Genomic DNA, 93,509 nt, shown 5'->3' with positions numbered 1-93,509 from the left:
ACAATCTGGGCACCACCAACCTCGACGCCCTGACCACCGACCAGATTGCCGCGCTCACCACCGCCCAAGTGGCCGGCCTGGGCTCGACCAACCTGAACGCATTGACCACGGGCGAGATCGCTGCCCTGACCACTGCGCAGATTGGGGCACTCACCACCACCGAACTGAGCAACCTGAGCTCCACCAATCTGGACGCCCTGAGCACCACGCAGTTGCGTGCCCTGACCAGCGCCCAATTGATCGGCCTGGGCTCAGCTGAGTTGAACAACCTGACCACCGACCAGATCCAGGGCTTGAGCACCGCGCAAGTCGCCGCGCTCTCTACCAATGAGCTGGCCAATCTGAGCTCCACCAATCTGGACGCCCTGAGCACCACTCAGATTCGTGCCCTGACCACGGCCCAACTGGTGGGCATGGGTTCGGCTGAGCTGAACAACCTGACCACGGATCAAATCCAAGGCTTGAGTTCGACTCAGATTGCCGGCCTGTCGACCAACGAGTTGGCCAACCTCAACTCGACCAATTTGGACGCGCTCACCACGGCCCAGATCCGTGCCCTGACCACCACCCAATTGGTGAACATGGGCTCTGCCGAGCTGAACAACCTGACCACCGACCAAATGCAGGCGCTGAGCAGCGCGCAGATCGCCGGCTTGTCCACGGCGGAGTTGAGCAATCTGAGCTCGACCAATCTGGATGCGCTCACCAGCGGTCAAATCCGCGCCTTGAGTACCGCCCAATTGGTAGGCATGGGCTCGGCCGAGCTGAACAGCCTCACCACCGCGCAGATGCAGCAGCTGAGCACCGCACAGGTCGCGGGCCTGTCCACAGCAGAGCTGAGCAATCTGAGCACGGACAACTTGGACGCACTGACCTCGGCGCAAATCCGCGCCTTGACCACCACGCAGCTGAACAATCTGGGCACCACCAATCTTGACGCCTTGACCACCGACCAGATCGCCGCCTTGACCACGGCGCAAGTCATGGGCCTGGGTTCGACCAATCTGAACGCGTTGACCACCGGCGAGATCGCTGCGCTGACCACCGCGCAGATGGCCGCACTGAGCACCAATGAATTGTCAAATCTGAGCTCCACCAATCTGGACGCCCTGAGTTCCACCCAGCTGCGCGCCCTCACCAGCGCCCAACTCGTGGGCATGGGCTCGGCCGAGATCAACAACCTCACCACCGACCAAATCCAGGGGCTGAGCACCACACAAGTCGCCGCGCTCTCCACCAATGAGCTGGCCAATCTGAGCTCCACCAATCTGGACGCCCTGAGCACCGGCCAGATCCGCGCCCTGACCACAGCGCAGCTGATCGGCATGGGCTCGGCTGAGCTCAACAACCTCACCACCGACCAGATCCAGGGCCTGAGCACTACGCAAGTGGCCGCATTGTCGACCAACGAGCTGGCCAATCTGAGCTCAACCAATCTGGACGCGCTCACCACAGCTCAAGTCCGTGCCCTGACCACTGCCCAACTCGTGGGCATGGGCTCTGCCGAGTTGAACAACCTGACCACCGACCAGATGCAGGCGCTGAGTTCGACTCAGATCGCCGGGCTGTCCACGGCGGAGTTGAGCAACCTGAGCTCGACCAATCTGGATGCGCTCACCAGCGGCCAGATCCGCGCCCTCTCCACCGCACAGTTGGTGGGCATGGGTTCGGCCGAGATCAACAGCCTCACCACCGCGCAGATGCAACAGCTGAGTACCGCGCAAGTCGCGGGCCTGTCGACGACCGAGCTGAGCAATCTGAGCACGGACAATCTGGACGCCCTGACCTCCGCCCAGATCCGCGCCTTGAGCACCACGCAGCTGAACAATCTGGGCACCACCAACCTCGACGCCCTGACCACCGACCAGATTGCCGCGCTCACCACCGCCCAAGTGGCCGGCCTGGGCTCGACCAACCTGAACGCATTGACCACGGGCGAGATCGCCGCACTGACCACCGCGCAAGTGGCCGCGCTGACCACCAATGAGTTGTCGAACCTCAGCTCCACCAATCTGGACGCACTGAGCACCACGCAGCTGCGCGCCCTCACCAGCGCCCAACTCGTGGGCATGGGCTCGGCCGAGATCAACAACCTCACCACCGACCAGATCCAAGGGCTGAGCACCGCACAGGTCGCCGCGCTCTCCACCAACGAGCTGGCCAATCTGAGCTCCACCAATCTGGACGCCCTGAGCACCACCCAGATCCGTGCCCTGACCACAGCCCAACTGGTGGGCATGGGTTCAGCTGAGCTGAACAACCTGACCACGGATCAAATCCAAGGCTTGAGTTCGACTCAGATTGCCGGCCTGTCCACCAACGAAGTGGCCAATCTGAGCTCGACCAATCTGGACGCGCTCACCACGGCCCAGGTTCGTGCCCTGACCACCACGCAGTTGGTGAACATGGGCTCGGCCGAGCTGAACAACCTCACCACCGACCAGATGCAGGCGCTGAGCACCGCGCAGATTGCCGGCTTGTCCACGGCGGAGTTGAGCAACCTGAGCTCGACCAATCTGGACGCACTCACCAGCGGCCAGATCCGCGCCCTCTCCACCGCACAGCTGGTGGGCATGGGCTCGGCCGAGCTGAACAGCCTCACCACCGCGCAGATGCAGCAGCTGAGCACCGCGCAAGTCGCGGGCCTGTCGACGGCCGAGCTGAGCAATCTGAGCACCGACAATCTGGACGCCCTGACCTCCGCGCAAATCCGCGCCCTGAGCACGACGCAGCTGAACAATCTGGGCACGACCAACCTCGATGCACTGACCACCGACCAGGTGGCCGCGCTCACCACCGCCCAAGTGGCCGGCCTGGGTTCGACCAACCTGAACGCATTGACCACGGGCGAGATCGCCGCACTGACCACCGCGCAAGTGGCCGCGCTGACCACCAATGAGCTGTCGAACCTCAGCTCCACCAATCTGGACGCACTGAGCACCACGCAGCTGCGTGCCCTCACCAGCGCCCAACTGATCGGCCTGGGCTCGGCTGAACTGAACAACCTCACCACCGACCAGATCCAGGGCCTGAGCACCGCGCAAGTCGCCGCCCTCACCACCAACGAGCTGGCCAATCTGAGCTCCACCAATCTGGACGCCCTGAGCACCACTCAGATTCGTGCCCTGACCACGGCCCAACTGGTGGGCATGGGTTCGGCTGAGCTGAACAACCTCACCACGGATCAAATCCAGGGGCTGAGTTCGACTCAGATTGCCGGCCTGTCGACCAACGAGTTGGCCAATCTGAGCTCCACCAATTTGGATGCGCTGAGCTCAGGACAAATCCGCGCCCTGACCACGGCTCAGCTCGTGGGCATGGGCTCTGCCGAACTGAACAACCTCACCACCGACCAGATGCAGGCGCTGAGCACCGCGCAGATCGCCGGCTTGTCCACGGCGGAGTTGAGCAACCTGAGCTCGACCAATCTGGATGCACTCACCAGCGGCCAGATCCGCGCCCTCTCCACCGCACAGCTGGTGGGCATGGGCTCGGCCGAGCTGAACAGCCTCACCACCGCGCAGATGCAGCAGCTGAGCACCGCACAGGTCGCGGGCCTGTCCACAGCAGAGCTGAGCAATCTGAGCACCGACAATCTGGACGCCCTGACCTCCGCGCAGATCCGCGCCCTGAGCACCACGCAGCTGAATAATCTGGGCACCACCAACCTCGACGCGCTGACCACCGACCAGGTGGCCGCACTCACCACCGCCCAAGTGGCCGGCCTGGGTTCGACCAACCTGAACGCATTGACCACCGGCGAGATCGCTGCGTTGACCACTGCGCAGGTGGCCGCCCTGACCTCGGTAGAGTTGGCGAACCTGTCGTCCACCAACCTGGATGCCCTGACCAGCACACAAATCCGTGCCTTGACCAGCGCTCAGCTGGCAGGGATGGGTTCCGCCGAAATCAATAACCTCACCACCGACCAGGTACAGGCTTTGAGTTCGAGCCAAGTGGCCGCGCTCACAACGGTGGAATTGGCCAACCTCAGCTCCACCAATCTGGACGCCTTGACCACCAGCCAAATCCGCGCGTTGACCAGCAGCCAGCTGATCGGCATGGGATCGGCCGAGCTGAACAACCTCACCACGGATCAGATCCAGGGGCTGAGTTCCACGCAAGTGGCTGCGCTGTCCACGGTTGAACTGAGCAATTTGAGTTCCACCAACCTGGACGCCCTGACCACGAGCCAGATCCACGCATTGACCAGCAGTCAGCTGATTGGCATGGGCTCGGTCGAGTTGAACTACCTCACCACCGACCAGATGGCAGCATTGAGTTCCACTCAGATCGTGGCTCTGTCGACGGTTGAATTGGCCAACCTGAGCTCGACCAACCTGAACGCGCTCGGCTCCGCACAGATCCATGCACTGAGCACCGGGCAGATCGTGGGCATGGGTTCGGCAGAACTCAACTACCTGACCACCGATCAATTCCAGATGCTGACGACCGCCCAGGTGGCAGCCATCACCACGGCCGAGTTCAGCGCCCTGGCAACCGACCATATTGCGGCACTGACCACGGCGGAATTCCACGCCCTTAGCTCTGCGCAGATCGGTTCGCTGGACAGCGCACACATCCAGGCGTTGAGTTCTACCGACTTCGGTGTGCTGAGCAGCAGCCAGGTGGGCGGCCTGATGACAGCGGACTTCGCGGGCATCTCCACGGATCAGATCCACGCCATTTCCTCAAGTGCACTGGCGGCCTTCTCGACCGCCCAAATTGGAGCCATGACCACCGACCACATCGTGGCCCTCAGCACGCAGCAGTTGGCGGCACTGCACACGGATCAAGTGCATGCGCTCGGCTCGGCAGCCTTTGCCGCGCTGGACAGCACCCACATCGGCGCCTTCAGCAGCGCGCAGTTCAGCGCACTGACGACGGACGAACTGAGTGCGATCACCACCTCGGCGATCAGCGCGCTGACCGCGGCGGAAATCCACGGCATCAGCACCACCAACATTCAGTTCCTCACCACGGACCAGGTTCAACAGCTGACCACAACCGAAATCTCTGCCATGAGCATGGACCAGGTTGCAGCGCTGACCACGGCTGAAAAATCAGTGATGAGTGACGCGCAGATTGGCGCGCTGTTTGCCCAGACCCCCATCGTGCTGGACCTGGCCGGCACCGGCATCCACACCTTGGCAGCCGCCCAGGGCGTCAACTTCGACCTGATCGGCAACGGCAACACTCAGCACTACGGTTGGGTGGGCTCGGGCTCCGGCCTGCTGGTGATCGACCAAGGCAATGACGGCCAAATCACCAGCGGCAAAGAGTTGTTCGGCTCCGGCACCATCCTCGCCAATGGGCAGCACGCCGCCAACGGCTACCAGGCCCTGGCCGCACTCGACAGCAACCACGACGGAAAAATCAGCGCTGCGGATGCCGGTTTCGACCAACTCAAGGTCTGGGTCGACGCCAACGGCGATGGCAAGTCCACCGCGGCTGAATTGCTGACGCTGAAATCACTCGGTATCGTGGAACTGGACCTGAACGCCAAGGCCAGCGGCCAGATGGACCACGGCAACTTGCTGGGCCTGGTGTCCAGCTACAAGACGGCGGACGGCAAGACCCATGAAATGGCCGACGTGTGGTTCGCCAAAGACGTGACGCCCCAAGCGACCACCACCCATGCCACTGTGACGATCAGCGACGTGTTGGCGGCGCCGAGCACCCATCTCCTGGGGGGCAGCACAGACACCACCAGCAGTTCGACAACGACGGCCACGGCAGCGGTGGTGAGTTCAAGCACATCGGCCACCGCAACCGACCTCGACACGCACCACGCGGCCATGGCCCTGGCGGCGCGCAAGCTGGCCGAGGACGAAGAGTTGCGCAACAAGCTGAACGGCCCGCTGATCTGACGCTGCGACACTGACCGAAACGTCAGGTCACATAGCTTGGTGCGACGCACCAAGCCAGAACGCCCGAACTTCAAACGAAGTCCGGGCGTTTGTTTTTTTTATGGCGAAGTGACGCTCAGCTCAGAAAAGGTACCTGCGCCGCCCATCGCAATGAACATAACCATTTAACTGCGCGGCATCCGCGTCATTGTTCACGGTTTCCCAGTGCAGGAGCTTGTCCACAATGGCCGTGTCTGCGCTTGGAAATGTCCTGGCGGCTGATTCCTATGCACAGATCCCATTTCTGAGTGAGTAAACCATGGCCTCATTGATCACCGGTTTGACGACCACACAGATCGCCGATCTGAGCACGGCCACACTGGCCCGCCTGAAATCCTCAGACTGGAGCGCATTCACGAGTGATCAGATCGCGGCACTCACCGCGACACAAGCTGCGGCGCTGGGGACCTTGCCTTTTGCCTCATTCTCCTCGGCGCAGTTCAGCAACTTCTCCACCCTCGCCCTGCCCGCCCTGTCCACCTTGGCCATCCGCACGCTCAGCAGCGGCGACCTGACGGCGTTGTCGTCCACCAGCCTTCAGGCATTGACCACCACTCAGATTCACGCGTTGACCACCAGCCAAGTGGTCAGCATCGGCTCGGCGACGATCAACGCACTCACGAGCGATCAAATGCAAGGCTTGAGCACCGCCCACGTGGCCGTGCTGAGCAGCAGCGAATTGACCAACTTGAGCGCCAACAACCTGCAAGCACTGACCAGCGGGCAGATTCGCGCACTGGGTACGTTGCAGCTGGTCAATATGGGTTCGGCGCAACTCAACAATCTCAGCAGCGACCAGATCCAGGCCTTGAGCACCGCTCAACAGGTGTCCGCCTTGTCGACCACCGAACTCAACAGCCTGAGCACCGCCAATCTGGTGGCCCTCACCTCGGCGCAGATCCGCGCGCTGAGCACCACCCAGCTGAACAATCTGGGCACCACCAATCTCGACGCCTTGAGCACCAACCAGATCGCTGCGCTGACCACCGCGCAGGTCGCCAGCCTCGGCTCTAACAACCTGAATGCACTGACCACAGCAGAAATGGCCGCGCTGGTCACTGCCCAGATCAGCGCACTGACCACCCGTGAACTGGCCAACCTGAGCTCAAGCAACCTGGACGCCCTGAGCACCGCCCAGTTGCGCGCCCTCACCAGCACCCAACTGATCGGCATGGGTTCGGCCGAGCTCAACAGCCTCACCACCGACCAGATCCAGGGGCTGAGCAGCACGCAAGTGGCTGTACTGTCCACCAACGAGCTGGCCAACCTCAGCTCGACCAACCTGGAAGCGCTGACCACCGGGCAGATTCGCGCACTCACCACGCAGCAGCTGGTGGGCATGGGTTCGGCTGAACTCAACAACCTCACCAGCTCGCAGATGCAGCAGCTGAGCACTGCGCAGGTCGCTGGCCTGTCGACCGCGGAGCTCAGCAACCTGAGCAGCGCCAATCTCGACGCCTTCACCTCGGCTCAAATCCGTGCGCTAAGCACCACACAGCTGAACAATCTGGGCAGCACCAACCTCGACGCATTGACGACCGATCAAATCGCCGTGTTGACCACCGCCCAGGTGGCAGGTTTGGGTTCTAACAACCTGAATGCACTGACCACGGGTCAAATCGCGGCCTTGACTACCGTGCAGGTGGCCTCACTGACCACGAGGGAGCTGAGCAACCTCAGCACCGCCAATCTGGACGCCTTGACCACAAGCCAGGTCAGAGCATTTACCACCGCGCAACTGGTAGGTCTAGGGTCCGCGGAGCTCAATGCCCTGAGCACCGACCAGATGCAGGCCTTGAGCACCGTGCAAGTGGCGGCTTTGTCCACAATTGAACTGGCCAATCTGAGCTCAAACAATCTGGATGCCCTCACGTCCGGCCAGATACGCGCACTGACGACCGCACAACTCGTTGGCATGGGCTCGGCGGAGCTCAACAGCCTGACCACCGACCAAATGCAAAGCCTGAGCTCGCTCCAAGTCGCGGCCTTGTCAACGCGGGAGCTGGCCAATCTGAGCTCAACCAATCTGGAGGCGCTGACCACCGGGCAGATTCGCGCACTCAGCACGCAGCAATTAGTGGGCATGGGCTCGGCCGAGCTCAATAACCTCACGACTGATCAGATTCAGGCATTGAGCACAACGCAGGTGGCGGCGCTGTCTACGGCCGAGTTGGCCAACCTGAATTCCAACAATCTGGAAGCCCTGACTTCAGCTCAAATCCGTGCCTTGACCACGCAACAGCTGGTCGGCATGGGTTCTGCAGAGCTCAACACGCTGACCACCGATCAAATAAAGGCGCTGAGCACTGCCCAGATAGCCGGCCTTGCCACGGCAGAGCTCAACAATCTGAGTACGGCCAATCTAGAGGCCCTCACCTCTACCCAGATACGGGCGCTAAGCACGACCCAGCTGAACAATTTGGGCACGACCAACCTCGACGCCCTGACCACCGACCAGATCTCCGCTCTCACCACCATCCAAGTGGCGGGCTTGGGGTCTAACAACCTGAATGCACTGACCACCGACGAGGTTGCTGCATTGACCACTGTACAAATGGCCGCGCTCACCACCAATGAGCTGAGCCATCTGGGCTCCATCAACCTGGACACCCTGAGCACCATCCAGCTTCGTGCCCTCACCAGCGCCCAGTTGATTGGCATGGGATCGGCGCAAATCAATGTCCTGACGACCGACCAAATCCAGGGCCTCAGCACCACGCAAGTCGGCGTGCTGTCCACGAACGAATTGAACCAACTCACATCGGTCAACCTGGACGCATTGACCACGGGCCAAATCCGCGCACTGACCACCACTCAACTGGTGGGCATGGGGTCGATTGAACTCAACTACCTCACCACCGATCAGGTGCAGTCCCTGAGTACCGTGCAGATTGCCAGTTTGTCGACCGCTGAGTTGAGTAATCTCAGCTCTAACAACCTGGACGCACTGACCAGTGCGCAAATCCGCGCCCTGAGCACTCGGCAGTTGTTGGGTATGGGTTCCGCTGAACTCAATAACCTGACAACCGATCAGATCCAGCAATTGAGCACCGGACAAATGGCCGGGCTCTCCACTGCCGAACTCAACGCCCTAAGCACTATCAATCTGGATGCGTTCACCTCCGCCCAGATCCGTGCGCTGAGCACCGCGCAGCTGAATAACCTCGGCACCACTAACCTCGACGCGCTCAGCACCGACCAAATCGCCGTGTTGACCACCGCCCAGGTGGCCAGTCTAGGTTCTAACAACCTAAATGCACTGACCACCGATCAAATCGCGGCCTTGACCACGACACAGGTCGCTGCCCTCACCACCAATGAGGTGGCCAATCTCTCATCTACCAATCTCGGCGCTCTGTCCACCGCGCAACTGCATGCGCTGGGCAGTGCCCAATGGGCGAACATGAGCTCGGCTGAGCTCAACCGCCTCTCGGCCGATCAGATGCAAGGCCTGAGCACATTGCAAGTGGCGGCCCTCACCACCAATGCGCTGGCCAATCTGAGCTCCACCAATTTAGAGGCATTGACCACCACCCAAATCCGCGCCCTCACCAGCACCCAGTTGATCGGCATGGGTTCGGCGGAACTCAATAACCTCACCACTGATCAGATCCAGGGCCTGAGTACAACCCAGGTGGCCGCGTTGTCAACGGCGGAGCTGCTCAACCTGAGCTCCACCAATTTGGAAGCGCTGACCAGCACGCAGATCAGGGCTTTGACCACACGGCAGCTGATCGGCATGGGTTCGGCAGAGCTCAATAACCTCACGACCGATCAGATCCAAGGCTTGAGCACAACCCAGGTGGCCGCGCTGTCCACCGTCGAACTGTTCAACCTAAGCTCCGCCAATTTGGAAGCGCTGACCAGCGCGCAGATCCGCGCCTTGACCACACAGCAGTTGGTGGGCATGGGCTCAGCCGAGCTGAACACACTGACCACCGATCAGATGCAAGCGCTGAGTACCACCCAAGTCGCGGGCCTCGCCACGGTGGAGCTCAACCACCTGAGTACCGACAATCTGGCCGCACTCACCTCCGCCCAGATCCGCGCCCTGAGCACCGCACAGCTGAACAACCTGGGCACGACCAATCTCGATGCTCTGACCACCGACCAGATCGCCGCACTCACCACCACCCAAGTGGCCAGCCTCGGGTCTAACAACCTGAATGCACTGACCACGGCCCAGATGGCAGCGTTGGTCACCGCCGATGTCGCGGCGCTGACCACCAATGAGCTGGCCAATCTGAGCTCCACCAATTTGGAGGCGCTGAGCACGGCGCAGGTCCGCGCCCTCACCACGTCGCAGATCGTGGGCATGGGTTCAGCGGAGCTCAATAACCTCACCACCGATCAGATCCAGGGTTTGAGCACCACCCAGGTGGCTGTGCTGACCACCGCTGAGCTGTTCAACCTGAGTTCAACCAATCTGGAAGCGCTGACCACGGCCCAAGTCCGCGCCTTGACCACACAGCAGTTGATCGGCATGGGCTCGGCAGAGCTCAACAACCTGACCACGGACCAGATTCAAGGGTTGAGCACGGTGCAAGTCGCTGCGCTATCTACAGCTGAGCTCAGCAATATGAGCTCGACAAATCTAGAGGCTTTGACCAGCGCGCAAATCCGCGCCTTGACCACACAGCAACTGGTGGGCATGGGCTCGGCCGAGCTGAACACACTGACCACCGATCAGATGCAAGCGCTGAGTACCGCCCAAGTCGCGGGCCTCGCCACGGTGGAGCTCAACCACCTGAGTACCGACAATCTGGCCGCACTCACCTCCGCCCAGATCCGCGCCCTGAGCACCGCGCAGCTGAACAACCTGGGCACGACCAATCTCGATGCTCTGACCACCGACCAGATCGCCGCACTCACCACCACCCAAGTGGCCAGCCTCGGGTCTAACAACCTGAATGCACTGACCACGGCCCAGATGGCAGCGTTGGTCACCGCCGATGTCGCGGCGCTGACCACCAATGAGCTGGCCAATCTGAGCTCCACCAATTTGGAGGCGCTGAGCACGGCGCAGGTCCGCGCCCTCACCACGTCGCAGATCGTGGGCATGGGTTCAGCGGAGCTCAATAACCTCACCACCGATCAGATCCAGGGTTTGAGCACCACCCAGGTGGCTGTGCTGACCACCGCTGAGCTGTTCAACCTGAGTTCAACCAATCTGGAAGCGCTGACCACGGCCCAAGTCCGCGCCTTGACCACACAGCAGTTGATCGGCATGGGCTCGGCAGAGCTCAACAACCTGACCACGGACCAGATTCAAGGGTTGAGCACGGCGCAAGTCGCTGCGCTATCTACAGCTGAGCTCAGCAATATGAGCTCGACAAATCTAGAGGCTTTGACCAGCGCGCAGATCCGCGCCTTGACCACACAGCAACTGGTGGGCATGGGCTCGGCCGAGCTGAACACACTGACCACCGATCAGATGCAAGCGCTGGGCACCGCCCAGGTGGCTGGACTTTCAAGCAGCGAGTTGGCTAACCTCAATTCAAGCAATCTGGACGCATTGACCAGCGCGCAGGTGCGCGCGCTGAGCACGACCCAGTTGCGATCCTTGGGCACGGCCGAGCTCAACATGTTCACCACCGATCAGATCCAAGCCCTGAGCACAGCGCAGGTGGCGGGCTTGTCAACGAATGAAATGTATGGTCTGAGTACTGACAATCTAGTTGCGCTGACGAGTATGCAGATTCGTGCCCTCAGCACGAGTCAGTTGAACAGCCTGGGCAGCATCAATCTCGAAGCCTTGAACACCGACCAAGTTGCAGCCCTGACCACGGCGCAGATTGCCGGACTGGGCTCGGCCAATTTGAATGTGCTGACCACCGACGAAATCACCGCGCTGACCAGCGCGCACATGGCGGCGCTGAGCACCAATGAACTGGCCAACCTGAGTTTAGGTAATCTTGACGCGCTGTCCACGGCCCAAGTCCATGCGCTCAGCACGACCCAGTTGGCAGCCATGAGCTCGACCTGGCTCAACAGCCTGACGACGGATCAGATCCAGGCCTTGAGCACCACGCAGATTGCCGGGCTGGCGTCGGCGGAAGTGTCCAATTTGAGCACTAACCTTTTAGTAGCACTGACCAGCGACCAGATCCGCGCGCTGACCAGCAATCAATTGTTTGAAATCGGCTTCTCGGAAATCAATCACCTGACCACAGACCAGATCCAGGCCTTAAGCACGGTGCAGATCACCGAGTTGACGACTTATTCACTGGCCAACCTGAGCTCCGCCAATCTAGAGGCTTTGACCTCTGCCCAGATTGCCGCCATCACCACCAGCCAGTTGGTTGGAATGAATTCCGACTCGCTCAATCTGCTCACCACCGAGCAGATGCAATTTTTGAGCACAGTACAAATCGCAGCGTTGAGCACCGGGGAGTTGAGCAACCTGAGTGCTGCCAATATGGATGCATGGACCTCCTCGCAAATCCACGCACTGAGTACCATGCAAATTGCAGGAATGGGCGCGGTGGCGCTCAATCACCTGAGCACCGATCAAATCCAGATGCTGAGCAGCGCGCAGATTGCCGCCATTACAACGGCCGAATTCAGTGCGCTGGCTACCGAGCATCTCGCCGCCTTGACCACGGCTGAATTTCATATAGTCAGCTCAGCACAGCTTGGCGCTATCGACACGGCCCACATCCAGGCGCTGAGTTCGGCAGACTTTGAAGTGCTCAGCAGCAGCCAGGTGGGCGGCTTGCTGACCGCTGACTTTGCAGCCCTCAGCACCGACCAGATTCAGGCGCTGAGCACCACGGCGCTTGCGGCCTTCTCAACGGCGCAGATTGCGGCGCTGACCACAGATCACGTATTGGCCCTGAGCACCGATCACCTCTTGGCCTTACACACGGACCAAGTACAGGCGCTGGGCTCGGCCGCATTTGCCGCCCTGGACGCTGGGCATATCGGGGCCTTCAGCAGCGCCCAGTTCAATGCGCTGACGACGGACGAGTTGAGTGCCATTTCCACCACCGTCTTTGCAACGTTGACCGCGGCTGAGATTCAGGGGATCAGCACCACCGCAATCCAATTCCTCACGACAGATCAGGTCCAGCAACTGACCACGACCGAGATCTCGGCAATGAGCATGGACCAGATCGCCGCACTCACCACTGCTGAAAAAGCCGCGATGAGCAATGAGCAACTCACGGCCCTGCTGGCCCAGACCCCCATCGTGCTGGACCTGGCCGGCACCGGCATCCACACCTTGGCAGCCGCCCAGGGCGTCAACTTCGACCTGATCGGCAACGGCAACACTCAGCACTACGGTTGGGTGGGCTCGGGCTCCGGCCTGTTGGTGATCGACCAAGGCAATGACGGCCAAATCACCAGCGGCAAAGAGTTGTTCGGCTCCGGCACCATCCTCGCCAATGGGCAGCACGCCGCCAACGGCTACCAGGCCCTGGCCGCACTCGACAGCAACCACGACGGAAAAATCAGCGCTGCGGACGCCGGTTTCGACCAACTCAAGGTCTGGGTCGACGCCAACGGCGATGGCAAGTCCACCGCGGCTGAATTGCTGACGCTGAAATCACTCGGCATCGTGGAACTGGACCTGAACGCCAAGGCCAGCGGCCAGATGGACCACGGCAACTTGCTGGGCCTGGTGTCCAGCTACAAGACGGCGGACGGCAAGACCCATGAAATGGCCGACGTGTGGTTCGCCAAAGACGTGACGCCCCAAGCGACCACGACCCATGCCACTGTGACGATCAGCGACGTGTTGGCGGCGCCGAGCACCCATCTCCTGGGGGGCAGCACAGACACCACCAGCAGTTCGACAACGACGGCCACGGCAGCGGTGGTGAGTTCAAGCACATCGGCCACCGCAACCGACCTCGACACGCACCACGCGGCCATGGCCCTGGCGGCGCGCAAGCTGGCCGAGGACGAAGAGTTGCGCAACAAGCTGAACGGCCCGCTGATCTGACGCTGCCGCCCACCGTTGGGATCGCCAACATATTCATACATCAGCGTGAAAGTGTTGGACCCATAACTGCTGAACTGTGTGGCCTCCGCGTCATTGTTCACGATTTGGTCGAGGTGGTTTCCCGACCACAATAGCCGGGCAAGACCTAAGCTTGGCATTCCGAGGAGAGTTTTCATTGACTCCCGAGCGTGCCACATCAAGGTTCCTGGTCACACTTCTTGGGAGACGCTGCTTGAAAACCATTTGCATCGAAGGCTGGCGGGGTGTAAATCACTCCATCGCCATGGTCAACCAGAACCAGATTCTGGAAATGGTCAAACTGCCTCAGCTGCGCCTCTTCCACCGTGACGCGCCCTACTTCCTGCCGCACTGGGACCGCAGCAAACTCGACTCGGGCTTTTCGGCTGAAGAGCAAGCCGTGATCGACGCCCTGCAAGACCCCGGCGATACGCCTGTCGATGTCTGCCTGCGCGTGGCCTCACCCATTCGCAAAGGTGCGCCGGGTAGTGCGGCACGTAACGTCACTTTTGTGGTGACTGAGTTTGGCCTGTCGCCCAAGAGCTTCGAGCCGGGCGATCTCACGCCCGCAGCGCTCACCGACGGCGATGACATTGTGGTCACCCCCACCCGCTGGTCGCGCGAGCGCCTGCTCGACTACGGCTTTGACGAGAACAAAGTCAAAGTGGTGCCGCACGGCTACAAGACCGATGTGTTCATGCCCATGACGGCCGAGCAGCGCATGGCCGCACGCCAAGGCCTGGGCATTCAGCCGCATGAGGTGGTGTTCTGCAATGTCGGGGTGTCCACCTGGAACAAAGGCATTGACCTGCTGCTGCTGGCCTTTGCCGATTTGCGCCTGCGCGGCTTGCCCGTTCGCTTGATCCTCAAGGACCACAAAGGCCTGTACGGCATCGGCGTGGAGAAAATGTTCACGGACATGGCCAACATCGCACCGCACCTCAGCCTGCCGCAGGTTCGTGACGGCATCTCGGTGCTGTCTGGCAGCCTCAACCTGCCGCAGATCCGCTCGCTTTATGCCTTATCAGATGCCTACGTTTCGCCCTACCGCGCTGAAGGTTTCAATCTGCCGGTGCTCGAAGCCATGGGCTGTGGCACGCATGTGATTGTCAGCGGCGGCGGGGCCACCGACGACTTTGTGCCTGAAGCGCTGGGCTACCGCCTACAAAGCCGCCCGGGCACGCGAGAAGATGCCCCCCAGGTGGACGGCGCCTTCGTTGTGCCTGACCTGGCGGATCTGCGCCACGCCATGACGCAGGTGGTCGAACAGCAAATTCCTGATGCCACCGCCCGTACCCAGGCGCATGCGCAACTGAGCCAGCAATATTCCTGGGGCACGGTGACCCGGCAGTTGGTGGACTTGATGTAGGCGCTGATGCCCGTTTGCGCCGGGCAGCTCCTCGCACCGAGCCGTTTCACTGCGCACTCCCCGCCGATCTCTTCAACCGAGCCCTCTCCAAACACCATGTCGACTGCATCGTTCACCGTGACCAACACCGAGCTCGATTTCATCGATGAGATCGTCTGCCGCGCGACAAACTACACCGACCTGATGGACCCGACGGTGTACGCATCACGGGGCTTGTACGCAGGCTTGTGGGAGCCAATTGCCCACAGCGTTCAACGCGGCGACAAACAGTTCACCCTCAAATTCGAGAAGCCCTGTAACGCACATAATTTCAGGATCGATGTGCAGGCTGCCGGCCCCCTGGATCTGCAGGCCTTCATCAAAAAGTCGCCTCACTGGACGCCTGAGGAAGCCCGTCTGCGCGTCAAGCAGCAGCGCATGGTGTTTGTCGGCTGCGCACGCCAATGTGCCGCAAACATTGGCCGTAGCGTGGCCAAGCTGGCGCAACTCGGCCAAGCTTTCAGCAGTTACAAGATCATCATTTTTGAAAACGATTCCAGCGACGGCACGCCAGCGGCCATCATGGCCTTGGCTGAAAAATTTCCGATCGAATTGATCAGTGAGCCCGGCTTAGGCGCAAAGCTACAAGAACGCACCGCCCGCCTAGCCTACGCGAGAAATCGTCTGCTTGAACGCGCGCTGACCGAGGCCAGCGACTACATTTGCTTTGCCGACCTGGACGGCCCTGTTGGCGATGAATTCCCAAGCGAGGCGGGCTTTCTGAGCAATTTCCAGAAGTCAGCCTGCTGGGATGCGGTGATGCCCGTGAATGCCGGCATGTACTACGACATCTGGGCTTTGCGCCACCCGGTGCTGTGCCCCACCGACTTCATGACTCTGGGGACCGAATTGGATGCAGCCCTGGGGCGACCGCTGGCTGTTCATTTTGCGGCGTCCTATCTCCAGGTTGACTGGCGCGGCATGACGGGCTGGTTGCCGGTGGATTCGGCCTTCGGCGGCATGGCCATCTACAAGGCCAGCGCTTTCAGCAACGCCCGCTATACGGGCATTCTCGACGGCCGCGAGGTGTGCGAGCACGTACCCCTGCATCAGGCCATGCGCCGCCAAGGCATGGCGCTCTACGTCAACCCCGCATTCGTCGTGGCATCACACGGCTGATCGTTCAGCGTCTTCAAGAATTAACGACGGTGCCGCAAAAGCCCTTGGACCTGTGCGTGCCGCTCTGGCACAAATGACAAAGGCAGAGCTTCTGTACAAAGCTCTGCCAATATTTTGTCAAACGATAACGGCCCGATGCAGCCCGCCATTCAGCACGCCAGGGCCATAACGCTCACAGTCCCTTGACCACATGCTTCAACCATTGGCGAGCCAGTGCATAACCTTCAGGCACCAGGTTGTTTTCATTGGCGCCAGAGATTGAGTTGTCGTGCGCAAAGAAAAAGGTCAACGGCTCGTCCACATACGTGACATAGGGGTAGGCCAGCGCCGTCAAGGTGTAGATCAGCCAGTCGACCCCCGCGCCGGTGCGATTGAAGTCGTAGTCCGGAATACCCGGCAACTCCGTCAGCAAATTCTTGCGCAGGTCCGCAGTACGCAACAGGGCTGCGCCCGGTGAAACCGGCGTGAAATGCTCGATATAGGTCGTGCTGCGCAGGAAATACTCGCGAGCGAAGTTGGTGTTGCCGCGGAAGGCACGGTATTGCTCCACGCCCTTCCATTCCTCCCGCCCCACCACGGCATAACTGTAGACCAGACCACACTCCGGATTGATCAGCGCCGGCAAGGTTCGCTCGACAAAGTTGGGGGCAATCAAGTCATCGCTGAACAACAATTTGGCATAAGGCGCTGTCGCGTAATTGGCGCAGGCAAGCCAGTTTTTAACCGGCCCGATATTGGTCTCATTCCTGAATAACTTGACCCGCGCATCCCGCTTGGCAATGGTCTCGACCACCGCATAGGTGTTGTCAGTGCTGCAGTTGTCGACCACCACCACTTCAATGTCGGCAATCGTCTGCGCCAGAGCCGCCTCGACCGCACGCACCACCAAAGCCTCCCGGTTGTAGACAGGGATCAAGATTGAAACTAAAGGCATAAGGGACTTTCAACGAATGAAAATTTTTTGAAGACTTGAGCCAGGCAATCAACGCAAAGGCGTCTGCACACCACGCCCCATCGACCACATCAGGGCCACGGCCTGTTCGGCATCGAACAAGGCATTCACATGGGCGACCCGGTTGGCGTAGTAATCGCCCTCTGCACCCATCACGTCAAACAATGAGCGCTTACCGAGTTGCTGCCATTGCTGCAGCGTGGCGGAGCGCAGCTTGTCGCTGTTGCGCAAGATGTCCACCACCCGGCGTGCGCGGTCCAATGCGGAGGAAGCGACCTCGTACACCTCCAGCAGCCGATAGCGCTTGGCCTCGATGGCATCGTCACGCTGCAGCAATGCTGATTGGGCGCGCCGGTGCGCGGCCATCAAGGTGGCATCGGCACCGGGCTGATAGAGCGGAATATTGACTTGCACACCACCGTTCCAATCGGTCTCTTTGCCGGTGCCCACGGTCGAGTTGGTGCCCACCGTCAGGTTGACGCTGGGCTTTTGTCCGGCCAGCACTGACTCCGCATAACTGCGGGACGCCTTGGCCGTCGCGCTGGCCTGGTTGATGTCGGGGGCCGAAAGAATGTCTTGCTGCATTTCATTCAAGTCGGGCAATCGCGCCAGCACATTGCTCATGGGGGCACTGGGCGGCAGTTGTTCGCCAACAAAACGGCGCAGCCGAACCTCCGTCTGGCGCAAAGCAGACAAACTCCCCTCGTAGGACAGGTCGGCTTGCTGCAGGCTCTTCTGCGCCTGCACCAGTTCACTGGCACGGCCACGGTCGGCCTTGGTGATCACTTCGAGTGAATCCACGAGGCAACTCATGCGCCGCACATATTGGCTGTAGACCTGGGCCTGCAGCACATAACGGCTTCGGTCCAGGGCGAGCGAGATGGTCTGCAACGCCAGTTGTTCTTCTGCGGCACTTTGGCCCAACTTTGCCACTTCAGCCAGTTGGGTGCGCCACTCGGTCATTTTGGTGATGCGGCCAAAATCAAACAATGGTGCACTCACCATCAAGGAGCCACGAGCTTGGCTGCCCTTGACGGTGTCTTGGCCGGGCTGCACGTTGCCAACATAGGCGCCTGAGCCGACCAGATTCACCGTGGGCAGCCGTGCCGCTTTGGCCTCTTCAACATCGGCCTCGGCTGCCAGCGTCAGCAAGCGGATGGCACCCATTGAATTACTGCGGCGAAGCGAAAGCGCAACAAGGTCCTGCAGCTGCTGGCGGGGGTCGATCGTGCTGGTTTCCGGCGTGGCGGAGACGCTGCCGCCGGTGTCTCGCGCCAGGCGGACTGCAGCCGACTCGTCTTCATTGCAGCGGCCCTGCGCAAGGCAAGGACCGGCGCAGGCCAACACGAGCAGCGAAGCAAACCTTGGGGCCAGCAACAAGGACTTGAGAAAATGCGTTTTTGACATGGGCTGAACGCAGCAGACTTAGACACGCTGTCGTTGCCTCTACTACATCACGCCTGGTCCCTAGGCAATGGCTCGATAAGCCCGGGCTGGATTGTTCAAATTCAGCGCTAACGTGCAAATGGCACGGTTTGCCTGGCCAACTTCACCCCCAGGGGCTCAAAAATTGCCACATCGATACGGGGGCGCTTCAGGCCCATGGGCGACGGTCGCTCAACACGTGATCGACGCCCAATCAGCGCGCGCTCAGCGCCGCCTCTCAACGCTCTCTCAACGCTCTCTCAGCGCTCTCTCAGCGCTTCACGCGACTTCATCATCGGGCGCATCAAATAGCTAAGTACCGAGCGTTCGCCGGTTTTGATTTCAACCGTGGCGGCCATGCCAGGGATCACGGGCAAGGGCTTGCCCTTGAAAAGCAGGTTGTTGTGCTCGGCGGCGACGATGGCGCGGTAGTAGCCGTTCTCGGCGTTTTTCTCGGTCTCGCCCATTGCGTCGGGGCTGATGTAGTCGATCTTGCCCTCCAGCCCGCCGTTGACGTTGAAGTCATAACCCGACAATTTGACTTCAGCCACCTGCCCCACACGCACAAAGCCGATGTCACGGGGTTTGACGCGGGCCTCGATCAGCACCCGCGGTCCCACGGGCGAAATTTCCATCAAGGTGGCACCGCTGGCGATGATGCCGCCAAGTGTGCCATTTTTGATGGACTTGATGACACCCTTCACCGGGGAGCGCAGAATGGTTCGCGTCAACGCGTCCTGGCGCACCACCATTTGTTCATCCAGCTGGGCCAACTCGTTCTGCACATGCACCAACTCACCACTGGCGTCTTGGCGAAAGCGGCTGATGCGCTCCATGCGCTGCTGTTGCATCTCGTTGATCTGGCGGCTCAGGCGCATCAACTCCACATCAGACATCAGGCCCTTGGCGGCCATGTCCTGCGAGATCTTCAGCTCCCGCTGCAATAACGCGGTACTGCGACTGACACTGGCTGTGGCTTCGTCCATGGCGCGCCGGCGGGCCTCGTAGGCCTCGGTTTCAGCGTCCGCCAAACGCGGCACGGCCAACACCTCGGGCGGAAACTTCAGCGCATGGCCCGAGGCTTCAGCCGACAGCCGAGCGGCTTGCGCCATCAAGGCCACCCGCTTGGCATTGCCTTCGTTCTGGGAGGCTTCAACGCGGGTCGGGTCCAGTTGAGCCAATTCCTGCCCCGCCTCCACCTGCATGCCCTCGCGCACATACAGCTCGCGCAGGATGCCGCCTTCCAAGCTGGCGATCACCTGCTCCCGGCCGTCTGGCACGATGCGTCCATCGCAACGTGCAATTTCATCCACCTTGGCCAGTGATGCCCAAGTGAGGCCGGCCACCAAGACGACGGCCATCAAGTACAGCACCCAGGTCACCCGCGGGAGCGGCTCGTCGATCTCCGCGCTGTGCAACGCGTTGACGAACAGGCTCTCTTTTCGGGTGAGCGCCAGACCTGCGCCTTTGTCAGTTCGATCCATGGGTTATCACACCGAAGCAGAGCGTTGCACCGGCTGAGCGGCGGGATGCATGTGCAGATTGCCTTGCGCACCTGCGGGTGCTTGCGCCTCGGCCGGCGCCGCGGGGCGCACCCCAGACAACGCCGCCAGCACCTGATCGCGGGGGCCATCAAGCACCACACGCCCGGCATCCACCACGACGATGCGCGACACCAGCTCCAGCACCGCAGGCCGGTGTGTCACCACCACCAAAGTGCAGCTACCCGCAGCGTCGCGCAGCTGCCGCAAAAAGGCCATTTCGGACTGCGCGTCCATCGAACTGGTGGGCTCGTCCATCAGCAGCAGCTGCGGCTTGCTGACCAAACTGCGAGCCAGGGCCACCAATTGGCGCTGCCCGCCGGACAACAAACCGCCCATTTCGCCCACCGGCAGGTCCCATCCCTTGGGATGCCCCGCCACCACCCGGTCCAAGCCGGTAAGCCGCGCCACCTCAACCAGGCGGCTGGCATCGAGATGACCACGCCCCATCAACACGTTGTCTCGCAGCGTGCCGTGGAAGAGCCGCGGCTCTTGCGAAACAAAGCCCACGCGGGCACGAAACTCAGCCGGGTCAATCTGCCGCAAGTCAATGCCGTCGACATCGACCATGCCCTCGGTCGGCTGATACAGGCCGGCAAGCAGGCGCAGGATGGTTGATTTGCCGCTGCCGATCCGGCCCAACACCGCAATGCGCTCACCTGGATTGATCTGCAGGTTGACATTTTTGAGCACCTTGGGCGCATGACCATCCCCCACCATGGGGTAGGAGAAGCCGATGTCGAGCAAGGCCATGCGCCCGGTGATCGCATTCAAGGGCACATAATTGCGAGACCCGTCGCGCTCTGTCGGCTCCGCCATCATGCGGTCCAGCGACAACATGGCTGCCCGCGCACCCTGGTAGCGCGTGCCCAGGCTAACGAGGCTGCCCAGCGGTGCAATGGCCCGGCCGGCGAACATCACTGCGCCGATCAGGGCACCGGCGGTGATGGTGCCATCCTGAATCAGGTAGACGCCCCAAACCAGCATCACGATGTTCACGCTTTGCTGAATGGTCATCGTGAAATTGCTGCTCCAACTGCTCAGGGTGCGTGAGCGCAAGGCGGATTCCGCAGCGATGGCGGTGCTGGTTTCGTAACGGCGCAGAAAGCGCCCTTCGGCGCCGCAGGTTTTGAGGTCTTCCAGGCCTTCCACCGCTTCGACCAGGGTGCCGTGCAGGTCGGCGGTCTCCGCCATATTGGTACGCATGGCTTGGCGCAATGAGCGCTGAATCGCCATGCTGAAGCCGATGATCAAAGGCATGGAGAGCACCAGCACCCAGCCCAAGGGGCCGCCGATGACAAAGGTCATCGCCACGTAAACCGCCACAAACGGCAGGTCGGTCAAGGCCGACATGGTGGCGGAGGTGAAAAAGTCCCGCACGGTTTCGACCTGCGCCAGATAGTGTGCGTAGGAGCCGGCCGACGCGGGCTTGTTTTCCATGCGCACGCCCAGGGTCTGGCGGAACAGCTTGGCGCCGATGATGAGGTCGGTTTTACGCCCCGCCAGATCAATCAAATGGCTGCGCAACTGGCGCGAAAAAGTGTCAAACAGCAAGGCCACCATGGCGCCGATGGCCAGGGTCCACAAGGTCACCATGGCTTGGTGCGGAATCACCTTGTCGTAAATGACCGAGGTGACCATACCCGACGCCAGCATCAGCACATTGCTCAACAAGGCCGCCAACATTGCCGCCCGGTAGTAGGGCATGAAGCGGCGTAGCGTGCTCCACAACCAGTGCGGGCCGTCGGGCTTGAGCAAGGTGTCGCGCGGGTTGCGCAGGTGTGCGTCTGACACCTGCTGCGGCGAGGCAACCATGACAAAGCCGCTGTACTCCGGGTCCAGCTCGGCCGTCGTCGCCGCGCAGCTCGCCGCCTCCGGCCCGGGAAAAACGACCTCGTAGCGTCCGCCACCCGCGCTGCTGCCGTCGTCCAGGCGCTTGACCAGCACGCAGGCATCGCCTTCATTGAGCAAGAGCACCGCCGGCATCAGGGCCGGATTGATGTCGTCGATGCCTTTTCGCAGCAGACCGGCGTTGTAGCCTGCCTCGCGCATCACGCGCAGGGCCTGGTCGGGTGCCAAAGGGCCCTCTACGGGTGAGCCGGCCCGCAGCGATTCAGCGGAGCGCGGCGTGCCGTGGAAACGGGTCAGCCAGGAAAGGGCCTGCAGCAAAGGGTCGCCAATCGGCGCTTCCGCCAAGTTTTCCAGGGGGTCGACCGGCGCAGGCGGCTGTTCTACCGAATTGTCGGCCGCCAAGCGCAAGCCCTTGGCGGCTGCACCTGGGCTTCCGTCAAAAAATGGGTCATGGCGTGACACGATCGCGGTCCCTCAGGCATCCGGGCAAACAAAGATTCAAAAACTGGGCGCACCCATACCGATGGCCGTAACCCTGTATTTCGACGGGTTCAATGCCTTTCTTGAGTACAAAATTTCCAGACGCACTCATGATGCCTGCAACCGTTCTTGCAGGGCCAGGCGCTCAAACTCGGCCTCCATGTCGCGGACGACACGAGGCATGTCAAACAAGGCCGATTGACGCCCGAAGTCTTGCAGATAGCGCTTGTAAGACGCAGCACGTGCCGGATTCAAGCCAATTTGCACCGCACGCGCCTCATAGTCGGGCAAATTGAAGGTGATGAGGTCGGGCAAGCCGACGGCGCTCAACAAACTGCCCGCCATCCGCGAGATGTAGCTGCGGCCGGAACGGGTCAGGATGGGTGTGCCCATCCACAAGCAATCGCTGGCGGTTGTACCGGCGTTGTAGGGAAAGGTATCGAGCACCAGATCGGCCAGAACAAATCGGGCCAGGTAGTCGGGTGGTGCCACGCGCGGGGCGAAAATCAGGCGCTCTGCCGCGACACCTGACTCGGCAGCCACACGCAACATATTGGCCTGGGCCCAATCGTTGTCAGCCAGCAGCCACAGCACCGAATCAGGCACCCGGTTCAAGATGCGCATCCAGCAGCGGAACATCTCTTCGCTGAATTTGTGATTGTTGTTGAACGAGCAGAACACAAAGCCTTGCGCGGGCAGGCCGTACTGCGCCCGCGTGGGCACGGCGCCCGATTCGCGCTGGCGGTCGCTGACCTGATAACAATTCGGCAGGTAGATGGGCTTTTCAGTGCAGTACGGCAGGTATTCGGGTGGCATCACGAAGCGGTCGGCAATGATCCAGTCCACACCTGGCATGGCCGAGGTTGCCGGCAACCCAAGGTAGCTGACCTGAATCGGAGCTGGCCGCTGGGTCAGGATGTTAGGCCGGGCGCCCGCGGTGAGGCCCTGCAGGTCCACCAAGATGTCAATGCCGGCGTCGGCAATCATCTGCGCAGCCTGGGTGTCGTTGAGCCCGGCAATCGACACGGTCTTGTCCATGGCCGCCATCAAGCGGGCGCGCAGGGGCGTGCCGTCTTCACGGCTCCAGCAAAAAGCATGCACCTCGAAGCGCTCGCGGTCATGCAGCTCAAACAATTCGGCGGTCAACAAACCCACCGCATGCATGCACAAATCGCCCGACAGGTAGCCAATCTTGATGCGCCCTGTTCGGGGCTTCTTCGCTGCAGCCTGCTGGTGCAGGGGCAAGCCCTCGGGCGGCGCCTTTACGCGATCATGTACAAATCGCTGCGCCACCATCAGTTGCACAGCAGGGTCGTCTGTTGCACTCAAGGTGGCCAGCAACGAGGTGTTGACCAGCAACTGGTTTGCCGTCACCTGGCCGAAGGGTTGGTAGATCGGCCAGGCGCACTGCTTTTGACGAATGTGAACAAAGTGCTGGATCACATCACCCTGTGTGGGCTTGAGCAGCAAGCTGAAGCGCATCAGCGCCTCCGCTTCAGGAAAGCGCCGTTGCGTTTCCAGCATGCGGGCTGCGTTGTTGAGCCCGTGCAGCCTGAACGTCAGGCCCTCACCCGGCTCGGCCTTGAGATTCTCCATTTCGGCCACCGCGAGCCATTCGGTCAGCGCGTCCTCAATGCGCCCCTGGTGCTCCAGTTGGTGCCCCAGATTCAAGCGAGCTTGCTTGAAATTCGCGTTCAGGCTCAGGGCCAGCCGATAGGCGCGCTCAGCCTCCACGTGCTTGCGGGCCGTGCCCAGCAAGGCCCCCCAGTTGTAGCAAGCGATGTGCAGGTAGACCGAACGCGTCGCGGCGATCCAGTTCTGGTAGAGCAAGGCGGCGGCATCCACCATGCCGACAGATTCCCAGCTCGATGCATGGCGCATCAATTCATCAAAAGGCATGTTCCCTGAGCCCGCATGCGCAAGCAGCTGTTCGACCTTCGCCATGGCGGTTTGGGCGCCAGGCGACATCTCGGGCAAATTGACGGCAGGTGATGAGAGGTCCATGAATCTTCGGCTGCAAGAACGACTTGCAACAAGCTGGGTTGACAGGCATGGCACAGGCCCAAAGGACCGGCCACTGGCGGACACGTGATGGCTTGCCTGTGATGTTAGAAGCTGCACATCCAAGCAATGCCTCCAATTTGCAGGGTGAATGGGCGACAGTTCCCTTCTTTGTGCGGCGCAATTTCACGGGCGGGTTGCGCCCTTGCGCCCCCCCGCCCGCCTTAGTGGCCTAACGCCAGTTCTGCATGTGCTGTTGGCACAAAGCTGGAGCAAAGAAAACTACGGGCACAGAACCCTGCAATTCCCGCCTTCAGTCTGCGCACGCTTTGCCGAGAATCAATCTGTACCCCAGGAGGGGAATGAGGCCGCTGGGCGGTCACTAAAAAAGCAAAGCACATCATGCTGAATGCCTTATTGACTCGTTGGGCCAGAACACGGGGTGCACCATCCACCCTATCACCCTCGCAGCACACGCGCAGTTCGAGCTATCCGCCGCCTCGCCAATCCAGCACAGGCGGCGATTCGCTATGGCACAGCCTAATGCGCTGGATGCCCGGCGACCCCGACCCCTGGTTTGGCAAGGCACCCGCCAGGCCGCAGCGTCCCTCCACCCAATTGGCGGCCGCGCGAGCGCAATTTCAGGCCGCGCTGGAGGGCCTGGCCGGCGAGCGCATCGAAGAGCTCACCCGCAGCATTCATCGCAGCCGCAGTTTGCGCGACCTCTGGCATCTACGCACCTGGATCTATACCGAGGTGGCACGCGCATTTTCACAGTTCGAGGCTGAACGCCGGCTCGACGTGATCAACGTCTTTCTGCACACCCACGCCGGCATGAGCCTGCGCGCCATGAATGAGTCAGCCACACAGCATTGATTGCACCGGCGAGTTGAGCGGCACCGGGCTCTTTGGCTAAGCACAAAACCAGCATGATCGGGCCTGCCCGCCTCACCTGAGTTCATCTCGTTTCATCTCACGCAGGAATTTCTCGCCCGGTTCGGCGGGAGCCGCCGCCATGGGTGCTGTTCAAGGCAAAATGCTTGGCACTCATGAACATTACGATTCTCGACGACTATCAGGATGCGGTGCGCAAATTGCGCTGTGCAGCCAAACTCGAACACCTCAACGCCAAGGTCTTCACCAACACGGTGAAAGGCATCGGGCAATTGTCGGTCCGGCTCAGAGATGCTGAAGTGCTGGTCCTGATTCGCGAGCGCACACAGTTCAATCGGCAGTTGCTTGAAAAACTGCCCAAGCTCAAGCTCATCTCGCAAACCGGGCGGGTTGGCGCGCACATTGATGTCGAAGCCTGCACCCGCCTGGGCATTGCGGTGGCTGAAGGGGTGGGCTCGCCCATCGCGCCCGCAGAGTTGACCTGGGCGCTGATCATGGCCGCCATGCGCCGGCTGCCCCAGTACATCGGCAATCTGAAACATGGCGCCTGGCAGCAATCAGGTCTCAAGGCGGCGTCCATGCCGCCCAACTTCGGGCTTGGCATGGTCTTGCATGGCAAGACCATGGGTATTTGGGGTTATGGGCGCATTGGGCAGTTGGTAGCGGGCTACGCACGCGCATTCGGCATGCAGGTTCAGGTGTGGGGCGGTGAAGCCTCACGGCTGCGCGCATCCGCTGACGGACATCAAGTGGCCAGCAGCCGTGAGCAATTCTTTGAAACCTGCGATGTGCTGAGCCTGCATCTGCGCTTGTGCCCCGACACGGCGGGTTTGATCACCCCTGAAGACTTCGCCCGTATGAAGCCGACAGCCCTGTTCGTCAACACCTCACGTGCTGAATTGATTCATGAAGGCGCGCTGGTCTCCGCCCTCAACCGGGGCCGCCCCGGCATGGCGGCCATCGATGTGTTCGAAACCGAACCTGTGCTGCAAGGACACCCCCTATTGCGCATGGAAAATGCGGTTTGCACGCCGCATATTGGATACGTTGAATTGGACAGTTACGAGCTTTATCTGAACGCCGCGTTCGACAACGTCTTGAACTTCATCAAGAGCCAGCCCAGCCATATCGTCAACCCCGAAGCCCTGAAAGTGCTGCGCTGATGCAAGCCCGCCCCGCTTCGCTCTGGGCCTTGTACTGCGCCTTCAACCGCCTGGCCCTGCAGGGATTTGGCGGCGTGCTGGCCGTGGCGCAACGTGAACTCGTCGAGCGACTGGGTTGGCTGAGCCAAGAAGAGTTTGTTGAAGCGCTGGCCGTCGCGCAAGTGCTGCCCGGCCCCAATGTGGTCAACCTTTCCTTGATGATCGGTGACCGCTATTTCGGCTTGCGCGGCGCGTTCACCGCCCTGGCCGGCATGCTGCTGCTGCCCGCCATCATTGTCTTGGCGATTGCCACGCTGTACAGCCATGTGGCTGGCCACCCCCTTGTCAGCAACGCCCTGCGGGGTATGGGTGCGGTATCGGCGGGCCTGATTCTGGCCACCGGCATCAAGCTGGTGCCCTCTCTGCAGAAAAATGCCATGGGGCGGCTGCAAGCCTGGGCACTGGCGGGTTTGACCCTGCTGGCCATGGTCGTGTTCAGGCTGCCGCTGCCTTGGGTGCTGGCGGTGCTGGGGCCGCTGGGCATGTGGGCCGCTTGGCGCGGGCTGAAGCCATGAGCGTGTTCGCCACCCTCGCCCCTCAACTAGGGCCGATGTTTTTGCATTTCATGGCGCTGTCCTTGCTGTCGATCGGCGGAGCCATTTCAACAGCCCCAGAGATGCACCGTTATCTGGTCGGACAACAGCATTGGATCAGCGACACCCAGTTCACCAATTCAATCGCCCTTGCGCAGGCTGCGCCGGGGCCCAATCTATTGTTTGTAGCGTTGCTGGGTTGGAATGTTGCCGGTCTGCCGGGCGCCGCCGCCGCCCTGGCGGGCATCGTGCTGCCCTCCACTACCCTGGTTTTAGCTGCCACGCGCTGGGCCAGCAATTACAAGGACACACGGGGCGTGCGCTCATTCACCCTGGGCATGGCACCGCTGACCCTGGGTCTGGTATTGGCCACCGGCTGGTTGCTGGCCGAGCCTTATCTGCGCGTGCCGCAGCATCGCTGGGCCATGGTGGGCATGATCGCCCTGACCGTGCTGCTCACGCTGAAAACCCGGCTGGGCCTCGTCTGGATGGTGCTGGGCGGCGGCGTGCTGGGTGCCATTGGCTGGGTCTAAGCAGGCCGCAAAGCAAAAGAAAGCACCCGGCTTGGGCCGTGGCCCTACTCCTTGGTGCCAAAGATCTTGTCGCCTGCGTCACCCAAACCCGGAATGATGTAGCCACGTTCGTCCAGATGGCTGTCGATGGTGGCGGTCCAGCAGCGCACGTCCGGATGCGCCGCGGTGAGTACCTTGACCCCTTCTGGCGCGGCCACCAGCACCAAGGCGCGAATGTCTTTGCAGCCCCGGCGCTTCAACAGTTCAATCGTGGCGACCATGGAACCACCGGTGGCCAACATCGGGTCAACAATCAAGGCGGTGCGCTCTTCCAGCTGGCCCACAAAACGTTCGAAGTAGTGAACTGGTTGCAAAGTTTCATGATCCCGCGCCAAGCCAACCACACTGATTTTGGCGTTAGGGATCATGTCCAGCACGCCATCCAGCATGCCCAGGCCTGCCCGCAAGATTGGCACCACCGTCACCTTGCGGCCGGCGATCTGGTCAACCTCCGTCGGGCCACTCCAGCAGTCGATGGTGGTTTTTTCGAGCGGAAAGTCGGCCGTCGCCTCATAGGCCAACAGCCGCGCCACCTCGCCCGTCAATTCCCGAAATTTCTTGGTGGAGATATCGGCCTCCCGCATCAGGCCGATCTTGTGTTTGACGAGCGGGTGATTGACTTCAATGACCGACATCGCGTGTCCCTCCGTTGTGAGCTCAGTGGCCAGCTCAGTTTTTTGACTTGGCTGCAGCCGCCCGTTGCCGCGCAACTTCATACAGGCAGACACCGGCTGCCACCGATACATTGAGGCTCTCCACCCCGCCGGCCATCGGGATGCGCACCAACTCGTCACAGGTCTTGGCGGTCAGCTGACGCATGCCGTCACCTTCAGCGCCGAGCACCAGTGCGACCGGACGATTCAGGTCCAGGTCATAGATGGACTTCTCGGCTTGGTCGGAGGTTCCGACCACCCAGATGTCGAAGTCCTTGAGCTCGCCCAAGGTGCGGGCGAGGTTGGTCACCATCACATAAGGCACCGTTTCAGCGGCACCGCTGGCAACTTTGGCCACGGTGGCATTCAGGCCCACGGCATGGTCTTTCGGGGCGATGACAGCCTGCGCGCCGGCGCCATCGGCCACACGCAGACAGGCACCCAGATTGTGGGGGTCGGTCACGCCGTCCAGCACCAAAAGCATGGGCATGCCCTGAATCTGGTCCATCACATCGTCAAAGGAATTGGCCAGCGCCACGGCTTGAACGCGGGCTACAACCCCTTGATGGCGCGTGGTGCCGGCGATCTTGGCCAAGCGCTCATCATCGCTTTCCACCAGCTTCACGCCGCTGGATTTGACGCGTTCAACAAACTGTTTCATGCGCTGGTCACGGCGCGTGGCGTCAACGTGGATCTCGCTGACGGTGGTGGGATGCGTCTTCAGGCGCACGGTAACGGCATGAAAGCCGAAGAGAATTTTGTTGGAGCTCATGTTCGCATGGTACCAATCAGCATCAGCAAGCCGATCAAAACCGGTTGATGCACCATGTAAAAACTCAAGGACCAGCGCCCCAAAACGGCTACCGGATGCAGAAAAGCCGGCACCGGGCCGGCCAGCAACGCAGGCCTGGCGCGCAAGAGCCAGCGTGCCAACGCGTAGCCCCACAACATCACGCCGAGCCACGGCAAGACCGGCACATAGTCTTCGGTGACTGGTTTGTGGGTCACAAGACCTAACCAGTTAGTCAAGCGGGTGTCGAAGAAAGAGTGTTGAACCCACTGCGGCAGCCCTATGGCCACCGTGCCAAGCAGCACGCACACCCTATTCGACATGGCCCGCCCGCTCACACGCAGCAACAGCAACATCACCGCCATGCCGTGCAGTACACCGAAGCTGATGAAGCTGTCTGGATACATCAACCACGACCCGATCGACACCAGAACCGCGCAAGCAGCCACCTGCGCCCAACGCCGCCAAAAACGCGACCAGCTCAAGCCCTGATGCTGAGCCAGCGCCTGCCCCATGCCGGCACACAGCAAAAAGAGGCTGACGATGGCCGTACGCTGCCCGGTCCAGAAGGGGTCGCGGTAAAAGTCTTGTCGAATCCAGCCAAAGTGGTTGAGGTCGAAAGAAAAATGAAAGCAAGCCATCCAGATGATGGCAAGGCCGCGCAGCGCGTCAAGCCGCAGTTGGCGCAGGGAAGAAGGCACAGTCAAATCGTTCACGCAGGGCTTGGGCACAATGCATTTTGGCAAGGGTGCGGGCAGTCTATGCCAGCTTGGCGTTACTTTCGCCTCACCCGGGCTTGTGGCGTCGATCCACCGCCCGAATTTGAAGGTCGCAATGCCCTCCTCGGTGGCGCAAAGCCCGGGGGCCGGCATAACGTGCAAATTCAACACCCGCGCAGGCGAACCGAATGCCTGGCTGCAGGCCAACCCCAGTTGCGTGGCACACACATTCGTTGCACAGTTGGCCGTATCCGTTCATGCCTATTGAACGGGCGACTTTCTTGAAAGTCCTGGTGTCGCGTCACAACGAGAGCAGCGAGTTGGCAACGAGCAAGTCCCCCAGCCCAGACACCCCTTGGTCCCCGCCTGCGAGTCGCAGCAGGTACCGGCCGGTCATTGCCCTAACGTATTGGCCGCTGGTGGTCACCTCGCTGGTGGGCCTGACGCTGTGCTTTATGCTCGGCCAAGCACGCCATGAACAAGACCGGGCCCAGGAACACAGCCGCCTGCTCCAGGATTTAAGTACGGTGCGCGCCCGCCTGGAGGCCACCGCGCAAGCCACCTTCGGGCCAACGCTGAGCCTCGAGGCGATGATCCAGCTCGACGGCGGCATCACCCCGGAGCGTTTCAATGCCTTGAGCCAGCGTGTGATCACACTGCTGCCACAGGTTCGAAACATCGTCGCCGCGCCTGACGATGTAGCGCGGTTCGTGTATCCCGTCACGGGCAATGAGTCCGTCATCAACCTCCAGTACCGCAGCATTCCCATTCAATATGCGCAGATCCAGCTGGCGCGCAGCCAAGGGCGAGCCTTGCTCGTCGCACCGGTGAAGCTGGTGCAAGGCGGCATCGGCATCATCCAACGCACGCCAGTCTTTCTCCCCCAACTGGACGGGACGGCGCCAGCCTACTGGGGGGTGGTCTCGGTGGTCAGCGATTTGGGCAAGTTCATCCAGGCGGCAGGGCTCACTGAGCATCCCCGTTTGACGCTGGCGTTGTATCAATGGGATGAAGAGCAACACAAAAAGGGATCACTGGTCTGGGGCGATCCTGCAACACAGGACCGGGACAATAGCGCCCAAGAATTCGTCCATCTGCCAGGTGCGACATGGATTCTCCTGGGGGCCCCGCAAGCCCAGCCCAACCTATTTTCAGACTGGCTGGGCGTTGAGGTCATGGCTGGCTTGCTTGCCACGGCCGCACTGACGGGTCTGGCTGGCGTGGTCGTGCATCGGCGGCGGCAGTTGCAGGCCAAGAACCGCAGGCTCTCCAGGCAGATTGAAGAAAGTCAGCGCAATCAGCGCGCGACAAAGGTGGCTGAAGAGCGCTTCCGCAGCCTGACCGAATTGTCTGCGGATTGGGTCTGGGAGCAAGACGCCCAGTACCGTTTCGTGTACTACTCGCGTGACAATGTCGGCGCAACCGGCAGCTTCTCTCCGCGCATTCTTGGACTTCGGCGCTGGGAATCGCCGGAGGCCGACCCTCATATCGACTGGACGGACCACATCGCGCAAGTCGAGCGTCACGAACCTTTCCGTAACTTCGAATATTCACAGATCAGCGCCAAGGGTGAATTGCGCCACGTCTCCATTTCCGGTGAACCCCTGTTCGACGATTTGGGGCAATTCGCCGGTTATCGCGGCACGGGCCGCGACATCACGGACACCAAATTGGCCGAGCTTGCTCTGCGCAAGTCGGAGGCCACGCTGCAGTTGACCAAGGATCGCCTGCAAGCGGTACTGGACTCTGCCCGAGAGGTTTCCATCATCGTCACCGACCTGAATGGCCGGATTGTGCTTTTCAATCGGGGTGCCGAGTTGATGCTGGGTTATGCCGAGAGCGAATTGCTGGGGCAATCCGTGGCTCGAATTCACGTCAAAGAAGAACTGCAGTCATGGGGCGCTCAGCTGAATCCTGCCGATGACGGACTCACCTTCGACATCGACGCCTTCATGGCGCAGAAGTTCGAGCACGACACAGTGACCAGCGCTTGGCGTTATGTCAGAAAAGATGGCCACCACTTGAATGTGTCCCTGACCACCAGCCTGATGCGTGGCCGCAATGGCAAACCCAGTGGCTGGCTGGCCATCGCCCGTGACGTCTCTGCACAGCGCCAGGCGCAGCGCGATCTGGAGCGGCTGAATGTTGAACTGGAAACCCGTGTCGAAAACCGGACCTCCGAGTTACAGCAGACCTTGACCGCCTTGCGACACACGCAAGACGACTTGCTTCGCGCCGAAAAAATGGCGGCCCTGGGCTCACTGGTGGCCGGCATCGCGCATGAATTGAACACGCCGCTGGGCAACTGTCTCACCACCGCCTCGACGCTGGAGGGCATGACCCAGCAGATTCGCAAGCACTTCGATTCAGGGCAGATGCGAAAATCAGTGCTGCAAAGCTATCTGGACGATGCCCGCCTGGCCTGCAGCATTTTGTTGCGCAGCATGTCCACGGCTACCGAACTCGTTACGCATTTCAAACAGATTTCGGTGGACCAGACGACGGCCCAGCGCCGCGACTTTAAGCTGCAATCGGTGGTGGATGATGTGCTGGTCCTACTGCGCACACCCTTGCGCAAGGCGGGTGTGACGGTGAGCGTGGAGATCGGCGTTGTCGACAAGCTCGACAGTTATCCCGGCCCCCTGGGCCAAGTGCTGACGAACCTGATCATGAACGCGATCATGCATGCCTTCGAGCCGCTGGATGTAGCCGACACTGAGCCGGTCGAATCGCCAGACCGCCACATCCTCATCCGTGCCCTGCCGGCTGGACCCGCGTTGCCGGGCTCTCACCCCAGCTTCACCTTGATCCTTGAAGACAATGGCCAAGGCATGACGTATGAAGTCACACGCAGGGCCTTTGACCCCTTCTTCACGACCAAGATGGGGCAAGGCGGCACGGGCCTGGGGCTGAACATCGTCTACAACATCGTGACGGGCATCCTGGGCGGGCTGGTTGATTTGCACAGCGAGCCCGGCCAAGGCGCCCGCTTCACGCTGAATCTGCCCTATGTTGCCCCTGACCACAGCGCCCACAACACCGGGGTTGACGGGCTTCGATCACGTTGAGGCTTGCGGCATCAAGCCACCCAGCGCCGGGCGTTGCGGAACATGCGCATCCACGGGCTCAACTCACTGGGTGAAGCCGAGGTCCAACTCATCTGCACGTTGCGGAACACGCGCTCGGGATGCGGCATCAGCACCGTGAAGCGGCCGTCAGCGGTGGTGACCGAGGTCAGACCGTCAGGGCTGCCGTTGGGGTTGAGCGGATAGACCTCGGTGGGCTGGCCTGCGTTGTCCACATAGCGCATGGCACGCGCCACCTTGGCTGCGTCGCCTCGCTGTGAGAAATCGGCAAAACCTTCACCATGGGCCACGGCGATGGGCAGGCGTGAACCTTCCATGCCCTTGAAGAACAGGCTGGGGCTTTCCAGTACCTCCACCATCGCCAGGCGGGCCTCGAACTGCTCACTCTTGTTGCGCGTGAACTTCGGCCAATCCTGCGCACCGGGGATGATGGGCGACAAGGCCGCCATCATCTGGCAGCCATTGCAAACGCCCAGCGCAAAGCTATCCTGGCGGGCAAAGAAGGCCTTGAATTGCTCGGCCAGCACCGGGTTGAACATGACGGAGCGTGCCCAGCCCTCTCCCGCCCCCAGCGTGTCGCCATAGCTGAAGCCGCCGCAGGCCACAAAGCCCTTGAAGTCAGCCAGTTTGGCAGCGCCCGACTGCAAATCGCTCATGTGCACGTCAAAGGTGTCAAAGCCAGCCTTGGCCATGGCATAACTCATCTCCACATGGGAGTTGACGCCTTGCTCACGCAGAATCGCCAGCTTCGGCTTGGCCCCAAGATTCAGGAAGGGCGCGGCCACATCGTCCTGCGGATCAAAACTCAGGTGCACATGGCGACCGGGGTCACCGGCCAGACCGGCTTGCTCATGCTCGCTCTGCGCGCAGGCAGGGTTGTCGCGAAGGCTGGCTATGCGCCAGCTGACCTCGTCCCAGCTCTTGTGCAGGGTCTCAAGCGGCGCGGCGAAGACTTTTTTGGCATCACGCCAGACTTCAACCTGCGCATGCACATTGGGTTTACCCACCACATGGCTGCACTTGGAGAGGCCGTGGGCGCGCAGGGTTTGCAGCACCGCATCACGCTCACTCTGGCGCACCTGCAGCAGCACACCCAGCTCTTCATTGAACAAGGCCTGCAGCGTCAACTCCTCACGGCGCGCACCCACTTGCGTGGCCCAGTTCTTGGAGTCGCCCACGTCGGCCCGGCTGTCGCTGACGCCGTCGCCTTCAGTCACCAGCATGTCCACATTCAAGCTCAGGCCCATGTGGCCGGCAAAGGCCATCTCACAGGCTGTGGCCCACAAGCCGCCATCGCCGCGGTCGTGATAGGCCAGCAGCCTGCCTTCAGCGCGCAGGGCATTGACGGCGTTGACCAAATTCTTCAACAAACCGGCATCGTCCAGATCCGGCACCGCGCCGCCGAACTGATTCAAGGCCTGCGCCAGGATGGAGCCACCCATGCGCCGCCGGCCTTCGCCCAGATCCACCAAAATCAGGCAGCTGTCGCCGGCATCGCTGCGCAGTTGCGGCGTTAGCGTGCCACGCACATCAGCCACCGAAGCAAAGGCGCTAACGATCAAAGACACCGGGGCGGTGACTTGCTGAACCTGCCCGTCGTCACGCGTCCAGCGGGTGCGCATGGACAAGGAGTCTTTGCCCACCGGGATGGACACGCCCAGCGCCGGGCACAGCTCCATGCCCACCGCATGCACGGTGTCAAACAAGGCGGCATCTTCGCCGGGCTCGCCGCAAGCTGCCATCCAGTTGGCCGAGAGCTTGACGCGCGACAACTCAATGGGCGCAGCCAGCAAGTTGGTGATGGCTTCCGCCACCGCCATGCGGCCAGAGGCGGGGCCGTTGACCGATGCCAGCGGGGTGCGCTCGCCCATGCTCATGGCCTCGCCCGCGAAACCCTTGTAGTCGGCCAAGGTGACGGCGCAATCGGCCACCGGCACTTGCCAGGGCCCCACCATCTGGTCGCGGCTGTTCAGCCCGCCCACGGTGCGGTCACCAATGCTGATCAAAAAGCGCTTGGAGGCCACGGTTGGGTGGCGCAGCACATCGAAAGCCACCTTGTCCAGCGCCACACCGGTCAAATCCAGCGAGCCACCGGAGCGCGCCAGGCGCGTCACGTCGCGATGCATTTTCGGCGGCTTGCCGAGCAGCACGTCCATGGGCATGTTGACGGCAAATTCGCTGTCGCTGCCTTCAGCCTGGGTGTCGTGCAACACCAGTTCACGAGCCTGCGTGGTTACGCCCACCACCGCGAAGGGGCAACGCTCGCGCTCGCACATGCGCTGGAACAGGGCCAGGCTGTCCGGGGCAATGGCCAGCACATAACGCTCCTGGCTTTCGTTGCACCAAATTTCCTTGGGGGCCATGCCGGACTCTTCCAGCGGCACTTGGCGCAGATCGAAACGCGCGCCACGATGGGCGTCATTCACCAACTCCGGGAAGGCGTTGGAGATGCCGCCCGCGCCCACGTCATGGATCGCCAGAATGGGGTTGGCCTCACCCAGGCCCCAGCAATGGTTAATGACCTCTTGCGCACGCCGCTCAATCTCGGGATTACCACGTTGGACCGAGTCAAAGTCGAGGTCCGCGGTGTTGGTGCCCGCCGCCATCGAGCTGGCGGCGCTGCCGCCCATGCCGATGCGCATGCCGGGGCCGCCCAGTTGGATCAACAAACTGCCGGCCGGAAACTCGATCTTCTGGGTTTGATCAGCACGAATGCTGCCCAAGCCACCGGCAATCATGATGGGCTTGTGATAGCCACGCTGCACGCCATCCACCGCCTGCTCATAGACGCGGAAGTAGCCGTTCAGATTGGCACGGCCAAACTCATTGTTGAACGCGGCGCCACCCAGCGGGCCTTCAATCATGATTTGCAAGGCGCTGGCGATGTGTGAAGGCTTGCCCACGGGGCTTTGCTCCCAGGGCTCGCTCAAGCCGGGCAAATGCAGGTTGGAGACCGAGAAGCCCGTCAAACCCGCCTTGGGCTTGGAGCCGCGCCCAGTAGCGCCTTCATCGCGGATCTCTCCGCCCGCACCGGTCGACGCGCCCGGAAACGGCGAAATGGCCGTCGGGTGGTTGTGTGTTTCCACCTTCATCAAGACATGCGAGAGTTCTTCACGGGCCTCGTAGCGCGGCGCGCGGCTGTCGCCGGCCTGCATCCAGCGCTCGATCACGTGGCCTTCCATCACCGAGGCGTTGTCGGAGTAGGCTTTGACGGTGTGCTGAGGGTTCAGCTTCTCGGTATTGCGGATCATGCCGAACAGGCTCAGCGGCTGATCAACACCGTCCACCGTGAATTGGGCGTTGAAGATCTTGTGGCGGCAGTGCTCGGAGTTGGCCTGCGCGAACATCATCAATTCCACGTCGCTGGGGTTGCGCTTCAAAGCTTTGAAGGCCACCTCGAGGTAATCGATTTCGTCCACTGACAGGGCCAGACCGAAGGTGCTGTTGGCAGCCTCCAGCGCAGCGCGCCCCTGCCCCAACACGTCGACATGCGCCAGCGCCTGCGCGGCTTTTTCATCGAACAGATGGGCGGCATCTTCGCGGGCCAGCAGCACGCTTTCCGTCATGCGGTCATGGAGGATGTCGGCGCACGCTACCAATTCGGCCGGGCTCAGGGTTTTCACGCCCCCCAACAGGCCTGACTTCAGGGCGATGCGGTACTCGGTGACGCGCTCCACGCGGTGGATGTTCAACCCGCAGTTGTGCGCAATGTCGGTCGCTTTGGAGGCCCAAGGGCTGACGGTGCCCAGGCGCGGCGCCACCAGCACCAGGCTGCCGTCTTGCCCGCCCGCATACGCATCGCCATAGTTCAGCAAGGCGGCCAGCTTGTCTGCCTCGTCAGCGGCCAGCGCTGCGTCGCTCCAGACCCAGTGCACATACCGGGCATGGACGGACTGCACCCGTTCGTTAACGGCCTGCAATTGCGGCAGCAAGGCCTGAGCACGAAACGCTGACAGAGCGTTGCCGCCCTCGAAAGAAAGCAGATGCTTGTGAGTTGCCATGAGGTCCCGAAACTGGGTTGGCGCGCTGGGATTCAACGCTGAGTTTGCAAAAAAGCGGGCCGAATCACCGGGATCACACGGCGACTCAGCAGAGAAGCCCGGGATTTTACCGATGCCGGGCCAAGTCTTTGCAAATGACGCTGAAAGTTCCCATCAAAATCCGCCGAAACCCCGTCCCCGGGATACCCATGAGCGGACAGGCACTGATATCCCGGCTTACATCCCGGCCTTCATTTGCCCGACGATGTGCTCCACCCGGCCGAGCAAGGCGCCTTGATCGATGCTCGTCAACTGACGGTCCTTCAACACGCGCCGCCCGCCGACCCACACGTCCGACACGTGCTCACGGCCGGCCACATAAACCAGTTGCGCCTCGGGGTTGTAAACCGGCCGGCACTCCAGCGCGTCCAGCGAGATGGCCACAACGTCGGCCAATTTACCCACTTCCAGCGAGCCCAGATCGTGCCCCCGGCCCATGGCTTTTGCGGCACGGATGGTGGCCATTTCCAGTGCTGTACGTGCCGACACGGTGGTGGAGTTTTGCGTCACGCCCTTGGCCAGCAAGGCGGCGGCGCGAATTTCACCCAGCATGTCTTGGCGGTTATTGGAGGCCGCGCCGTCGGTACCCAAAATCGTGTTGACACCCGCAGCTTCTAGGGCGGTGACGGGGCACACGCCGGAGGCCAGCTTCATGTTGGAGTTCGGGTTGTGAACCAAATGCACCTTCTGCCGTGCCAGCAGCGCAATTTCTTCGTCAGTCAAGTGCACCATGTGCACGGCCATCATGCGCTCGTTGAGCACGCCCAACTTATTCAGGCGCGCCAATGGGCGCATACCGTGCTGCTTGAGGCTTTCGCTGACTTCAAAATCGGTCTCGTGAATATGGCAATGCATCTGAATGTCGAGGCGTTCGGCCAGTTCACGCAATTGCACAAAGGTTTCGTCCGACACGGTGTAGGGCGCGTGCGGCGCTGAGGTCCAGTCGAGCAGGGATTCACCCTTGAACTGCTCGTAAGCCTCCAGCCCCTTGGCGATGTATTCGGCCGCGTTGGCCGCGTAGCCAGTCGGGAAGTCGATCACGTTGATCGAAACCCCCGCACGGATGCCGCTGTCCAGGGCTGCCCGCGCCATGGCTGCAGGGAAGAAGTACATATCGTTCAAGTAGGTCACACCGCCACGCAAGGCTTCAGCCGCAGACAGCAAAGAGCCCTGGTAAGTCCAGTCGTCGCTGACCCACTTTTTCTCCAGGGGCCAAATGTGGTTGTTGAGCCAATCCATCAGCGGCACGTCGTCGGCCACACCGCGCAGCAAGGACATGGCCGAATGCGTATGGCCATTGATCAGGCCGGGGATCAGCACATGCTGGCCCAAGTCCACACGTTCAGCCGCCGGGTACTGCGCCTCGGCCTGCGCCCAGGGCAGGATGGCCGCGATGCGATCGCCCTGCATCACCAGCGTATGGTCGTTCAGCACCGAACTGCCGGGGCTCAGGGGCAATATCCAGCGGGATTTGAGAAGGGTGGTCGCGGTTTGGGCGGACATGGCTAACTCCAAATAAATACGGTAAGGCCAGCGCTCAAAAGGGCGGGCCCGAAAGTGGTTTCAACTGTAGTCGCTGAGCGCTCAGTCGAACACCTGATCGAACAACTCCAGCACACGGAGCGCATTCACTTGAATGCAAGCCTGTTGAGTCGAAACGTTATTCCAAGCCTCAGCATGACGGCCGGGGGCGCGCAGGCTTTGAATCGTTTGGCCTCGGGCGATGCCATCCAGCGCCACGCGCACTGGCCCTTCCCGCAGGGTGAAGGCCGAGGGCTCAATGGCATAAGCAATGGCGCTGGCGTCATGGGCGTAGATGCCGTGGATGCCATCCACCGAGTGATAAAAATCTTGGTAATGCCGCGTGGCCTGCCACAGAAAATCACCAACCGCCCCACCCCGCCCTTGTAGCTTCGCAAGATAGGGCTCGTGCATCACCACCGCCTGGGTCACGTCCAGTCCCACAATCACCACCGGCCAAGGGGCGGTGAAGACTTGATCTGCCGCCTCGGGGTCGTTGATCATATTGGCCTCGGCCACGGGGGTCACATTGCCGCCGCGACCCGCCGTGCCAAAGGCGCCGCCCATCACGATGACTTGGTGGACTTTGCTCGCAATGCCGGGGTCATGCTGTAAAGCCAGTGCCAGATTGGTCATGGGACCCACCGCGATCAAGGTGATGACGCCGGGTTCCGCATTGACCATGTCGCAGATCAGCTGGTAGGCCGGACGCGGGTCGAGTGGGTGCAAAGGCGCGCGCGCCGCTTCGGCAAAGGCCGCCACGCCGCCCAGCCCGTCATCACCGTGGACATGGGTGGAAAACTCCCGTGCCGCGTGCGCCTGGAGGGGGCCCGGTGCGCCCGCAGCCACCTTCACCGCCTCGGGTGCAAGGCCGTACAGGCCACACAAGGCCTGTGCGTTACGGGTGGTGACCGCCACCGAGGCATTGCCAAATACGGTGGTGATGGCCCGCAGTTGCAAAGCGGGATGGCGCGCCAGCAGGTAGAGCGCCATGGCATCGTCAATGCCCGGGTCGGTGTCGAAAATGACAGCCCGCGCTGATGGGTGCAGAGTTTCCGTGGTCATGGTGTGTTGTGGAGAGCGCAGAGGTTTGGCGGGCAAGAACTTAGTTCTTAATTCTTAAGCCGGGTTTGAAAATTCCACCGGCAATTCATCGCGCCGAGGCATGGCTTGCTGAACACCCGGCCGGCTGACGGCGAGCGCCGCAGCAGCCATGCCGAGCCGCACAGCGTCCAACGGCGCACGACCCTCGGCCAGCCCACAAGCAAAGGCGCCCACGAAGGTGTCGCCCGCCCCCACGGTGTCCACGGCGTGCACCCGCGGTGCGCTCAGGGGCCGCAGGCGCGCAGCGCTTGCAAGCAAGACGCCCTGCGCGCCGAGCGTCAGCAGCACCTGCTTCGGGCCGCTGTTCAACAGGGCCTGCGCTGCAGCCTCGGGCGCAGCAAGGCCTGTCAGCTGCGCCGCCTCGGTTTCATTGAGAATCAGCCAATCGCACAAGGCCAGCAGAGCGGGCGGCACCGCCATGGCGGGCGCAGCATTCAGCACCGTGCAGGCACCCACTGCCCGCGCCATTTCAAAGGCCTGCTGAATGGCGGGCACAGGCACTTCCAACTGGGCCACCACCACGCTGCCCACGCTGAAGCGGGGCGCTGCGTTGGCTACGTCCTCAGCCGTCAGCGCTGCATTACTGCCAGGCACATAGACGATGGAATTTTCGCCCCCCTCGCGGGCCACCATGATCACGGCAATCCCTGGCAACGCGGCGGGGTCCTGCACCACGGCACCATGATCGATGCCTTCAGCACTCAAGGCTTGCAACAGGGCAGCACCATACTCTTGCATGCCCACACGCGACACGAAGGCGACCTGCGCTCCCAGGCGGGCAGCGGCAACGGCTTGATTGGCGCCCTTGCCTCCTGGCGCCATCACAAAACGCTCGCCTTGCAAGGTCTCGCCCGGCATGGGCAGACGGGTAGCGTGCGCCACCATGTCCATATTGAGACTGCCGATCACCAAAACTCGCCCGCCCGTGACAGCCTGTGCGGCATGAGGTGCACCAGCCGCATTGGCGGCCCGGTCGAGGGGTGCTGCAAGCTTGAGATCTACAGAAGTCATGGAAGAGCTTGGGTTCATGCGCTGCACGGCGCGGAAGTACTGTCTCTGACAATCAGCTGGGGCGTCAACTTGATGTCTTTGAATTCAGCATCGACATGCTCAATGCGTTCAATCAGCATTTGTCCCGCCAGCTCGCCCTGGGCCTTGATGGAGTAGCCCACCGTGCTGAGCGCAGGAAAAACATAACGACTCAAATCAATATCATCAAAACCGATGACGGAGAGTTGCCGGGGTACCGCCAGATTGAACTCGGCGGCGGCGCGCAAGACGCCAATGGCCATCAAGTCATTGCTGGCAAAAATCGCCGTGACGGGTTGAATATGCCCGTCGCGTTGGCGCTGCAGCAATTGGGCCGCAGCCTCATACCCGCCCTGACTGCTGAAGTCACCCGCAACGATCAGTGCATCATCTTGCGGCAAGTCCCGCTGCTGCAGGGCATGGCGCCACCCCGCCAAGCGCTCCCGGGAGACTTCAAATTCCGCCGGCCCACTGATGCAGGCAATGCGCCGATGGCCAAGGTCCAGCAAATGGCGCACCGCAGTGCATGCCCCTTGCTGGTTGTCGACACTCACGCGATCGGCACGCGCGCCCGACACCAGGCGGTCGACCGTCACGGCGGGAATGCGCGCCATCTTGAAGATGGCAGCCAGCGCCTCGTCGTCGCCCGCGGACGATAGCAGCAGCCCGTCCACCCGCTTCTCCAGCAAGGTTCGCATGTATTGCTGCTGACGCTTGGGATCGTTGTCAGAGTTGCACAGAAAAACCGAATACCCCGCTTGCCGGCAACTGGCCTCCACGCCGCAGACCAGTTCCGCAAAAAAAGGGTTCTGCACCGTGGGCACCAGCACACCAACGATTTGGGTCTCACTGGTGCGCAAGGAGCGCGCCACTGCGCTGGGCAGATAGGCGATTTCTTCAACGGCTTCCAGCACGCGGCGTCGCGCCTCGGCGCTGACCGGCCGCGTGTTGTTCAGCACATGCGACACCGTGGTGAATGACACACCGGCACGTGCGGCCACATCTTTGATGGTGCTCACGAAAGAATTGGGGTCTGGATTGGAAAGGTTCGAACGATGCCTGAAGCAAACGTTTGCTTTCAGCAAGCGCGCAGCATAGCTGAAATGCCGGGTCAAATCGGCAAAAAATAACCCCTTGTTGCGACGGCCTGCAAGCCACCACGACAAGGGGTTATCACGCGCCAGATGCCCTAAGGCTCAGGCGACGGGAAGACGGATCAGCGCTCGCCGATCGGCTTCACATTGCGCGGGGCGGCGCCGACAAACAGTTGACGCGGACGGCCGATCTTGTACTCGGGGTCGCCAATCATTTCGTTCAACTGAGCGATCCAGCCGACAGTACGTGCCAGCGCGAAGATGGCGGTGAACAAGGGCACCGGGATGCCGATGGCGCGTTGAACGATGCCGGAGTAGAAGTCCACGTTCGGGTAGAGCTTGCGGGCGACGAAGTATTCGTCTTCCAGCGCGATCTTTTCCAGCTCCATGGCCAACTTGAACATCGGGTCGTTGTGCAGGCCCAGTTCGTTCAGCACTTCGTGGCAGGTTTCGCGCATCAGCTTGGCACGCGGGTCGTAGTTTTTATAGACCCGGTGACCAAAGCCCATCAGCTTGACGGTGGAGTTCTTGTCCTTGACCTGCTTGATGAACTCGCCAATCTTGGCCACGCCGCCCTGCTTCTGGATGTCGCCCAGCATATTGAGCGCCGCCTCATTGGCGCCACCGTGTGCGGGGCCCCACAGGCAAGCTACACCTGCTGCAATGGCAGCAAAGGGGTTGGTGCCCGAAGAACCGCACAGGCGCACCGTCGAGGTGGACGCGTTCTGCTCGTGATCAGCGTGCAGGATGAAAATGCGGTCCATGGCGCGCACCAGCACGTCATTGGGCTTGTAGTCTTCGCACGGCGTGGCAAACATCATGCGCATGAAGTTGCCAGCGTAGCTGAGGTCATTCTTCGGGTAGATGTAGGGCTGACCGACGGTGTACTTGTAAGCCATGGCCACCAGCGTGGGCATCTTGGCGATCAGGCGGATCGCCGCGATTTCGCGGTGCTCTGGGTTATTGATGTCGGTACTGTCGTGATAGAAGGCCGACATGGCGCCTACCAGACCCGTCATCACGGCCATCGGGTGCGCGTCACGGCGGAAGCCACGCAGGAAGAACTGCATCTGCTCGTTGACCATGGTGTGATTGGTCACACGGGCCACGAACTCTTCCTTCTGAGAAGGATTGGGCAGCTCACCGTACAGCAGCAGGTAGCAGGTTTCCAGGTAGTCGCAGCTGGTGGCCAACTGCTCAATGGGATAGCCGCGATACAGCAACTCGCCCTTGTCACCGTCGATGTAGGTGATGGTCGAATTGCACGAGGCCGTCGACAAGAAACCGGGGTCGTAGGTGAACTTGCCGGTCTGTGCGTAGAGTTTGCGGATGTCAATCACATCCGGGCCGATCGTGCCCTTGTAGAGCGGCAGCTCCATATTGGGGCTGCCGTCGGAGAACGACAGGGTGGCTTTGACGTCTGACGGTGTCATGGGCTTTTCCTTTGACTTCTTGGGGATTCTTAGGGGGCGGTTCTCAGCAGAGCCAGAACCTCGTGCACAGCATCCTGGGCCAACTCGCCCTCAGGTTCTTTCCGACGCAGCAACAGGTCCAACAGATCGTTGTCGGACAAGTCCATCAAGAGCAGCAAACTCTGCGCTTGCTGCTGCGTCAGGGTGTCTGCGTGGCGGTCGAAAAAGCGCTCGATGAACAGGTCGTTCTCCAACAGCCCGCGCCGGCACCGCCAACGCAGTTTGGAGAGGGCCCGCTCATCGATCAGACTGGTCTCAGACATGGGCATTGAACCTTGGCTCTCAAAAACGCTCACTTCGATCGCCTTCAGACAGCGCGACGCACCATCATTTCTTTGATCTTGCCGATGGCCTTGGTGGGATTCAAACCCTTGGGGCAAACATCGACGCAATTCATGATGGTGTGGCAACGGAACAGACGGTACGGATCTTCCAGGTTGTCCAGACGCTCCGCGGTGGCCTCGTCGCGGCTGTCAGCGATGAATCGATACGCTTGCAGCAAACCGGCGGGGCCGACGAATTTGTCGGGGTTCCACCAGAAGCTGGGGCAGCTGGTCGAGCAGCTGGCGCACAAAATGCACTCGTACAGGCCGTTCAGCTCGTCGCGCTCTTCAGGCGACTGCAGGCGCTCCTTGTCGGGCAGCGGCGTGTCGTTCTGCAGGTAGGGCTTGATCGAGTTGTACTGCTTGAAGAACTGCGTCATGTCGACGATCAGATCCCGCACGACGGGCAGGCCCGGCAGCGGCTTCAAGACAATCACACCCGGCAAGGTGCGCATATTGGTCAAGCAGGCCAGACCGTTCTTGCCATTGATGTTCATGGCGTCCGAGCCACAAACACCTTCACGGCAGGAACGGCGGAAACTCAGGGTCGGGTCCAACGCCTTGAGTTTGCCCAGAGCATCCAGCAGCATGCGCTCCGAACCGTCCAGCTCGACCTCCAGGGTCTGCATATAGGGCTTGGCGTCTTTGTCCGGGTCGTAACGGTAGATCTGGAAGGTACGCTTGGTCATCACTTCTTCCTCAAAATTCTTTTCAATACAGCGGGCCGGGGTTCAGCCGACGGCCCGCCTGGGCATCAGAAGGTGCGAACCTTCGGCGGAATCGATTCAACGGTCAGCGGCTTGAGCTTCACCGGCTTGTAGTCCAGGCGGTTGCCTTCGGAATACCACAGGGTGTGCTTCATCCACTCCTCGTCGTTGCGCCCGTTCGGGTGAGCTGGCGTGTCCGCGTAGTCATCCACAGTGTGCGCACCACGGCTTTCGCGGCGGGCAGCGGCCGAGACAATGGTGGCCTTGGCCACCTCGATCAAGTTTTCAACTTCCAGCGCCTCGATGCGCGCGGTGTTGAACACCTTGGATTTATCCTTCAGCGTAATGTTGCCCACGCGCTTGGCGATCTCGTTCACCACGGTGACGCCTTCATCCAGAATGGCCTGAGTGCGGAACACGCCGGCATGGCGCTGCATGGCCAAGCGCAGATCGTTGGCAACGTCCTGTGCGTACTCACCGCTGTTGCTATTGTCCAGGCGCGCAATGCGAGCAAGGGACTCGGCACCGGCATCGGCCGGCAGCGGCTTGTGCTGCTGCGTCTTCAGACCCGACTCAACGATGTGGTTGCCGGCTGCGCGGCCGAACACCAGCAAGTCCAGCAGCGAATTGGTACCCAGGCGGTTCGCGCCGTGCACGCTCACGCAAGCACACTCGCCCACCGCGTAGAGGCCGTTCACCACGGCATCGGGGTTGCCATCTTTGGGCACCACGACTTGGCCGTAGATATTGGTCGGAATGCCACCCATCTGGTAGTGGATGGTGGGCACCACCGGGATCGGCTCTTTGGTGATGTCGACGTTGGCGAAGTTATGCCCGATCTCGAACACCGAAGGCAGGCGCTTCATGATGGTTTCACCGCCGAGGTGGGTCATGTCCAGCTCGATGTAGTCCTTGTTGGGACCGCAGCCACGACCTTCCTTGATTTCCTGGTCCATGCAGCGAGACACGAAGTCACGCGGGGCCAAGTCTTTCAGCGTCGGCGCATAGCGCTCCATGAAACGCTCGCCATTGCAGTTGCGCAGAATTGCGCCTTCACCTCGGCAACCTTCGGTCAGCAGAACACCAGCGTTATGCACGCCGGTCGGGTGGAACTGCCAGAACTCCATGTCTTCCAACGGGATGCCGGCACGTGCCGCCATACCCAGGCCATCACCCGTGTTGATGAAGGCGTTGGTGGAAGCCGCGAAGATGCGCCCGGCTCCACCGGTAGCCAACAACACGGTCTTGGCTTCCATGATGTGCAGTTCGCCAGTTTCCATTTCCAGCGCGGTCACGCCGACGACGTCACCCGCTTCGTTGCGGATCAGGTCTTGCGCCATCCATTCAACGAAGAACTGCGTCTTGGCCTTGACGTTTTGCTGATACAACGTATGCAGCATGGCGTGACCGGTACGGTCGGCCGCTGCGCAGGCACGTTGCACCGGCTTTTCGCCATAGTTGGCGGTGTGGCCGCCGAAGGGGCGTTGGTAGATGGTGCCGTCCGCATTGCGGTCGAAAGGCATGCCAAAGTGCTCAAGCTCGTACACGACCTTGGGGGCTTCACGGCACATGAACTCAATGGCGTCCTGGTCGCCCAGCCAGTCAGAGCCCTTGACCGTGTCGAAGAAGTGATAGTGCCAGTTGTCCTCGGACATATTGCCCAGCGAGGCGCTCACGCCGCCTTGAGCCGCCACCGTGTGCGAGCGGGTCGGGAAGACCTTGCTCAGCACAGCCACATTCAAGCCAGCCAGCGACAACTGCAGGCTGGCGCGCATGCCAGAGCCGCCCGCGCCGACGATGACCACATCGAACTTGCGCTTAGGAATCGAATTAGTAGCCGCCGTCATCACATTCTCCACAACACTTGAACCGCCCAACCGGCGCAGCCCAACAACCAAACCAAGCTGAACACCTGCAGGGCCAGACGCACGCCCACGGGTTTCACGTAATCCATCCAGATATCGCGCACGCCGACCCAGGCGTGATAAGCCAGGGACAGGATCACGACAAAGGTCAGAAACTTCATCCACTGCTGGGCAAAAATGCCCGCCCAGTGGTCATAGCCCAGCGGGCCAGGCAGCAAAAACTGCACAAGCACCACGACGGTGAACAAGGCCATCAACACAGCCGTCACACGCTGGCCCAGCCAGTCACGCAAGCCGTAATGCGCGCCAACAACGGTACGCTTGGAACCGTAAGTACTCATTTTTTTCTCTTTCTTTCTTGATCAGACCGCGATCAATACAGGCCAAACAACTTGGCACCCAGCAGCGCCGTCAGCAGCAGGCTTGAGGCCAGCGTGACAACGGCTGAACTGTGGCCCAGCTCTTTGGTGACGCTGTGCGTGGCATCCATCCAGAGATGGCGAACACCGGCAATGGCGTGATGCAGATACGCCCAGATCAAGCCCAACGCGGTCAGCTTAACGAACCAGGCAGGCACAAAACCGAGGCCCGCGACGAAGGCATTGGTGAACGCGTCGTAAGAGATTTCCGAGCTCAAGCTGTTGTCGAACATCCAAATGATGAACGGCAGCAACAGGAACATCAACAGGCCGCTGACCCGATGAAGAATGGAAACAATGCCTGCCGGCGGCAAGCGGTAGGACACGATCTGGCTTATATGAATATTGCGATAAACCGGCCTGGCCGCTGGATTCTTGGTGGTGTCTGTCATACCTGACCCTGTGTAATCAACGTGAAACTTCGAGAGTTTATTGCAATGCAGCAGAGGGTTTGCTTACAAGACGCGCAAATTTCGTTCCGCGCCCCGCACAAGCCACTGCCGCACCGGGATCAATTCAACTCATTGCGATAAAAATGTGAGGCCGTGTGATAGAGCCCGCGACGCAACTCTACCGGCTTGTCCCCGTAGGTGAATGACAATCGCTCGACGCTCAGCAACGGCGTTCCCACCGGCACTTGCAGCAAACGGGCCGCTTCCGCATCGGCGGGCAGCGCGCGAATTTTTTCTTGCGCGCGGATCATGTGCACCCCAAACTCCGCCTCGAATAAACCATAAAACGGACCCCGGTACTGATTAAGCCGCTCCGTAGTGAGCCCTTTGAACAAGTCCCCCGGCAGACAGATATCGTCCAGCACCACGGGCTTGCCTTCAGCCTTCAGCAGACGACGCACTTCAACCATCTGATCACCCGCACGCATCTGCAATTGCCGCGCAACCGAAGCAGGTGCACGCAAACGCCGGCAATCCAACAGTTGCCGCTCCAGGCTGCCCGAGCCCTCGTCAGGCATCAAACGCAAAAATCGGTACTGCACTTTTTGCTCGGCATGGGTGGCGACAAACGTCCCCTTACCTTGCCGACGAACCAGCAGATTGTCAGCCGCCATTTCATCAATGGCCTTGCGCACCGTGCCTTGGCTGACGCCAAAACGGGCGGCCAGATCGAGTTCGCTCGGAATGGCCTCACCGGCCTTCCACTCGCCGGCCTGCAAGCTGGCAATCAGCAAACCCTTGATTTGAGCGTACAGCGGACTGAACGAAGGCCCAACAATCGTGCCTGTACCGACGCCCATCGCAGCGGTCGCCGCAGGCGCCCCCCCAGCCACACCACCGCCAGCACCCGCAGAAGCGGACTTGGCGGATTGAGTTGGAAATCGAGACGGCGCAGTCGACATGGGCGATATTGCAGCATAAGCAGCCCGTAACGTCCATCTTCAAAAGCCGCAATTTGACTAATGTCTTCTATAAGACATAAGACAGCGTTCCAAATGCGCAACATCACAGTCATAATTCGCCTGCCCGTCACATTTGACTCACTCCGGTACGAGGGAATTCCCTTGGACTGGCCTACACTTGGCGGGCAAGCGCAGTCGCGGGCATGCAGATGAGCAACCCGCGCCCCTGGCACGAATTCATTGACGTCGTTTTCAACACCCTCGGAGCAATCACATGAGCAAGAAACCCGTTCGCGTTGCCGTTACCGGCGCCGCAGGCCAAATTGGCTATGCCCTGCTGTTTCGCATCGCCTCCGGCGAAATGCTGGGCAAAGACCAGCCTGTCATCCTGCAATTGCTGGAAATTCCCGACGAGAAAGCCCAGAACGCGCTGAAGGGCGTGATCATGGAACTCGAAGACTGCGCATTCCCGCTGCTGGCCGGCATCGAGGCTCACAGCGACCCGATGACCGCTTTCAAGGACACCGACTACGCACTGCTGGTGGGCTCGCGCCCCCGTGGCCCGGGCATGGAGCGTTCGGAGTTGCTGGCCATCAACGGCGCCATCTTCACCGCCCAAGGCAAGGCCCTGAACGCCGTGGCCTCGCGCAATGTCAAGGTGCTGGTCGTGGGCAACCCCGCCAACACCAACGCCTACATTGCAATGAAGTCCGCACCGGACCTGCCAGCCAAGAACTTCACAGCCATGCTGCGTTTGGACCACAACCGCGCCGCTTCGCAGATCGCTGCCAAGACCGGCAAGGCCGTGGCTGACATCGAAAAATTGGCCGTCTGGGGCAACCACTCGCCCACCATGTACGCCGACTACCGTTTCGCCACCATCGGCGGCCAATCGGTCAAGGCCATGATCAACGACGAGACCTGGAACCGCGAAACCTTCTTGCCCACCGTGGGCAAGCGTGGTGCCGCCATCATTGCAGCACGCGGCCTGTCGTCGGCAGCTTCGGCCGCCAACGCCGCCATCGACCACATGCGCGACTGGGCCCTGGGCACCAACGGCAAGTGGGTCACCATGGGCATCCCCTCGGGCGGCGAATACGGCATCCCCAAGGAAATCATGTTCGGCTACCCCGTGACTTGCGCCAATGGCGAGTACAAGATCGTCGAAGGCCTGGAGATTGATGCCTTCTCGCAAGAGTGCATCAAGAAGACCCTGGACGAACTGCTGGGCGAACAAGACGGCGTCAAGCACCTGGTGTAAGACAGCTTCATCGTGATGCGCACTGCCAAGCCTCAGGCCCGCAGCGCGCATCAACCTCTTCCGAGGAGAGGCAAAAGATACAGGGCCGGCATGGCGACGTGCCCGGCCCTTTTTCATGGGCGCACCCGAGGCGCCCCGTAATTTTCTGCGCGAGGCTGAATGAACACCCCTGCCCCACTCCACCCCAGGCTCGCCCTGTTTGAAGAAGGCGATGCAGCCCGAGCACTGCCCGTGGTCGACCACTACTGCGGGGTGGAAGCACGCATGCGCAAAAGCATGGCGATGCAAAACGACATGGGGCCCGTGTTCGACATCACCCTGGACTGCGAAGATGGCGCCCCCATTGGCGGCGAGGCCGAACATGTCGCGCTACTGAACTCGTTGCTCAACAGCGCAGACAACATCCACCAGCGCATCGGCGCGCGCGTACACCCCGTTGATCACCCCGCTTTTGAGGCCGATGTGGACGGCTTGATTGCGCAATCGGGTGAGCGCTTGGCCTACCTCATGGTACCCAAACCCCGACACGCGGCGGATGTGCAGCACGCCTGCGATTTCATCGACGCCTGCCTGCTGCGCCACGCCATTGCCAAACCGCTGCCCATTCATGTGCTGATCGAAACCCATGGCGCCCTGCGCGAGGTGCAAGCCATTGCCGCGCATCCACGCGTCGAATCGCTCTCATTTGGCTTGATGGACTTTGTGTCAGCGCACCGCGGCGCCATCCCAAGCTACGGCATGAGCGCTGAAGGCCAATTCACCCATCCGCTGGTGGTTCGGGCCAAGCTTGAAATTGCCGCCGCCGCCCATGCATACAGCAAAACGCCCTCCCACTGCGTGGTCACTGAATTCAAGAACATGCCCGCCTTGCAGGCTGCCGCCACGCGGGCGGCACGCGAGTTTGGCTACACGCGCATGTGGAGCATTCACCCCGCACAAATCCAACCGATTCTCGATGCCTTCTCGCCCAGCACCGCAGAGGTCGACGAAGCCATTGAGATCATCACCGCCGCACAAGCCGCCCACTGGGCCCCCATTCAACATCGACAAACCCTGCACGACCGCGCCAGCTTCCGCTACTTCTGGCAAGTGCTGGAACGCGCCCACCGCACCGGCCAAGCCCTACCCATTCAAGTGCGCCAAGCCTTTTTTAATGACGCAGCAGCGTCATGAATTCCCAGCAAGCTGCCCAGTGATATGTGCGCAGCCCAACGCTTTGAAACACATCCAGCACCCGCCAGCGTCTGCCCACAGGGCTGGCACAGCGACAATACGCGCCACTGCGATTGCACCCCTTTGATTTCCCTGAACGGACCCACGTCATGAACTCGATCACCTTGAAACAGACCCTGCTGTCAATCGCCTTGACCGGCCTCACCGGCCTGCTGGGCGCCACCTGGTCCACCCCAGCCAGCGCCGCGGCGCCTGATGTCACGGCCTCCACCGCCACCAAGCCCTCCGCAAAATCCGCCCCCAAAGCCGCCAAGGCCGGCAAGAAGGCCGAGGCCAAAGCCCCCGCGCCGGTTGCACCGCTGCCAGAAGCGTCAGCAGAGCAACTCGAAGCCGCCAAACGCGCTTACCTCGGCCAGTACGAGTGCGAGTTCAAGCAGTCCATCCTGGTCGAACCCTACGCCAAGGTGCCCGGTTACATCGACGTGGTTTGGCAGAAAAAGATCTTCACCATGAAGCCCGTGCTCTCCAGCACCGGCGCCTTGCGTCTGGAAGACGTCACCGGTCGCACCCTGATGATTCAGATCGCCAACAAGTCCATGCTACTCGACACCCAGGTCGGTCAACGCTTGGTGGACGAATGCGTCAACCCCGACCAGCGCACCTTGATTGACCTGGCCCGTGCCGCTGCTGCGGAGGCCGCGGCCTCCGGCATCGACATGAGTGCAAGCAGCGGCCTCGGCATCACGCCAAAATCCGAAAAGCCGTGATTCAGCATGCAGTACGGCTTGAAAAGTATGTAAATTTCATGCATACTTTCCTGGTCATACTGCTGCTGCCGATTTTCCGGTGACGGCACCCGGTCCGGAGGCCCCCCGCATGGAAGCGACTGTTGCAGAACGTGGTCAGATCACCCTGCCCAAAGCCGTACGCGATGCCTTGGGGCTGACCAAAGGCACCACACTCAAAGTGGAGCTGGACGGCGGGCGCATCATCTTGCGCAAGAGCGTCGACGACGCCATTTCCCGCGCACGCGGCAAATTCAAGCTGGACGGCTTTACCTCGGTCGACGACGCCATGCGTGCCGTGCGTGGCCGCGCCCCCGGCGACCCGATCGACCGTTGAGCGAACATCGCATGATCGCCATCGACTCCGCCGTTCTCATCGACCTGCTCAGCGGCAGCGAGCGTGCCGACATGGCCGAAGCTGCGCTGCGTGAGGCCCTGAATCACGGCCCCGTGGTGGTGTGTGCGGTCGTGGTGGCTGAGGTTTGCGCCTCCTTGCAAGGCGGCGACCAAGCCCTTCAGGCCCTGGAGGACATGGGCCTGAGCTACAGCACCGTCGAGCCCAAAGCCGCCATCCGCGCTGGCGAAATGCAACGCCGCTACCGCGCCCGAGGCGGCAGCCGCCAAAGAACCGTGCCCGACTTCATCGTCGGCGCACATGCCCTGCTGCAATGCAGCGGCCTGATCACCAATGACGACGGATTTTTCCGCGACTATTTCAAAGGGCTCAAGCTCATCAAGCCGCAAGCGGCCCCCTGACCTTGACCCACAAGCCCACAGCAACCCTGGAGAACGCAATGCTGCAAGCCTACCGCCAACATGTCGCCGAACGCGCCGCCCTCGGCATCCCGCCGCTGGCGCTTGACGCCAAGCAGACCGCCGAGGTCATCGAACTGATCAAGAACCCGCCGGCTGGCGAGGGCGAATTCCTGCTGGATCTGTTGACCCACCGCATTCCGCCAGGCGTGGACGACGCCGCCAAGGTCAAGGCCTCCTTCCTGGCCGCTGTGGCGCACGGCGACCTGAGCGTCGGCCTGATCTCCAAAGCCAAGGCCACCGAATTGCTGGGCACCATGGTGGGCGGCTACAACGTCCATCCCCTGATCGAACTGCTGGACGACGCCGCAGTGGCCGACGTGGCCGCTGCGGGCCTGAAGAAAACCCTGCTGATGTTCGACTTCTTCAACGACGTGGCCACCAAGGCCAAGGCTGGCAACGCCAAGGCCCAGGAAGTCATGAAGAGCTGGGCCGATGCCGAATGGTTCACCACCCGCCCTGAAGTCGAGAAGAAGATCACTGTCACCGTCTTCAAGGTGCCCGGCGAAACCAATACCGACGACCTCTCGCCCGCCCCAGATGCCTGGAGCCGCCCCGACATCCCCCTGCACTACCTGGCGATGTTGAAAAACACCCGCGAGGGTGCAGCCTTCGTCCCCGAAGAAGACGGCAAGCGCGGCCCGATGCAATTCATCGACGAGCTCAAGAAAAAAGGTCACGTCGTGGCCTATGTGGGCGACGTCGTGGGCACGGGCTCCAGCCGCAAGTCGGCCACCAACAGCGTGATCTGGGCCACCGGCCAAGACATCCCCTTCGTGCCGAACAAGCGTTTTGGCGGCGTGACGCTGGGCGGCAAGATCGCGCCGATCTTCTTCAACACGCAAGAAGATTCAGGCTCCCTGCCCATCGAAGTGGACGTGACCCGCCTGGAGATGGGCGATGTCATCGACATCCTGCCCTATGAAGGCAAGATCGTGAAGAACGGCGCCACCGTGGCCGAGTTCAAGCTCAAGAGCGATGTGCTGTTCGACGAAGTGCGAGCCGGCGGCCGCATCAACCTGATCATCGGCCGCTCGCTGACCGCCAAAGCCCGCGAGTTCCTGGGCCTGGGCGCCTCCACGCTGTTCCGCCTGCCCCAGGCTCCCGTTGAAACCAAGGCCGGCTTCACCCTGGCGCAAAAGATGGTGGGCCGCGCTGTGGGCCTGCCTGAGGGCCAAGGCGTTCGCCCCGGCACCTACTGCGAACCCAAGATGACCACCGTGGGCTCGCAAGACACCACCGGCCCAATGACCCGCGACGAGCTGAAAGACCTGGCTTGCCTGGGCTTCTCGGCTGACTTGGTGATGCAGTCCTTCTGCCACACCGCGGCCTACCCCAAGCCCGTGGACGTCAAGACCCACCGCGAACTGCCAGCCTTCATCAGCAGCCGCGGCGGCGTGGCCCTGCGTCCGGGCGACGGCGTGATCCACAGCTGGCTGAACCGCCTGCTGCTGCCTGACACCGTGGGAACGGGCGGCGACTCGCACACCCGCTTCCCGATCGGCATCTCCTTCCCCGCCGGTTCCGGCCTGGTAGCCTTCGGCGCCGCCACGGGCGTGATGCCCCTGGACATGCCTGAATCGGTGCTGGTGCGCTTCAAGGGCGAAATGCAGCCTGGCGTGACGCTGCGTGACCTGGTCCATGCAATCCCACTGTACGCCATCAAGGCCGGTCTGCTGACCGTCGCCAAAGCCGGCAAGAAGAACGTGTTCTCGGGCCGCATCCTGGAAATTGAAGGCCTGCCGGATCTGAAGGTCGAACAAGCCTTCGAACTGTCTGACGCTTCGGCCGAGCGGTCCGCCGCCGGTTGCACCATCAAGCTGAACCCCGCGCCGATCAAGGAATACCTCACCAGCAACGTCGTGCTGATGAAGAACATGATTGCCGATGGCTACGCCGATGCCCGCACCCTGCAGCGCCGCATCGAAAAGGTCGAAGCCTGGTTGGCCAAGCCCGACCTGCTGGAAGCCGACAAGGACGCCGAATACGCCACCGTGATCGAGATCGATCTGGCCGACATCAAGGAGCCCATCGTCTGCTGCCCCAACGACCCGGATGATGCCAAGTTCCTGTCCGAAGTCGCCGGCACCAAGATCGATGAATCCTTCATCGGCTCTTGCATGACCAATATCGGCCACTTCCGCGCCGCCGCCAAGCTGTTGGGCTCGCAACGCGACATCCCTGTCAAGATGTGGGTAGCCCCGCCAACCAAGATGGACCAGACCGAGCTGATCAAGGAAGGCCATTACGCCGCCTTCGGCAACGCCGGTGCGCGCACCGAAATGCCAGGCTGCTCGCTGTGCATGGGCAATCAGGCCCAAGTACGTGAAGGCGCAACGGTGATCTCCACCTCCACCCGCAACTTCCCCAACCGCTTGGGCAAGAACACACAGGTGTTCCTGGGTTCGGCCGAGTTGGCCGCCATTGCATCCAAGCTGGGCAAGCTGCCCACCGTGGCTGAATACCATGAAGCCATGGGCGTGGTGAACAAGGATGGCGCCTCGATCTACAAGTACCTGAACTTCAACCAGATCGAGGAATACGCAGAAACCGCCAAGGGCGTCAGCGCCTGATCAATTGGCCTCAAGAACCGGCACGCCGGTTCCTGAGGCCATGGCATTTGCTGTATGTTGACGAACAAAATGCGGGCCCCTTGCGGCCCGCATTTTTTTGTTCAAAGGCCACCCACTAAACTTCGACCCCGAGTTCGACATCAAATCCCATTTTTCGGCGATTTGCTATGACCACCCCTATTTGAATCAAGTACTTATTCCATCGAAATACCCATCGCAGAAATAAGTACTGCACAACAGATAAGTGATCTCTTCACCATTCGGACCTCAAAACATTAAATTATGAGTATCAACGATTGATTGACTTGAGCGTTTTTTCCGTTGAGCTCTCCGCCGGCTTGGCTTGGAAGGCCTGTCCTTCGAAGACCGTTCCCCAAACCTTGATGCTGCGCAGGCCCTTGACGCCCACCTCATAGGGATCTTTGTCCAGTACCGCGAAGTCAGCCGTCTTGCCGGCTTCAATGCTGCCCAGCTTGTCTTCCATGTGCAGCACATAAGCAGCATCAATGGTGACACCCCGAATGGCCTGGTCAACGGTCAGGCGCTCTGTGGGGGCAAACACCTTGCCAGACGTGGTTTCGCGGCTGGCGGTGCACCAGGCAAGGTACAAGGGATTGGCCGGAGCCATGGGGAAATCCGAGTGCAAGGACACCGGAACATCACGCCGTACCAAGCCGCCCAAAGGCGCGATCCGAGAAGCCCGGTCCACCCCGAGCCCACTTTGCGCGTAGATGTCCCCGAGGTCATACAAGTAGAACGGATTGGCCGACACTTGCGCGCCCAGTTTGGCGATTCGTCGCGAGGTACCGTCATTCGCATAACCGTAATGCTCAACGGTGAATCGATGGTCGACGCGGGGCTTCTCGTTCTCCAATTTTTCCAGCGTGTCCAACACCAGCTTTGCGCCGCCATCGCCATTGGTGTGAACGTGAATTTGGTAGCCCGCATTCCAATAGCGCCGCGCGTATTCCTCAAAGGGTGCGGGCTGAATGATCCACTGTCCTGCATGCCCGTCGATATAGCCCGGCTCTGAAATCTGCATCGCCTGGGAGAACATGGCGCCGTCAGCAAACAATTTGATGCCATTGTTGAACACCAGATGTCGGCTGTTCTTGGTCGCCAGCTTGGACACCATGTCGAGGACTTCATCCGCCCCGCCCTTCATCGCTGCACTGAGCTTGTAAACATCAGGCGTCAAACGCACACGCACCGGCGAATCGTCCTTTTCAAAGGTGCGTTTGAGTGCAGCAATTTCCAGATCCCAATTGGTGGAACCGGTCGCCATGTCACCCACCGTGGTGACGCCGTTATAGGTGAGGTAGTCGCGGGTTCGCGCATACCCCTTGTCGACCCGGGCGGGCGCCAAAATGTAGTCGGCGATATAGGGCAGCACGATGCTGAACATGCCGTCTTCCCAAAAATGACCCTTGACCAGATCAACCTGTGGATGGCCCTGAACTTTGGTCGCATCAAAACCCTTTTTCTTCAGGTACTCCATGGCCGCGGTATTGAAAAACACCTCGTGCAAGGAGCGCTGCATCACCATGATGGGCTGCGTCTTTGACACCGTGTCCAGCACTGCGGTAGACATTTCACCGTGAAAATCTGCGCTGTAGCCCCAGGTCATGAAAATGGGGTCTTTCGTGCCCTGCGCAGCAAAGGCGGCCTTCAGCGCCTTCATATAGGTTTCAGGCGTCGTGGTGGCGGGTGTCTTGCGGCCCATGACATCCCACGCTTCAGGCGTGATCCAGAACGCCTCAAAACTGATCGCGCCCAGCATGGGGTGCATGTGCGGATCAATCAGTCCAGGCATCAACACCTTGTCCTTGAACTGTTCGTCCACGGTAAATTTTTTGTCTTTGAGCCAGGGGGCGAGGTCTTTCAGCGAACCGACGCTCAAGACTTTGCCGTCGCGCACAGCAACTGCGGTTGCCACCGGGCGCGTTGGGTCCATCGTGACGATTTTCTTGGCCACGAATACGGTGATATGCCCCTGCGAATCAGCCGGGACCTCACCCATACCGTGCGCATGCGCCACGCCATTCAACCCGGCAAGTGCCACGGTCACGGCGGTTGCCAAAAAACTTCTCTTCAACATGACGACCCCCCAAAAAAGAGAAGCTGTCAGTCTATGCGAGGGCAAGACGCGTCTACAACACCTAACTCGTGTTGTTAGCGGATAGGGATCGGTCAACCCTACAGAGAAGTAAGTGGGGGCTCAGGCCTTGATATTCAGCATCACACCACTCGCGTCCAATTGCGTTTGCAGCACGCGAAGGTTGGCGACAAAGGCGTACGTGTCGGCCTTGCGACTGGCATCCACGGGCTCATTGGTTTGGCCCACGGCGGCAGTTTGGAGCAGTTTGGCGCGCGCCGCATCGGCTTGGCTGACCTGGGCTTGCAGTTGCTGGCGTTGCGTATCGGCAGAACTGGCGCTGGCGGACGCAGCCGCCGCACCCTGCGCTGAAGCACGCAAGCGTTCATTGGCCGACGAGACGCCAGCATAGGCGGTGGACAGACCGATAGTCATGATGGTGCTCCGTACTGCAGGGTTAGCCATCGACTCATCGGCCAATCTTGAGAGAACTTTAGAAAAGAATACGAAATTCCTGCCAATTCTCAAAAACCGCCAAAAAACTGCACCGTGGCGGGGGCGATCAACCGGCAAGCTCCTCAAAGCCGCCCGCCGAAACAAACACCCGCACGCTGTCGCCGCCGGCCGCTTTGGCTTCGGTGCAAGCCAGCGCTGCCGCCCCGAGAACGGCATCCACCGTTTCAAGTGTGCCTTGAACCTGAACCACGCCCAGGCAGGCTTTGACCCGCGTGCGATGCAAACCCCAGCGCAGGCGGTAGTTGGCTACTCCTGATCTGATTTTTTCGGCCACGATCTGGGCGTAATGCTGATCACAATTGGGCAGCAAAACGGCGAAATGGTCGTCCTCCAAACGCGCCACAAAGTCGGAGGCGCGCACTTTGGTCAACAAGAGTTGGCCCAAGCCGTAGAGAAAATGATCGCCCACCTCGGGGCCCATGCTCGACACAATTTCAGTGAATCGGTCGACATCAATCCACAGCACCGACACCGGCGTTTTGCGGGCACTGCCCACGTGCTCGCTCAGGCGGCGCTCAAATTCGCGGCGATTCGCCAACTCGGTCAAAGCGTCATGTTTGGCCGTCCAGGTGGGCTGCAGACGCAATTGCCGGGCTGCCGTCACATCGTCCACAATCCACAGCACTTCTCCAGCCGGCGAGTCCCAGGCCAGTGGTGTGGCCTGCAAACGACCCCAAAACCGGCTGCCATCGCAGCGCACGTACTCAATCTCTTCATCAAAAGGGTGCCCGCCACCAAAGGCGGTGCCCATGCGCTGCATGACCGCAGTTTGCGCGCCATCGGACACATAGACGCTGCGGACGGACTGCCCGGACAAGTCCGTGTCGTCACCGTGCCCGAACAGTTGATTGAACTGTTCACTCACCGTCTCAAAATGCCCATTCTTGACAAAGCCTACGGCAAGAGGCGCGCGCACCATCAGGGCATTCATGCGCGCGGCAAGTACATCGGCCGTTCCGCTGGCATCTGGTTTCGTTGTCATCAATACTCCTTGGCACGATCAACGGCGTGAAACCGTAGGTGTACCGCGATTTGGCTTCAAAAGAAACCCGGAACAACTCCTCGATTTACAGGCATTTCGGCACTTACTCTGAGTTCATGAGCTCAAACCGTTCAATCGTTCAATCAATCGGGGCAATTTGCTCCGCGTAGTCGTAAAGCGCACCCAATATCGCTTCGCCCCGCTCGTCCGCCTGCTCGCTGAGTTGGTCGATGTGCTCAAAAAACGTCGCCAAGCTCGGGAAGCCACCATCGCCGCTCTCCAATCGGTGGCTCCGATGAGCTTGCCAGCGTGCTTGATCGCTCTCGCTCAAACTGGCCGGAAAGTTACGGGCCCGAAAGCGAAACACCAACTCCTCCAAGCGAGGGTCGTTGAACACCAGTTTGCCTTCTTCGGCACGCTGCGCCATTTGTTCGGGGCTTAGGGTTAGCAGGCGTTGCATGCTTCGACGATCGTCTGGGCCGACAAAACCGCCATACAAATCCTCATCCACGTCCACGGCCTCGCCAGTGGACTCGCGTTTGAACACAGGCGCCCAAAGACCGTCGAGCAAATGCCCCTTTTCCGCCAACAAGGCGGCGTGCTTCAAGCTCTGCGCGAGATCGTGACCCCAGCGCTGCGCCACCTCGGGTGTCAGTGTTTTGAGATTGCCGATGACAACCGGCGACTTGTTGACATGGATGGTCTTGATGGGCAGGCGCTCGATCCCTTCAGGCAAATCGGCTTGTTTGGTGAACATGCGGGCACGGATTTCCTGCGCGCCCAGCGTCAACAATTCCGACGGGTCATGCGCCAAGTCCCACACGACCAACTCGTTCTTATTGCTGGGATGGGGAGCCAAAGGCCACACCAACGCCAAACAGCCCTTCTCCACCCCGTACATGCCAGAGATGTGCAGAAAGGGTCGCCCCACACCGATTTCCGCCCAAACGGCCTCTTTCTTGCGCAACTTCAGGCAAAACTCAAAAAGCTTGGGCTGGGCCGCCTTGATCAGGCGGGCCAGCGCGATGGTGGCGCGAACGTCGGACAAGGCGTCATGCGCAGCATCGTGCACCAAGCCATTGGCCTGGGTGAGATGCTCCAGCTTGAAGGACGGGCGCCCGTCTTCATGCGTGGGCCACTGAATGCCCTCGGGCCGCAAAGCGTAAGCACACCGCACAACGTCCAGCAGGTCCCAACGTCCGCAGTTGTTCTGCCACTCCCGCGCATAGGGTTCACGCAGATTGCGCCACAGCAAGTAACGCGTCACCTCATCGTCAAAACGAATGCTGTTGTAGCCCAGACCCACCGTACCAGGGCGTGACAATTCGGCCTCGATGGCCGCAGCAAACTCATGCTCGGGCAAGCCCTCGTGGAGGCAAGTTTGTGGCAAGATGCCCGTGAGCAGGCAGGCCTCCGGGTCGGGCAGAAAATCGGGGGCCGGCTGGCAGTAGATCATCAAGGGATCACCGATTTCGTTCAATTCGGCGTCGGTGCGCAAACCCGCGAACTGAGCCGGGCGATCGCGGCGCGGAACGCGGCCAAAAGTTTCGTAATCGTGCCAGTAAAAAGTCATCTCATGCATGGCGGCTACGATAACGCATCCGGCACGGCAGAGCCCGCCGCAAACCCGGGATAATCAGGCCTCGTTCAACGGCGGTGTGCTTGATTGATGACTTGCTTGAAGTTTCCGCGTGCCGGTGCCCGGCCTCAAATCGGCATGGCGCTGCCCCGTGTGTTGATGGTGATCGGCGGGGCCTTAGGCCTCTTGCTCCTCTTGCTGGCCATCGCCGCAGCGCTGATCTACCCCACGCTGCCTGACCTGGACAATTTGACCGACTACCAGCCCAAGCAACCACTGCGGGTCTTCACTGCAGACGGCCAGTTGATGGGTGAATTCGGCGCCGAGCGCCGGCAATACCTGCCCTTGGCTGCAATCCCCAAACGTATGCAAGACGCCTTGCTCGCCACGGAAGACAGTCACTTCTACGAACACAACGGCATCTACATGCCCGGTATCGTCCGCGCGTTGGTGGCCAATGTGCTGGCCTCGCGCAGCCAGGGTGCGTCCACCATCACCCAGCAATTGGCGCGTGACCTTTATCTGACCAAGAAAAAGCTGTACAGCCGTAAATTCATTGAAATGTTGCTGGCCCTGAAGATTGAGCGCCAACTCAGCAAGGACAAGATTCTCGAGGTCTACATGAACCAGATCTATCTGGGTCAACGGGCCTACGGCTTCGAGGCTGCCGCTGCCGCCTACTTCGGCAAATCGCTGAAAAATCTGGACATTGCTGAAACGGCTATGCTCGCCGGGCTGCCGCAAAACCCCGCTTACGCCAACCCCATCAGCAACTTTCAACGTGCAAAAAAACGGCAACTGATCGTGCTGGAGCGCATGGCCGACGTAGGCGCCATCAGCAAGACTGAGCAAGACGCCGCCAAGGTGGAGACCCTGCATATTCGCAGCCCGCAAGATACCCGCTTGCATGCCGAATTTGCAGCAGAAATGGCGCGACAAGCGGTGTTCGCCCAATACGGCGACGAGGCCTATACCCTGGGGCTGCAGGTGCACACCAGCGTGATTGCCGAGCAACAAACCGCCGCGTACAAGGGGCTGCGCCGTACCTTGATGGAACTGGAGCGGCGCAAGCCCTATCGGGGTCCCGAGGGCTTCGTCGAGTTGCCCCAGGACGAAAACGAGCAAGACACCGCCATCAGCCAGGCACTTGAACAGCACCCCGACAACGACGACCTGCGTGCCGCCGTGGTGCTGCGTGCCAGTGCCGCCAAAGTCGAGGCCGTGCTGCAGGATGGCGACGAGTTGAGCATCAGCGGCGACGGCCTGCGCTCGGTGCAATCGGCGTTGTCACCTAAAGCGAAAGTAGACCAGGCCATTCGCCCCGGATCCATCATCCGTGTGCTGCGCGGTGCATCCAGCAAAGCGGAGCCGGCTGGCGCCTGGGTGATCACGCAGTCGCCAGAAGCCGAAGGCGCCCTGGTTGCCGTCGAGCCCGGCACGGGCCTGCTGCGGGCGCTGGTGGGGGGCTTTGATTTCAACCGCAACAAATTCAATCACGTGACGCAGGCCTGGCGCCAGCCGGGCTCCAGCTTCAAGCCCATCGTCTACTCCGCAGCGCTGGAGCAAGGCATCGGCCCCGCCACGGTGGTGGACGATGCACCACTGAGTTTCGGCACTTGGGAGCCCAAGAATTCCGACGGAAAATTCGACGGTGCCTTGACCATCCGCCGTGCCTTGGCCATGTCCAAAAACATGGTAACCCTGCGCGTCATGGAGCAGGTTACCCCCGCCCGCGCCCGCGCCTGGGCCACCCGATTTGGTCTGGATGCCGACAAGCAACCCGACGACCTGACCTTGGCGCTGGGCTCAGGCTCCGTCACACCTTTGCAAATGGCGGGTGCCTACAGCGTCTTCGCCAACGGCGGCTATCTGCTCAAACCCCTGTTGATCACGCGCATCACCGATGCCAAGGGCGCCGTGCTGTTCACCGCCGCGCCGCCGGCACTCAGCGAAGACTTGCGCGCCATCTCCGAGCGCAACGCCTTTGTGATGAGCAGCTTGCTGCAAGAAGTTGCACGCAGCGGCACCGCAGCGCGCGCCTCAGCCCAACTGCGCCGCGGCGATGTGTACGGCAAGACCGGCACGACCAACGATTCAGTGGACGCATGGTTTGCCGGTTTTCAGAAAAATCTGGCCGCCGTGGTCTGGGTGGGTTATGACAATCCACACTCGCTCGGCGACCGAGAGTTTGGTGGCGGCTTGGCGCTGCCCGCCTGGATTGATTTGATGACGGTGGCGCTCAAAAACCAACCCATCAACGAGATCAGCCCACCGGCAGAAGGCTTGGTTTACGTCGACGGCGACTGGTCGTTTGAGGAGTTTGCCGGCACGGCAGGCGTGCGCAGCATCGGCACACCCTCCGCAGCCGAAGCAAGCGCCTCAGGCGTGACCAACCCTGCGAACGCAGCGCCGCTCTCACCCCCGCCCTCGCCAGCCGCTTCAGGCCATTGAACCGCCGGGCAAACTCAAAAGACAAAAATCAAAAAGCCACGCTCAATTGCACCGAATGCATTGGGCTGACCGCAAGGCTTTGATCAGTTCGCGTTCACGCACCGGCGTCAAGCCGGCACGCGTGAAGACGCGCTCAGCCTCCGGCAGGTCCTGCCACCAACGTAGGGTGTCGCCCACGGTTTCGGTCAGGGGTCGAATCTGCAAGCCCTCCTGTAGTGCTGCCGCGTTATCACAACGCATCAGTTGAGCAAACTCGCTCACCGGCGGCAGCCACAGCGGTAGATCATTCCAAGGGGCCACGCCCAAAGCCTGCAAGGCCTGGCTCTCCGCCCAGAACCACTCGGGCTCAGTGCTAAGCCCCGCCGCCTGCACGCAAGCTTGCAGCAGCGCCATGCGTGTGGGCTGACCCGAAGTGCAAGCCACATTGAACGTGCCCGCAAGGCCCCGCGCCAAGGCCTGCAAGGCGAAGGCGGCGAGGTCTCGGGCGTCAATGAACTGCAGCGGCTCCCCGCACGGCGCCGGTACCAGAATGGGTTCACCGGCCCGAGCGGGCGACGCTGCGCCGGCGATGCGCGCTGGCCAATAAGTGAAACGTTGGGTGGGATCGTGTGGGCCGACCACTAAACCCGGGCGCAAAACCAAGGGAGCCGCGAAATGCTGCCGCAAGGCGGCCTCGCAAGCCGCCTTCAAGGGGCCATAACTGGCGCCGTCCACCACCTCCGTCGAGGGGTCGGCCAGCCGCCCCAGGGGCGAAGCCTCAGTGTTCGGCCCGGCGAAACTGGCGTATGCGGAAACGCTGGAGATGTACAGGTACTGCCCAACACGCCCGGCGAGCAAACGGGCGCTTGCGTCCACCTCACGCGGGATGTAGCCACAGCAATCAAGCACCGCATCCCACTCGCCGTGCTGCAGGGCAGACAAGTCGTCCCGGCGATCCCCTTTCAGACGGTGGATCTGGGGCGTGTCGGCGAACAGATCCGCCGCACTCTGCCCCCGATTGAACAAGGTCAGCTCATGCCCCTGCGCCAGTGCGGCTTCAACAAGATGGCGGCCGACGAATTGAGTCCCGCCGAGAATCAGTAAACGCATGGTCTGGCCCAGAAAATTCGCTCAAATGCCCCAAGGGCAAGCTGCCTCAATCATGGACCCAAACCTGATCGCCGTCGGCCGAATCAATCCGTCAGGCATGACAACTTAACGCTTCTTGACGACCACACTGCCCACCGAGTAGCCCGCTCCAAACGAGCAGATAACGCCCAAATCACCCGCCTTCAAATCGGCGCGGTGCCGGTGAAAAGCGATGATGGACCCCGCAGAAGCAGTATTTGCAAATTCATCAAGGATCAAGGGTGCGAGATCGGCGCCGACTTCGCCACCCACCAATTTCTTGATCACCAACTGATTCATGCCCAAATTGGCTTGGTGCAGCCAATAACGCTTGACGTCAGAGGGTTGCCGGTCGAGCGTGGCCAGATGGCCTTCGATGTGGGCCGCAGCAATGGGCACGACCTCTTTGAAAACCTTGCGGCCTTCTTGGCGGAATGTCTTGTCACGCGCCAGCGGATCGCTGTCCTCGGCGCGGTTCATGAAACCAAAGTTATTGCGGATATTGTTGGAGAACTGGGTCGCCAAGTGTGTCCCCAAAATCTCCCATTGCTCGGGCGCAGTGGCCAGATCAGCCCGCTCGACGATCAAGGCGGTGCACACATCGCCAAAGATAAAATGGCAGTCGCGGTCGCGCCACTCCAAATGGGCCGACGTGATTTCAGGATTGATCACCAACACGCATTTGGAAGCTCCTGAACGCACCGCGTTATAGGCCTGCTCCAGGGCGAATGTGGCCGACGAGCAGGCCACATTCATGTCAAAACCATACCCCCCCGCGCCCAATGCGTGCTGGATCTCCACCGCCATGGCGGGATAAGCGCGTTGCATATTGGCGCTGGCGCAGAGCACCGCGTCGATGACGCTGGCGGGCTTGCCGGCTGCCTTCAATGCATGCTGTGCAGCGTCGACCGCGATTTCCGCCATCAAAGACAGTTGATCATCGGGCCGTTCCTTGAAGCGCGGGTACATGCGGGTGGGGTCCAGCACGCCATCTTTTTCAAGCACATAGCGCTGCTTGATACCGGACGCTTTTTCGATGAACTCGACGCTGGAATGCACCAGGGGCTCGCGCTCGCCCGCTGCAATGGCCTGGGCATGCTCGGCATTTTGCAGGTCCACATAGGCGTTGAAAGCTTGTACCAATTCCGCATTGGTGATGGTGTGCAGCGGCTGGTACAGGCCGGTGCCGCTGATGACGACTGAGTGCATGAAATGGTGTCCTGGCAAATGCGCAGAATGAGGCAAAGATCGCTGATTTTAGCGGCTGCCACGCACCCATCCCAAGCGGGCATGCACTCACAGGGTGCCATGCCAGAACCGCGTAGAATCAGACACCGGGCCCAAATTTTGGTGCTCGGTTCGTCGAAGACGTTTTCCGGGTCACCAAGTCAAGCGCTCGCAGCCCAGGAGTTGCACTGCTTGCAACGCACTCCACATTGCGAACTTGGGAACGATATGGAAATCTTCGACTACGACAACATTCTCCTGCTGCCACGTCAATGCCGCGTTGAAAGCCGGGGGGAATGCGACAGCTCAGCCAGTTTTGGCCCGCATCGATTCAAGCTGCCGGTGGTGCCCGCGAACATGAAAACGGTGGTTGACGTGCCCATCACCGAATGGCTGGCCGCGAACGGCTATTTCTACGTGATGCACCGCTTTGATCTGGACAACGTGGCCTACGCCAAGTCCATGCGCGACAAAGGGCTGCTTGTCTCTCTTAGCTCAGGCGTCAAAGCCGCCGACTACGCCGTCATCGACCGACTGGCCGCAGAAGGCGTCGGCGCCGACTACATCACCATCGACATCGCCCACGGCCATGCCGACAGCGTGCAGCGCATGATTGCCCACATCAAGCAACGTCTGCCCGACACCTTTGTCATTGCCGGCAACGTTGGTACGCCCGAAGGCGTGATTGACCTCGAAAACTGGGGCGCCGACGCCACCAAGGTCGGCATTGGCCCGGGCAAAGTCTGCATCACTCGCCTCAAGACAGGCTTTGGCACGGGCGGCTGGCAACTGTCTGCATTGAAATGGTGTGCCCGGGTGGCTACCAAACCCATCGTGGCTGATGGCGGCATTCGCCACCACGGCGATATAGCCAAGAGCGTGCGCTTTGGCGCCGCCATGGTGATGGTGGGCTCGCTGTTTGCGGGACACGAAGAATCGCCCGGCAACACCGTCGAGTTGGACGGTAAGCTGTACAAAGAGTATTACGGCTCCGCCAGCGACTTCAACAAAGGCGAGTACAAGCACGTTGAAGGCAAGCGCATTCTTGAGCCCGTGAAAGGAAAGTTGGCCGACACCCTGCGCGAGATGCAGGAAGATGTGCAGAGCTCCATCTCCTACGCCGGCGGCAAAACCCTGGGCGACCTCCGCAAAGTCAACTACGTCGTACTGGGCGGGGAGAATGCCGGTGAACATTTGTTCATGTGACGACCGAACGCAATGAGGTCTGAACGGCGCCACAGGCGCCACCCGGCATTCCGGCACAGCCAAAATGCCGGTGAACATTTATTCATGTGAGGGCCGAGCAAGGCGAAGGCCCGTGTGAAAGGGCCAATCGCCTGCGCTCTGCCCTTACATCACCGGATAGTCGGTGTAGCCCTTGGCACCCGGCGTGTAGAAGGTGCTGGCGTCCGGCTTGTTCAGCGGTGCACCCGCCTTGATGCGGGCGGGCAGATCCGGATTGGCGAGGAAAGCGGTGCCGAAAGCCACTGCGTCCAACTTGCCAACGTGGATGGCTTGCCCGGCCTCTTCTCCCGTGTAGCCCATATTGCCGATCAACACGCCTTTGTACGCCTGACGCGCCACGGGCATCACATCCCCCGTTTGAGCCTGGAAGAAGTCGGCGCGCATCAAGTGCAGATAGGCCAAGTTGAATGCATTCAGGCGGTCGGCCAAAAACGCTGTCCAAGCCATTGGGTCACTGTCTTTCATGCTGTTGTAACTGTTCAGCGGTGACAGGCGCAGGCCCACGCGATCAGAACCAATGGCTGCAGTGACCGCCGTGAGCACTTCAAACAAAAAGCGCGCCCGGTTTTCCAAGGAGCCGCCATAGGCATCGGTCCGTTGGTTGGCGCTGTCGCGCAGAAACTGGTCGATCAGGTAGCCGTTGGCGCCGTGCACCTCCACGCCGTCAAATCCAGCTGCAATCGCATTGCGGGCGGCTTGGGCATAGGCCTCGACCAGCGCCGGAATTTCGTCCACGCGCAAGGCGCGGGGCACGGCATTCGGCAGCTTGCCCTGAGGGGTATGCACCTCGCCCTCGATGGCGATGGCGCTGGGAGCCACGTTCTCGGCACCGTCGTTCAGCGCGGGATGGGCGGCACGCCCTGAATGCCATATCTGCAGAAAGATGCGGCCACCCTTGGCGTGAACTGCGGCGGTGGTCATTTTCCACGCCTCGATCTGTGCAGCAGAGTAGATGCCGGGATCGTTGCCGAAAGCAGAGGTACCCGGTGCGATCATGGTGCACTCGGTCACCAGCAGGCCGCCACCCGCCCGCTGGGCGTAGTACTCGGCCATCAATTCATTGGGCATGTGCCCGGCGCTGGCGCGGGTGCGCGTCAGGGGTGCCAGAATAATTCGGTTAGGCAGCGACAGTGCGCCGACTTGCAGGGGTGCGAACAACATGGTTTGCTTTGCCTTCTGAGGTAAACGTCGAAAGTCGCCAAGGTACCACTGTCAAAAGTAGCCTTGGTCAGGCTGGGGCCTCTTGATTTTGTGCTGTGTTTTTGACAAGTCAACGCTGAAGAGCCGGCCGGGCGCCAGACACATCCCACGTTCGCTGCGATTTCACCTGGGCGGACACCTACAATCCTCCACCATTTCTAATGCATTTCCTTCGCGCCTCTGTCGCGCCGCCGCTGCCATGACCGAACTCGCCAAATCGTTTGAACCCGCCGCTCTGGAAGCCCACTGGGGACCGCTGTGGGAGGCCAAAGGCCTGTACAAACCCACGCTGGATGTCGCACGCGAGTCATTCTGCGTCCAGCTGCCGCCACCCAATGTGACCGGCACCCTGCACATGGGCCATGCGTTCAACCAGACCATCATGGACTCGTTGACGCGCTACCACCGCATGCTTGGCCATAACACATTGTGGGTGCCCGGCACCGACCATGCCGGCATCGCCACCCAGATCGTGGTGGAGCGCCAACTGGCCGACAAGGGTGTGGAAGGCGCCAAGACCCGCCATGACCTGGGCCGCAAGAATTTCGTCGCCCGCGTCTGGGAATGGAAGCAAGAATCCGGCAACACCATCACCCGGCAGATGCGCCGCATGGGCGACAGTGTCAGCTGGGACCACGAGTACTTCACCATGGACGACAACCTGTCCAAGGTGGTGACCGAAACCTTTGTGCAACTGTTCGATGAAGGCCTGATCTACCGCGGCAAACGCTTGGTGAATTGGGACCCGGTGCTGAAGTCTGCCGTGTCCGATCTGGAAGTCAGCAGCGAAGAGGAAGATGGCTTCCTCTGGCACATCCGCTACCCCCTGGCCGATGGTAGCGGCGATCTGGTGGTGGCCACGACCCGCCCGGAAACCATGTTGGGCGACGTGGCCGTGATGGTGCACCCCGAAGACGAGCGCTACACCGCCTTGATCGGCAAGCAAGTCTCGCTGCCCCTGTGCGGACGCAGCATCCCCGTCATTGCAGACGACTATGTAGACCGTGCTTTCGGCACCGGTGTGGTGAAGGTGACCCCGGCGCACGATACCAACGACTATGCCGTGGGGCAACGCCATCAGTTGACGATGATCTGCGTGCTGACGCTGGACGCCAAGATCAATGACGAGGCCCCCGAGGCCTACCGCGGCCTGGACCGCTTCGTGGCTCGCAAAAAGATCGTCGCCGACCTGGAGGCCCAGGGCTTTTTGGTTGAAGTCAAAAAGCACAAGCTGATGGTGCCGCGCTGCGAGCGCACCGGCCAGGTGATCGAGCCCATGCTGACCGACCAGTGGTTTGTCGCCATGAACAAGCTCGGCAAGAACGGCAGCAGCATCGCCCAGGGCGCCATCGACGCGGTGGAATCCGGCGAGGTCAAGTTCTACCCCGAGCAGTGGATCAACACCTACAACCACTGGATGGGCAACATCCAGGACTGGTGCATCTCGCGCCAACTCTGGTGGGGTCACCAGATTCCGGCCTGGTACGGCAGCGGGGGTGAATTGTTCGTGGCACGCGACGAAACCGAGGCCCGGGCCAAGGCCACCGCGGCAGGCTACACGGGTGAGCTGACCCGCGATGAAGACGTGCTGGACACCTGGTACTCCTCCGCCCTGGTGCCCTTCTCCACCCTGGGCTGGCCGGCCAAGACGGTGGAGCAGGATTTGTTCTTGCCGTCGAATGTGCTCGTGACAGGCTACGACATCATCTTCTTCTGGGTCGCCCGGATGATCATGATGACCAAGCATTTCACCGGCAAGGTACCCTTTAAGGACGTGTACATCCATGGCTTGGTGCGCGATTCGCAGGGCCAGAAGATGAGCAAGTCCGAAGGCAATGTGCTGGACCCGGTGGACCTGATCGAGGGCGTCGATCTGGACACGTTGGTGGCCAAATCCACCATGGGCCTGCGCCGTCCCGAAACAGCCCCCAAAGTCGCCGCCCGGGTAAAAAAGGAATTCCCCGAAGGCATGCCAGCCTACGGTGCCGACGCGCTGCGCTTCACCATGGCCAGCTACGCCACCCTGGGGCGCAACATCAACTTTGACACCCGGCGCTGCGAGGGCTATCGCAACTTCTGCAACAAGCTGTGGAACGCCACTCGCTTCGTGCTGATGAACACCCAGGAGCAGGACTGCGGCCTGCTGGAGCACAGCAAGGAGCAATGCGCACCGGGCGGCTCGGCGCACGGCTATCTACAGTTCAGCCCGGCGGACCGCTGGATTTCGGGTGAGTTGCAGCGTGTGGAAGCCGCCATTGCGCAAGGCTTTACCGAATACCGCCTGGACAACGTGGCCAACGCCATCTACTCCTTTGTGTGGGACGAGTATTGCGACTGGTACCTGGAAATCGCCAAGGTGCAGATCCAGCAAGGCAACGAAGCCCAGCAACGCGCCACCCGCCGCACCTTGATTCGGGTGCTGGAAACCGTGCTGCGCCTGCTGCACCCGATCGCGCCCTTCATCACCGAAGAACTGTGGCAAACGGTGGCCCCCGTGGCCGGCCGCAAAGCAGCTGATTCAGAAAGCTATCTGGTCAACGCCGCCTACCCGCAAGCGCAGCTTGAACGCGTCGACCCGGTGGCCGACGCATGGGTGGCTTCGCTGAAAACGGTGGTCGGCACCTGCCGCAGCCTGCGCAGCGAGATGAACCTGTCGGCCTCCGAGCGCGTGCCCCTGCTGGTGGGCGGCGATACCCGCTTCCTGCGTGAGGCAGCGCCCTTCCTGAAGGTGCTGGCCAAGCTGAGCGAAGTGAAGATCTTCGACGACGAAGCCGCCTTCACCACGGCCAGCCAGGCTTCGCCCGTACTGGTGCACGGCGAGGCACGCTTGGCGCTGCAGGTGGAAATCGACGTCGCGGCGGAAACCGCACGCCTTTCCAAGGAAATCACCCGCCTTGAGGGCGAGATCACCAAGGCCGAAGCCAAGCTGGGCAACGAAACCTTCGTAGCCCGTGCGCCGGCAGCCGTTGTGGCGCAAGAGCGTCAGCGCATTGCCGAATTCAGTAGCACGGTGCAGCGCCTGAAAGATCAGCTGGCACGCCTGATCCCGGCACCTTGAGCGAGCGGGCGGGCGATGAATTCTCCCGCCGGTTCCGGCGCTTCGGCCAGCAACTCGTCGATGCGCCGTGCCACGCCCCAGGCCGCGCGGGCGCGGGATTCGCGCGTCGTTCCGGCCAGTCGCGGTGTGACCTGGAGGTTGGCGGCTCCGTGAAGCGGGCGCCCAGGTTCTTGCATGCCCGGCTCCAGGCTGTCCAGCCAGGCCGCCAGGATGCGGCCTGAAGACAAGGCATCGGCCAACGCCTTGTCGTCAAACAAGGCGGCATGGCTGATGCTGACCCACACTTGGTTGGGTCGGGAGAACTCCAAAACCCGCTCGCCGAGCAGCCCGCGGTAGCGCGGAAAAAACGCGAGCTGTACGCTCACGCCATCGCTCTGCTCCATCAACTCACGCAGCGGCAGGGCTTCAATCCCCCATTGGGCCCACAACGGATCGCTTTGATGCAAGCTGGGGTCATACCCCACGACCCGGGCCCCAAAGGCAGGCAGCAACTGCGCCAACATGCGCGCGGCGGGCGTCATGCCAATCAAACCGATGGTGGCGCAGCCCAGCTCACGCCCCACCCACATCCCGTCGCTGGACTGTATGGGAACCCGCCGCAGCAGCGACAGCAGTGCCGCCACGATGAACTCCGCCTCAGCGCTGCCGGTGGCCGTAGCGCTGCGAATGACCTCCACACGCGCAGTTCGGCAAGCCTCCAGATCAATGTTTTCAGCCCCCGCACTCATTCGCCCGACCACGCGCAGCTTGGGCGCGGCGCGCAACAAGGCAGCATCAACCGCCACGCTGGGCGGCAAGATCAAGGCGCGGGTGTGGTGCAAGGCCTCCCGCAGTTGGCGGGCCTGCCCCACCAGTTCAGGCGCAAACCGCACCGGCTGACGCTCTGACAGCCATTGCATGACATCCACTTCAAGGGGTTCAAGAATCAACAAACTCATGTCATTCAACGGTGTTTAAATGCGGCAGGTCGAGAAAAGTCACATGCAACAATGACGCTGCAAAAGCCTGTCTTTGCGCCAATCAAATGACTCTCGAAGTCGTTCATGTTTTTAGGAAAGTCAACGGAAATGTCAATCAAAGCAGCCAATCATCCCGGCGTGGTCAGCAAAGCCATCTTTCCTGTCGCCGGTTTGGGAACACGCTTTTTGCCCGCGACCAAGGCCCAGCCCAAGGAAATGCTGCCCGTCGTGGACAAGCCACTGATTCAGTACGCCGTCGAAGAAGCCTATGCCGCTGGTGTGCGCGAGATGATTTTTGTGACCGGACGGCACAAACGCCCCATCGAAGATCACTTTGACATGACTTTTGAGTTGGAGGTAGCCCTCGAACAGGCGGGTAAGGAAGAATTGCTCGAAGTTGTCCGTTCCGTGAAGCCTGACGACATGGAATGTGTGTACGTTCGCCAAGCGCAGGCGCTCGGCCTGGGGCATGCGGTGCTGTGCGCCCAACGATTGGTGGGCAATGAGCCCTTCGCTGTACTGCTGGCAGATGACCTCATGGTCGGTCAGCCGCCGGTGCTCCAGCAGATGGTGGAGCAATTCAACGACTGGCGTGCGTCGATCCTGGCGGTGCAGGAAGTGCCTGCCGAGCATACTCGGCGTTATGGCATCGTCGCAGGCAATCCCGTTAACGACAAATTGCTGGATGTCACCCGCATTGTCGAAAAGCCCGCGCCCGAGGCAGCACCCTCGCGTCTGGCCGTGGCCGGACGCTACATTTTGACGCCAGGCATCTTTCGTGAGATTGCCAATCAACCACGCGGTGTTGGCGGCGAAATCCAACTCACCGACGGCATTGCAGGCCTGCTGCGTCGCGAGAAGGTTTTTGCCTATCGCTACGACGGCAAACGCTACGACTGCGGCAGCAAAGAAGGCTTCTTGCAAGCCAATGTGGAACTGGCGATGGCACACCCGCAATTGGGTGAAGGCTTCCGCGAGTTTTTGCGCACGCTCGAACTTTGAATTACCTCGGCGTCGGGCCAACTTTAGCAGCCGGTGCCCGGCCCCGGGTCTGCAACACCCCTCAAAGCTCGAATGCCGTCGTCCTCTTGACCGTGCGCAACACCAGCATGGAGTTGGACCGGGCCACGCCCGGTAAATGCATCAACACATTGCTGTGCAGGCGCTCCAGATCCTCGGCATCTTTATAGGCAAAGCGCAGCAGATAGTCGTTGGTGCCGGCGACATAGAAACAGTCGAGTATCTCGGGAATATCCCGCACCGCCTGTTCGAACGCCCCCAGCGCCTGCGGCGTCATCCGCTCTAGGTTCACGATGGTGAAGCTGGTGCCCGGCTGGCCAATCGCCTTCGGGTTGACCAGGGCCACATAAGCGGCAATCACACCGGCATCTTCCAGCGCTTTCACGCGCCTGAGGCAGGCCGACGGCGACAAATGGACAGCACGCGCCAAGTCCACATTGGCAATCCGCCCATCACGTTGCAAGACATTCAAAATATTGCGATCAATCGCATCCAAGGCCACTTCCGAACTCATTTTGAGAATTTTCCACCGAAATATCCAATCATCATCGCACAAAGTTGCAAGATCAAGGGTATGACCCAGGGCACAAGCGCAAGCAAATTGCGCACCAAAGTGCCTAGACTCAGTGGCAGTCAACCGAAGTAAAAGTCATGCCACAAAAGCTCGATGCCTATTGGATGCCCTTCACGGCCAACCGCCAGTTCAAAAAGTCGCCCCGACTCCTGACCGGCGCCGACGGCATGTACTTCACCGATGACAAAGGGCGGCAGGTGCTGGACAGCATCGCCGGGCTGTGGTGTGTGAATGCCGGACACAACCGGCCCCGCATCGTCCAGGCCATTCAAAAGCAAGCGGCCGAGCTGGATTTCGCCCCGCCCTTCCAGATGGCGCACCCCAAGGCCTTCGAGCTGGCGGAACGCCTGGTTGAGTTGAGCCCGGCGGGCTTGAACAAAGTCTTCTTCACCAACTCGGGTTCAGAGTCGGTCGAAACGGCCTTGAAAATGGCCATCGCCTACCACCGGGTGCGGGGCGAAGGTGCGCGCACCCGCTTGATTGGCCGTGAGCGCGGCTATCACGGCGTCAATTTTGGCGGCATCTCAGTGGGCGGCATTGTGGGCAACCGCAAAATGTTCGGCACCATGCTGGGTGGCGTTGACCACATTCGGCACACCCACGACCCCGTGCGCAACGCCTTTTCAGTTGGTCAACCCGCCTACGGCGCGGAGCTTGCCGACGATTTGGAGCGCATGGTCGCCTTGCATGATGCATCCACCATCGCCGCCGTGATTGTTGAGCCCGTGGCGGGTTCTACGGGCGTGCTGATTCCGCCCCAAGGCTATTTGCAACGTCTGCGCGACATTTGCGACAAGCACGGCATTCTGCTGATTTTTGACGAAGTCATCACCGGCTTTGGGCGCACCGGCCAGCCCTTTGCAGCCCAGACTTTTGGTGTAACGCCCGACTTGATGACGGTGGCCAAGGGGCTCACCAATGGCGCCGTGCCTATGGGCGCCGTTTTCGCCAAAGACAGCATCTACGACACCTTCATGCAGGGGCCTGAGCACCTGATCGAATTCCTGCATGGCTACACCTACTCGGCCCACCCGCTGGCCTGCGCAGCCGCCTTGGGTACCCTGGACACGTACAAGGAAGAAGGCCTGCTTACCCGCGCCAGCGAGATGCAAAGTTACTTCGCTGAAGCCTTGCATTCGCTCAAAGGCGAACCCCAAGTGATCGACATCCGCAATATCGGCTTGGTGGGCGGCATTGAGTTGGCCTCTTTGCCAGGTGAGCCTGCCAAACGAGCCTTCAACGTCTTCCTCGACTGCTGGGACAAAGGCGTGTTGATCCGAACTACGGGCGACACCATCGCGATGAGCCCACCGTTGATTGTTGAGCGCACACATATCGATCACATCATTGACACCGTGCGGGGCGCGCTGCGGCGCGTTGCCTAAGTTTTTCACCACGGCCCCTCCCTCCAAAGGATTGCCTAGCGCATATGACCTTGCTCAGCGTCGACCACGAACTGACCCGCGACTCCTACTACCTCGCCACCTCCCGGCGCGAGACTAGCCATGAGCCACTTCAGCAAACGATCCATGTCGATGTCGCCATCGTCGGCGGCGGTCTGGCGGGTCTTTCCGCCGCCATTGAGTTGGCACAGCAAGGCCGCAGCGTCGCCATTCTCGAAGCGGGTCAGGTGGGCGGTGGCGCATCGGGGCGCAACGGCGGGCAGCTGATTCACGGACTGGCCTGCGACCAGGAAACCATCGAGCAGCAACTGGGTCTGGCAGACGCAAGGCGCGTCTGGGCCATGACGCTGGAGGCGTTGGACATCGTCCAAGAGCGGTGCACGACGCACCAGATCGACGCAGACAGGCAAGGCGGCTTTCTCAGCCTCGCCACCACGCCCGGCAAGGCTGCGCAACTGCAAAAATGGCAGCAGCGCATGGCGGAAATCTACGACTACCCGATGACGTGGATCCCTCAGGCACACATGGCCGACTGGATCGAAAGCCCCCGGTTCAAAGCCGGCTTGCACGATCCACGCTCGGGGCACTTGCACCCGCTCAAATACTGTCTTGGGCTGGCCGCCGCCGCAAAGCGGCTGGGCGTGCAAATCTACGAAAACACGGCGGTCACGCGCATGGATGAGGGTCAGGTTTTGACCTTGCATACCGCGACTGGGCAAATCCGTGCCAGCCAAGCCTTGCTGGCAGGCAATGTCTACCTGCCCGAACGTGCGCCCAAGCTAGCGCACCAACTAAGTGCGCGCATCATGCCGGTTGGCACCTATATCGTGTGCAGCGAACCGATCGAAGCTCAGCGTTTTGAGCGCTTGATCCCAAGCCGCTCTGCCGTGTGCGACACCAACTTCGTGCTCGACTATTTCCGCCCCACGCCGGATCGCCGAATCCTCTACGGCGGACGGGTCAGTTACAGCACGCGCTCCCCACGTTCGGTGAAAGACAGCATGGCCGAACGCCTGCGTTTGAGCTTCCCGCAATTGAGCGACGTAGGCATGGAATTTGCGTGGGGAGGGTTTGTGGATATCACCATGAACCGTGCGCCTGATTTTGGCCGAATCGGCCAGGCCAACAACATTTACTACCTTCAAGGTTTCTCCGGCCATGGCCTGGCGTTGACGGGGCTGGCAGGGCGGATCGTTGCTGAAGCCATTCAAGGCGACAGCGAACGATTCGATGTATTCAGCCGGCTCAAGCACAAGCCCTTTCCGGGTGGCAAACTGCTTCGCATGCCCGCTCTGGTTCTCGGCATGGCCTATTACCGATTGAAGGATCTGCTGTGACGCGCCGTGACAACGCCAACATGCCGAACAAACCGGTGGTTCTGGTCCCGGCCTGCAACCGCCCTGTGGGTGAGCACCCGTTCCATATCGTCGGCAAAAAATACATCGATGCGGTGCGGCTGGCCGGCGCCCTGCCCCTCGTCGTTCCGGCGGCCCGTGCTGATGAAATCGACGAATTGATGCAACTCGCCGATGGCCTGCTGCTCACCGGCTCGCCCTCCAATGTCCACCCCAGCCACTTTGGTGAAGACGTCCACAACAGTGCCCTGCCGCTGGACCCTGACCGTGATGCGTGGACCTTGCCGCTGATCCGTGCGGCGGTGGCGCGCGGGATGCCGCTCTTCGCCATCTGCCGGGGTTTTCAGGAAATGAACGTCGCTCTGGGCGGCAGCCTGCATCAGGCGGTTCAAGAGCAAGCAGGCATGGCCGACCACCGCGCGCCGCCTGAGCAGCCCCCTGAAATCGCCTACGCACCACAACACCCGGTTCACATCATGCCCGGCGGTTTGCTGGAGCAATTGGTAGGGCACGGCCCGGTGATGGTCAACAGCCTGCATGGCCAAGGTGTCAAGCAACTCGCCCCGGGCCTACGGATCGAAGCCGTGGCCCCTGACGGTTTGGTGGAGGCATTCAGTGTCGAAGCCAGCCCCGGTTTTTCAATCTGCCTGCAATGGCATCCCGAGTGGCAGGCGGCTCAGAACCCCGTCTCCATGGCCCTGCTGCAGGCCTTCGGCCAAGCGTGCCGCGACTATCGCGATCAGGTGGCGGCGGTTCGCCACGATTCGGTTCGCGATCCCGAGACCTAGTGCCTTCCCTTGACGCCAAACACCCCGGACCCCAAGGGCCCGGATCAATGACGAACAAAGGAACACCATGGTTGATCGCAACAATTTCACCTTCAGCGAACTTGAAAACTGGCTGCAAGAGCAGCGCGTCACGGAAATCGAATGCCTTGTGCCCGACCTGACCGGCGTGGCACGCGGCAAGATCTTGCCTCGCCAAAAATTCACCGAAGACCGCGGCATGCGCCTGCCCGAGGCCGTGGTGGCCATGGGTGTGACGGGTGAATTCCCCGAAGAAGGCCCGTACTACGACGTCATCAGCCCCAATGACCGCGACATGCACCTGCGGGCCGACCCCACCACCGCCCGCCTCGTGCCCTGGGCCGTCGACCCCACCGCGCAGATCATCCACGATTGTTTCGATCGCAATGGCGAGTTGGTGCCCTTCGCGCCACGCTCCGTGCTGCGCCGCGTTTGCGGGCTGTTTGACGCTGAAGGCTGGGACCCGGTTGTAGCGCCCGAGTTGGAGTTCTACCTGGTGGCCCGCAACTCCGACCCCGACATGCCGTTGAAGCCGCCCATCGGCCGCTCAGGCCGTGCAGAAACCTCGCGCCAAGCCTACTCCATCGACGCGGTGAATGAATTCGACCCGCTATTCGAGGACGTCTACGAGTACTGCGAGAAGATGGAACTCAACGTCGACACGTTGATTCACGAGGTCGGCGCTGGCCAGATGGAAATCAACTTCTTCCACGCCCACCCGATGGGCTTGGCAGACGAAGTGTTCTTCTTCAAACGCACGGTCCGTGAAGCGGCGCTGCGCCATGACATGTTTGCCACCTTCATGGCCAAACCCATTGCCGGCGAACCCGGCAGCGCCATGCACATTCACCAAAGCGTGATCAACAAGAAGACCGGCCGCAATCTGTTCAGCAACGAAGACGGCTCGGCCAGCGATGAGTTTCGCTGGTACATCGGCGGCCTGCAAAAGTACATTCCTGCCGCCATGGCCTTGTTCGCGCCCTATGTGAACAGCTACCGCCGATTGGCCCGCCATACGGCCGCCCCCATCAACATTCAATGGGGCACCGACAACCGCACCGTAGGCATCCGCTCGCCCCTGGCACCACCCCAAGCACGTCGCATCGAAAACCGGGTGATCGGCGCCGATGCCAACCCCTACGTGGCATTGGCTGCCACGCTGGCCTGCGGCTACCTGGGCATCAAGAACAAGATCGAACCTTCACCCGAATGCAAGGGCGACGCCTACCTGGGCGACTTCCAGTTGCCACGCTCCCTGGGCGAAGCGCTGACGCTGCTGCGTGAAGAGAAAGAGCTGGCAGCCATCCTCGGCGAGCAATTCGTGACGGTGTATACCGAGATCAAAGAGATCGAGTACGCCGAGTTCATGAAAGTGATCTCGCCCTGGGAACGCGAACACCTGCTCTTGCACGTTTGAGTGCACATGCCAATGCGCTGAGCCTGACGCTCAGGGCATGGCTTCAACGTTGAATTTTTCTTACCGGGTGGGCGCTCCGTCGCCTGCCCGCGGAACACCGGAGAACCCCCATGACAAGCCGCACCACCGCTGAATGGCAAGCCGCTGATGCTCGCCACTTTCTGCACCCTTTCACCGATTTCAAAGACCTGGCGAAAAAGGGCTCGCGCATCATCAAAAAGGCCGAGAACATCTACTTGTGGGACAGCGAGGGCCACAAGATCCTCGACGCCATGAGTGGCCTATGGTGCGTCAACATGGGCTACGGCCAGCAGCCCCTGATCGACGCAGCCGCGCAACAGATGAAAGAGCTGCCCTTCTACAACGCCTTCTTCCAGACCTCAACAACGCCGGCGATTGAGCTGGCGGAAGTCTTGGCCGAGGTGGCGCCCCCGCACTTTCAACACGTCTTCTTCACCAGCTCGGGCTCAGAAGGTAACGACACCGTTGTACGGATGGTTCGCCGTTACTGGGATGTGTTGGGGCAGCCCAATCGCCAAGTCATCATCGGGCGCATCAACGGCTACCACGGCTCGACCATGGCGGGCGCGTCGTTGGGCGGCATGAGCGGCATGCATGCCCAGGGCGGTCTGCCCATTCCTGACATCACGCACATTGACCAGCCTCACTGGTACGAGCTCGGCGGCTCGCAGTCGCGGGACGAATTCGGCATCACTGCTGCGCGTTGGCTGGAAGACAAGATCCTGGCCGTCGGCCCCGACCGCGTAGCCGCCTTCATCGGTGAGCCGGTGCAAGGCGCCGGCGGCGTCATCGTGCCGCCAGCCACGTACTGGCCTGAGATCCAACGCATCTGCGACAAGTACGGCATTTTGCTCGTGAGCGATGAAGTGATCTGCGGCTTTGGTCGCACCGGCAACTGGTTTGGCTGCGAAACCATGGGCAGCAAACCCGATCTCATGACCTTCGCTAAAGGCGTGACCTCGGGCTACATCCCACTGGGCGGCGTGATGGTGGGTGAACGCATCGCCAAGGTACTGATTGAGCAAGGCGGCGAGTTCAACCACGGCTTCACCTACTCCGGCCACCCGACCGCTTGCGCGGTTGCCCTGGCCAACATCCGGCTGATGCGCGAGCAAGACGTGGTCCGCAAGGTTCGCGAAGAACTGGGGCCGCATCTTGCCCAGCGCTTCGCCGAATTGGCAAAACACCCGCTGGTCGGTGAAGTCCAAACCTGCGGAATGATGGGCGCGGTGCAACTGGTGAAAGACAAAGCCACGCGCAAGGCCTTCGACAGCGCCTTGGAGGTGGGCATGGTGTGCCGCACCCATTGCTTCAACAACGGGTTGATCATGCGGGCCGTTGGCGATCGCATGATCGTGGCGCCACCGCTGGTGATGACCGTGGCACAAATCGACGAGATGGCGGACCTCATCCAGAAGGTCCTGGACTTGACCCTGGCCGAGTTGAACCAACGCGGCTGGCTGTAACCCCCCGACGGCGCCCCGGAAGGCACAGGCTTCAGCCTTCCGCGTGTCGTGTTGATGCACCAGCCAAGCGCTTTCCCCGCTGGCGCACGCACCCGGTCTCGACCACAGTCATGTCCCTACAAGGCCGCCCGAACGAGGCGGACATCGAATTCATTTATCTAACGCACTGGAGCTCACGATGATCAAGAAGATTCACCCCGGGTTTCCCTTGCAGGCTTTGATGTCCGCCTGCCTGCTTGCCTGCCTAACGACTCAAGCCAGCGCACAAAGTGCGGCCGATGTGCCCGCCACCGACAAGCTGGAGCGCGTGATGGTGACCGGCTCGAACCTCCATCGCATCGCCGCCGAAACACCCAGCCCCGTGCAGGTGATGACGGCCACCGATCTCAAACAATCCGGCTACACCTCGGTGGCCGACGTGCTGCACAACATCACGGCCAACAATATGGGGTCACTCTCTCAGGGCAACGCCAGCGCCTTCGCGGCCGGCGGCAGCGGCGTGTCGCTGCGGGGCCTGACGGTGGGCGCCACCCTGGTGCTGATCGACGGGCATCGCATGGCCTCCTACCCGATGCCCGACGACGGCGAGCGCGACTTTGTCGACATTGCCTCAATCCCCTTCGAAACCATCGAACGCATTGAAATTCTCAAGGACGGTGCTTCCGCCGTTTATGGCTCAGACGCCATGGCCGGCGTCGTGAACGTGATCTTGAAGAAGGAATTCAAAGGCCTGACCTTGAGCGGCGAAACCGGAGTTTCCTCCAAGGGCGACGGCAACACCCATCACTTCTCGATCACCGGCGGCGTGGGCGATCTAGGCAACGATGGCTACAACGCCTATGCGTCCCTGGAGTACCGCCAACAAGAAGCCGTGCTGCTGAAAAACCGCAGCTATCTGGCGATCACCGATTGGTCCAAGTACGGCGGCACCGCCAATATCTTCGACAGCAACCAAACGCCCAATCTGGCCGGTAACGATCAATTGCAGTTGCAGCCCAAGACGCAGAATCTCAACGTCATGAGCCGCTTCACCAAGGTTCTGGCTGACGGTTGGCAAGCCAATCTGCAGGCCTCGATGCTGAACAGCCGGGCCACTCAGATCGGCGTGTTCAATGACGTGAGCGCTGGGCAGCAAAGCTTCGCATTCGGGCCCAGCAACTCGCAAAACCCAACGCCCAATCCGCTGGGCAACCCCTACACCTTCATGCAAGCGGATGGCGTCACGCCCTTCACCAGTGCGTTGAACGCCTTGGGCCCGCAGACGCAGCACAGCGACACCACCTCCTACCGCTTTGTAGCGGAGCTTTCTGGCGAGCTTGCAGGTTGGTCGGTTGACCTTTCCATGGGCCACACACGCGTTGAAACCAAACTCGAAAGCAGCAACTTCTTGAGTGTCAGCGGCTTCCAATCGGCCTTGAGCGATGGCAGTTTTGTGCCAGGTCAGAGCACCATCAGTTCAGCCCTGCGCAGCCGCATTGCACCCACGGGCAACTCGACGTCCACCAACGAGCTCAACTTCATCAGCGTGCGCGGCTCGCGTGATCTGATGACGCTGGCTGGTGGCCCGCTGTCTCTGGGCACCGGCCTGGACTTGACGCGCCGCAAGCTGTCGGAGAGTTTCCCTGCGGGGTTCGTCTCGGGTGACCAGTACAGCCCCATCTATTCCTTCGCCCAGGGCGAGCAGACCATCACTGCCGCATACGCCGAGCTGGCTGCCCCCATCACCAAAGAGCTGGAACTGGACGCCGCCGCCCGCGTTGACCACTACGACACCTATGGCAACTCGGTCACGCCCAAGTTCGGCGTCAAGTACACACCCAGCAAGCAATTGACCTTGCGCGGTACCTACTCACAAGGGTTCCGCGCCCCCAACCCAGCGGAGATTGGCAAAGCCGGTTCCACCTCCGGCGTGCTGAACCCGCTGTATGACCCGGTGCTGTGCACCAACGGCAACCCGGCCACCGCCATCGACCCGAACCAGTGCAGCATCTTCATCACCGAGTTGCAACTCTCCAACCCCAAACTCAAACCCGAGCATTCAGACTCCTACACCCTGGGCCTGATTTTCGAGCCGACCGACTGGTTCAACATGTCGCTCGACTACTACGACATCACGATCAAGGATCAGATCATCGCCGTCGGCCTGCTGGGACAAACACAGCTCAACAACCCTGCCACCTACAGCGCGAATATCTTCCGGGCTGCGCCTGATCCGACCATTCCGGGCGCCACAGTGGGCCCGATTACTTACGAAACTTATCCCTTCCTGAATGCCAGCCGCACGCACACCACCGGGGTAGACATTGACCTGCGCACCCGGTTTGACCTGGGTGAATCGGGCAAGCTCCATGCCGAGTTCAACTTCACCCGCATGCTGTCCTACGACATGACTTACGGTGGCACCACCTACAACTTCGTCGGCACGCACGGCCCGAGCTTTGTGTCAGGCGACACTGGCACCGCGCAAGACCGTGCGCAGTTCACCCTCACTTGGTTGCGCGGCCCAATGACGTTGACCGGCACCGTGAACTACATCAGCGGCATGACCGTGCTGGACCCAACGGCCTCGCCCAACACCTGCGACTTCGCACTGTCGGGCACTTTCCCGAACGGCGTGCCAGCGCAGGCGCAAAACTTCTGCCACGTGCCCTCGTTCACCACGTTCAACCTGACGGGCAAATACGACGTCAGCAAGAACTTCTCGGTGCACGCCTCTGTCACCAACCTGTTTGACCGTCATGCGCCGTATGACCTGCAAACCTTCGGCTCCACCGGCAACGGTGCACAGGCCGGCGGCGCCGCCTACAACCCGGCCTTGCATCAAGAGGGTGCCATCGGGCGCTTCTTCAACGTAGGCGCAAGTTACCGGTTCTGAACTTCAATTACAGCACCACCGCCAAGCTCACCATGTCACGAAATCGATTCAAATCCGGGGCCTGGCTGAGCTTGTTGGCCGCGCTGGCACTCTTGCCCTTTAGTGTCAGCGCGGTGCATGCCGCAGCACCCGCCACGACACCTGCCGCTGAAGATAAGGTGCTCAACGTCTACAACTGGTCTGACTACATCGCAGAGGACACGATCCGGAATTTCGAAAAAGAAACCGGCATCAAGGTCCGCTACGACAGCTTTGACAACAACGAGATCGTCCACGCCAAGCTCGTCGCCGGCCACACAGGCTACGACGTGGTCGTGCCCACCGCCTATTGGGCCAAATTGCAAGCCGAGGGTGGGTTGCTGCGCAAGCTCGACAAAAGCCTACTGCCCAACTTGGCCAATCTGGACCCGGCTTTGCAGGCCCAACTCGCCGTTCTTGACCCCGGTAATCAATTCATGGTGACCTGGCTCTGGGGCTTCAGCACCATTGGCATCAACGTCGACAAGGTGCGTGCTGCCCTGGGCCCATTGCCCATGCCCGCCAATGCCTGGGACTTGTTGTTCAAACCCGCCTATGTGTCGCGCCTGACCGCGTGCGGCGTCAGCGTGATGGACTCTGCAACCGAAGTGGTGCCCGCCGCCTTGCACTATCTGGGCAAGCCGGCGTTCAGCCGCGTTTTGGGTGACTACAAAGATGTGCCGGCGCTGCTGCAATCCATTCGGCCTTCGATCACCTTGTTCAGCAGCTCAGGCTACATCAATGACCTCGCCAATGGCTCGCTGTGCATGGTGCTGGGTTGGTCGGGCGACATCAATATCGCGCGCCAACGGGCCATCGACGGCAAGACTGGCCAGCACATCGAGGCCCTGATCCCGCCGACGGGTGGCCTGCTGTTCATGGACACCATGGTGATCCCGAGCGATGCGCCCCACCCGCTCAATGCCCATCGTTTCATCAACTACATCCTGCGCCCCGAGGTTCACGCAGCGATCACCAACAAGGTGTTCTACGCCAACCCCAATCTCAGTTCACGCCCATTCATCAAGCCCGAGATCCGCAGCAACCCCAGCGTTTTCCCGGCCCCGGCTGATATGGCGCGCATGGTGGTGTCTCAACCGCTCAACAACGACGCGCGCCGCAAGATGAACCGCATCTTCACGAGCTTCAAGACCGAACAGTGATGCCAATCTCTACCTCAGCTTCTCAGCCCGCTGCACCTTATCTGCGCCTTGAAAATGTCGTCAAGGACTTCGGCGGCGGGGCCAAGGCGGTTGCCGGCGTCAGCCTGGACATCCAACAAGGTGAAATCTTCGCCTTGCTCGGTTCTTCAGGCTGCGGCAAAACCACGCTGCTACGTATTCTGGCGGGCTTCGAAACCCCCACCAGCGGCCGCATTTTGTTGAATGGCTGCGACCTTGCCGGCTTGCCACCCTATGCCCGGCCCATCAACATGATGTTCCAGAGCTACGCGCTGTTTCCGCATCTCAGCGTCTGGGACAACATCGCATTCGGCCTGCGGCGTGAGCAATGCACCCGCGCAGAGATCAGCGCAAGAGTCGACGCCATCTTGAAGTTGGTACAACTCGGCCACCTCGCCAAGCGCAAACCCCACCAACTCTCGGGTGGGCAGCAACAGCGGGTCGCGCTGGCGCGCAGTCTCGTCAAGGCGCCCAAATTGCTGCTGCTTGACGAGCCCCTTGGCGCGTTGGACAAAAAACTGCGCGAAGAGACCCAGATCGAGTTGGTCAACATCATTCGCCAAGTGGGCGTGACCTGCGTCATGGTCACCCACGACCAGGAAGAGGCCATGACCATGGCCACGCGCATCGGCATCATGAGCGAGGGCCTGCTTCAGCAAGTGGCGCCGCCCGCACAAATTTATGAAACACCCGCCAACCGCTTCGTGGCGGACTTCATCGGCAACGTCAACATGATGGAAGGCACGTTGGTCTGCGACAACCCAGACCACGTACTGATCCGCTGCGCTGATTGCCAGCACCTCATCGGGCACGGCATCTCCGGCAGTGAAGGCATGGCCGTCGCTGTCGCGCTGCGTCCCGAGAAGATCACCCTGAGCCGCCAGCCACCGGCCGCCGACGCGTCGGCGCCGGAAGCGGTCAACTGCGTCAGCGGTCGTCTGGAGGATTTGGCCTACTTCGGCGCCTACACCGTCTACCGCCTGCGCCTGCCCAGTGGCGGGCTGCTGAAAGTGTCCATGGCCAATACCGAACGCCATCCTGACGAGCAAGCCGCCGTGGGCGAAACCTGCTGGGCCCGGTGGAGCGACTCCGCTGCCGTTGTGCTGACCCACTGAGGCCCAAGTGATGAGCGCTTCCGCCACCACACCCGCAACGTCACCTGCAACATCACCGCAAGCGCCGCTGCATCCCTTGTGGAAAATTGCGGGCTTGGGCCGGCGCCTCGTGATCGGCGTGCCGCTGGCGTGGCTGTTGGTGTGCTTCGCTGTGCCCTTTTTGATCGTGCTGAAAATCAGCGTCTCCGACATGGATGCAGTCCGGGTCATGGACCTCAGCAGTTATGTCGACGGCGTGTTGCGCATTGACCTGCACCTCAGCGGCTACGGCGCCTTGTTTGAAGACGCCCATTACATCCGAGCCTATTTACTGAGTCTGCGTTACGCGGCGCTCACCACAGCAGGCTGCCTTTTCATCGCTTATCCGTTTGCCTACTTCATGGCGCGCAGCAAACCGCATGTGCAGCCAGTGTTGGTGATGCTGGTCATGCTGCCCTTCTGGACCTCCTTCCTGCTGCGCATTTACGCCTGGAAGGGCTTGTTGAGCGAGCATGGATGGGTGGCGCAAGCCATCGCCATGCTGGGCCTTGATCGCCTGCTGGCGGCACTGGGCCTGATTGCCGTACCGGGGCAGTTGATGAACACCCCTTTCTCGCTGCTGGTGGGCATGGTGTATTGCTACGTGCCGTTCATGGTTCTGCCGCTTTATGCGCATCTGGCCAAGATGGATCTGCGCCTGCTCGAAGCAGCGGCCGATCTGGGCGCCCGCCCCTGGACGGCCTTCTGGCGCATCACCGTGCCTTTATCCAAAACCGGCATCATCGCCGGCTGCCTGCTGGTCTTCATTCCTTGCGTGGGTGAATTCGTCATTCCTGAATTGTTGGGCGGCCCCAAGACACAAATGATCGGCCGGGTGTTGTGGGATGAATTTTTTGGCAACAACGACTGGCCCCTGGCCTGCGGCGTGGCGGTATTGCTGATCCTGCTGGTCATGCTGCCCTTGAATTGGTTCAACCGCATTCAGGCCCAGGAGGCACGCGCATGAACACCGGTCGCTGGATTTCCCGCCTGTGGCTGTTTGGCGGCTACACCTTTCTGTATCTGCCGATTTTTGCCTTACTGGTCTACGCCTTCAATGACTCGCCCATCCCCTCCGTCTGGGGCGGGCTAACCCTCAAATGGTTCGCCAAACTGGCTGACGACCCAGAGATGCTGGAGGGCTTGCGCCTGTCCATGCTGATCGCCTTTTTGAGTGCCAGTGCTGCGGTGGTGCTGGGTTTGCTGTCTGCGTTTGCACTCGTCAAATTTCAGCGATTTCGCGGGCGCGGCTTGCTGGAGGGCATGGTCAACGCCCCACTGGTGATGCCGGAGGTCATCATCGGCCTCTCCCTGCTGCTGATGCTGGTGAGCCTGCAACGCAGTTTGGGCGTGCCTGCGCGGGGCGCCTTCACCATCTGGATCGGGCATGTCTTGCTGTGCATGGCCTACGCCAATGTGGTGGTGCAAGCCCGCCTCAAGGAACTGCCTCAACAGCTTGAAGAGGCGGCCATGGACCTCGGCGCGCGCGAGCACCAGGTGTTCTTTCTGGTCACGCTGCCGATGATTCTGCCCTCGCTGGCGTCGGCCTGGCTGCTGTGCTTCACCTTGTCGCTGGACGATGTGGTCTTGTCAGAATTTCTCTCCGGCCCCGGTGCAACCACCATGCCGATGATTATTTTTTCACGCGCACGCCTGGGGCTCAGCCCCAGCGTCAACGCCGTCGCTGCCGTCATCATTGGCGCCGTGTCCCTGGGTGTGATTGCGGCCAGCCTCTGGGTGGCCCGCCAAGAACGCAAGCGCCAACGCGACATGCTGCTGGCGAGCGGTTGATGATTGGCACCGGATACGCCGCCGCAGAGGCACTCCCCCTTACGTTTTTGCCTATAGAAAGACTTTTCATGAAACCCACCATCGACTGGCATGCCCGCGCCGCCGCGCTCAAAATTGACGGCCGCCCCTTCATCGGTGGCCGCCGTGTCGACAGCGTCGACGGCCAGACCATTTCCAACATCTCCCCCGTTAATGGCAAATCCTTGGGCGATGTGAGTCGGGGCCAGGCGGCCGACATCGATGCCGCCGTGCGCTCCGCACGCGCCGCCTTCGACGACGCACGCTGGGCCGGCCAAGCGCCCGCCGCCCGCAAGCGCGTGTTGCAACGCTTTGCAGAAAATATTCTGGCGGCCAGAGAAGAACTGGCCCTGCTTGAAACCCTGGACATGGGCAAACCGATTCAGTACTCGCTGAGCGTGGACGTGCCCGCCACGGCGAGATGCATCGCCTGGTACGCCGAAGCGGTCGACAAGATCTACGACGAAATTGCCCCGACAGGGCCCAACGCCCTGGCCCTGATTCAACGCGAACCCATGGGCGTGATCGGCGCCATCGTGCCTTGGAACTACCCCATGATCATGTCCGCATGGAAGCTGGGGCCCGCGCTGGCCGCCGGCAACTCTGTGGTTCTCAAACCCAGCGAAAAATCGCCCCTGACCGCGCTGCGTCTGGCTGAACTGGCCGTTGAATCCGGTTTGCCCGAAGGCGTCTTCAACGTGGTACCCGGCTTTGGCCACGAAGCGGGTGAGGCGCTGGCCTTGCACATGGATGTCGACGCCGTCGGCTTCACAGGCTCGACCCGCGTCGGCCGCAAAATGCTCGAATACGCGGGCCGGTCCAACCTCAAGCGCGTGTACAACGAGCTGGGCGGTAAATCGGCGTTCCTGGTCTTCCCAGATTTTGACGACTTGAAGCGCGCCGCCAGCACGGTTGCCGGCGCCATGTTCTTCAACCAGGGCGAAAGCTGCAACGCCCCCTCGCGCGTGTTGGTGCACGAGAGCGTTGCCGATGAGTTTGTGCGTTTGGTTGCCGCTGAGGCGCCCAGTTATCAAGCCGCCGATCCTTTGAACCCCACGACCGTAATGGGCGCCTTGGTGGACGAAGGGCAACTGCGCACCGTGATGAGCTACATCGACAGCGGTAAGAACGAAGGCGCGCACGCCGTGGCAGGCGGTGTCCAGGCACTCAGCGAGACAGGCGGCTTCTATGTGCAACCCACCATCTTCGACGGCGTAACGTCGGCGATGAAGATTGCACGGGAAGAAATCTTTGGCCCGGTGCTGAGTGTGCTGCGCTTCAAAGACGAAGCCCAAGCCGTTGCCATGGCCAATGACAGCAACTTTGGCTTGCAGGCGAGCGTGTGGAGCAACCATATTGACCGCGCACACCGGGTGGCTCGCGCCCTGCGCGCCGGTACGGTGCACGTCAACCAATACGACGAAGACGACTTGACCGTGCCCTTTGGCGGCTACAAGCAAAGCGGCAATGGGCGCGACAAATCCTTGCACGCCTTCGACAAATACACCGAGCTAAAAACCACCTGGCTGCGTATCAACCCTTGATCAGCGCAGCTGTTCCCGGCTCACCCGCCACGGGCCGACTTCAGAGAGCGCCGGCCTCCACCGGCAAACCTTCTGCCCGCCAGCGCAACATGCCGCCGTGCAGATTGGCTACCCGCTGAAAGCCGGCTTTTTGAAGCAGCACGGTCGCCTGGGCCGACCGGGCGCCGGAGCGGCAAATGGTGACCGCCGGGCGGCTTGCATCGAGCTCTGCAGCACGCGAGGCCAGCTCCGACAAGGGCAACAGCCGGGCACCATGAAGATGCCCCAGCACGTCACTGAACTCCTCCGGCTCACGCACGTCAAGGAGTTGAATGTCGGCCCCATCCTTGGCGGCAAGCCGCTCGTACAACAGTGGCGCCTGAATCTCCCAGATACCGCCGAAATTGCAAGTCAGTGGCGCCCAGTCCACATTGCCTGAATGATGGCCTGCCGAACTCATTGGATTTAACGGACTTTGCGGCTCGCCACAGCGCAAATTAGCGGGCACAGCCACATCCATCAACTTGGGGTGCGGCAGACCCAAATTGTTCATGTAACCGGTGAAGTCCTGCTCATTGACAGCACCGCCCAGGCGCGGGTTGTACCGCCGTTCTTCGTCAACGCTGGTGACCGTCAAACCCCGGTAATCGTGCCCTGGATACAGCAGGCAGGCGCCCGGCAAAGACAAAATTTGCTCGTGCACCGAGTGGTACAAACGCGCTGCGCTGCCTTGCTGAAAGTCGGTTCGGCCGCAACCCCGAATCAACAGGCAATCCCCCGTGAACGCCTTGCTCTGATCGTCCAGCACATAACTCAAACAACTGTTGGTGTGCCCCGGCGTGGCGCGCGCCTCCACAAAACGCTGGCCAAACATCACCCGATCGCCGTGCTGCAACAAACGGTCTGCGTTCTGCACGCCCGAGGCTTGCGCCAACATGATCTGGCTGCCACAACGCTGCTTCAGCAACCACGCGCCGGTCACATGGTCAGCGTGAACATGCGTATCCAAAGTGGCGACCAAGCGCAGGCCCAGTTCGTGGACCAGGGCAGCATCACGCCGTTCATTTTCAAACACGGGGTCAATCAAGACCGCATCGCTGGAGGCGGAGTCGCCCAGCAAATAGGTATAGGTGGACGAGGTGGGGTCGAACAACTGGCGAAAAATTAGCATGACTCAGCTCCTTTCTTGCAATTCGACGGGATCATTTGACCGCATCAGCGGCGTTTCAACAGCAAGTCGAACGCCACCATGCCGAGCAACATGGCTGGCACGAAAATCCAAGCGGCAGCCAAACCGCTGCCCAGCGCCACCAAGGCTGGCCCCGGGCAAAAACCGGCCATGCCCCAACCCAGGCCGAACAGCAGACCACCACCGATCAACGCCTTGTCAATCACCGTGGTGGTCGGAATCTCCATGCGCTCACCGCACCACGCCTGCGTGCGGCGCCTGGCCAGCGCAAAAGCCACCACGCCGACAGAGATGGCACCGCCCATCACCAGCCCCAGGCTGGGATCCCAGGCGCCGGTCACATCCAAAAAACCTTTGACCTTGGCGGGATTGGTCATGCCGCTCAGCAGCAAACCCAATCCAAACACCAAGCCACTCACCCAAGCCAGCAAAAAACGCATAGGCCCCCTCGCCTCACAGCCAATGCCGAACAACCCACACACTGAATGCACCGCCCAGCATGAAACACAACACATTGACCAGCGAGCGCAAAGAGAATCGGCTCAAACCACACACGCCGTGTCCGCTGGTGCAACCATTGCCCATGCGCACGCCAACACCGACCAACAAGCCCGCCACGATCAGCAGGCCCGGCCCGACATCCACCGAGGCGACGGGCAACGGGGCAAACAGCGCCCACAACCAGGGCGCCGTCAGCAGCCCCAACAAAAATGTCAGCCGTGTCATTTCTGGCTGCAGCCCCGTGCGGCGAATCACGGCCAACAAAGGACTGGCAACGATGCCGGTGATACCCGCCACACGTCCATTGCCCAGCAGATACAGCGCCGTCGCCAAGCCGATCAGCAGGCCTCCGAACAAAGCGCTCCAGGGGGTGAAGGTATTCCAGTCAATGCTCATCACTCTTGCTTCTACTTCCACCAAGACTTGTGGCTCATTTGTTGCTAACGAACAAGTTTAGCGGTACAACCCCACCCTGCCTGCAGCTTGAAAAGAGTTTCCTTAACGCAGACTTGGCTCAGCTACCACAACGGCCCCAATAGACCCTGAGCTGCTGTGCCTATTCAAGCGACGCAGCAAGCACTCTCGTGCTGGGCTAGAGTCAGGGCATGAGAATTGACTTCGTATCCGATGTTTCTTGCCCCTGGTGCGCCATTGGACTCAAATCACTGGAGCAAGCGCTGGAAAAGCTCCCTGGGCTCGCCGTCGACTTGCATTTCCAACCCTTTGAGCTGAACCCGCAAATGGCGGCCGAAGGCGAGGAGATCAACGCGCATCTGGCGCGCAAATACGGCGCCGCGCCGGCGCAGCTGGAGCAAACCCGTGAAGCAATCCGCCAACGTGGGCAGGCTTTGGGCTTCACCTTCACCAAGGGCGCCCGCGATCGCATCTACAACACCTTTGATGCACACCGCTTGCTGCACTGGGCGGGCGAGCAAGGCGGTCAGGTTCAACGTGATTTGAAGCTGGCGCTTCTGCAGGCCTACTTCACCGATGGCCAAGATCCAAGTGATCATCAAGTACTGGCAAATGCGGCCTCCCAAGTGGGCCTGGACCGTGCGCAAGCCTTGGTGCTGCTGGCAAGCCGCCGCTTTGCGGAGGAAGTGCGTGAGGCCGAGTCTTACTGGCAAGGGCTGGGCATCCACTCGGTACCTGCGATCATCATCGACAACAAGCATCTGATCCAAGGCGGACAGCCCCCGGAGGTGTTTGAGCAAACCTTGCGGCAAATCGCGGCGTCCGGCGGCTAAAGCGCAGACGACTCAAAACTTAACAGTGCGCGGCATTTTTCAGCCGCGCTTTTTAACGCGATTTTTAGCCGCGTGAAACGGCAGCCGCTTCAACGGCCAAGCGGGTGATGCGCGCCCAGTCGCCAGCGTCAATGGCGTCTTGGGGCGTCAGCCAGGAGCCGCCGCAAACCTTCACATTGGGCAACTTCAAGAACTGAGGCGCTGTTTCAAGCGTGATGCCGCCGGTTGGGCAAAACACGACATCCGGAAATGGCCCCGACAGAGCCTTCAGCAAATTGATACCGCCCACAGCAACGGCCGGAAACAGTTTCAAAAAGCTGTAGCCCGCAGCATTGGCCTGCATGACTTCGCTGGCGGTCGAGACGCCCGGCAACAGCGGCAAACCCTTATCAAGGCAGGCTTGCCCGATGGCGTCGGTGTACCCAGGGCTCACGCCGAACTGGCAGCCAGCGTCCCGTGCCGCTTGCACATCTGCCACGCTGCGCAAAGTGCCTGCGCCAACAATGGCTTCAGGCACGGCACGAGCCATCGCCTCCATCGCCTTCAAGGCCACCGGCGTGCGCAGCGTCACTTCCAGCACCTTGACGCCACCGGCCACGAGGGCCTGCGCCAGGGGCACCGCGTCTTCAAGACGCTGGATCACAATGACGGGGATGACCGGCCCATGGCTGGCCAGGCTGAGTGTGTTCTTGCTCATCGTAGTTGCTCTTCGTTGGACGATTCAGGATCCGAATCGTCATTTGAATGATTGCGGGCGGCCTGCCTGGATGTCAAAGCCAGGTGATGGCGCCCTCTTCCGCTGCGCGCACATTGCGGCGCAAGCCGGCAAACAGCTCACGGCCCAGGCCGTGGCCATTTTCAAGCGCTTGCTCTGGCGCGATTTGCGCCTGCTCGCGGGCGGCCCATTCAGCCTCCGGCACCAAAGCCTGCAGGGCCCCGGTGACAGCGTCCATCCGAACCACATCGCCATCGCGCAGCTTGCCCAAGGGGCCGCCAGCCAAGGCCTCGGGGCTCACGTGGATGGCGGCAGGCACCTTTCCCGAGGCGCCACTCATGCGCCCGTCTGTCACCAAGGCCACCTTGAAGCCCTTGCCCTGCAGCACCGCCAGCGGCGGAGTCAGCTTGTGCAGCTCAGGCATGCCGTTAGCCTGCGGCCCCTGGAACCGGACCACCACCACCACGTCACGCTCCAACTCTCCCGCCTTGAAGGCCGCCAACATAGCCTCCTGCGTCGTAAAAATCCGAGCCGGTGCTTCAACGGTATGACGATCATCAGGTACGGCAGACACCTTGATCACCGCGCGCCCCAGATTGCCTTCCAGCAACTTCAGACCGCCGGTGGCACTGAAGGGCTGATCGGCCTGACGCACCACGCTCTCGTCGCCACTCTCAGGGGCCAGGTCTTGCCATGCGACTTGCCCGGTCGCGTCGTCCAAGCTGGGGCATCGGGTGTAGGGCCGCAAAGAATCTCCGGCCACGCTCAGCACATCTTCATGCATCAAGCCGGCGTCCAGCAACTCACGGATCACAAAACTCGGCCCACCCGCCGCCTGGAACTGATTCACATCAGCCGCGCCGTTAGGGTACACACGCGACAACAGCGGCACCACGGCGGACAAGGCTGAGAAGTCGCTCCAATCGATCAAAATTCCTGCAGAACGAGCCACCGCCACCCAGTGAATCAGGTGATTCGTGGACCCGCCAGTGGCCAACAAGGCCACCATGGCGTTGACGATGCAACGCTCGTCCACCAAACGCCCAATGGGGGTGTAGCGGGCCTTTGCCGTAATGGCCAGGGCGTGGCGAACGGCCTCGCGGGTCAAGGCCTCGCGCAGCGGTTCTTGGGGATGCACAAAGGCCGCGCCCGGTACGTGCAGGCCCATGGCTTCCAGCAGCATCTGATTGCTGTTGGCCGTGCCGTAGAAGGTACATGTGCCTGCGCTGTGGTAGGCCGCAGACTCGGCCTTGAGCAACTCATCTCGCCCCACCTTGCCCTGGGCATACAACTCACGTACTTTGCCCTTCTCGCTGTTGGACAAGCCCGTCCCCATCGGCCCTGCGGGCACGAAGACACAAGGCAAATGCCCAAAGTGCAAAGCGCCAATCAACAAGCCCGGAACAATCTTGTCGCAGATGCCCAGCAGCAACGCCGCATCAAACACATCATGACTCAAGCCAATCGCCGTACTCATCGCAATGTTGTCGCGCGAGAACAAGCTCAACTCCATGCCGGGGAGGCCCTGCGTCACCCCGTCGCACATGGCCGGCACGCCGCTGGCCACCTGCACGGTCGCGCCCTGGGCATGCGCCTCCTGACGAATCAAGGCCGGATAGCCCTCATATGGTTGATGGGCCGACAACATGTCGTTGTACGCCGTGACAATCGCCAGATTCGGCGCTTTTTCTTCAACGATCCGCAACTTGTCGTTGGCAGGCATGGCCGCCACGGCATGGGCCACATTGGCACAGCCCATGCGTTCAATACCACGCTTGCGCCCGGCAAGTTGTTCAATACCGTCCAAATAACGGCGGCGGGTTGCGGCGCTGCGTTGGCGGATGCGCTCGGTAACAGCGATCAAGGTCTTGTTCATAGACAAACCAATGTAACTTGGTCGTTTGGATACTTGTAACCATATTACACGTTCCCCAGTAAAACGGGTTACAAGCCGGGTACATGACGAGGCAATTCCGAGCCAGGCATGGCTGCAGCAATCAACACTGCGCGCTCGGTCAATCCAAAGCAACAAAGGCGACCCTCGGGCCGCCTTTGTGTTTATGCATCAGTAGCCCCGAAGAGCCGACCCGTCACTCCCCCAGATAAGCCGCCCTGACCTTGGGGTCGTTGAGCAGTGATTGGCCGTCGCCGGTCATGGTCACTTCGCCGGACTCCATCACGTAGCCGCGGTTGGCCAGGCTCA

65 protein-coding genes and 1 pseudogene are annotated in these 93,509 nt (G+C 61.0%); 31 read left to right on the top strand and 35 right to left on the bottom strand.

What is annotated here, in order from left to right:
- From PRZ01_RS17170 to PRZ01_RS17155, 4 genes are all read left to right on the top strand, one after another.
- Positions 1 to 5,870: heme utilization protein (locus PRZ01_RS17170; RefSeq protein ID WP_273598064.1), on the top strand; the 5,870-nt coding region annotated here is incomplete at its 5' end.
- Between the two features lie 298 nt (positions 5,871 to 6,168).
- On the top strand, positions 6,169 to 13,857 hold the full coding sequence (locus PRZ01_RS17165) for a beta strand repeat-containing protein (RefSeq protein ID WP_273598063.1): 7,689 nt from the start codon (positions 6,169 to 6,171) through the stop codon (positions 13,855 to 13,857).
- Positions 13,858 to 14,089: 232 nt separating this feature from the next.
- The gene (locus tag PRZ01_RS17160) at positions 14,090 to 15,244 is read left to right on the top strand and encodes a glycosyltransferase family 4 protein (RefSeq protein WP_273598062.1); all 1,155 of its coding nucleotides are present in this window, start codon (positions 14,090 to 14,092) and stop codon (positions 15,242 to 15,244) included.
- Positions 15,245 to 15,340: 96 nt separating this feature from the next.
- Positions 15,341 to 16,402 carry a glycosyltransferase gene (locus tag PRZ01_RS17155; protein WP_273598061.1) on the top strand — a complete coding sequence of 354 codons (1,062 nt, stop codon included), beginning with the start codon at positions 15,341 to 15,343 and terminating at the stop codon, positions 16,400 to 16,402.
- Positions 16,403 to 16,574: 172 nt separating this feature from the next.
- Here PRZ01_RS17155 and PRZ01_RS17150 read toward each other — a convergent pair whose 3' ends face one another.
- From PRZ01_RS17150 to PRZ01_RS17130, 5 genes are all read right to left on the bottom strand, one after another.
- Complete coding sequence (locus PRZ01_RS17150) at positions 16,575 to 17,336, bottom strand: glycosyltransferase family 2 protein (protein ID WP_273598060.1); 762 nt, start codon at positions 17,334 to 17,336, stop codon at positions 16,575 to 16,577.
- A 48-nt stretch (positions 17,337 to 17,384) separates the two neighbouring features.
- Positions 17,385 to 18,761, bottom strand: a complete 1,377-nt coding sequence (locus PRZ01_RS17145) for a TolC family protein (protein ID WP_273598059.1) — start codon at positions 18,759 to 18,761, stop codon at positions 17,385 to 17,387.
- Positions 18,762 to 19,039: 278 nt separating this feature from the next.
- Positions 19,040 to 20,263: an HlyD family type I secretion periplasmic adaptor subunit gene (locus PRZ01_RS17140; RefSeq protein WP_273598058.1), complete on the bottom strand. Its 1,224-nt coding sequence runs from the start codon at positions 20,261 to 20,263 to the stop codon at positions 19,040 to 19,042.
- 6 nt (positions 20,264 to 20,269) lie between these two features.
- Complete coding sequence (locus PRZ01_RS17135; RefSeq protein WP_273598057.1) at positions 20,270 to 22,633, bottom strand: type I secretion system permease/ATPase; 2,364 nt, start codon at positions 22,631 to 22,633, stop codon at positions 20,270 to 20,272.
- A 126-nt stretch (positions 22,634 to 22,759) separates the two neighbouring features.
- Positions 22,760 to 24,655 (bottom strand): O-linked N-acetylglucosamine transferase, SPINDLY family protein, encoded by a 1,896-nt coding sequence (locus PRZ01_RS17130; protein WP_273598056.1) that lies wholly within the window; start codon positions 24,653 to 24,655, stop codon positions 22,760 to 22,762.
- A 540-nt stretch (positions 24,656 to 25,195) separates the two neighbouring features.
- Here PRZ01_RS17130 and PRZ01_RS17125 point away from each other — a divergent pair.
- The 4 genes from PRZ01_RS17125 (at position 25,196) to PRZ01_RS17110 (ending at position 27,814) form a co-directional block, all read left to right on the top strand.
- The gene (locus PRZ01_RS17125; RefSeq protein WP_273598055.1) at positions 25,196 to 25,528 is read left to right on the top strand and encodes a hypothetical protein; all 333 of its coding nucleotides are present in this window, start codon (positions 25,196 to 25,198) and stop codon (positions 25,526 to 25,528) included.
- Between the two features lie 173 nt (positions 25,529 to 25,701).
- The gene (locus PRZ01_RS17120; RefSeq protein WP_273598054.1) at positions 25,702 to 26,709 is read left to right on the top strand and encodes a D-2-hydroxyacid dehydrogenase family protein; all 1,008 of its coding nucleotides are present in this window, start codon (positions 25,702 to 25,704) and stop codon (positions 26,707 to 26,709) included.
- On the top strand, positions 26,709 to 27,263 hold the full coding sequence (locus PRZ01_RS17115; RefSeq protein WP_273598053.1) for a chromate transporter: 555 nt from the start codon (positions 26,709 to 26,711) through the stop codon (positions 27,261 to 27,263). The genes PRZ01_RS17120 and PRZ01_RS17115 overlap by 1 nt, the downstream gene beginning before the upstream one ends.
- On the top strand, positions 27,260 to 27,814 hold the full coding sequence (locus PRZ01_RS17110) for a chromate transporter (protein WP_273598052.1): 555 nt from the start codon (positions 27,260 to 27,262) through the stop codon (positions 27,812 to 27,814). Before PRZ01_RS17115 ends, PRZ01_RS17110 begins: the two co-directional genes overlap by 4 nt.
- Positions 27,815 to 27,858: 44 nt before the next feature.
- Here the strand turns inward: PRZ01_RS17110 and upp are convergent, their stop codons facing one another.
- From upp to PRZ01_RS17095, 3 genes are read right to left on the bottom strand one after another with little or no spacing between them, the layout of a single operon-like run.
- A complete protein-coding gene (gene upp, locus PRZ01_RS17105; RefSeq protein ID WP_273598051.1) occupies positions 27,859 to 28,488 on the bottom strand; it encodes a uracil phosphoribosyltransferase in 630 nt (209 codons plus the stop codon).
- A 34-nt stretch (positions 28,489 to 28,522) separates the two neighbouring features.
- Positions 28,523 to 29,278 carry a 23S rRNA (guanosine(2251)-2'-O)-methyltransferase RlmB gene (gene rlmB / locus PRZ01_RS17100; RefSeq protein WP_273598050.1) on the bottom strand — a complete coding sequence of 252 codons (756 nt, stop codon included), beginning with the start codon at positions 29,276 to 29,278 and terminating at the stop codon, positions 28,523 to 28,525.
- The gene (locus PRZ01_RS17095) at positions 29,275 to 29,937 is read right to left on the bottom strand and encodes a DUF1624 domain-containing protein (RefSeq protein ID WP_409993868.1); all 663 of its coding nucleotides are present in this window, start codon (positions 29,935 to 29,937) and stop codon (positions 29,275 to 29,277) included. The genes rlmB and PRZ01_RS17095 overlap by 4 nt, the downstream gene beginning before the upstream one ends.
- A 335-nt stretch (positions 29,938 to 30,272) precedes the next feature.
- On the opposite strand from PRZ01_RS17095, the gene PRZ01_RS17090 reads away from it, so the two are divergent.
- Positions 30,273 to 33,083, top strand: coding sequence for a PAS domain S-box protein (locus PRZ01_RS17090; protein ID WP_273598048.1), 2,811 nt, complete (start codon positions 30,273 to 30,275; stop codon positions 33,081 to 33,083).
- A gap of 11 nt (positions 33,084 to 33,094) precedes the next feature.
- Here PRZ01_RS17090 and purL read toward each other — a convergent pair whose 3' ends face one another.
- The 12 genes from purL to PRZ01_RS17030 all read right to left on the bottom strand — a co-directional run bounded on the left by purL (position 33,095) and on the right by PRZ01_RS17030 (position 48,029).
- Entirely contained in the window at positions 33,095 to 37,102 is a 4,008-nt protein-coding gene (gene purL, locus PRZ01_RS17085) for a phosphoribosylformylglycinamidine synthase (protein WP_273598047.1), read from the bottom strand.
- Positions 37,103 to 37,318: 216 nt separating this feature from the next.
- On the bottom strand, positions 37,319 to 38,644 hold the full coding sequence (locus tag PRZ01_RS17080; RefSeq protein ID WP_273598046.1) for a TRZ/ATZ family hydrolase: 1,326 nt from the start codon (positions 38,642 to 38,644) through the stop codon (positions 37,319 to 37,321).
- An 81-nt stretch (positions 38,645 to 38,725) separates the two neighbouring features.
- Positions 38,726 to 39,727, bottom strand: coding sequence for a nucleoside hydrolase (locus PRZ01_RS17075; protein ID WP_273598044.1), 1,002 nt, complete (start codon positions 39,725 to 39,727; stop codon positions 38,726 to 38,728).
- A 54-nt stretch (positions 39,728 to 39,781) separates the two neighbouring features.
- The gene (gene rbsK / locus PRZ01_RS17070) at positions 39,782 to 40,777 is read right to left on the bottom strand and encodes a ribokinase (protein ID WP_273598043.1); all 996 of its coding nucleotides are present in this window, start codon (positions 40,775 to 40,777) and stop codon (positions 39,782 to 39,784) included.
- 14 nt (positions 40,778 to 40,791) lie between these two features.
- Positions 40,792 to 41,814, bottom strand: a complete 1,023-nt coding sequence (locus tag PRZ01_RS17065; protein WP_273598042.1) for a LacI family DNA-binding transcriptional regulator — start codon at positions 41,812 to 41,814, stop codon at positions 40,792 to 40,794.
- A 197-nt stretch (positions 41,815 to 42,011) separates the two neighbouring features.
- On the bottom strand, positions 42,012 to 43,322 hold the full coding sequence (gltA, locus tag PRZ01_RS17060; RefSeq protein WP_273598040.1) for a citrate synthase: 1,311 nt from the start codon (positions 43,320 to 43,322) through the stop codon (positions 42,012 to 42,014).
- 29 nt (positions 43,323 to 43,351) lie between these two features.
- Complete coding sequence (locus PRZ01_RS17055) at positions 43,352 to 43,624, bottom strand: FAD assembly factor SdhE (RefSeq protein ID WP_273598039.1); 273 nt, start codon at positions 43,622 to 43,624, stop codon at positions 43,352 to 43,354.
- Between the two features lie 44 nt (positions 43,625 to 43,668).
- Positions 43,669 to 44,373, bottom strand: coding sequence for a succinate dehydrogenase iron-sulfur subunit (locus PRZ01_RS17050; RefSeq protein ID WP_273598038.1), 705 nt, complete (start codon positions 44,371 to 44,373; stop codon positions 43,669 to 43,671).
- A 65-nt stretch (positions 44,374 to 44,438) separates the two neighbouring features.
- The gene (gene sdhA / locus PRZ01_RS17045) at positions 44,439 to 46,238 is read right to left on the bottom strand and encodes a succinate dehydrogenase flavoprotein subunit (RefSeq protein WP_273598037.1); all 1,800 of its coding nucleotides are present in this window, start codon (positions 46,236 to 46,238) and stop codon (positions 44,439 to 44,441) included.
- Positions 46,238 to 46,597 carry a succinate dehydrogenase, hydrophobic membrane anchor protein gene (gene sdhD, locus PRZ01_RS17040; protein ID WP_273598036.1) on the bottom strand — a complete coding sequence of 120 codons (360 nt, stop codon included), beginning with the start codon at positions 46,595 to 46,597 and terminating at the stop codon, positions 46,238 to 46,240. The genes sdhA and sdhD overlap by 1 nt, the downstream gene beginning before the upstream one ends.
- A gap of 32 nt (positions 46,598 to 46,629) precedes the next feature.
- Entirely contained in the window at positions 46,630 to 47,067 is a 438-nt protein-coding gene (gene sdhC / locus PRZ01_RS17035) for a succinate dehydrogenase, cytochrome b556 subunit (RefSeq protein ID WP_273598035.1), read from the bottom strand.
- Positions 47,068 to 47,186: 119 nt separating this feature from the next.
- Complete coding sequence (locus PRZ01_RS17030; RefSeq protein WP_409993867.1) at positions 47,187 to 48,029, bottom strand: GntR family transcriptional regulator; 843 nt, start codon at positions 48,027 to 48,029, stop codon at positions 47,187 to 47,189.
- Between the two features lie 274 nt (positions 48,030 to 48,303).
- On the opposite strand from PRZ01_RS17030, the gene PRZ01_RS17025 reads away from it, so the two are divergent.
- The 6 genes from PRZ01_RS17025 to acnB all read left to right on the top strand — a co-directional run bounded on the left by PRZ01_RS17025 (position 48,304) and on the right by acnB (position 54,634).
- The gene (locus PRZ01_RS17025; protein ID WP_273598033.1) at positions 48,304 to 49,290 is read left to right on the top strand and encodes a malate dehydrogenase; all 987 of its coding nucleotides are present in this window, start codon (positions 48,304 to 48,306) and stop codon (positions 49,288 to 49,290) included.
- Between the two features lie 159 nt (positions 49,291 to 49,449).
- Positions 49,450 to 50,463 (top strand): HpcH/HpaI aldolase/citrate lyase family protein, encoded by a 1,014-nt coding sequence (locus tag PRZ01_RS17020; protein WP_273598032.1) that lies wholly within the window; start codon positions 49,450 to 49,452, stop codon positions 50,461 to 50,463.
- A 149-nt stretch (positions 50,464 to 50,612) separates the two neighbouring features.
- Positions 50,613 to 51,230, top strand: a complete 618-nt coding sequence (locus PRZ01_RS17015) for a hypothetical protein (RefSeq protein WP_273598031.1) — start codon at positions 50,613 to 50,615, stop codon at positions 51,228 to 51,230.
- Between the two features lie 109 nt (positions 51,231 to 51,339).
- Positions 51,340 to 51,585 (top strand): AbrB/MazE/SpoVT family DNA-binding domain-containing protein, encoded by a 246-nt coding sequence (locus tag PRZ01_RS17010; RefSeq protein ID WP_273598030.1) that lies wholly within the window; start codon positions 51,340 to 51,342, stop codon positions 51,583 to 51,585.
- Positions 51,586 to 51,596: 11 nt separating this feature from the next.
- Positions 51,597 to 52,004, top strand: a complete 408-nt coding sequence (locus PRZ01_RS17005) for a type II toxin-antitoxin system VapC family toxin (RefSeq protein WP_273598028.1) — start codon at positions 51,597 to 51,599, stop codon at positions 52,002 to 52,004.
- 38 nt (positions 52,005 to 52,042) lie between these two features.
- Positions 52,043 to 54,634 (top strand): bifunctional aconitate hydratase 2/2-methylisocitrate dehydratase, encoded by a 2,592-nt coding sequence (acnB, locus tag PRZ01_RS17000; protein WP_273598026.1) that lies wholly within the window; start codon positions 52,043 to 52,045, stop codon positions 54,632 to 54,634.
- A gap of 289 nt (positions 54,635 to 54,923) precedes the next feature.
- On the opposite strand, the gene PRZ01_RS16995 is transcribed toward acnB, so the two are convergent.
- The 4 genes from PRZ01_RS16995 to sbcB all read right to left on the bottom strand — a co-directional run bounded on the left by PRZ01_RS16995 (position 54,924) and on the right by sbcB (position 59,809).
- A complete protein-coding gene (locus PRZ01_RS16995; RefSeq protein WP_273598024.1) occupies positions 54,924 to 56,732 on the bottom strand; it encodes an amidohydrolase in 1,809 nt (602 codons plus the stop codon).
- A gap of 120 nt (positions 56,733 to 56,852) precedes the next feature.
- Positions 56,853 to 57,164, bottom strand: coding sequence for a hypothetical protein (locus PRZ01_RS16990; protein WP_273598022.1), 312 nt, complete (start codon positions 57,162 to 57,164; stop codon positions 56,853 to 56,855).
- A gap of 127 nt (positions 57,165 to 57,291) precedes the next feature.
- Positions 57,292 to 58,227 carry a sensor domain-containing diguanylate cyclase gene (locus PRZ01_RS16985; RefSeq protein ID WP_273598020.1) on the bottom strand — a complete coding sequence of 312 codons (936 nt, stop codon included), beginning with the start codon at positions 58,225 to 58,227 and terminating at the stop codon, positions 57,292 to 57,294.
- Between the two features lie 139 nt (positions 58,228 to 58,366).
- Positions 58,367 to 59,809 (bottom strand): exodeoxyribonuclease I, encoded by a 1,443-nt coding sequence (gene sbcB / locus PRZ01_RS16980; RefSeq protein WP_273598018.1) that lies wholly within the window; start codon positions 59,807 to 59,809, stop codon positions 58,367 to 58,369.
- Positions 59,810 to 59,896: 87 nt separating this feature from the next.
- Here sbcB and PRZ01_RS16975 point away from each other — a divergent pair, with 87 nt between their 5' ends.
- Positions 59,897 to 62,257, top strand: a complete 2,361-nt coding sequence (locus tag PRZ01_RS16975; protein ID WP_273598016.1) for a penicillin-binding protein 1A — start codon at positions 59,897 to 59,899, stop codon at positions 62,255 to 62,257.
- Between the two features lie 42 nt (positions 62,258 to 62,299).
- On the opposite strand, the gene PRZ01_RS16970 is transcribed toward PRZ01_RS16975, so the two are convergent.
- Positions 62,300 to 63,346: an NAD-dependent epimerase/dehydratase family protein gene (locus PRZ01_RS16970; protein WP_273598014.1), complete on the bottom strand. Its 1,047-nt coding sequence runs from the start codon at positions 63,344 to 63,346 to the stop codon at positions 62,300 to 62,302.
- A gap of 105 nt (positions 63,347 to 63,451) precedes the next feature.
- The gene (locus PRZ01_RS16965) at positions 63,452 to 64,573 is read right to left on the bottom strand and encodes a beta-ketoacyl-ACP synthase III (RefSeq protein WP_273598012.1); all 1,122 of its coding nucleotides are present in this window, start codon (positions 64,571 to 64,573) and stop codon (positions 63,452 to 63,454) included.
- Between the two features lie 246 nt (positions 64,574 to 64,819).
- On the opposite strand from PRZ01_RS16965, the gene PRZ01_RS16960 reads away from it, so the two are divergent.
- Complete coding sequence (locus tag PRZ01_RS16960) at positions 64,820 to 65,797, top strand: GMP reductase (protein ID WP_273598010.1); 978 nt, start codon at positions 64,820 to 64,822, stop codon at positions 65,795 to 65,797.
- A 144-nt stretch (positions 65,798 to 65,941) separates the two neighbouring features.
- On the opposite strand, the gene PRZ01_RS16955 is transcribed toward PRZ01_RS16960, so the two are convergent.
- Positions 65,942 to 66,997: an alkene reductase gene (locus PRZ01_RS16955; RefSeq protein ID WP_273598008.1), complete on the bottom strand. Its 1,056-nt coding sequence runs from the start codon at positions 66,995 to 66,997 to the stop codon at positions 65,942 to 65,944.
- A gap of 238 nt (positions 66,998 to 67,235) precedes the next feature.
- Here PRZ01_RS16955 and PRZ01_RS16950 point away from each other — a divergent pair, with 238 nt between their 5' ends.
- On the top strand, positions 67,236 to 70,094 hold the full coding sequence (locus PRZ01_RS16950) for a valine--tRNA ligase (protein WP_273598006.1): 2,859 nt from the start codon (positions 67,236 to 67,238) through the stop codon (positions 70,092 to 70,094).
- Here the strand turns inward: PRZ01_RS16950 and PRZ01_RS16945 are convergent.
- Positions 70,064 to 71,032, bottom strand: a complete 969-nt coding sequence (locus PRZ01_RS16945) for an NAD(P)-dependent oxidoreductase (protein WP_273598004.1) — start codon at positions 71,030 to 71,032, stop codon at positions 70,064 to 70,066. The two genes, PRZ01_RS16950 and PRZ01_RS16945, sit on opposite strands and share 31 nt — an antisense overlap.
- 129 nt (positions 71,033 to 71,161) lie before the next feature.
- On the opposite strand from PRZ01_RS16945, the gene galU reads away from it, so the two are divergent.
- Complete coding sequence (gene galU, locus PRZ01_RS16940; RefSeq protein WP_273598002.1) at positions 71,162 to 72,055, top strand: UTP--glucose-1-phosphate uridylyltransferase GalU; 894 nt, start codon at positions 71,162 to 71,164, stop codon at positions 72,053 to 72,055.
- A 61-nt stretch (positions 72,056 to 72,116) separates the two neighbouring features.
- On the opposite strand, the gene PRZ01_RS16935 is transcribed toward galU, so the two are convergent.
- Positions 72,117 to 72,587, bottom strand: coding sequence for an Lrp/AsnC family transcriptional regulator (locus PRZ01_RS16935; protein ID WP_273598000.1), 471 nt, complete (start codon positions 72,585 to 72,587; stop codon positions 72,117 to 72,119).
- Between the two features lie 137 nt (positions 72,588 to 72,724).
- On the opposite strand from PRZ01_RS16935, the gene PRZ01_RS16930 reads away from it, so the two are divergent.
- The 11 genes from PRZ01_RS16930 (at position 72,725) to PRZ01_RS16880 (ending at position 87,675) form a co-directional block, all read left to right on the top strand.
- Complete coding sequence (locus PRZ01_RS16930) at positions 72,725 to 74,032, top strand: omega-aminotransferase AptA (RefSeq protein ID WP_273597998.1); 1,308 nt, start codon at positions 72,725 to 72,727, stop codon at positions 74,030 to 74,032.
- A 44-nt stretch (positions 74,033 to 74,076) separates the two neighbouring features.
- The gene (locus tag PRZ01_RS16925; protein WP_273597996.1) at positions 74,077 to 75,387 is read left to right on the top strand and encodes an NAD(P)/FAD-dependent oxidoreductase; all 1,311 of its coding nucleotides are present in this window, start codon (positions 74,077 to 74,079) and stop codon (positions 75,385 to 75,387) included.
- A 20-nt stretch (positions 75,388 to 75,407) separates the two neighbouring features.
- Positions 75,408 to 76,193, top strand: a complete 786-nt coding sequence (locus tag PRZ01_RS16920; RefSeq protein WP_273598065.1) for a gamma-glutamyl-gamma-aminobutyrate hydrolase family protein — start codon at positions 75,408 to 75,410, stop codon at positions 76,191 to 76,193.
- A gap of 67 nt (positions 76,194 to 76,260) precedes the next feature.
- Positions 76,261 to 77,628: a glutamine synthetase family protein gene (locus PRZ01_RS16915; RefSeq protein WP_273597995.1), complete on the top strand. Its 1,368-nt coding sequence runs from the start codon at positions 76,261 to 76,263 to the stop codon at positions 77,626 to 77,628.
- A 110-nt stretch (positions 77,629 to 77,738) separates the two neighbouring features.
- Entirely contained in the window at positions 77,739 to 79,115 is a 1,377-nt protein-coding gene (locus PRZ01_RS16910; RefSeq protein WP_273597993.1) for an aspartate aminotransferase family protein, read from the top strand.
- A 178-nt stretch (positions 79,116 to 79,293) separates the two neighbouring features.
- Entirely contained in the window at positions 79,294 to 81,990 is a 2,697-nt protein-coding gene (locus tag PRZ01_RS16905; RefSeq protein ID WP_273597991.1) for a TonB-dependent receptor plug domain-containing protein, read from the top strand.
- 32 nt (positions 81,991 to 82,022) lie between these two features.
- On the top strand, positions 82,023 to 83,171 hold the full coding sequence (locus PRZ01_RS16900; RefSeq protein ID WP_273597989.1) for a polyamine ABC transporter substrate-binding protein: 1,149 nt from the start codon (positions 82,023 to 82,025) through the stop codon (positions 83,169 to 83,171).
- Positions 83,171 to 84,304, top strand: coding sequence for an ABC transporter ATP-binding protein (locus PRZ01_RS16895; protein ID WP_273597987.1), 1,134 nt, complete (start codon positions 83,171 to 83,173; stop codon positions 84,302 to 84,304). The genes PRZ01_RS16900 and PRZ01_RS16895 overlap by 1 nt, the downstream gene beginning before the upstream one ends.
- A gap of 10 nt (positions 84,305 to 84,314) precedes the next feature.
- Entirely contained in the window at positions 84,315 to 85,289 is a 975-nt protein-coding gene (locus PRZ01_RS16890) for an ABC transporter permease (protein ID WP_273597985.1), read from the top strand.
- Entirely contained in the window at positions 85,286 to 86,113 is an 828-nt protein-coding gene (locus PRZ01_RS16885) for an ABC transporter permease (RefSeq protein ID WP_273597983.1), read from the top strand. Before PRZ01_RS16890 ends, PRZ01_RS16885 begins: the two co-directional genes overlap by 4 nt.
- Positions 86,114 to 86,181: 68 nt before the next feature.
- Complete coding sequence (locus PRZ01_RS16880) at positions 86,182 to 87,675, top strand: aldehyde dehydrogenase (RefSeq protein ID WP_273597982.1); 1,494 nt, start codon at positions 86,182 to 86,184, stop codon at positions 87,673 to 87,675.
- Between the two features lie 40 nt (positions 87,676 to 87,715).
- On the opposite strand, the gene PRZ01_RS16875 is transcribed toward PRZ01_RS16880, so the two are convergent.
- From PRZ01_RS16875 to PRZ01_RS16865, 3 genes are read right to left on the bottom strand one after another with little or no spacing between them, the layout of a single operon-like run.
- Positions 87,716 to 88,825: a rhodanese-like domain-containing protein gene (locus PRZ01_RS16875; protein ID WP_273597980.1), complete on the bottom strand. Its 1,110-nt coding sequence runs from the start codon at positions 88,823 to 88,825 to the stop codon at positions 87,716 to 87,718.
- A 44-nt stretch (positions 88,826 to 88,869) separates the two neighbouring features.
- The gene (locus tag PRZ01_RS16870; protein WP_273597978.1) at positions 88,870 to 89,283 is read right to left on the bottom strand and encodes a DUF6691 family protein; all 414 of its coding nucleotides are present in this window, start codon (positions 89,281 to 89,283) and stop codon (positions 88,870 to 88,872) included.
- A gap of 13 nt (positions 89,284 to 89,296) precedes the next feature.
- A complete protein-coding gene (locus tag PRZ01_RS16865; RefSeq protein WP_273597976.1) occupies positions 89,297 to 89,740 on the bottom strand; it encodes a YeeE/YedE family protein in 444 nt (147 codons plus the stop codon).
- 209 nt (positions 89,741 to 89,949) lie between these two features.
- Here PRZ01_RS16865 and PRZ01_RS16860 point away from each other — a divergent pair, with 209 nt between their 5' ends.
- A complete protein-coding gene (locus PRZ01_RS16860) occupies positions 89,950 to 90,591 on the top strand; it encodes a DsbA family oxidoreductase (protein WP_273597974.1) in 642 nt (213 codons plus the stop codon).
- 64 nt (positions 90,592 to 90,655) lie between these two features.
- Here PRZ01_RS16860 and PRZ01_RS16855 read toward each other — a convergent pair whose 3' ends face one another.
- From PRZ01_RS16855 to PRZ01_RS16845, 3 genes and pseudogenes are all read right to left on the bottom strand, one after another.
- Positions 90,656 to 91,288: a bifunctional 4-hydroxy-2-oxoglutarate aldolase/2-dehydro-3-deoxy-phosphogluconate aldolase gene (locus PRZ01_RS16855; RefSeq protein WP_273597972.1), complete on the bottom strand. Its 633-nt coding sequence runs from the start codon at positions 91,286 to 91,288 to the stop codon at positions 90,656 to 90,658.
- 73 nt (positions 91,289 to 91,361) lie between these two features.
- Positions 91,362 to 93,182 (bottom strand): phosphogluconate dehydratase, encoded by a 1,821-nt coding sequence (gene edd, locus PRZ01_RS16850; RefSeq protein WP_273597970.1) that lies wholly within the window; start codon positions 93,180 to 93,182, stop codon positions 91,362 to 91,364.
- A gap of 214 nt (positions 93,183 to 93,396) precedes the next feature.
- Positions 93,397 to 93,509: pseudogene (locus tag PRZ01_RS16845) on the bottom strand (ABC transporter ATP-binding protein); the annotation flags it as partial.

It is taken from the genome of Roseateles koreensis, assembly GCF_028595305.1.
GTDB classification, from domain to species: domain Bacteria; phylum Pseudomonadota; class Gammaproteobacteria; order Burkholderiales; family Burkholderiaceae_C; genus Paucibacter_A; species Paucibacter_A koreensis.
This window is presented reverse-complemented; position numbering and strand designations above follow the sequence as displayed.

What these genes read in the sequence shown, in the direction of transcription:
- PRZ01_RS17165 (WP_273598063.1), top strand. Translation starts at nt 6,169, where the DNA reads ATGGCCTCATTGATCACCGGTTTGACGACCACACAGATCGCCGATCTG.
- PRZ01_RS17155 (WP_273598061.1), top strand. Translation starts at nt 15,341, where the DNA reads ATGTCGACTGCATCGTTCACCGTGACCAACACCGAGCTCGATTTCATC.
- PRZ01_RS17150 (WP_273598060.1), bottom strand. Translation starts at nt 17,336, where the DNA reads ATGCCTTTAGTTTCAATCTTGATCCCTGTCTACAACCGGGAGGCTTTG.
- PRZ01_RS17145 (WP_273598059.1), bottom strand. Translation starts at nt 18,761, where the DNA reads ATGTCAAAAACGCATTTTCTCAAGTCCTTGTTGCTGGCCCCAAGGTTT.
- PRZ01_RS17140 (WP_273598058.1), bottom strand. Translation starts at nt 20,263, where the DNA reads ATGGATCGAACTGACAAAGGCGCAGGTCTGGCGCTCACCCGAAAAGAG.
- PRZ01_RS17130 (WP_273598056.1), bottom strand. Translation starts at nt 24,655, where the DNA reads ATGGACCTCTCATCACCTGCCGTCAATTTGCCCGAGATGTCGCCTGGC.
- PRZ01_RS17125 (WP_273598055.1), top strand. Translation starts at nt 25,196, where the DNA reads ATGCGCTGGATGCCCGGCGACCCCGACCCCTGGTTTGGCAAGGCACCC.
- PRZ01_RS17120 (WP_273598054.1), top strand. Translation starts at nt 25,702, where the DNA reads ATGAACATTACGATTCTCGACGACTATCAGGATGCGGTGCGCAAATTG.
- PRZ01_RS17115 (WP_273598053.1), top strand. Translation starts at nt 26,709, where the DNA reads ATGCAAGCCCGCCCCGCTTCGCTCTGGGCCTTGTACTGCGCCTTCAAC.
- PRZ01_RS17110 (WP_273598052.1), top strand. Translation starts at nt 27,260, where the DNA reads ATGAGCGTGTTCGCCACCCTCGCCCCTCAACTAGGGCCGATGTTTTTG.
- upp (WP_273598051.1), bottom strand. Translation starts at nt 28,488, where the DNA reads ATGTCGGTCATTGAAGTCAATCACCCGCTCGTCAAACACAAGATCGGC.
- rlmB (WP_273598050.1), bottom strand. Translation starts at nt 29,278, where the DNA reads ATGAGCTCCAACAAAATTCTCTTCGGCTTTCATGCCGTTACCGTGCGC.
- PRZ01_RS17095 (WP_409993868.1), bottom strand. Translation starts at nt 29,937, where the DNA reads ATGGCTTGCTTTCATTTTTCTTTCGACCTCAACCACTTTGGCTGGATT.
- PRZ01_RS17090 (WP_273598048.1), top strand. Translation starts at nt 30,273, where the DNA reads ATGCCTATTGAACGGGCGACTTTCTTGAAAGTCCTGGTGTCGCGTCAC.
- purL (WP_273598047.1), bottom strand. Translation starts at nt 37,102, where the DNA reads ATGGCAACTCACAAGCATCTGCTTTCTTTCGAGGGCGGCAACGCTCTG.
- PRZ01_RS17080 (WP_273598046.1), bottom strand. Translation starts at nt 38,644, where the DNA reads ATGTCCGCCCAAACCGCGACCACCCTTCTCAAATCCCGCTGGATATTG.
- PRZ01_RS17075 (WP_273598044.1), bottom strand. Translation starts at nt 39,727, where the DNA reads ATGACCACGGAAACTCTGCACCCATCAGCGCGGGCTGTCATTTTCGAC.
- rbsK (WP_273598043.1), bottom strand. Translation starts at nt 40,777, where the DNA reads ATGACTTCTGTAGATCTCAAGCTTGCAGCACCCCTCGACCGGGCCGCC.
- gltA (WP_273598040.1), bottom strand. Translation starts at nt 43,322, where the DNA reads ATGACACCGTCAGACGTCAAAGCCACCCTGTCGTTCTCCGACGGCAGC.
- PRZ01_RS17055 (WP_273598039.1), bottom strand. Translation starts at nt 43,624, where the DNA reads ATGTCTGAGACCAGTCTGATCGATGAGCGGGCCCTCTCCAAACTGCGT.
- PRZ01_RS17050 (WP_273598038.1), bottom strand. Translation starts at nt 44,373, where the DNA reads ATGACCAAGCGTACCTTCCAGATCTACCGTTACGACCCGGACAAAGAC.
- sdhA (WP_273598037.1), bottom strand. Translation starts at nt 46,238, where the DNA reads ATGACGGCGGCTACTAATTCGATTCCTAAGCGCAAGTTCGATGTGGTC.
- sdhD (WP_273598036.1), bottom strand. Translation starts at nt 46,597, where the DNA reads ATGAGTACTTACGGTTCCAAGCGTACCGTTGTTGGCGCGCATTACGGC.
- sdhC (WP_273598035.1), bottom strand. Translation starts at nt 47,067, where the DNA reads ATGACAGACACCACCAAGAATCCAGCGGCCAGGCCGGTTTATCGCAAT.
- PRZ01_RS17030 (WP_409993867.1), bottom strand. Translation starts at nt 48,029, where the DNA reads ATGTCGACTGCGCCGTCTCGATTTCCAACTCAATCCGCCAAGTCCGCT.
- PRZ01_RS17025 (WP_273598033.1), top strand. Translation starts at nt 48,304, where the DNA reads ATGAGCAAGAAACCCGTTCGCGTTGCCGTTACCGGCGCCGCAGGCCAA.
- PRZ01_RS17020 (WP_273598032.1), top strand. Translation starts at nt 49,450, where the DNA reads ATGAACACCCCTGCCCCACTCCACCCCAGGCTCGCCCTGTTTGAAGAA.
- PRZ01_RS17015 (WP_273598031.1), top strand. Translation starts at nt 50,613, where the DNA reads ATGAACTCGATCACCTTGAAACAGACCCTGCTGTCAATCGCCTTGACC.
- PRZ01_RS17010 (WP_273598030.1), top strand. Translation starts at nt 51,340, where the DNA reads ATGGAAGCGACTGTTGCAGAACGTGGTCAGATCACCCTGCCCAAAGCC.
- PRZ01_RS17005 (WP_273598028.1), top strand. Translation starts at nt 51,597, where the DNA reads ATGATCGCCATCGACTCCGCCGTTCTCATCGACCTGCTCAGCGGCAGC.
- acnB (WP_273598026.1), top strand. Translation starts at nt 52,043, where the DNA reads ATGCTGCAAGCCTACCGCCAACATGTCGCCGAACGCGCCGCCCTCGGC.
- PRZ01_RS16995 (WP_273598024.1), bottom strand. Translation starts at nt 56,732, where the DNA reads ATGTTGAAGAGAAGTTTTTTGGCAACCGCCGTGACCGTGGCACTTGCC.
- PRZ01_RS16990 (WP_273598022.1), bottom strand. Translation starts at nt 57,164, where the DNA reads ATGACTATCGGTCTGTCCACCGCCTATGCTGGCGTCTCGTCGGCCAAT.
- PRZ01_RS16985 (WP_273598020.1), bottom strand. Translation starts at nt 58,227, where the DNA reads ATGACAACGAAACCAGATGCCAGCGGAACGGCCGATGTACTTGCCGCG.
- sbcB (WP_273598018.1), bottom strand. Translation starts at nt 59,809, where the DNA reads ATGCATGAGATGACTTTTTACTGGCACGATTACGAAACTTTTGGCCGC.
- PRZ01_RS16975 (WP_273598016.1), top strand. Translation starts at nt 59,897, where the DNA reads ATGACTTGCTTGAAGTTTCCGCGTGCCGGTGCCCGGCCTCAAATCGGC.
- PRZ01_RS16970 (WP_273598014.1), bottom strand. Translation starts at nt 63,346, where the DNA reads ATGCGTTTACTGATTCTCGGCGGGACTCAATTCGTCGGCCGCCATCTT.
- PRZ01_RS16965 (WP_273598012.1), bottom strand. Translation starts at nt 64,573, where the DNA reads ATGCACTCAGTCGTCATCAGCGGCACCGGCCTGTACCAGCCGCTGCAC.
- PRZ01_RS16960 (WP_273598010.1), top strand. Translation starts at nt 64,820, where the DNA reads ATGGAAATCTTCGACTACGACAACATTCTCCTGCTGCCACGTCAATGC.
- PRZ01_RS16955 (WP_273598008.1), bottom strand. Translation starts at nt 66,997, where the DNA reads ATGTTGTTCGCACCCCTGCAAGTCGGCGCACTGTCGCTGCCTAACCGA.
- PRZ01_RS16950 (WP_273598006.1), top strand. Translation starts at nt 67,236, where the DNA reads ATGACCGAACTCGCCAAATCGTTTGAACCCGCCGCTCTGGAAGCCCAC.
- PRZ01_RS16945 (WP_273598004.1), bottom strand. Translation starts at nt 71,032, where the DNA reads ATGAGTTTGTTGATTCTTGAACCCCTTGAAGTGGATGTCATGCAATGG.
- galU (WP_273598002.1), top strand. Translation starts at nt 71,162, where the DNA reads ATGTCAATCAAAGCAGCCAATCATCCCGGCGTGGTCAGCAAAGCCATC.
- PRZ01_RS16935 (WP_273598000.1), bottom strand. Translation starts at nt 72,587, where the DNA reads ATGAGTTCGGAAGTGGCCTTGGATGCGATTGATCGCAATATTTTGAAT.
- PRZ01_RS16930 (WP_273597998.1), top strand. Translation starts at nt 72,725, where the DNA reads ATGCCACAAAAGCTCGATGCCTATTGGATGCCCTTCACGGCCAACCGC.
- PRZ01_RS16925 (WP_273597996.1), top strand. Translation starts at nt 74,077, where the DNA reads ATGACCTTGCTCAGCGTCGACCACGAACTGACCCGCGACTCCTACTAC.
- PRZ01_RS16920 (WP_273598065.1), top strand. Translation starts at nt 75,408, where the DNA reads ATGCCGAACAAACCGGTGGTTCTGGTCCCGGCCTGCAACCGCCCTGTG.
- PRZ01_RS16915 (WP_273597995.1), top strand. Translation starts at nt 76,261, where the DNA reads ATGGTTGATCGCAACAATTTCACCTTCAGCGAACTTGAAAACTGGCTG.
- PRZ01_RS16910 (WP_273597993.1), top strand. Translation starts at nt 77,739, where the DNA reads ATGACAAGCCGCACCACCGCTGAATGGCAAGCCGCTGATGCTCGCCAC.
- PRZ01_RS16905 (WP_273597991.1), top strand. Translation starts at nt 79,294, where the DNA reads ATGATCAAGAAGATTCACCCCGGGTTTCCCTTGCAGGCTTTGATGTCC.
- PRZ01_RS16900 (WP_273597989.1), top strand. Translation starts at nt 82,023, where the DNA reads ATGTCACGAAATCGATTCAAATCCGGGGCCTGGCTGAGCTTGTTGGCC.
- PRZ01_RS16895 (WP_273597987.1), top strand. Translation starts at nt 83,171, where the DNA reads ATGCCAATCTCTACCTCAGCTTCTCAGCCCGCTGCACCTTATCTGCGC.
- PRZ01_RS16890 (WP_273597985.1), top strand. Translation starts at nt 84,315, where the DNA reads ATGAGCGCTTCCGCCACCACACCCGCAACGTCACCTGCAACATCACCG.
- PRZ01_RS16885 (WP_273597983.1), top strand. Translation starts at nt 85,286, where the DNA reads ATGAACACCGGTCGCTGGATTTCCCGCCTGTGGCTGTTTGGCGGCTAC.
- PRZ01_RS16880 (WP_273597982.1), top strand. Translation starts at nt 86,182, where the DNA reads ATGAAACCCACCATCGACTGGCATGCCCGCGCCGCCGCGCTCAAAATT.
- PRZ01_RS16875 (WP_273597980.1), bottom strand. Translation starts at nt 88,825, where the DNA reads ATGCTAATTTTTCGCCAGTTGTTCGACCCCACCTCGTCCACCTATACC.
- PRZ01_RS16870 (WP_273597978.1), bottom strand. Translation starts at nt 89,283, where the DNA reads ATGCGTTTTTTGCTGGCTTGGGTGAGTGGCTTGGTGTTTGGATTGGGT.
- PRZ01_RS16865 (WP_273597976.1), bottom strand. Translation starts at nt 89,740, where the DNA reads ATGAGCATTGACTGGAATACCTTCACCCCCTGGAGCGCTTTGTTCGGA.
- PRZ01_RS16860 (WP_273597974.1), top strand. Translation starts at nt 89,950, where the DNA reads ATGAGAATTGACTTCGTATCCGATGTTTCTTGCCCCTGGTGCGCCATT.
- PRZ01_RS16855 (WP_273597972.1), bottom strand. Translation starts at nt 91,288, where the DNA reads ATGAGCAAGAACACACTCAGCCTGGCCAGCCATGGGCCGGTCATCCCC.
- edd (WP_273597970.1), bottom strand. Translation starts at nt 93,182, where the DNA reads ATGAACAAGACCTTGATCGCTGTTACCGAGCGCATCCGCCAACGCAGC.